We start from the raw sequence: 113,583 nt of genomic DNA, 5'->3' as shown, positions 1-113,583 counted from the left end.
CGCGACCTCTCTGGTGTACGGGTTGCAGTGAACATAGGGACAAGCATCGCCGTTTCAATGCGGGCAGCGCATGAAACTTTGTTCAGGTTCGACCCCTGAGCTAAAGTGAGCGCCTGCTCCGGACTTCGAAATAGACCCATGAATCCCCTCACCGTTCTGCGTGACTCGCTGTACTTCTTCCGCCGCCACCTGGTCAGCATCGCAGGCCTGTGCCTGCCGCTGGTGCTCCTCGAAGCCGTGTGCAGCCAGTTGCTCTACGACCAGCTGGGCGATGACGCCTCGCCGGCGTACGGCCTGCTCGTCGGCCTGCTGTTCTACCCGCTGTACAGCGCCGCGCTGATCCTCTACCTCGACGCCCGCACCGACGGCCACGAACCGCTCAAGCGCAACCTGCTGGCCCGCGCCCTGCAACTGTGGCCGACGTTCGCCCTGCTGGTGATGCTCAGTTCGCTGCTGATCATGGCCGGCATCTCGCTGTTCATCCTCCCCGGCATCTGGGTGATGACCAACCTGGTGTTCGCCGAGTACCTGCTGGTGCTGCAGGGCCGTGCGCCGATCCAGGCGATGCGCGAGAGCTTCCAGATGGTCAATGGCAATTTCTGGCGCATCCTCGTCTGCCTGCTCGGCGTCATGGCACCGCTGTGGCTGTTCAACGGCATCACCCTCGGCCTGCTGCCGGAGCAGGTGAACCCGGTCCTGGAACTGCTGGTCAATGTGGTCAACAGCTTCCTGCAACTGTTCAGCACCGTGGTGCTGTTCCGCCTGTACATGCTGCTCAGCGAGGCCAACCCGGCACGCTCCTGAAACCGGGGGCTATGCTCAACCGTCAAACCCGACCTGCCCGAGCCCGATGATCCGACTACTGCGCAACGCCCTGCTGCTGCTCCTGCTGATCGCCGTCCTGCTCTGGCTGCTGGCCTCGCAGGCGGGCTGGCGCCCCGAGCCGCTGGAGTCGGTGCCGGTGGCGTGCAACGGCCCGGCCAAGCCGCTTGCGCCGGGCCAGCAGTTGAAGGTGATGACCTGGAACCTGCAATACCTGGCAGGCAAGCGCTATGTGTTCTGGTACGACGAGGCCGCCGGTGACGACACCCGTCCCACCGCCGAGGACCTGGCCTTCAACCTCGACGAAGTGGCGCGGGTGATACGCGTCGAACAGCCGGACATCGTCCTGCTCCAGGAACTGGACAAGGACGCCAAGGCCACGGACTATCAGGACCAGCTCGCCCTGCTCCGCGAACGCCTTGCTGACCTCTACCCCTGCGCCGTGCAGGCCTGGGACTGGAAAGCCGAGTTCGTTCCCGACCGGCATGTCGCCGGCGCCGTCGGCCGCACCCTGGCCACCCTCAGCCGCTACCCGATCCAGCAGGCCCAGCGGGTACAGCTGCCACGTGAATCCGACAACGTCCTGAGCCGTCTGCTCAAGCCGCAGCAGGCGGTGCTGGTCAGCTACCTGTCGCTGCGCGAGGGCGGGCAACTGGCGGTCCTCAACACGCAACTGGCCCGGCATGTGCCGGGCAACGACGTGCAGGCCCGGCAGGTCCGGGAGCTGGAAAAACTGGTGGATCAGTTCGAACGCCAGGGCACGCCGTGGCTGTTGGGCGGGGACTTCAACCTGCTGCCGCTGGGGCAGTATCGCCGGCTGACGCAGGAGCAGCGCCAGTTCTACTCGGTGGACAGCGAGCTGCACCTGTTATGGGACAAGTACCCGATGATCCCGGCGAATGCCGAGGCCACCGGCGCCGATCGCCAGCAGTGGCTGACCCACTTCCCCAACGACCCGCGCCTCGACGGGCCGGACCGCACGCTCGATTATCTGTTCCACAGTCCCAAGCTGAAGCGGGTGAATGCCCGGGTGGTGCAGCAGGACACCCTGGAGATTTCCGATCATCTGCCGGTGAGTGCCCGGTTGTTGTTGCCCATGCCGCCAGAATCCTGAGAACGCCGCGGCCCCTGTAGGAGCGGGTTTACCCGCGATGACATTGGTGAATTCACCATTGCAATCGCGGGTAAACCCGCTCCTACAGGGGTGCGGTGCTCAACCTTGAATCAATACTGCTGCCCCGGCACCCAGCTGGTCCCCGCCAGCGGCACCCGAGCCATCGCTGCCGCTTCCACGGTCAGCGCCACCAGGTCCTCCGGGTCGAGGTTATGCAGGTGCGACTTGCCGCACGCACGGGCCATGGTCTGCGCCTCCAGCACCAGCACCCGCAGGTAGTTGGCCAGGCGGCGCCCGGCTTCCACCGGATCGAGGCGCTTGGACAGCTCCGGGTCCTGGGTGGTGATCCCGGCCGGGTCGCGGCCGTTCTGCCAGTCGTCGTAGAAGCCCGCTGCCGAACCGATCTTCTTCAGTTCCTCGTCCAGCCGCGGATGGTTGTCGCCCAGCGCCACCAGTGCGGCGGTGCCGATGGCCACTGCGTCAGCCCCCAGGGCCATGGCCTTGGCCACGTCCGCGCCATTGCGGATGCCGCCGGAGACGATCAGTTGCACCTGGCGGTGCATGCCCATTTCCTGCAGCGCCTGGACGGCTTGCGGAATGGCCGGCAGGATCGGGATGCCGACGTGCTCGATGAACACTTCCTGGGTCGCGGCAGTACCGCCCTGCATGCCGTCGAGAACGATCACGTCGGCCCCGGCCTTCACCGCCAGCTTGACGTCGTAGTACGGGCGGCTGGCGCCGATCTTGACGTAGATCGGCTTCTCCCAGTCGGTGATCTCGCGCAGCTCGGCGATCTTGATCGCCAGGTCGTCCGGGCCGGTCCAGTCGGGGTGACGGCAGGCGCTGCGCTGGTCGACACCGATCGGCAGGGTACGCATGCCGGCCACCCGCTCGGTGACCTTCATGCCCAGCAGCATGCCGCCGCCGCCCGGCTTGGCACCCTGGCCAAGGACGATCTCGATGGCGTCGGCCTTGCGCAGGTCATCGGGGTTCATGCCGTAGCGCGACGGCAGGTACTGGTAGACCAGGTGCTGCGACTGGCCGCGCTCTTCCGGGGTCATGCCGCCGTCACCGGTGGTGGTGCTGGTGCCGGCGATGGTCGCGCCACGGCCGAGGGCCTCCTTGGCATTGGCCGACAGCGCGCCGAAGCTCATGCCGGCGATGGTCACCGGAATCTTCAGGTGGATCGGCTTCTTCGCGAAGCGCGTGCCGAGGACCACATCGGTGCCGCATTTCTCGCGATAGCCTTCCAGCGGATAGCGCGACACCGAGGCGCCGAGCAGCAGCAGGTCGTCGAAGTGCGGCAGCTTGCGCTTGGTACCACCGCCACGGATGTCATAGATGCCGGTCTCGGCGGCGCGCTGGATTTCCTGGATGGTCAGGCGATCGAAGGTGGCCGATTCGCGCAGCACGGGGGTGTGTTTTTCGCTCATGGGAATACTCCTGGCCGCGGATCAGTAGGCGGATGCGTTGTCGACTTTGAAGTTGTACAGCTGGCGCGCCGAGCCATAGCGCTTGAAGCTGGCCGGGTCTTCGTCGAAGCCGGCGCGGTTGAGCAGCTCGGCGACCTCGGCAATGTGCTCGGCGCGCATCTCTTTCTCGATGCAGTCCGAACCCAGCGACTTGACCGTGCCCTTCACGTAGATACGGGTTTCGTACAGCGAATCGCCCAGCGCATCGCCGGCATCGCCGCAGACCACCAGGCGACCGGCCTGGGCCATGAAGCAGCTCATATGGCCGATGCTGCCGCCAACCACGATGTCGACGCCCTTCATGGAAATCCCGCAACGCGCACCGGCGTCGCCGTCGATCACCAGCAGGCCGCCATGGGCGGTGGCACCGGCGGCCTGGGAGGCGCTGCCCTTGACCCGCACCGAGCCGGACATCATGTTCTCGGCCACGCCGACGCCAACGTTGCCGTGCACGGTGATGCTCGCCTTCTGGTTCATCCCGGCGCAGTAGTAGCCGGCGTGTCCCTGGATATCGATGCTCACGGCCTGGTTCAGGCCCACCGCCAGGTTGTGCTTGCCGTCGGGGTGGGTGACCACCCACTCGCGGTCCTGCACTTCGCCGTGCAGGGTCTGGTTCAGTTCACGCACCGAGGCGCTGGAAAGGTCGATGGTTTTCATGAAGTGGGCTCCTCAGGCACGTTCCCAGATGTACATGGTGGCGGGTTCGGGCTCCCAGACTTTCGCCTTGTCGATGCCCGGCAGGCTGGCCAGCGCCTGGTATTCGGAGGCCATGGCGACGTAGTCGTCGGTCTCGGCGAGGATCGCCGGCTTGCAGGCGATCGGGTCGCGGATCACGGCAAAGCCGTTGCGGGTGCCGATGGCAAAGGTGAAGAAGCCGTCGAGGTCTTCCAGCGACTTGTCCAGCGCTTCCTTGAGGCTGTCGCCCTGGCGCAGGCGCCAGGTCAGGTAGCCGGCGGCGACCTCGGTGTCGTTGTCGGTCTCGAAGGTGATGCCTTCGCGCTTGAGCTCCTGGCGCAGGCGGAAGTGGTTGGACAGCGAGCCGTTGTGCACCAGGCACAGGTCGGCACCGGTGGAGAACGGGTGGCTGCCCTCCATGGTCACCGCGCTTTCGGTGGCCATGCGGGTGTGGCCGATGATGTGGCTGCCCTTCATGCCGGCCAGGCCGAAGCGCTCGGAGATTTCCCGGGGCAGGCCCATGCCCTTGAGGATCTCGATGCTCTGGCCGGCGCTCATGATGCGCACGTCCGGGGCGAGTTCGGCGAGGGCGGCACGTACCGGTTCTTCGGCGCTGTGTGCTTTCAGCACGGCGGCGCTGGCGTTCTGGAACCAGTCCAGGGAGCAGCCGAGGCGGCCTTCCAGCTCGCCCATCAGGGTTTTCCAGTCGTAGCCGACATCGGTGGCCTGCAGGGTCAGCTTGACCCAGCCGTCGGCCACTTCATCGCCGTAGATGGCGAAGCCGGCACTGTCCGGACCGCGGTCGGTCATGGCTTCGAGCATGGGTTCGAACAGTTTGCCGAGCTGGCCTTCGAGCTCGGGCTTCTTCAGGTAAAGACCTACGATTCCGCACATGGCGATGTCTCCTTGGGGCAGATGAATCGGGAATTCGGTGATCAGAAAAATTCGGTGTAGCGCTGGATCTCCCAGTCGGAGACATGCCGGCTGTATTCCACCCACTCCATGCGTTTCTGGCGGATGAACTCGTCGACGATCTCGGCGCCGAGCACCTCGCGGAACAGCGGGCTGGCGGCCAGGGCGTCGGTGGCTTCCTTGAGCGACTGCGGCAGGGTCTTGATGCCGCGGGCGGCGATTTCTTCGAGGCTGAGGTTGTAGAGGTTCTCGTTGCAGACGAAGTCCGGCTCCAGCTGGCGCTCAATGCCGTCGAGACCCGCGGCGATGATCGCGGCGGTCACCAGGTACGGGTTGCAGCCGGCATCCGGCAGGCGGAATTCGAGGCGGCCATACGGCACGCGGACCATGGCCGAGCGGTTGTTGGCGCCGAAGGCGACGAAGGCCGGCGCCCAGGTGGAACCCGACAGCGAGCGACCGACCACCAGGCGCTTGTAGGAGTTCACCGTCGGCGCGGCGAAGGCGCACAGGGCCGGACCATGGGCCAGCAGGCCGGCGGCGAAGTGATAGGCCAGCTTCGACAGGCCCATGCCGCTCGGGTCGCTGGCGTCGTGGAACAGGTTCTTGTTGGTCGCGCTGGCGATCGACAGGTGGAAGTGCATGCCGTTGCCGGCGCGCTTCGGATCGGGCTTGGGCATGAACGAGCAGATCATGCCCATGTCGTTGGCGATCTCGCCGGCCGCCATGCGGAAGAAGGTGAAGCGGTCCGCCGACTCCATCGCGTCGCTGTAGGTGTAGTTGATCTCGAACTGGCCGTTGGCGTCCTCGTGGTCGATCTGGTAGATGTCGAAGCCCACCGGCTGCAGGGCTTCGGTCAGGCGTTCGAGGAATTCGCGGGAGCGCGACAGGCCCTTGTAGTCGTAGCAGGGCTTGTCGAGGTTGTCGGAGGCGTCCACCAGTTGCAGCTTGCCGCCGGCATCGCGGCGGAACAGGCTGAATTCCGGTTCCAGGCCGGTGTTGAGGGTCCAGCCCTTGTCCTTGAGGCGCTGCACCTGCTGCTGCAGCACGTAGCGGGTATCGAAAGGCCAGGGCTCGCCATTGACGTGGCCGATGCAGACGATACGGCCATAGCCCGGCTGCCATGGGACGGGGATCAGCGTGGAGAGATCGCCCCGGGCCATGAAGTCGGGACCATGGGGCTCCATGCCCATGCCGCAGATGGCGAAACCGGCGAATCCGGCCCCGTCTTCGGCCACCGCCTTGAGCCCGGTCACCGGGACGGATTTGGTCTTCGCGGCGCCATGGATATCGACGAACTGGGCCAGCACGTACTTGATGCCGTGCTGTTCGATGATGCGCTGCGTATCAACTGGCAACATGAGTCTTCACTCCTGGAAAAGGGCAAGGCGGTCGATGAAGCGGAGCAGGTCTAATTCCATAAAGGAAATTTAGTTTCCTGACAGGAATGCAATGCGCTTGCCAGTTTTGAAGGCACAGGAAGAAATGGCCCCGGCGTTGCACCGGCCTGCTGTTTATATGGGAAACTCTCTTTCATCCGAGGAAAGTCCCAGCGCCCGAACCAGACGCCGGGATCTTTTTTGCACTTTCTCAGTGCGAAATTAATTTTCCTGAACCGAAAACAAGCAGGATCGACCGACCGTGACCACCGAGAACCCACCCCGCCTTCGCCTGGAGCAGTACCTGGGCATGCAGATCCGTCGCGAGCGCCAGGCGCAGGAGTTGAAACTGGCGGATGTGGCGCGCATCGCCGGGATCAGCCAAGGCATGTTGAGCAAGATCGAGAACGCCCAGGTGTCCACCAGCCTGGATATCCTCAGCCGCCTGTGCGACGTGCTGGGCATGCCCATGTCCAAGCTGTTCAGCCAGTACGACCAGCCAGACGGCAGCGCCATCCTGGTCAAGGGTGGCGAGGGCATGGAAGTGGTACGCCGCGGCACCGAGAAGGGCCATACCTACCACCTGCTCAACCACACCCGCGGGCCGAAGAAGAATTTCGAGGCGTACATGGTGAGCATGGATGACGCCAGCGAGGAATTCCCCACGTTCGCCCATCCGGGCACCGAGTTCCTGCACTTGCTGGAAGGCGAGCTGGTGTACCGGCATGGCAACCAGCTCTATCACATGCAGGCCGGTGACAGCCTGACCTTCGACGGCGATGTGCCCCATGGGCCGGAGCAACTGGTGCAGGTGCCGATCAAGCTGCTGTCGATCATGAATTATGGGAATGACTGAAGTTCTCTAGTGCCCTTCAGGCTTCGTTGGCCAGGGCAGCGCGGTCAGTGTAGGAGCGGATTTACCGGGACGCCGGACCGCCGCGATTGGGCGCGAAGCGGCCATAAAACCTGCATCCTCGGTGTGCCAGACAGCCTTGGGATTCAGGTTTTACGACGGCTTCGCCGCCGATCGCGGATAAATCCGCTCCTACAGGTTCGCGCCCTACCTGCTCACCCCCCAAGATCCCCTCCCTCAAGTTTCCTCCCAAGATAAAAATTTTCCCCACAGGCTAGACCTGCACCTTCCTTTCGCCTATAAAAGCGCAAAAGGAATATTTTATTCCTGCCAATAAATAATCTTCACCGACAAAACATCGCTTCACCGCTGAAATTTCCGCCTTGCGACCGCTGCCGCCACTTCATCCGAGGACCCGAAATGCACCACGCCACCAGCCACTACATCCTCAAGATCAGTTGTCCGGCGACCTCCGGCATTGTCGCGGCGGTCACCACCTACCTGGCGGAAAAGGGCTGCTACATCAGCGAGATGTCGCAGTTCGACGATGACACCAGCGGTCGTTTCTTCATGCGTGCGGTGTTCCGTTTCAACGACAACCACGAAGGCGACATCGACGAAGTCGAGCAAGGCTTCGACGCGGTCGCCCAACGCATGGCCATGGACTGGAGCCTGCACGGCAGCAACCAGCCGATGCGCGTGCTGCTGATGGTCAGCAAGTACGACCACTGCCTGGCCGACCTGCTCTACCGCCACCACAAGGGCGAGATGGACATGCAGATCACAGCCATCGTCTCCAACCACCTCGACCTGCGGCCCATGGCCGAGCGCGAGGGCATCCGCTTCATCTACCTGCCCGTGACCAAGGACACCAAGTCCCAGCAGGAGTCGGCGCTGCTGCAGATCGTCGAGGAAACCGGCACCGAACTGGTGGTCCTCGCCCGCTACATGCAGATCCTCTCCGATGACCTGTGCAAACAGCTTGCCGGCCGCGCCATCAACATCCACCACTCGTTCCTGCCCGGCTTCAAGGGCGCCAAGCCCTACCACCAGGCCTATGCCCGTGGCGTGAAACTGATCGGCGCCACCGCCCACTACGTGACTTCGGACCTCGACGAGGGCCCGATCATCGAGCAGGAAGTGCAGCGCGTGGACCACGCCTACCTGGCCGACGACCTGGTCAGTGTGGGCCGCGATACCGAAACCGTGGCCCTGTCCAAGGCGGTGAAATACCACCTTGAGCACCGGGTCTTCCTCAATGGCGACCGCACGGTGATCTTCCGGTGAATACTCCAGCCCCCATCAAGTTGATCGACGGCAAGGCTGCCGCCGCCCGCGTGCTCGCGGAAGTGAAAGCTCAGGTTGCGGACATGAAGACCCAGGGCATCGCCCCGGGACTGACCGTGGTGCTGGTCGGCGACGACCCGGCCAGCCACGTCTACGTGCGCAACAAGGTGCTGCGCGCCGAGGAATGCGGCATCCAGTCGCGCGAACACCGGCTGCCGGCGGATACCAGCGAAGCCTCGCTGCTCGGCCTGATCGGCGAGCTGAACGCCGACGCCAGCGTCCACGGCATCCTCGTGCAGTTGCCGCTGCCGGGGCATATCAATGAAACCCGCGTACTCCAGGCCATCGACCCGCTCAAGGACGTCGACGGCTTCCACGCCGAGAACGTCGGCGGCCTCAGCCAGGGCCGCGACGTGCTTACCCCCTGCACCCCGGCCGGCTGCATGCGCCTGCTGGAAGACTGCATGGGCGATATCAGCGGCAAGCACGCGGTGGTGATCGGCCGCTCGAACATTGTCGGCAAGCCGATGGCCGCCCTGCTGCTCAAGGCTCACTGCACGGTGACCGTGGTCCACTCGCGCAGCGCCAACCTGAAGGAACTGTGCCGCCAGGCGGACATCGTCGTCGCTGCCGTCGGCCGCCCGCGCCTGGTGGATGCCGACTGGCTCAAGCCCGGCGCGGTGGTGATCGATGTCGGCATCAACCGCATCACCGAAGGCGAGCGCTCGCGCCTGGTCGGCGACGTCGACTTCGACAGCGCCCTGCCCAAGGTCGCCGCCATCACCCCGGTTCCCGGCGGCGTGGGTCCGATGACCATCGCCTTCCTGATGAAGAACACCCTGACCGCCGCGCGCCTGCAGCAGGAGGCCCCATGCCCTTCAATCTCCTGAAATACGGCCTCAGTTCCGAGTACCCGGCGGAAGTCGACCTGCCGCCGCCCACCGAACTGAAATCCTCCTACGACGTGGTGATCATCGGCGCCGGCGGCCATGGCCTGGCCATCGCCTACTACCTGTCGAAGTACCACGGCATCACCAATGTCGCGGTATTGGAAAAGTCCTACCTGGGTGGCGGGAATACAGCGCGCAACACCGCGGTGATCCGCTCCAACTACCTGACCAGCGAGGGCGTGCGCTTCTACATCGAATCGGTGCGGATGTTCCAGGAGCTGTCCAACGAGTTCGACTTCAACATCATGTATTCCGAGCGCGGCCAGCTGACCCTGGCCCACACCGACGCCACGGTGCGCGCCTTCCGCCAGCGCGCCGAAGTGAACAAGCACTTCGGCGGCCGCACCGAGATGATCGACCGCCAGCAGATCCGCGAACTGGTGCCGACCCTCAACCTCGACCCGGGTCACATTCCGGTGCTCGCCGGGCTCTGGCACATCGACGGCGCCACCGCCCGCCACGACGCCGTGGCCTGGGGCTACGCCAAGCAGGCGGCCAAGCGCGGGGTGGAGATCCACCAGCTCACCGAAGTCCAGGACCTGGTCATCGAGAACGGCCGCATCACCGCCGTGAAGACCAATCGCGGCACGGTGAAATGCGGCTGCGCGGTGCAAGCCATCGCCGGCGCCAGCTCGCTGATGCTGAAGAAGGCCGGGATCCGCGCACCGATCCACACCTACCCGCTGCAAGCCATGGTGACCCAGCCGTTCAAGCCGTTCCTCGACCCGCTGGTGAGCTCGTCAGCCCTGCACTGCTACGTGCAGCAGACCAGCCGTGGCGAGATCGTATTCGGCGGCGGCTCCGACCCGTACCCGCTGTACAACACCCGCTCGACCCTGGACCTCAAGGAAAGCCTACTGGCCCACGCCATCGAGATGTTCCCGTTCATGGCCAACGCCAAGCTGATGCGCCAATGGGCCGGGATCACCGACATGACCCCGGACTACAGCCCGATCATGGGCCTGTCGCCGGTGAAGAATTACTACCTCGATGCCGGCTGGGGCACCTGGGGCTTCAAGTCCACGCCCATCTGCGGCAAGACCATGGCCGAGCTTGTGGCCAGCGGCGGCCGCGTGCCGGAGCTGATCAAGCCGTTCGCCCTGGAGCGCTTCAGCACCTTCCAGCAGGTCAACGAAATGGGCGCCACGGCGGCCAGCCACTAAGGGGAATGCCATGAAGATCATGAATTGCCCGCTCAACGGGCCAAGGAACATCAGCGAGTTCACCTACGGCGGCGAGTTCAAGGTGATGCCCGACCCGGCCACCTGCTCCGACGCCGAGTGGGCCGACTACGTGTTCAACAGCGACAACGAGGCCGGCGTGGTCCGCGAGTGGTGGATGCACAACGCCTCCAGCTACTGGTTCCTCGCCGAGCGCCACACGGTCACCGACCAGATCCTGCGCACCTTCGATGCCAGGGAAATCTTCAACCAGCGCGTCGACTTCGCCGCCCCCGTCCAGGAGATCGCCGGATGAGCCGCCTTCCCGCCCCCATGGGCCTGCTGATCGACCGCGATCAGCCCCTGCGTTTCAGTTTCGACGGCAGCGACTACCAGGGCTTTGCCGGCGACAGCATCGCCAGCGCCCTGCTCGCCAACGGCCGCTGGCTGCTCTCGCGCTCGTTCAAATACCACCGCCCGCGCGGCCCGCTGACCATGGCCGGGCAGGACGCCAACACCCTGGTGCAACTGCCGGACGAGCCCAACGTGCTGGCCGACGCCCAGGTGCTCGCCGCCGGCATGACCGTCACCGGGCAGAACTTCAACGGCTCGCTGAACAGCGACCGCGACGCCTACCTCGGCAAGTTCTCGCGCTTCATGCCGGTGGGTTTCTACTACCGCTCGTTCTTCAAGCCCAAGGGCGTGTGGAAGATCTGGGAACCGCTGATCCGCAAGAAGGCCGGCCTCGGCGTACTCGACCTGAACTTCAGGCCGCAGTACTACGACAAGGCCTACCTCTTTGTTGATGTGGCGGTGATCGGTGCCGGCCCGGCCGGCCTCAGTGCCGCCCTCACCGCAGCCAATGCCGGTGCGCGGGTGCTGCTGATCGAACAGCAGGCCGTGCTCGGCGGCTCGCTGACCTACGCCCGCTTCGACGCCGAAGGCCTGCGCGCCGATGCCCTGCGCCGCGAACTGCTCGCCGCCGTGCAAGGCCACGCCAATATCCAGGTGCTGACCCGGGCCACCTGCAACGCCTGGTTCACCGACAACTACCTGCCGGTGATCCAGGGCAAACGCATGTACAAGGTGCGCGCCAACCAGTGCATCGTCGCCGCCGGTTCGTTCGACCAGCCGGTGGTGTTCCGCAACAACGACCTCCCCGGCGTGATGCTGACCAGTGCCGCGCAGCGCCTGATGAAGCTGTACGCGGTGAAGCCGGGCAAATGCGCCGTGGTGCTGACCGGCAACGATGACGGCTACCTCGCCGCCCTCGACCTGGCCGACCAGGGTGTGCAGGTCGCCGCGCTGGTGGACATGCGCCAGCAGCCCGCCGACATGGCCTTGAAGGTGGCCCTGGAAAAGCGCGGGATTTCCGTTCACCTCGGCAGCACCGTGTACGAGGCGCTGCACGACAAAGGCATGCGCCATGTCAGCGGCGTGGAGATCCGCCGGATTACCGCGCAGGGCAAGGTCGCCGAGCAGGGCCTGACCCTGGCCTGTGATCTGCTGTGCATGTCCGCCGGCTACATGCCGGTCTACCAGTTGCTGTGCCAGGCCGGCGGCAAGCTGGCCTACGACGAGCAACGCGCCGAATTCGCCATCAGCGGGCTGCCGGAGGGGCTACGGGTTGCCGGGTCGGTGAACGGTCGCCATCAGCTGGACAACGTGCTGCTCGATGGCAGCCGGGTCGCCGCTGCCGCCGTGCAGGCGCTGGGACTGGAGTCGGGTGTCGGCGCGGTCGAGTTCAGCGGAGAGGCGCGGGTCAACTTCGAGTGGCCGATCTTCGCCCACCCGAAAGGCAAGGACTTCGTCGACTTCGACGAAGACCTGCAAGTACGCGATATCGTCAACGCCACCCGCCATGGCTACCGCGACGTGCAACTGGTCAAGCGCTTCTCTACCGTCGGCATGGGTCCGTCGCAAGGTCGTCACTCGGCATTGCCGACCGCACGCCTGGTAGCCCAGGCGACCGGCCGCAGCATCAGCGAAACCGGGGTGACCACCGCGCGTCCACCGTTCGAGGCGGAGAAGCTGGCCCACGTGGCCGGGCGTGCCTTCGATCCCTATCGGCAGACCGCCATGCACAGCCGGCATGTCGCGGCCGGCGCCAAGCTGATGCCCGCCGGCATCTGGCAGCGCCCGGCCTACTACGGCAAGCCGAACGAGCGTGAGCGGTGCATGCAGGAAGAGGTGCTTCATGTGCGGGAGAAGGTCGGCATCATCGACGTTTCGACCCTCGGAGGTCTCGACGTCCGCGGGCCGGATGCCGCCGAACTGCTGGAGCGCATGTACACCATGCCGTTCGCCAAGCAGCCGGTCGGTCGTACCCGCTACGGCTTGATGACCAACGAACACGGCGTGGTGATCGACGATGGCGTGATCGCCCGCCTGGCCGAGCGGCACTTCTACGTGACCGCCACCACCAGCGGCGTCGACCGCATCTACCAGCAGATGCTCAAGTGGAACGCCCAATGGCGCCTGGACGTGGATATCGCCAACGTCACCGCAGCGCTGGCGGCAGTGAACGTCGCCGGACCACTGTCGCGCAAAGTGATGGAGAAGGTCTGCAGCGAGGTCGATCTGTCCGCCGAAGGCTTCCCCTATCTCGGCGTGCGCACCGGCAAGGTGGCGGGAATTCCGGCGCGCCTGATGCGGGTCGGTTTCGTCGGCGAACTGGGTTATGAAATCCACGTGCCCGCACGACATGGCGGCAAGCTCTGGGATGTTCTCATGGAAGCCGGGGCCGAGTTCGGCATCCGTCCGTTCGGCGTGGAAAGCCAGCGGCTGCTGCGCCTGGAAAAGGGCCACGTGATCATCAGCCAGGACACCGATGGCATGACCCACCCCGGCGAGATCGACATGCAATGGGCGATCGGCCGCAAGAAGCCGTTCTTCGTCGGCAAGCGCTCCATCGAAATCCTCGAATGCCAGCCGCTCAAGCGCAAGCTGGTGGGCTTCAGCCTGCCCAAGGGCAGCAGCCAGCCGCTGGAAGGGCATCTGGTGCTCAAGGGCGCGGACATCAGCGGCAACGTCACCTCCTGCGAGTACTCGGCCACCCTCGGCCAGATCATCGGCCTGGCCTACGCCGGCGCCGACCAGGCCGAGCCGGGCATGCGTATTCCGATCCGCGTCGAAGGTGGCGAGGTGGTGCAGGCCACGGTGGTGAAACTGCCGTTCTTCGATCCCGACAACCAGCGCCAGGAGCTCTGAGCCATGACCAGTCTCAACCCTATCGAGCGCTGCGCGCTCATCGACCTGACCGATCTGCCACGGGTGGGTTTCCGGGGCGTGGATGCCGCCGGGTGGCTGACGGCACGCGGTTATACGCTGCCAGAGGCGCCCAACCGGGCCGTGCTGTGTGACGACGGCACGCTGGTGGCGCGCCTGTCGCAGACCGAGTATTTCCTGCTGGGCAGCCTGGCCGATCGCGGCCAGCGGATTGCCGACGAAGAGGCCGGCTGGGTGCTGGGCGAGCAGCGCAACTACCTGCTGCCACGCCAGGACAGCCATGCGTGGTTGCAGCTATCCGGCAGGCATGTTGCCGAGGTGATGGCCAAGCTGTGCGGGGTGGACCTGCGCGCGCAGGCCTTCCCCATCGGCAGCGTGGCACAGACCTCGGTGGCACGGCTCAATGCCATCGTGATCAATGCCGGTAGTGCCGAGCTGCAGCGCTTTCACATCCTGGTGGATCGGGCGTCGCTGGAGTACTTCCAGGGGGCGGTGCTGGATGCCATGGGGGAATTCGGCGGGTTGCCGGTGAGCCTGGAGACCTTGCTCGCCTGATCCGGCTCTATCGCTGGCAAGTCCCACAGGTTCGGCAGCGCCGCGGACCTTGTGGGAGCTGGCTTGCCAGCGATGAGGCCCTCCCACTCACCACAGGACCTCAAGCATGACCGCCTTAGAACCCATGGACTACCGCGTCCCCGCCCTCCAGCGCGGCCTGACCATCCTCGGCATGTTCAACGCCCGCCAGCGCAGCCTGAGCATGCAGGACATGGCCGAGCGCCTGGAGATCAGCCCGTCGGCCGTCTACCGCATCGTGCAAACGCTGGTGGACATGGGCTACCTGCGCAAGGCCGGGCGCAGCGATTTCGAGCTGGGCAGCCGGGTCATCTCCGACGGCTTCGCCTACCTCGCCAGCCGCGACATCGTCGAGGTGGCCATGCCCCACCTCAACGACCTGCGCGACCGCACCTCGCTGTCCTGCCACCTGAGCATCCGCGAACAGACCGACAGCCTCTACGTCTACCGTGCCTTCGCACCGCAGCGACTGACGGTGAACATCCCCATCGGCACCCGCCTGCCCTGTCACGGCACGGCGCTGGGGCGGGTGTTGCTGACGGGGTTGGGCGAAGGGGAGTTGAGCCAGTTGTACCAACATGTGCGACTCGACGATTACCCGCCGCCCGCCCCCCGCACCTTGCCGGAGTTGCAGCAACTGATAGCCGAGGACCGGCGGCGTGGCTGGGTGCTGCATCGCTCGGACTACTCCACGGCGATTGCCGCCGGGATTCGTGACCACAGTGGCGCGATTACCGCGGCGATCAACCTCTCGGGGCCGGATGCGGTGATGGACACGCCGGTGGCGCAGGAGGCTTTTCTACAGGCGTTGCTGGCGGCGAGCCGGGAAATATCGGCGGCGCTGGGTTATCGAGATTGAGGGCGTGATTTGCCTCAATTCCGACATTGTCGTAGGCAATTTCCCAAGCACTCTTTCCCCGCTGTTCAGCCGTTGCGCTGCGGGGGAAGGGTTGCCTAGTCTTGTTGGGTCATTGATTCCCGGTGACCGGTTTTGACAGACCGACGCTGCAAAGCCACTCGCCCCGCAAAGGTCCATCTGTCATGAAAAAAGTGGCACCTGACAAACCCGCCCTCCCCGACCTCACCACCACCTACACCGAATTCTGCTTCTGCGACGAAGGCGAAACCGCGCTGTTCGCCGTACGCGACGGCGTGGAAATGAAGCATGCCCTCGAACAGCTCATGTCCCTGTTGCGCCTGGCCCACGAAAACAACTTTCAGGCCAGCGAGCTCGCCGACGGGCGGCTGGCAAAGATGCTGCTGGCCACCCAGCACAGCCTGGAGGCTTCCAAGGCGGTGGTTGCGTCGCTGTTGAAGAGCATTGAGCGGCAGGCGGTTTCGGGCTGATGCTGATGGCCCTATCGCTGCATAGGTATCTGCACATCTCGAATGATGGTCGACGCAGTTCCTACCTGGACCGCTCCGCATGGGTAGTTTGGGCAAACCGGAAGATGTGTAGATACCCATGCAGCGATAGGGACAGTGAGAATAACCTTCATGGCACCCCGGCAATCATCCTTTGCACCCCTGCAATGTTCTTTCCCCACCCACCCCGCTAGCCTAGGCCGCAAACACGGCCCCACCGGCAGGTATCGCCACTCCACACATTCGCGATTCGCGCGTGCAGCCCTATAAAAAATACAAAGGGATATCCATGACCAACCCGCACTCCCCGACAACGGCCGGTGGCGACGATCAACTGCGTCGCGTGCTCGGCCTTCCGGCCCTGGTTTTCTTCGGGCTCGTCTACATGGTCCCGCTGACCATCTTCACCACCTACGGCATCGTCACCGAAACCACCGGTGGCCGCACCGCCGGCGCCTACCTGGTGACCCTGGCGGCCATGCTGTTCACCGCCGCGTCCTACGGGATCATGGTCAAGCGTTATCCGGTTGCAGGTTCTGCGTACTCCTACACCAACATTGCCTTCGGCTCGAATGTCGGTTTCCTCGCCGGCTGGTCGCTGCTGCTGGATTACCTGTTCCTGCCGATGATCAACTACCTGTTGATCGGGCTGTTCCTGAATATCGCCTTCCCTGCCATCCCGGCCTGGGTCTTCGTCCTCGGTTCCATCGCCCTGGTGACCGTGCTCAACGTCCTGGGCATCCGCTCGGTGGCCAAGGCCAGCAACCTGATCGTCGGGGCGCAGATCATCTTCATCGTGGTGTTCGTTGCGCTGTCCTGCTCCAGCCTGGCTGGCGGCCCGGTCGACTTCCTCGCCCCCTTGCGCGGCGATGGCAGCCAGCCCGGTTTCGATCCGCTGATGGCCGGCGCGGCGATCCTGTGCCTGTCGTTCCTCGGATTCGATGCGGTGTCCACCCTCGCCGAGGAAACCCGTGACGCGCGCCGCACCGTGCCGCGCGCGATCATGCTGACCACCCTGGCCGCCGGCGTGCTGTTCACCCTGCTCGCCTACCTCAGCCAGTTGGCGATACCGGGCAGCCATTTCGACAACACCGACACCGCCGCCAATGAAGTGATGCTCAAGATCGGCGGGCAGTTCCTCGCCAACTTCTTCACCGCCGCCTATGTCGCCGGCAGCCTCGGTTCGGCACTGGCCTCCCAGGCGGCGGTATCGCGGATCATCTACAGCATGGGCCGCGACAAGCTGCTGCCCGAGCGCTTCTTCGGCAGCCTGTCGCCGCGCTTCGGCACGCCGATCAACGCCACCCTGCTGGTATCGGTGGTGTCGCTGATCGCCCTGGTGATCAGCCTGGAAACCCTCGCATCGCTGATCAGCTTCGGCGCGCTGGTGGCCTTCTCGGCGGTGAACATGGCGGTGCTGCGTACCCACCTGCTGGCCAAGGTCGAAGGTAAAAGCCTGCTGCTGCACGGCCTGGTGCCGCTGGTCGGCCTGGGCCTGACCCTGTGGCTGTGGACCAGCCTGTCGGCCCTGACCCTGAGCATCGGCCTGGGCTGGTTCGCCATCGGCGTGGCCTACCTGCTGGTGCTGACCGGCGGTTTGCGCCGCAACGTCAAGGTTGCCGACTTCTCCGAAGCCGGCTGATCCCCTCTCAGGTCCCGCGCGGCTTGGCCCGCGCGGTGGCTTCCGCCACCAGCGGGTCGTCCGGCCAGTAGTGCTTCGGATAGCGCCCCTTCAAGTCTTTCTTCACCTCGGCGTAGGTACTGCGCCAGAAGTTCGCCAGGTCCTGGGTCACCTGCACCGGCCGGCGCGCCGGCGACAGCAGGTGCAGCAGGACCTTCTGCCGGCCCTGGGCAATGCGCGGGGTGTCGGCCAGGCCGAACAGCTCCTGCATGCGCACCGCCAGCACCGGCGGGTGCTCGCTGTAGTCGACGCGGATATTCGAACCCGATGGCACGCCGATATGCACCGGCGCCCATTCGTCGAGGCGCTGCGGCAGCGGCCAGGGCAGCAGGTTGCGCAGGATCGAGGAGAGGTCGAGGTTGGCAAAATGGCTGAGGCGGGTGACCTTGCCGAGATACGGCTGCAGCCAGTCCGCCAGACTCGCCAGCAGGGCATCGTCACTCAGGTCCGGCCATTCGCTGGCGCCGCCGCTGGCCAGGTCCAGCTCGCGCAACAAGGCCACCCGCGCCTGCCACTGGCGCAGCTCCGGCGTCCACGGCAACAGTGCCAGGCCCTTGCGCCGCACCAGGTCGAGCAAGGCGCGGGCACGGGCGTCGCCATCCAGGCCGGTCAGCGGCTCGCGAGCGAGGATCAGTTCGCCGACCTTACGCTGGCGCTCGGCGCGCAGGACGTTTTCCTTTTCATCCCACTCCAGTTGCTCGACCACGCTGACCTGCTCGGCCAGTACCTGGTCGAACAGCGCCGGATCAAGCTCGGCGGCGAGGTAGATACGTTCCTCTCGCTGTCCCTGACGGCTGCCAAGATCGGCGACCACCAGCCACGCTTCCTTCATCAGCGCATCGACTTCGCCGAACTGCGCGGCGCGGCCGTTGGCCAGGCGATACTCGGCACCGCCGGCACGTCGCTGCTGGGCGACGCGGTCGGGATAAGCCAGCGCCAGCAGCGCGCCAAGCCAGCGCGGATGCTCCGGATCGGCCACGGCCGCACCCGGCTTGTCGCGCAGGAAGCCACGGTATTGCCGGGCCAGTTGCTTCGCTCGCTGCACGCCACCCTGGCTGCTGCGGGCGGCGCGGGTTTCGCCGCTGAGCAGGCTCAAGCGGCTGTGCAGGTCGGCGCCGGCGCCGCGCAGGATGTCGCGCTCGCCCAGCAAGGCTGCGACATCGCAAGCCATGGCGGTCAGGCCAAGATCCTGGCCGCGCAGCAGCAAATGGGCGATACGCGGGTGAGCCGGCAACTCGGCCATGGCCTGGCCATGGGCAGTCAGGCGCTCGTCGACCAGCGCGCCCAGCCGGCGCAGCAGGTCCTGCGCCTGGCTGTAGGCGGCGGCCGGCGGTATGTCGAGCCAGCGCAGATCTCCCGGCGCCACACCCCAGCGGCCCAGCTGCAGGGCCAGGCCGGCGAGGTCGGCCTGGAGGATTTCCGCGCTGCCGTAGGCGGCCAGCTGTTCGTGTTGGGCTTCCGACCACAGGCGATAGCACACCCCCGGTTCCAGGCGCCCGGCCCGGCCGGCGCGCTGGGTGGCACTGGCGCGGGAGATGCGCTGGGTGTCGAGGCGGGTCATGCCGCTGCCTGGGTCGAAGCGCGGCACCCGGGCGAGGCCGGCGTCGATCACCACGCGCACACCGTCGATGGTCAGGCTGGTCTCGGCGATGTTGGTCGCCAGCACCACCTTGCGCGTGCCCGCCGGCGCCGGCTCGATGGCGGCGCGCTGGGCAGACAGGTCGAGTTCACCGTGCAGCGGGCAGAGCAGGATATCGGCGCGCTCACCCACGGCGTCCAGCAACGACTGGTGCACGCGGCGAATCTCCGCCTGGCCCGGGAGGAACACCAGCAGGCTGCCGCGTTGTTCATCCAGCGCCTGCAACACAGTCTCGGTGACGCGCGGCTCGATGTACTCGCCCGGCTGGAACGGCCGGCCCCAGCGCATCTGCACCGGGAACATGCGGCCTTCGCTGCTGATCACCGGCGCATCGTCGAGCAACGCGGACAGGCGCTCGCCTTCGAGGGTCGCGGACATCAGCAGGATCTTCAGCGGCGGCTCGTCGCGCAGCAGCTCGCGACCATTCAGGCTCAAGGCCAGGGCAAGGTCAGCGTCGAGGCTGCGTTCGTGGAATTCGTCGAAGATCAGCAGGCCAACCCCGTCCAGCGCCGGATCGTCCTGCAGACGGCGGGCAAGGATACCCTCGGTGACCACTTCGATGCGGGTGCGCGGGCCGACCTTGCTGTCCAGGCGGATGCGGTAGCCCACGGTTTCCCCGACCTTCTCGCCCAGCTCGCTGGCCAGGCGCTCGGCTGCGGCACGGGCAGCAAGGCGCCGGGGTTCGAGCATGAGGATCGTCTGTCCCGCCAGCCAGGGTTCGTTCAGCAGCGCCAGCGGCACGCGGGTGGTCTTGCCCGCGCCGGGGGGCGCTTCGAGCACCGCTTCATGGCGCCGGGCCAAGGCCTCGCGCAATGCTGGCAGTACGACATCGATCGGTAAGGAAATCATGGTAGCCCTCAAACAGTGGGGCGAGTATAACGGCGAACCCGGCCTGCCCTATCATGGTCTTATCCACTGGAGCCGGCCTTCTGCCGGTATCGTTGCGGCTTTCTTGCGGAGACTTTCAATGCGTATTCCTTCCCGTGTCACTGGCGGCATCCTGGTCGCAACCCTGCTGACCCAGCTCACGGCCTGCGGCACCCTGTTCTACCCCGATCGTCGCGGCCAGATCGAAGGCAAGGTCGACCCGGTGATCGTCGCCCTCGATGCGGTCGGCATCCTCTTCTACGTCATTCCCGGCCTGATCGCCTTCGGCATCGACTTCGCCACCGGCGCCATCTACCTGCCCGGCGGCAGCACCGCCCAGGTGGCACCGGACACCCTCAAGCAGGCCATCGGTGCCGATGGCAAGGTGGACAACACCCGCCTGCAGGCCATTCTCGAAAGCGAACTGGGCCAGCGCCTGCCGCTGAACGACCCGCGCCTGATCCAGCACAGCGGCAGCGTCGAGCAACTGGCCGCCTACGGCCTGGTGCCCGCCGCCTGACATGACCACCTCCAGCGAACATGCGCGCCTGCTGCGCCTGGCCACCGGCGCCTCGCTGGCGGTGGCCTGCATCCTTATCGTCAGCAAGGCGATCGCCTGGTGGCTGAGCGGTTCGGTAAGCCTGCTGGCCGGGCTCACCGACTCGCTGCTGGACGGTGCGGCTTCGCTGCTCAACCTGCTGGCGGTGCGTTATGCATTGCGACCGGCGGATGAAGATCACCGCTACGGGCACGGCAAGGCCGAGGCGCTGGCAGGGATGGCGCAGGCGTTGTTCATCGGCGTCAGTGCGGTGCTGATCGGCTTCCAGGCCTTCGAGCGCTTGCAGGATCCGCAACCGCTGGGCAATGCCGGCGTGGGCGTGGCGGTGATGCTGTTGTCACTGGTGCTGACCGTGGCACTGCTGATGGTGCAGGGCCGGGTGATCCGTATCACCGGTTCGACGGCGGTGCGCGCGGACTCGCTGCATTACCGTTCCGACCTGTTGCTCAATGGCAGCATCCTGCTGGCGCTGCTGCTGGCGACGTTTGGCTGGCCGCAACTGGATGCGTTCTTTGGCCTGGGGATCGCGCTGTATATCTTCTGGAGTGCGCTGACGATTGCCCGGGAGAGCTTCGCCACGCTCATGGATGAAGAGCTGCCGGCGGATGTCAGCGAGCGCATGCTGGCACTGGCTTGCGCGGTGCAGGGAGTGGTGGGGGCGCATGATCTGCGTACGCGGGTGTCGGGAAATCGCTGGTTCGTCCAGGTGCACCTGGAACTGCCGGGGGATCTGCCGCTGACCCGAGCGCATGGGTTGTGCGATGAAGCGGCGGCGGCGATCAGCCGGGAGTATCCACGGGCTGAAGTGTTGGTGCATGCGGACCCGGTTTAGTGGGTGTTCTTCCGGGCCTCATCGCTGCGGTTCGGCGCCCCGACAAGCCAGCTCCCACAGGGTCCGCGGTGCATGCGATACCTGTGGGGCCTGCCAGCGATGAGGCCCGAGAGAACACAGCAGGTCTTCAGTTGACGCTATACCCCCGCCCCGCCATGCACGCCCCCATCGCCCGCCGATAGGTATCCGCCACTTGCGCCGGCGGCGCCTGATTGGCGTAGGACGGGTCGAAACCACTCTGCTCCACCGCCCAGCGATGACACTGGTAGCGGTCCTGCTCGACCTGTTGTGGCGATTGCCCCTGCATCGGATAAGCGATCACGTCGTAACCACTGCCCTGCTGCACCGGCACCGGCTGCTGCACTTGCGGCGGGTTGACCACCACGTATTCGCGGCTGTCCTGCTGATACTGGTAGTAGGTATCGGCAACGAGGAAGAACAGCGCCCCGCCGATCCACATTTCCCGCGCGTAGTCCGGCAGGTAGGTCACCCGCACGCCGTAAGGCGGGGTCACGACCACATAGCCCGAGCCATGCGGGCGATACCAGTAGCCGCCGGAGTAGAAATAGTCCTGCCCGCGATACGGCACTTTCCAGTAGCGATCAGGGAAACGGTCGATGGCATGCCCAGGCCGATACTGCGGCCCCGGCCCCCAGCCATTGCCATGGCCACTCGGCCGCCCCGCCCAGTTCGGCTGCTCGCCGCGAGGGCCGGTCTGCCAGTGCTGGTTGCCGTCGTTGCGCCGGGGGATGTCCTGGTAATAGCCTTGGCGCGGTTGCTGGGTCTGCCAGACTTCACCAGGCTTGGATTGCAGGGGCGAACCGGACGACCGCTGCTCGCCTTCACCGTGGCCCTGCCGCTCGCCACGATGGTCGTACTCGCCTTCGGCATGGACGTTCAGGCTCAGGCACAGCAGGCCGATGGCTGCCAGGGGCCAGATACGGGATTTCATGCTGTTCCTCTGTCGATGTAGGAATATTCTCTGCGCCACTCTAGCAGGCGCTATTGCCCTCGGCAGGTGAAATCTCGGACAGAAAAAAGGGCGACCCCTTGGGGCCGCCCTTCGCAAAACTTGTCCTGGCTCGACGCTCGTGACGCCGGCTCACCTCACACCTGTCTTGTGGACCGTGTGTAGCCCGGGGGCCAAGCACAACCCTGTGGGATTGCTGGCCGCGACCGTCCTGCTTGGGTCGGTCGCCGTGGACATGTGTCCGGGCAGTGATTCTGGAAACAATGATAGGAAAACCGTGCCGGCAGAGGATTGCGAAGATTGCGGAGAAAAACACCTCTTGCGCAATTTTTCTCCAAATATTAATAATTGCCAGCAATTCATACAGAAAAGGCCCGTTCCATGAGCAAGCTGGACCGCTATGACCTGAGCATCCTCGCCGAATTGCAGCGCGACGCGCGCATCTCCAATCAGGAACTGGCCGAGCGCATCGGGTTGTCGCCGTCGCCCTGCTCGCGGCGGGTCAAGCAACTGGAAGACGACGGCTTCATCTCCCGCCAGGTAGCCCTGCTTGACCGCAAGAAGCTCGGCCTGAGCCTGACCGCCTACGTGCTGATCGGCATGGACCGGCATACCCCCGAGCGTTTCGAGACCTTCGAGGCGGCGATCCGCAGCCTGCCGCAGGTGCTGGAATGCAGCCTGGTCACCGGGATGGACGCCGACTACCAGCTCAAGGTGGTGGTGCCCGACATGGACCATTACCAGAAACTGCTGCTCGGCCACCTCACCCGCATCGAGGGTGTCACAAGCGTTCGCTCAAGCTTTGTCCTGAATCAAGTGTTGGCCAGCACCGAGCTGCCCCTGACCCACCTGCGATAGGCGTATAATCCGCCGCCTCACGCTGCCGGAGAACGTCGATGGATCCTGTGCTGTTCGAAGAGTGGATGATGACCATCCTGGTCTCCATCCTGATTGCCTTCATGGGCTTCATCGTCTATGACCTGGCCAAGAAGTCCAAGGCCGGTAAATTCGGCACCTTCATCCTGTTCTTCGTGCTCGGACTGGGCATCTTCGCCTTTATCGTGAAGAGCGTGGTGATCACCTGGATCGAGATGAACAAGTAGCCCTCAGCGCCTCGGGTCCACTTCCTTCCACTGGCCGGGTTCGAGCCCGTCCAGCGTCCAGTCGCCGATCCTGACCCGCACCAGACGCAGGGTCGGCAGTCCCACCGCCGCAGTCATTCGCCGCACCTGGCGGTTGCGTCCTTCCTTGATGATCAGTTCCAGCCAACTGGTGGGCACGCTCTTGCGAAAGCGCACCGGCGGGTTGCGCGGCCACAGTTGCGGTTCGTCGAGCAGGCGGGCCTGGGCCGGCAGGGTCGGACCGTCGTTCAGCTCGACGCCGTCGCGCAGGCGCTGGATCTGCTCCGCGCTCGGTTCACCCTCCACCTGCACCCAATAGGTCTTCGGCAGCTTGTGTCTGGGATCGGCAATGCGCGCCTGCAACTGGCCATCATTGGTCAGCAGCAGCAGGCCTTCGCTGTCACGGTCGAGGCGCCCGGCGGGATAGACCCCGGGCATGGCGATGAAATCCTTGAGGGTCGCCCGCCCCTCGCCGTCGCTGAACTGGGTCAGGACGTCGAAGGGCTTGTTGAACAGGAGCAAGCGCGGCTCGGCCGGCGGCGCCTTGGGCTGGCGTCGCGGACCGGCGGGCTTTGCCGCGGGGCGGCGCGGCGTGGAACGTGGGGGTAGCGGCATGAAACCTCAGCGGAACGGCGGCTCGTCGAAACTGCGCAGTTTACGCGAGTGCAGCGAGTTGAGTTCGGTGCGCAGCAGGTCGAGGGCGGCGATGCCGATCTTCAGGTGCTGGCTGACCGCACGGTTGTAGAAGGCGTTGGCCGCCCCCGGCAACTTGATCTCGCTGTGCAGCGGCTTGTCGGACACGCACAAAAGCGTGCCGTACGGCACCCGCAGGCGATATCCCTGGGCGGCGATGGTGCCGCTTTCCATGTCCACCGCGACCGCCCGCGACAGGTTGATCAGCGGCCGCTCCTCGGCCCAGCGCAGCTCCCAGTTGCGGTCGTCGTAGGTCAGCACGGTGCCGGTGCGCAGGCGTTTCTTCAGCTCGTCGCCGCGCTCGCCGGTAACCTGCGCCGCTGCTTCCTGCAGGGCCAGCTGCACTTCGGCCAGGGCCGGGATCGGGATGTTCGGCGGCACCACGCGGTCGAGAATGCCGTCGCGGCGCATGTAGGCGTGGGCCAGCACGTAGTCGCCGATGGTCTGCGACTGCCGCAGGCCGCCACAGTGGCCGATCATCAGCCAGCAGTGCGGACGCAGCACCGCCAGGTGGTCGGTGATGTTCTTGGCGTTGGACGGGCCGACGCCGATATTGACCAGGGTGATGCCATCGCCATCGGCGGCGATCAGGTGGTAGGCCGGCATCTGGTAGCGGTGCCAGACCACTCCGGCCACCAGCGCCTGGGCCTCGCCGTTGTCCATCGACTTCTCGATGATCACGTTGCCCGGCAAGACCATCCGCACGAAACGCGGGTCATCGCGCAACTGCTCCAGGCCGTGGCTGATGAACTGGTCGACGTAGCGGTGGTAGTTGGTCAGCAGGATCCACGGCTGCACATGGCGCCAGTCGCTGCCGGTGTAGTGCACCAGGCGGCGCAGGGAGAAGTCCACCCGCGCGGCGTCGAACAGCGCCAGCGGCAGGGTCTCGGCATTGCCCCAGTCGTACAGGCCGTCGGCGATGCCGTCGGTGGCGGCGGACAGGTCGGTGCTCGGGAAGACCCGCGCCAGCGCCGCGGCGGTGATGCCGGAGCCGGCCAGCTCATCACCCTGCTCGACCACGTACGGGTAAGGAATGTTCTGGTCGCTGACCCCGACCTCGACGCGCACAGTGAAGTCGTTCATCAGCGGTCGCAACTGATCCAGCAGGTAACCACGGAACGCCGCCGGATGAGTCACGGTGACGCTGTAGGTCCCCGGCAACTGCACCTTGGCGTAGGCCCGGGTGGTCGCAGGCACTTCGCCATGGCAGTGGTAGGTCAAGCGCAGCTCGGGATAGCGGAACAGCGAGCGCTCCTGGGCATCCGGCTCGGTGCGGTCCTTGAGGTAGCGCTTGAGCGCCTGGCTCAGGGCCGCGGTGGCGGTTTCATGCAGGGCCGCGAGGCGGTCGACGGCCTGCTCGGCGGTTTCCACGACAACGAAAGCTTCATCGAAACGGGTCACTGGTTACTTCCTGTCTGACATGCAGGCTTCCATCTTGCCTACATCCGATTGCAAAGGCACGTACGTTCAGAGCAGCCAGACCGGAGTCGCCCGCTGTACCAACGCAGCGACGTCGATACCGCGCGGCAAGGTGCCATAGACCCGTCCGCCCTGGCCCAGGCGGCTTGCGATGAAGGCATCGCTGACCGTGGCGTTGCCGGCCTCCAGCAGCAGCTTGGCCTGGAGGCCGACGGCGATGTCCTCGGTGAGCTGGCGGGCGCGGTACTGGATATCGCCGGTGTCGGCGAAGGCCGCCTTGAGACCGGCGATATGCGCGGCCAGGCGGCGGTCGCCATGGCCGTCGCCCAGCTCGATGAACAGGCTATCCAGCACGCCCGGCTCCTTCGACAGGGCGCGCAGCACATCCAGGCACTGCACGTTGCCGGAGCCTTCCCAGGTGGAGTTCACCGGCGCCTCGCGGTACAGGCGCGGGAGAATGCTGTCCTCGACGTAGCCGGCGCCGCCCATGCATTCGGCGGCCTCGTTGATCATGGCCGGGGCCCGTTTGCAGATCCAGTACTTGCCCACCGCCGTGACGAGCCGAGAGAAACGCGCCTGCTGCGGGTCATCTAGATTGTCGAGGGCCTGGCCCATGCGCAGGCTCAAGGCCAGCGCGGCTTCGCTTTCCAGGGCAAGGTCGGCGAGCACGTTCTGCATCAGCGGCTGCTCGGCCAGGACCCGGCCACTGACCTGGCGATGAGCGCAATGGTGCGCGGCCTGGGTCAGGGCCTGGCGCATCAGTGCGCTGGAACCGACCATGCAGTCGAAGCGGGTCATCGCCACCATCTCGATGATGGTCGGCACGCCCCGGCCTTCCTCGCCGATCATCCAGGCCAGGGCGCCGCGGAACTCCACTTCGCTGGAGGCATTGGACCAGTTGCCCAGCTTGTTCTTCAGGCGCTGGATGTAGAACTGGTTGCGCTGGTCGTCGGGGCGATGGCGTGGCAGGAGGAAGCAACTCAGGCCCTTGTCGGTCTGCGCCAGGGTGAGGAAGGCATCGCACATCGGCGCCGAACAGAACCACTTGTGACCCACCAGCTCATAGGCCTGGCCCGGGCCCGGTGCGCCCACTGGGTACGCGCGGGTGGTGTTGGCACGGACATCGGTGCCGCCCTGCTTTTCGGTCATGGCCATGCCGATGGTGACCCCGGCCTTGTGCCGGTCGCCGACATTGCGTGGATCGTACTCGGTGGCGAGAACCTTGGGCAGCCAGTATTCGGCCAGTTCCGGCTGCAGCTTCAGGGCCGGCACGGCGGCGAAGGTCATGGTCAGCGGGCAGCCGCTGCCGGCTTCGGCCTGGCTGTGCAGATAGGTCATGCTGGCACGGGCGACATGGGCGCCAGACTGCGGCTCGCGCCACGGCAGCGACGGCAGGCCGTGCTCAATGGCCGTGCGCATCAACTGGTGGTAGGCCGGGTGGAACTCCACCAGGTCGATGCGGTGGCCGAAACGATCATGGCTGGCGAACTGCGGTTTGTTCTGGTTGGCGAGGAACCCCGCCTCCATCAGCGGCCCGCCCGCCAGGGCCCCGTACGCATCGATCCGCGCTTCGGCCCAACCGGCCCCGAACCTGCGTCCCCACTGCTGCAGCGGCAGGTCGAGGCGGTAGAGATTGGCGCCGTCGAGGGACGGCGGCTGGTTGGTCACTTCGTGGGTTTCAGCGTACTGATGCAGGTTCATCCGAGGCTCCTGATCGATAGGACGTGTCTGAAAAATCCAGTGAATCACGCCCTGCCGCCGACACAAAGTGACAAAAACGCCTAACCCGGCGTGATTTGTCCCCTGCCCAGCGGCACCGCGACGGCCAGCGCCAGGCTCAGTTCGAAGCTGCTGCCCTGCCCCGGCACCGAGTTGTGCGACAGGCGCGCCCCGAGCAGGTCGGCGAGCTTGCGGCAGATCGCCAGGCCGATGCCGAGGCCGCCGTATTCTCGACTCATGGAGCCGTCGACCTGGAAGAAGCGCTGGTACAGCAGCGCGTCATCGAGGTTGACGAAGCCGATGCCGCTGTCGCGCACGGTGCAGGTCAACGCCAGCACCTGCTGGCTGGCCTGGCCGCGCACCTGCAGGCTGACGCCGCCACGCTGGGTGAACTTGATGCCGTTATCCAGCAGGTAGCCCAGGCACAAGGCCAGCTTGCGCCGGTCGCCGACCAGGCGGTCCGGCAGGTCGTCGGAGACGTCCAGGTGCAGCAGCAGGTCCTTGTCCATGGCCGGCGAGATGAAGCGCGTGCGCAGCTCCTGGACCAGTCCGCGCAGGCTGAAGGCTTCATCCTGGGCTTGCAGGCGCCCGGCCTGGAGTTCGCTGAGGATGAGGATGTCGTCGACCATGCGCATCATGTGCTGCGCCGCGATACTGGCGGTGTGCTGGTACAGGCCAAGTTCCGCGCCCATGGGCATTGTCTGCATCAGTTCCAGCGAACCGATCACGCCATTCATCGGCGTGCGCAGCTCGTGGGTGACGGTGGCGAGGAACTGGTCCTTGAGGTGGTTGCTGCGGGCCAGTTGCTGGTTGAGCAGTGCCAGCTTTTCGCCGGTTTCGCGCAGTACCCGGGCGCGCTCTTCGCGCATGCTGTTGATCCGGTCGGCCAGGGCCAGCGATAACAGGCACACTTCCAGGGCCGCGCCGATCTGGCTGGCATACATGGTCAGGAAGGTGTTGGGCAGATGCCCCAGGACCATCAGGGTGTTGACCAGTCCGCCAAGCAGGAACGCCGACCAGGCGATGGTGAAATAGCGCGCCACGCGCAGGCCGCGCCACCAGGCGAACAGCCCGGCGGCGAAGATGCACAGGGTGAAGGCCAGGGCCAGCACGGTGGCCAGGCGCAGGGCCAGGCCATAACTGGAGGCCAGCGCCATCACCATCACCAGCGCCGAACAGGCCACCAGGCCTTGCAACAAGCGGTCGAACGCCCGGCTGTGGTGGGCCATCTGCAGGAAGCTGCGGGCGAACTGGCAGCCGCACAGCCCCGCCGCGCCGATGAACAACGGCGTCGCGGCGTTGGCCCACCAGGGGCTGGACGGCCAGAGATAGGCCACCGCAGCGCCGTTCACCGAGAGCTGGTAGAGCCCGAACGAGGCGATGTAGAGGATGTACCAGAGGTAACCGGTGTCGCGCACGCTGAGGTAGATGAACAGGTTGTAGACCAGCATTCCCAGGAGCACGCCGTAGATCAGCCCTAGCACGTAGATCTTCGCCGGCAGCGCCTCGATATAGGCCTGGGTCGACCACAGGCTCAACGGCGCCTGCACCGAGCCCTCGCTGTGCAGGCGCAGGTAGGCGGTCAGGGACTGGTCCGGGTGCATCGGCAATTCGAACACGTAGTTGCCCTGCTCGATCTGCCGGCTGGCATAGGGCAAGGCGTCGCCGGTGCGCTGCACCAGGCGGTACTGGCCGGTGGCGTCAGGCAGGTACAGTTCGAGATGATCCAGCGGCGGATAGGCCAGCTCCAGCAACCAGGTGCGCGGCGCGGCGTCGGGCATGGCGAGGTAGTGAAGATCGACCTTGAGCCAGAACACCGAGGTCGAATAGCCCGCGTTGAGCACGTCGGCCTGGTGCGGCTTGAATTGACGGGCGAAGGTCGGCGCACTGACCTGGGCGATGGTGGCACTGCCGTCCGGATCCTCGAATACCTGCATGACCCGGCCCAGGGGCAGGTTTCGGGTCGAGTCGTCGATGTCGACGGCTCCGGCCAGCAAGGGCAGCCAGCCCAGCAGAACGATCAGCAGATAGCGCATACAGCCCCAGCGTGGCGCTTGCGGTCGCGTCGCGTTGCCTCCAGTCCTTTGAGGCGACGGGATCCGCCAGTGCCTGATGTCATTTTCAAAGCGCGCTAGCATAGCGGTTTCGCACGAGCGGCAGCCAGGCAAAAATCGACGGCAGCGGCTCTACCACGGCTATTACAGGGATTTCACAGAAAAATCCTGACCAACCAATCAGAAAACCCCGCGACGACGGCCGTCCCGGCCCCGGTGTTTGGTGGTAAGCTCGCGCACCTATGAATACCTACAGCTCCCGCCCCGTTGTCCTCTGTCTCTCCGGCCACGACCCCAGTGGCGGCGCCGGCCTGCAGGCAGATATCGAAGCCCTGATCGCCCAAGGCTGCCACGCCGCTCCGGCCGTGACCGCCCTGACCGTGCAGGATACCGTCAATGTGCAAGACTTCCGCGTGCTCGACCGCGAGTGGGTGCTGGCCCAGGCCAACACCGTCCTCGCCGACTCGCAGGTCGCCGCCGTCAAGCTCGGCATGCTCGGCTCGCTGGAGATGGTCGACACCGTCGTCGAGCTGATCAGCGCCCACCCGCACCTGCCGCTGGTCTGCGACCCTGTACTGCGCGCCGGTGGCGGTGGCCGCCTGGGCAAGGACGAAGTCGGCTACGCCATGCGCGAACGCCTGCTGCCGCTGGCCACCATCGCTACGCCGAACCTGCCCGAGGCACGCATCCTCGCCGAACTGCCAGACGGCAGCGCCGACGAATGCGCGGAGAAACTCCTGCCCTACGTCGAACACCTGTTGATCACCGGTGGCCACGGCGACGAGACCGAGATCCACAACCGCCTGTACAGCCGCGATGGCCAGCGTCACACCTGGACCTGCCAGCGCCTGCCGGGCAGCTACCACGGCTCCGGCTGCACCCTGGCCAGCGCCCTGGCCGGCCGCCTGGCCCTGGGCGAGCAACTGCACAGCGCGGTGCGCTCGGCCCTCGACTACACCTGGCGGACCCTGCGCGACGCCGAACAACTGGGCAAGGGCCAGTACGTGCCCCGCCGCCTGCCCCTGGATTTCTGTTCCTGACAATAACCAACGCTGTGAGGCGCCTGTGCTGAAGCTCCGCGGTTTGTATGCAATCACCGACAGCCAGTTGCTGGCCGGGCGGTTTCTTCCTTATGTCGAAGCGGCCCTGGATGGCGGCGTGACCCTGCTGCAATACCGCGACAAGAGCGACAACCAAGCGCAACGACTGCGTGAGGCCGAAGCCCTGCTGCACCTGTGCGCGCGCTACAACGTCCGCCTGATCATCAACGACGACGCCGAACTGGCCGCGCGCCTGGGCGTCGGCGTGCACCTGGGGCAGACCGACGGCCCGCTGACCCCGGCGCGCACCTTGCTCGGCAAGGACGCGATCATCGGCTCCACCTGCCACGCCCGGCTCGACCTGGCCGAGCAGGCCGCCAGCGAGGGCGCCAGCTATGTCGCCTTCGGGCGCTTCTTCAACTCGGTGACCAAGCCCGGCGCGCCCGCGGCCGACCTGGCCCTGCTGGGCGAGGCCCGGGCCCGGGTGAAGCTGCCGATCGCGGTGATCGGCGGCGTGACCCTGGACAACGCCGCGCCACTGGTCGAGCACGGTGCCGACCTGCTGGCGGTGATCCACGGCCTGTTCGGCGCCGACAGCGCCCAGGAAGTCACCCGTCGCGCGCGCGCCTTCAACGCCCTGTTCCCCCATTCCTGATTCGAGAGAGACCTCCATGTCCCGTTCCGAAAGCCTGTTCGCCAACGCCCAGAAGCACATTCCTGGCGGCGTCAACTCGCCGGTCCGCGCCTTCCGCAGCGTCGGCGGCACCCCGCTGTTCTTCAAGCACGCCGAAGGCGCCTACGTCACCGATGAAGACGACAAGCGCTACGTCGACTACGTCGGCTCCTGGGGCCCGATGATCCTCGGCCACGGCCATCCGGACGTGCTGGAGTCGGTGCGCAAGCAACTGGTCCACGGCCTGTCCTACGGCGCACCGACCGCCATGGAAACCGAGATGGCCGACCTGGTCTGCTCGCTGGTGCCATCGATGGAGATGGTGCGCATGGTCAGCTCCGGCACCGAGGCGACCATGAGCGCCATCCGCCTTGCCCGTGGCTTCACCGGTCGCGACAGCATCATCAAGTTCGAAGGCTGCTACCACGGTCACTCCGACAGCCTGCTGGTGAAGGCCGGCTCCGGCCTGCTGACCCAGGGCGTGCCGAGCTCCGCCGGCGTACCGGCGGACTTCGCCAAGCACACCCTGACCCTGCCGTTCAACGACATCGACGCGGTAGCCAAGACCCTCGCCGACGTCGGCCAGCAGGTGGCCTGCATCATCGTCGAACCGGTGGCCGGCAACATGAACTGCGTACCGCCGGCGCCAGGCTTCCTCGAAGGCCTGCGCAGCCTGTGCGACCAGCACGGCGTGGTGCTGATCTTCGACGAAGTGATGACTGGTTTCCGCGTCGCCCTCGGCGGTGCCCAGGCCCACTACGGCGTGACCCCGGACCTGTCGACATTCGGCAAGATCGTCGGTGGCGGCATGCCGGTCGGCTGCTTCGGCGGCAAGCGCCAGATCATGGAACGCATCGCCCCGCTGGGCCCGGTGTACCAAGCCGGCACCCTGTCGGGTAACCCGCTGGCCATGGCCGCCGGCCTGACCACCCTGAAGCTGATCAGCCGCCCGGGCTTCCACGACGAGCTGAGCGCCTTCACCACCCGCCTGCTGGACGGCCTGCAGCAGCGCGCCGATGCAGCGGGCGTACCGTTCGTCACCACCCAGGCGGGTGGCATGTTCGGCCTGTACTTCACTGGCGCGGACGATATCGTCACCTTCGACGACGTGATGGGCAGCGATGTCGAGCGCTTCAAGCGCTTCTTCCACCTGATGCTGGAAGGCGGCGTATACCTGGCGCCAAGCGCGTTCGAAGCGGGCTTCACCTCGATCGCCCATGGCGAGACCGAGCTGAAGATCACCCTGGATGCCGCCGAGCGGGCGTTTGCCAAGCTGAAGTAATCGCTGGATTGCTTTGCGGTTCCAAAAGGAAAGGGGCGGAAGACCTGTAGGTCTTTCGCCCCTTTCTCGCAAGAATTCCCCTCAAGCTGGCGCAACAATTGCGCCGGATTGGCAGAAATTCTGGTAAAGACTTTGTAAGGTTGGCGCTGCTTAACCCATAATGTGCCACCAGACACACATTGGCCGCAGCTTTGCAGAGGTAAGTCGATCACCATGAACCGCGCCGGCCGCGCCCTCGCCCTGGGCTGCCTGTTGCTACTTCAGCCTCTGCTGGCCATTGCGGCGGGCGGCGGTAACTCGTTGCTGATCCCCACCACGGGCCGCTGCACCCTCAACACGTCCCCCGAAGAGCTCGCCGACGCCGTGACCCGCTGCAAGCAGGCCGCGCAATCCGGTGACGCCCAGGCCCAGTACGAACTGGGCGACTTCTACTACGAAGGCAAGAACACCCCGCGCGACCTCAACCAGGCGCTCAGCTTCTTCGAGCAAGCCTCGCTGCAGGGCCACGCCGATGCGCAATTCAAGCTGGGCACCATGTTCTATCGCGGCGAAGGCGTACCGGCGAACAACATCCAGGCCTATATCGTGCTGAAGATGGCGGCGGTCAACGGCGCCGAGGATGCGCTGGACATGGCCGACCAGGTATCGGCGCAGATGCAGCGCGACGAACTGGAAACCGCCACCCAGGTGCTGGGGCAGATCTTCCGCAAGTACCTGCTGGAGTTGCAGACCGTCGACGGTCGCACGCCTTTCGCGCCGCTGCCCTGAAACCGCTTATCTTTCCGGCATCGGCATCGGGAACGGCATGACGTTGCCCGTGACCTTCGCCTCGCTGATCTTCGGCGTCCCCAGTCGCTCCACCTCGTCGATGCGCACGATCGAATGCATCGGCACGAAGCTGCGGGTCACGCCTTCGAACTGTGCCTTGAGCTTTTCCTCGCTGGGATCGACCACCACCTGCGTGCGCTCGCCGAAGACGAATTCCTCGATTTCCAGGAAACCCCACAGGTCGCTCTGGTAGATCTGCTTGGCGTACATCTCGAACACCTGGCCCTGGTTGAGGAAGATCACTTTGTAGATGGGGGCTTCGCGCTTGGACATGGTCGTCAGGAACGGATGGCTGGCAAAAAAGGGCGCGAATCATACCACAGGGGCCATGGATGCCGGCCGCCCCGACATAACCGTTTCGTCAACTTCCTCTGCAATAATCCATTGATCGTTTCAGCGCTTTCGCGGCTCCGCAGTCGGCGTTATCCTTGACTCCATATTTCTTGCCCAAGGGCGGCTTAAAACAACCTTGAACGTACCCATCGAACCCCATCGTTTCATTCTCGAGCCCTTCGAGGCTCACCGCTTCGCCAACCTGTGCGGACAGTTCGACGAGCACCTGCGCCTGATCGAACAACGCCTGGCCATCGAGATCCGCAACCGCGGCAACCAGTTCGAGCTGATCGGCGAACCACGGGTCACCTCCACCGCAGAACAACTCCTGCGCCGTCTCTACCGCGAGACCAAGGCCAGCGAGCTGTCGCCGGAAACGGTCCACCTGTATCTCCAGGAGTCCTCGGTCGAAGCGCTGGAAAACCCGGCACACAACGAAGTCAGCGTCTCGCTGCGCACGCGCAAGGGCGCCATTCGCCCGCGCGGCCTCAACCAGCAGCGCTACGTCAAGGAAATCCTCGGCAACGACATCAACTTCGGCATCGGTCCCGCCGGTACCGGCAAGACCTACCTGGCCGTGGCCTGCGCGGTGGACGCGCTGGAGCGCGAACAGGTACGGCGCATCCTGCTGGTGCGCCCGGCGGTCGAGGCGGGCGAAAAGCTCGGCTTCCTGCCCGGCGACCTCGCGCAGAAGATCGACCCGTACCTGCGCCCGCTCTACGACGCGCTCTACGAGATGCTCGGCTTCGAACACGTGGCCAAGCTGATCGAGCGCCAGGTGATCGAGATCGCACCGCTGGCCTACATGCGCGGTCGCACGCTGAACAACAGCTTCATCATCCTCGACGAAAGCCAGAACACCACCGTCGAGCAGATGAAGATGTTCCTCACCCGCATCGGTTTCGGCTCCACCGCCGTGATCACCGGCGACATCACCCAGGTCGACCTGCCGAAAGGCACCAAGTCCGGCCTGGCCCATGTCATCCAGGTGCTCAAGGACGTGCCGGGCATCAGCTTCACCCATTTCCAGCCCAAGGACGTGGTGCGTCATCCACTGGTGCAACGCATCGTCGAAGCCTACGAGCGCTTCGATGGCGAGCAGGCCAAGGCCGAAGGCACCCGACGCGATGCTTGAACTGGACCTGCAAGTCGCGACCGAAGCCGCCGCGCCCGATGAAGCCCTGTTCCGCCGCTGGTGCGAGCTCGCCTTGCGCCAGCGCACGGCCGACTCGGAAATGACCATCCGCCTGGTCGACGAAGCCGAAGGCCGCGAGCTGAACCACACCTACCGGCACAAGGACTACGCCACCAACGTACTGTCCTTCCCCGCCGACGTCCCCGACGACATGCTCGACATCCCGCTGCTGGGTGACCTGGTCATCTGCGTCGCGGTGGTCGAGCGCGAAGCCGCCGAGCAAGGCAAGTCCCTCGAAGCCCACTGGGCGCACCTGGTCATCCATGGTTGCCTGCACTTGCTGGGCTACGACCACATCGAAGACGATGAGGCCGAGGAAATGGAAGCACTGGAACGAACGTTGCTTGCCGAACTGGGTCATCCGGACCCATACGCCGACGACGAAGACGACACACCTCACACTGATATCTGCAAGGATCACGAGTAACCGCCATGAGCGAAGATCGATCGAGCAACGGGCAAAAGTCATGGCTGGGCAAGCTGACCCAGGCTTTTGCCCATGAGCCGAAAAACCGCCAGGAGCTCCTCGAGCTGCTGCGCGAAGCGCACCAGAACAAGCTGCTCGACAGCGAAGCCCTGACCATCGTCGAAGGCGCCATCCAGGTCGCCGACCTGCAAGTGCGCGACATCATGGTCCCGCGTTCGCAGATGATCAGCATCAAGGCATCGCAGTCGCCCCGCGAGTTCCTCCCGGCGATCATCGAAGCCGCGCACTCGCGCTACCCGGTGGTGGGTGAAAGCCACGACGATGTCCTCGGCGTCCTGCTGGCCAAGGACCTGTTGCCGCTGATCCTCAAGGAGAACGGCGACAGCTTCAATATCAAGGACCTGCTGCGCCCGGCCACCTTCGTGCCCGAGTCCAAGCGCCTCAACGTGCTGCTGCGCGAGTTCCGCGCCAACCACAACCACATGGCCATCGTCATCGACGAGTACGGCGGCGTGGCGGGCCTGGTGACCATCGAGGACGTGCTGGAGCAGATCGTCGGCGATATCGAGGATGAGCACGATGTCGAGGAAGACAGCTACATCAAGCCGCTGCCCAGCGGTGACTTCCTGATCAAGGCGCTGACGCCGATCGAGAACTTCAACGAGTTCTTCGACAGCGAGTTCTCCGACGACGAGTTCGACACCGTCGGCGGCCTGGTCATGAGCGCCTTCGGCCATCTGCCCAAGCGCAACGAAACCACGGAAATCGGGCCTTACCGCTTCCGTATCCTCAATGCCGACAGCCGCCGGATACATTTGCTGCGCCTGACCCCGGTCACCCGTTAAGGACAACCATGCGCTGGATCACTCGCCCCGGCTGGCCCGGTAACCTGCTGGCCGTGGCGGCCGGCGTCCTGACCACCCTGACCCTGGCCCCGTTCGACATCTGGCCACTGGCCCTGTTGGCGCTGGGCCTGTTCTACCTCGGCCTGCGCGAGCTGAGCCCCCGCCAGGCCCTGGGCCGCGGCTGGTGCTACGGCTTCGGCCTGTTCGCCGCCGGCACCTGGTGGATCTACGTCAGCATCCACACCTACGGCGGCGCCTCGGCCTTGCTCGCCGGCGGGCTGATGCTGGCGTTCTTCGCCGCCATCGCCTGGTTCTTCGCCCTGCCCGCCTGGGTCTGGGCACGCTGGCTGCGCCGCAACGAGGCTCCGTTGGCCGACGCCCTCGGCTTCGCCGCGCTGTGGCTGGCCCAGGAAGCCTTCCGCGGCTGGTTCCTCACCGGTTTCCCTTGGCTCTACGCCGGCTACAGCCAGCTCGACGGCCCCCTGGCCGGGCTCGCGCCGCTGGGCGGCATGTGGCTGATTTCCTTCACCCTGGCCCTGAGCGCCGCGCTCCTGTGCAACCTGCACCGCCTGCGCCAGCGCAAGTCGTTCCTCGCAGCAGGCATCGTCCTGCTGGTCGGCCCCTGGGTCGTCGGCCTGGCGCTCAAGGGCCATGCCTGGACCGTACCGTCCGGCGACCCGCTGCGGGTCGCGGCGATCCAGGGCAACATCGAGCAAAGCCTGAAGTGGGAGCCCAGCGAACTGCGCAAGCAGCTGGAGCTGTACCGCGACATGAGCTTCACCAGCAAGCCGGTGGACCTGATCGTCTGGCCGGAAACTGCGGTACCGGTGTTCAAGGACACCGTCCAGGGCTACATGGACATGATGAGCGGCTTCGCCGCTGATCGGCACGCCGCGCTGATCACCGGGGCGCCGGTGCGCCAGGTCGAACACGGGCAGCGCCGCTACTTCAACGGCATCACCGCCATCGGCGAGGGTGATGGTACCTACCTCAAGCAGAAGCTGGTGCCGTTCGGTGAATATGTCCCGCTGCAGGACCTGCTGCGGGGCTTGATCGAATTCTTCGACCTGCCGATGTCCGACTTCGCCCGCGGCCCCACCGACCAGGCCCTGCTCCAGGCCAAGGGCTACCAGCTGGCGCCGTTCATCTGCTACGAAGTGGTCTACCCGGAACTGGCCGCCAGCCTCGCGGCACGCAGCGACATCCTCCTGACCATCAGCAACGACACCTGGTTCGGCAAGTCCATCGGTCCGCTGCAACACCTGCAGATGGCGCAGATGCGTGCGCTGGAAGCCGGCCGCTGGATGATCCGCGCGACCAACAACGGCGTCACCGGGCTGATCGATCCGTTCGGCCGCGTGACCGCGCAGATCCCGCAGTTCGAGCGGGCAATCCTGTACGGCGAGGTGGTACCGATGCAGCAGCTCACGCCCTACCTGCAATGGCGGTCGTGGCCGCTGATCATTCTCTGCACCTTGCTGCTGGGCTGGGCACTGGTTACCAGCCGGATTGCCAAGGCCGTCTGAGTCTTGCCGGGCTTGAGGGCTCATCGCGGGCAAGCCGGCGATGAGGCCCTCAGCTACAGCTCAATAGAACAGCCGATAACCGACCAGGCCAACAGCTTCGTTGAACAGTTGGCCGTTCTGCCACATCGCCTTGACGTGCGGTAGCCAGCCGCCGAACGGACTACCGTGATCGATGCCCATGAAGCCCACGGGGGCCGGTACCACCTCGAAGCCGGCCTGCTGGAAACTCCAGACCGAACGCTGCATGTGCCAGGCCTGGGTCACCACGACGACCCGCCTGATCCCCTGCGGCAACAGCAGCGCCGCGCTCAGCCCGGCATTTTCCCAGGTGGTGCGGCTCTCTTCCTCAAGCCAGCGTACCGGTACGCCGAAATCCCGTTGCAGGGAGTCCGCCATCAGACGCGCCTCGCTGGGCGGCGCACCATAGTGCAGGCCACCGCTGGTCAACACTGGCAAGCCGGACGCCTTGGCCAGTTGCGCGGCGTAGCGCATGCGCTCCAGGGCCACTCCGGTGGGTTGGTCCTGCGCGTCCCAGGCCGGATCGCCGCGCTCGCGCCCGGAGCCGAGGATCACGATGGCATCGGCACGCCCGGCCAGGCTCGCCCATTCATCCATGCCCAAGGCCGGCACGGTCTCGATCCGTTGCGCCAGGTGCTGTACCACCACGGGCAGGCTCATCAGCCACAACCCGCCCAGCCCGGCGATGAAACACAAGCGTGCGGTACGTGGCCAGGACCGGCGCAGCCACCAGGCCGCGAGCAGCAGCAAAAGAAAGACGCCGGGCGGCATCAGCCATTGTTTGATGAAAAAGCGAAGGGGCATCGGACATCTCCATGAAAGCGCCCGAAGCCTTGGGTTTGTGCGAAAAGTCGCCGAGCGGCGATCAGGCAAGGCGAAAACAGGCGAGGAAGCGGAGTTTACTGGTTGTAAATGAGCATTCCGAGCCTGTTTTCAACGCAGCCTGATCGTCGCGCAGGCACTTTTCGTACAAACCCCAAGAGAAAACGGCGCCCGGCAACAATTGCCGGGCGCCGTTCAAACGTAAAGGAATCCCGCGTGGCGCACTCCATCCTGCGCCGTTGATATCCCGAACGATTATTTGAACTGCAGCGTTCTGGATTTGAGCGCTGTAGCGGAACGCGCCTTGTCCTTCAACCAGACGACCCGGCCAGGGATCGGCGCTTCTTCCGGGGGTACCACAGCGGAAACCATTTGCCCACGTGCCGGAGCTGCCTCCAGCCAGGCCCTGATGACCTCGAGTTCTGCCCGGCTCAGGCCGCGCAGCTCCAATTCAGCAGGCATTTCGTCGCGCAACCGGGCCGAAGTGCGGGCCACATCCAGGGCCAGTCCCAGGCGGTCGATCAGGCGTTGGTAAGTTTCCGGTTTCGGTGCTTGCTGTTGCGACTCTCCCATCCGTTCACCTCATTGAAGATAGAATTCATCTCCCCCACACCTGAGCTTAGCGTCAACGTTGAAACGGGCCGGATGCCGCGACCAACGGGCGCGGGCACGGGCCGCCGATGCAATCAGGGTTTCCCACGACCGTTGGGGGTCATGTATGCTACGGCGCTTACTCTTGACACCGGATTGCCGGGCGAAACGGTCTTCGACCAGCCTGGATAAGGTCTCCCATTTCTCAGCGCAAAGTAGCCATGCACGAACACTATCAGCCCCGCGAAATCGAAGCCGCCGCCCAGTCCTACTGGGATGAGCACAAGTCTTTTGAAGTCAGTGAACAGCCAGGCAAGGACACCTACTACTGCCTGTCGATGTTCCCGTACCCGAGCGGCAAGCTACACATGGGCCACGTGCGCAACTACACCATCGGCGACGTGATCGCGCGCTACCAGCGCATGCAGGGCAAGAACGTCCTGCAGCCGATGGGCTGGGACGCCTTCGGCATGCCGGCGGAAAACGCCGCGATGAAGAACAACGTCGCGCCGGCCAAGTGGACCTACGAGAACATCGCCTACATGAAAGCCCAGCTGAAAAGCCTGGGCCTGGCGATCGACTGGTCCCGCGAGGTCACCACCTGCAAGCCCGACTACTACCGCTGGGAGCAGTGGCTGTTCACCCGCCTGTTCGAAAAAGGCGTGATCTACCGCAAGAACGGCACCGTGAACTGGGACCCGGCGGACCAGACCGTACTGGCCAACGAGCAGGTCATCGACGGCCGTGGCTGGCGTTCGGGCGCGCTGATCGAAAAGCGCGAGATCCCGATGTACTACTTCAAGATCACCGACTACGCCGACGAGTTGCTGGAAAGCCTCGACGAGCTGCCGGGCTGGCCGGAACAGGTCAAGACCATGCAGCGCAACTGGATCGGCAAGTCCCGTGGCATGGAAGTGCAGTTCCCCTACGATGAAGCCAGCATCGGCCAGGCCGGTGCGCTGAAGGTCTTCACCACCCGTCCGGACACCCTGATGGGCGCGACCTACGTCGCCGTCGCCGCCGAGCACCCGCTGGCCACCCTCGCAGCGCAGGGCAACCCGGCGCTGCAGGCGTTCATCGACGAGTGCAAGAGCGGCAGCGTCGCCGAGGCCGACATCGCCACCCAGGAGAAGAAAGGCGTCGCCACTTCCCTGCTGGTCCGTCACCCGCTGACCGGCGAGAAACTGCCGGTGTGGATCGCCAACTACGTGCTGATGCACTACGGTGACGGTGCGGTCATGGCCGTTCCAGCCCACGACGAACGCGACTTCGAGTTCGCCACCAAGTACCAGCTGCCGATCAAGGCCGTGGTCCGCACCAGCGCCGGTGACGAAGTCGGCAGCGAGTGGCAGGCCGCCTACGGCGAGCATGGCCAGCTGATCAACTCCGGCGCGTTCGACGGCCTGGACTTCGCCGGCGCCTTCGACGCCATCGAAGCCGCGCTGATCAGCAAGGAACTGGGCAAGTCGCGTACCCAGTTCCGCCTGCGCGACTGGGGCATCAGCCGCCAGCGCTACTGGGGCTGCCCGATCCCGATCATCCACTGCCCGTCCTGCGGCGATGTGCCGGTGCCGGAAGACCAGTTGCCGGTCACCCTGCCGGAGAACGTGGTGCCGGACGGCGCCGGTTCGCCACTGGCGCGCATGCCCGAGTTCTACGAGTGCACCTGCCCGAAATGCGGCACTGCGGCCAAGCGCGAAACCGACACCATGGACACCTTCGTCGAGTCCTCCTGGTACTTCGCCCGCTACGCGTCGCCGAACTACGAAGGTGGCCTGGTCGATCCGAAGGCGGCCAACCACTGGCTGCCGGTCGACCAGTACATCGGCGGTATCGAACACGCCATCCTGCACCTGCTCTATGCGCGCTTCTTCCACAAGCTGATGCGTGACGAAGGCCTGGTAAGTTCCAACGAGCCGTTCAAGAACCTGCTGACCCAGGGCATGGTCGTCGCCGAGACCTACTACCGCGTCGCCAGCAACGGCGGCAAGGACTGGTTCAACCCGGCCGACGTCGAGATCGAGCGCGATGCCAAGGCCAAGATCATTGGCGCCCGCCTGAAGACCGACGGCCTGCCGGTGGAAATCGGCGGCACCGAGAAGATGTCCAAGTCGAAGAACAACGGCGTCGACCCCCAGGCCATGATCGACGCCTACGGCGCCGATACCTGCCGCCTGTTCATGATGTTCGCCTCGCCACCCGACATGAGCCTGGAGTGGTCCGATTCCGGCGTCGAGGGTGCAAGCCGCTTCCTGCGTCGCGTCTGGCGCCTGGCCCAGGCCCACGTTGGCCAGGGCCTGCCGGCCAAGGCTGACTTCTCCGCGCTGGACGACGCGCAGAAAGCCGTGCGCCGCGCCACCCACTCGGCGATCCGCCAGGCCAGCATCGATGTCGGCCAGCACCACAAGTTCAACACCGCCATCGCCCAGGTGATGACCCTGATGAACGTGCTGGAAAAAGCGTCGCAGGCTACTGAACTGGACCGCGCCCTGATCCAGGAAGGCCTGGAAGCCGCGACCCTGATCCTCGCCCCGATCACCCCGCACATCAGCCACCAGCTGTGGACCAGCCTTGGCCACGAAGGCGCGGCGATCGACGCTGGCTGGCCGGTGGTGGACGAAAGCGCCCTGGTCCAGGACAGCCTCCAGCTGGTCATCCAGGTCAACGGCAAGCTGCGCGGCCAGATCGAAATGCCAGCCAGCGCCAGCCGCGAGGAAGTCGAGGCCGGCGCCCGTTGCAACGAGAACGTGCTGCGCTTCACCGAAGGCCTGACGATCCGCAAGGTCATCGTGGTTCCCGGCAAGCTGGTCAACATCGTCGCCAACTGACAGGAGCGGGCGCCCTGCGGGGCGCCTGCACAGACAAGTCCCCCAAGGTTTCCAGGGAGCAACAAGATGATCAAACGCAATCTGCTGGTGATGGGCCTGGCCGTAATGCTCAGCGCCTGCGGCTTCCACCTGCGCGGTACCGGCACCAACGAGCTGACGATCAAGGAACTCGACGTGAGTGCGCGCAACGCCTACGGCGAGACGGTCAATCAACTGCGCGACGCGCTGAAGAACAGCGGGGTCAACGTACACGCGGGTGCACCGTACAAGCTGGTCCTGACCAACGAAGCCGAGACCCAGCGCGCAGCCAGCTATGCCGGCTCCGCCCGCTCGGTGGAATACGAGCTGCAGACCGTGCTGTCCTATGACGTACTGGGTCACAACAACGCCACCCTGCTCAGCGACAAGCTGGAAGTGCAAAAGATCTACGTACACGACGGCAACAACATCACCGGCTCCGGCCAGGAAGCCACCCAGATCCGCAAGGAAATGCGTCGCGACCTGGTGCAGAACATGCTGATGCGCCTGCAACTGCTGACACCGTCGCAACTCGACGAACTGCAGGCCAAGGCTGACGACCGCGCCAGGGCGGAAGCTGCGGCCCTGGAAGCCGCACAACGTGCCCAGGATGCCCAGCCCCAGCAATCGCCGCTGGAAATTCCGGCCCACTGAGCCTGAACGGGGCGCTTCGGCGCCCCGATTTCTTTATGAAACTTGCCCCCGCTCAACTCAACAAGCACCTGCAAGGTGTCCTGGCTCCGGTGTACGTGGTCAGTGGCGACGACCCACTCCTGTGCCAGGAAGCCGCCGACGCCATTCGCCAGGCCGCGCGCCAGCAAGGCTTCGATGAACGCCAGGTGTTCAGCGCCGACGCCAACTTCGACTGGGGCACCCTGCTCCAGGCCGGTGCCAGCCTCTCGCTGTTCGCCCAGAAGCGCGTGCTGGAACTGCGTCTGCCGTCCGGCAAGCCCGGCGACAAGGGTGCTGCGGCGCTGATCGAGTACTGCTCGCGTCCCGCCGACGACACCCTGCTGTTGATCAGCCTGCCCAAGCTTGACGGAAGTGCACAGAAGACCAAATGGGGCAAGGCGCTGGTCGAAGGCCCGCAGGTCCAGTTCATCCAGATCTGGCCGGTGGACACCCAGCAATTGCCGCAATGGATCAACCAACGCCTGGCACAGGCCGGGCTTGCCGCCCAGCGCGATGCCGTGGAACTGATCGCCGCCCGGGTCGAAGGCAACCTTCTGGCTGCCGCCCAGGAAATCGAAAAGCTCAAGCTGCTCGCCGACGGCAACACCATCACCGTCGAGACGGTGCAGTCCGCCGTGGCCGATAGTGCGCGCTTCGACGTCTTCGGTCTGGTCGACGCGGTACTCAACGGCGAAGCCGCCCATGCCCTGCGTATGCTCGAAGGGCTGCGCGGTGAAGGGGTCGAGCCCCCGGTCATTCTCTGGGCCCTGGCCCGGGAACTGCGGGTGCTGACCGGCCTGGCCCAGCAATACAGCCAGGGCGTGCCCCTGGAAAAGGCGTTCAGCCAGGCCAAGCCACCGGTCTGGGACAAACGCCGGCCCCTGATGAGCAAGGCCCTGCAACGCCATTCGGCGCAGCGCTGGGGCCAGTTGCTGCATGACGCCCAGCGCATCGACGCACAGATCAAGGGCCAGGCCCAGGGCTCGCCATGGACCAGCCTCACCCGCCTGTCACTGCTGATGGCCGGTCAACGCCTGGCGTTGCCTGCCGAATAAGGTGTGACGGACGGTCTTGCGCCGGGGGTTCGCCAGTCCTATAGTGCGCGCGAATCCACCCAGGCAGGACCTCCACCATGAGCAAGAAACCGGCAAAATCGCGACCGAACAAGGCCAAATCCATCATCGCCCAGCCCCTGTTCCGCTGTCGCCAGGAACGCCCGGGCAAGGGCAAGGGCAGCTACCGCCGCGAAGCCTTCCAATCGAGAGATTGGGAGGCTTCTTCCGTTATGGCGGCATGAAAGCAGGAAACTCGCAGGCATGGTATGGTCGTCACCTGACCTGTATTACCTGGATTCGTGCATGTCCCTTCGCCTTACCCGTCGCTGGCAACTACGCCACCTGACCGCTGCCTCCAGCCTGATCCTGCTCGTCGCCTGTGCCGAGCATCCGACCGCTGCCGATGCCCTGCCCATCGCGCCGGTACAGCCCGCTCCGGCCGTCGTCCAACCGACGCCCAACGCCGATATCGAAGTCCAGCCGCAACAGAGCTTCGCCGAATGGCAGGCCAGCTTCCGCCAGCAGGCCCTGCAAGCCGGTGTCCCGGCGAGCCTGTTCGACCGCGTGTTCGCCGGCATGACCCCGGACATGGACGTGATCAAGGCCGACCGCAGCCAGCCGGAGTTCACCCGCCCGGTCTGGGAATACCTCGATGGCGCCCTCTCCCCCGTACGCGTGCGTAATGGCAAGGCCCTGCTCGCGCAGAACGCCGAGCTGCTGGCACTCATCGAGCAACGCTATGGCGTCGAGCGCAACGTGCTGGTGTCGGTGTGGGGCATGGAAAGCAATTTCGGCCAGTTCCAGGGCAACAAGTCGGTGATCCGCTCCCTGGCCACCCTGGCCTATGAAGGCCGCCGCCCGGCGTTCGCCCAGGCGCAACTGCTGGCTGCGCTGAAGATCCTGCAGAACGGCGATATCGCCCCGGAAGCCATGCGAGGCTCCTGGGCCGGGGCCATGGGCCAGACCCAGTTCATTCCGACCACCTACGACACCCACGCCGTGGACTTCGACGGCGATGGTCGTCGCGATATCTGGAACAGTTCCGCCGACGCCCTCGCCTCCACCGCCCATTACCTGCAGAGTTCGGGTTGGCAGCGTGGCCAGCCATGGGGCTTCGAGGTCAATGTACCTGCCGGCTTCGACTACTGGATCGCCGACGGTGCGCAGCGCAAGACCGTTGCCGAGTGGCTGCGCCTTGGCGTGCAATTGCCCGCCGGCAGCCGTGTCCCGGCGGGCAGCGAACAGCTCTCCGCGGCCCTGTTGCTGCCTGCGGGCTACCGCGGCCCGGCGTTCCTGGTGCTGGACAACTTCCGCGCCATTCTCAAGTACAACAACTCGTCAGCCTATGCCCTGGCGGTCAGCCTGCTGAGCGAACGCTTCGATGGCGGAGGCTACATCCGTGGCGCCTGGCCGAAGGATGACCTGCCCTTGAGCCGCAGCGAGCGGATCGAACTGCAGGACCTGCTCAATGCCAGCGGGCATGAGGCGGGCAACGCCGACGGCATCATCGGCGCCAATACCCGCAAGGCGATCCGCAATGCCCAGCAGTCCCGAGGCTGGCCAGCGGACGGGTATCCGACGCACAAGCTGCTGGATAGCCTGAGGGCTCGCTGAGCCCCGCACGCTAAGCGCAGACAAAGAAAAGCCCCCGCACCTTCACAGGTGCGGGGGCTTTCTCATGCAGGGCGCAGATCAGAGCTTGATCTTGGCCTCATGCGCCTGCTGGTCGGCATGGTACGACGACCGTACAAGCGGGCCGGAAGCGACGTTCTTGAAGCCCATCTTGTAACCTTCCTCGGCGAACCAGGCGAAGGTGTCCGGGTGCACGAAGCGCTGTACCGGCAGGTGACTGCGCGACGGCTGCAGGTACTGGCCGAGGGTCAGCATGTCGATGTTGTGCTCGCGCATGCGGTGCATCACTTCGATCACTTCGTCATCGGTCTCGCCCAGGCCGAGCATCAGGCCGGACTTGGTCGGCACGTGCGGCACCAGTTCCTTGAACTTCTCCAGCAGGGTCAGCGACCACTGGTAGTCCGAACCCGGACGCGCGGCCTTGTACAGGCGCGGTACGGTTTCCAGGTTGTGGTTGAACACATCCGGCGGCTCCTGGGCCGTGATGGCCAGGGCCACGTCCATACGTCCGCGGTAGTCCGGGACCAGGGTTTCCAGCTGGACGCCCGGGGACAGCGCGCGGATCTCGCGGATGCAGTCGGCGAAGTGCTGGGCACCGCCGTCACGCAGGTCGTCGCGGTCCACCGAGGTGATCACCACGTACTTCAGGCGCAGGTCGGCTATGGCCACAGCCAGGTTCTTAGGCTCGTCGACGTCCAGGGGCTTCGGCCGGCCGTGGCCGACGTCGCAGAACGGGCAGCGACGGGTGCAGATGTCGCCCATGATCATGAAGGTCGCGGTACCACCGGAGAAGCACTCGCCCAGGTTCGGGCAGGACGCCTCTTCGCAGACGCTGTGCAGCTTGTGCTTGCGCAGCAGTTGCTTGATCCGGTCGACCTCCGGGGAAACCGGGATGCGCACGCGGATCCAGTCGGGTTTCTTCGGCAGTTCTTCGGTGGGGATGATCTTTACCGGGATGCGCGCGACCTTTTCGGCACCACGCAGTTTCACACCGGCTTCAACCTTCGGCCGTGGGGCCGGGGTGGCGGTGCTTTGCACCGGCTCTTGCACAATAGTCATATTCAGTCGATTCCGCCCGCAAGGGTCGTCTGCTCAGCATAATCGAGGTGCTTGACCAGCTGTCCGCGCAGCCTTGCCCTTACCTCGGGGAGTTCGATAGGCCCGGCCTGGTCGCGCAGCTGGGTCATGGCCAGCCCCGCATACCCGCAGGGGTTGATTCGGCGGAATGGCGCGAGGTCCATGTCCACATTGAGGGCAAGGCCGTGGAAGGAACAGCCGTTGCGAATCCGCAGGCCGAGGGAGGCGATCTTCGCCCCGTCGACATAGACGCCCGGTGCATCGGGCTTGGCCGCCGCGTCGACGCCATAGCTGGCGAGCAACTCGACCAGGGCACGCTCGATGCGCGTCACCAGTTCGCGCACGCCGAAACCACGGCGGCGCACATCCAGCATCAGGTAGGCGACCAGCTGGCCAGGGCCGTGGTAGGTCACCTGGCCGCCGCGATCGGTCTGCACCACCGGGATATCCCCCGGCACCAGCAGGTGCTCGGCCTTGCCGGCCTGGCCCTGGGTGAATACCGACGGATGCTCCACCAGCCAGATCTCGTCACCGTCGCCCGGCTTTCGCTGGTCGGTGAACCGGCGCATCGCTTCGAGCACCGGCTCGTAGGGCAGCAGGCCGAGATCGCGGAAGCCGAGGATCGTGGACATCAAAGCACCATGTGCACGAAACCGGTCGCGCGCAGGGCACTGTTGATATCGCGCAGCTGGTCTTCGCTGGTGGCTTCGATGTGCAGTTGCACGGTGGTGTACTTGCCGGTGCTGCTCTGGCGTTCGGCCAGGGTCTTCATGTCGACCTTGGCGTGCTTGCTCAGGATCTCGACCACGGTGTCCTTGAAGTTGACCACGGTATCGCCGATCACCTTGATGGCGTAGTCCGGGCAGGGAAATTCGATTTTTGGCGCTTTGACGTCATCGCTCATGGCGGAAACGGCCTCGTAAGCCGTGGCAGCAACAACGCCCCTGCGGATTGCAGGGGCGTGCAGGTCACGATATCAGTTGAACAAACCGTAGAAGAACAGGCGGATGCTATCCCACACCCGACGGAAGAAACCACCTTCCTCGACCGCGTCCAGCGCGATCAGGTCGGCGCTGTGAACCACGTTGTCATCCAGTTTGACTTCGACTTTACCAATCACGTCACCTTTGGCGATCGGCGCCATCAGTTGCGGGTTCATGGTCATGCTTGCCGCCAGTTTCTTCAATTGGCCTTTAGGCAAGGTCATGGTCAGGTCTTCGGCCAGCCCGGCCTTGACCTGGCTGGTGGTGCCTTTCCACACCGGGGCCTGGGCCAGCTCGGTGCCCTTCTGGTAGAAGGTCTGGGTTTCGAAGAAGCGGAAACCGTAGGTCAGCAGCTTCTGGGTCTCGGCGGCACGGGACTGCTCGCTGTTGGTACCGAAGACCACGGCGATCAGGCGCATGCCATCACGTACGGCAGACGACACCATGCAGTAGCCTGCTTCGTCGGTATGGCCGGTCTTCAGGCCATCGACGGTCTTGTCACGCCACAGCAGCAGGTTGCGGTTGGGCTGCTTGATGTTGTTCCAGAAGAACTCCTTCTGCGAGTAGATCGCATAGTGGGCCGGGTCTTCGTGGATGATCGCGCGGGCCAGCACGGCCATGTCGTGGGCCGAGGAGTAGTGCTCCGGGTTCGGCAGGCCGGTCGGGTTCATGAAGTGGCTGTTGGTCATGCCCAGGTCGCCGGCGGTCTTGTTCATCATGTCGGCGAAGGCGTCTTCGCTGCCGGCGATGTGCTCGGCCACTGCGACGCTGGCGTCGTTGCCCGACTGGATGATGATGCCGTGCAGCAGGTCGCTGACGCTGACCTGGGTGCCGACCTTGATGAACATCCGCGAACCGCCGGTACGCCAGGCGTTTTCACTGACGGTCACCGGATCGTTCTCGCCGATCTGGCCGCGACGGATTTCCAGGGTCGCGATGTAGGCGGTCATCAGCTTGGTCAGGCTCGCCGGAGGCAGACGCTGGTCGCCATTGTTCTCCACCAGGACGTTTCCGCTGGAGGCTTCCATGAGCACGTAGGACTTGGCTGCCAGTTGCGGCGGCGACGGCATCATCTGCTCCGCCGCGAAGGCGGCAGGGGCGATCAGCAGCGGAACGAGCAGGCAAAGGCGTTTGGCAAAGGTGGTGATGTTCATCCGTCTCTCGAAATGGCTAATGGGCTCATGCCCCAAAACGGGGCAAAACTATAAAGGCGTTGCGACAATACGTCGCGCCCGCGAGCAAAACCGCCATTGTACATGGCTGTTCGGCCCGGTTGCATGACAAACCGACCAGTCCCCCCGGTCAGTCTGCCGTGACTACTTTGGCCTGTCCCAGGTTGGCCAGGCGCACGCTGTCCTGCATCTGCTGGACCTCTCCCTGGCTGCGGATCGGTCCCATGCGGACCCGGTGCAGGGTCTGCTGGTTGCGCACGATGGAACTGATGAAGACCGGCGCACTGACCATGCCGCTCAGTTTGGAGCGTAGCAACTCCGCAGCGTCAGGGTTGGCGAATGCGCCGACCTGCAGGTAGGTGCCGTTGGCGGTGGCCAGTTTGTTGCTGGCCACCTGCACCGGCAGGACCGCGGCGGCGTGCTGCTGCGGTGGCGGCGTCCATTGTTCGACGGTACCGGTACTGGCCGGGATCGAGCGGGTCTGCGCCACTTGCGGCTGGTCGAGCACCAGCGGCGCCTGGCGGCCGCGCTGTGCCCACCATTGCTGCGGGTCGATGCCTTCGACGCGAACCCGCGCGGTGCCGCTCTCGGCGTAGCCGAGCTTCTTGGCCGCCGCGTAGGACAGGTCGATGATGCGATCGGAATAGAACGGGCCGCGGTCGTTGACCCGCAGGATCACGCTGCGCTGGTTGTCCAGGTTGGTCACCTTGACGTAGGCCGGCAGCGGCAGGGTCTTGTGCGCCGCGCTCATGCCGTACAGGTCATAGACCTCGCCGTTGGCGGTGTTCTGCCCGTGGAACTTGGTGCCATACCACGACGCGGTGCCCTCGGCGACATAGTTGCGCGAGTCGGGCATCGGGTAGTAGGTCTTGCCCAGCACGGTGTAGGGGTTGGCCTTGTAGGCGCCGGTGTGCACGGTCGGGGTGGCGTCGGGGATCTTCGACACGTCGACATCCCACCATGGCGCACCGTCCTTGTGGGCACGGTTGATGTCCAGGCCCGGCTTGGCGCGGACGATGTTGCCGCTGCCCTGGGAGGTCGGACGGCTCGACGAACAGCTGACCAGGAGCATGCCGATGACGGCGCAGCTCAGCAGCTTGAGGGATGAAGCGGAAAACAGTACGCGCATTACCGGGCGCCCCTTGCCTGAACCAGCAGGTCGGAAAGTTGATGTACCGCCATGGCGTACATCACGCTGCGGTTGTAGCGAGTGATCGCGTAGAAGTTCTTCAGGCCGAGCCAGTATTCGGGGCCAGTATCACCTTCGAGCCGGAAAGCGGTGACCGGCAGATCATCGCGCAGCGCATCATGACTCGACCAGCCCAGCGCCCGCAACTCCCCCACCGTCCTGACCGGCTCGATGCCCGGGCTCAGGCCCTCGTCGACCCGCTCGCCGCGGACCATGGCGCGGCTCACCACCGGCTCCCCGGCCACCCAGCCGTGGCGCTTGAAGTAGCTGGCGACGCTGCCGATGGCGTCGTCGGGGTTGTTCCAGATATTGATGTGACCGTCGCCGTCGAAGTCGACGGCGTAGGCGCGGAAGCTGCTCGGCATGAACTGCGGCAGGCCCATGGCGCCGGCGTAGGAGCCTTTCAGGGTCAGCGGGTCGACCTGCTCCTCGCGGGACAGCAGGAGGAACTCGCGCAATTCCTTGCGGAAGAACGGCGCCCGCGGCGGGTAATCGAAGGCCAGGGTCGACAGCGCGTCCATCACCCGATAATTGCCGGTGTTGCGGCCAAAGAAGGTCTCGACGCCGATGATCGACACGATCACCTGGGCCGGCACCCCGTATTCCTGCTCCGCGCGGGCCAGGGTGGCCTCGTGCTGGCGCCAGAAATCGACGCCGCGGGCGACCCGGGCGTCGGTAAGGAACATCGGACGGTATTCCTTCCACGGCTTGACCCGCTCCGCCGGACGGGAAATCGCGTCGAGAATGGCCTGCTTGCGTTGCACCTCACGGAACACGCCCATCAGCTGTTCGCCGGCGAAACCATGGTCGCGGGTCATCTCGCCGACGAATTCGGCGACCTGTGGCGATCCTTCGTAGTCGCCGGCACTGGCGTGCTGCGCGCCACCGAGCAGACCGACGAGCCCCGCCAGCGGTACACAACGGGCCATCCAGCCCCGTATTGCTTGCATCAAGTAATTCACCTTGCTCAAACCTGCGCGATCCATTTGCGGTGGGTATGGATCGACATGAGAACGCCAAACGCTGACAACAGCGTGACCAGCGAAGTTCCACCATAACTAATGAAGGGCAGCGGCACGCCCACCACGGGCAACAGCCCGCTGACCATGCCGATATTGACGAAGACGTAGACGAAGAAGGTCATGGTCAGGCTGCCGGCCAGCAGCTTGCCGAAAAGGGTCTGGGCCTGGGCGGTGATCACCAGGCCGCGGCCGATCAGCAGCAGGTAGATCAGCAGCAGGGCGCAGATACCCACCAGACCGAATTCTTCGCCGAGCACGGCGATGATGAAGTCGGTGTGGCTTTCCGGGAGGAAGTCCAGGTGCGATTGGGTGCCCAGCAGCCAGCCCTTGCCGAACACGCCGCCGGAGCCGATCGCCGCCTTCGACTGGATGATGTTCCAGCCGGTGCCCAACGGGTCGCTTTCCGGGTCGAGGAAGGTCAGTACCCGCTGCTTCTGGTAGTCGTGCATGACGAAGAACCACATCGCCACCGCCACCGGGACCGCTGCAGCGATCACGCTGAGGATCCAGCGCCAGCGCAGGCCGCCCATGAACAGGACGAAGGCACCGGAGGCGAGGATCAGCAGCGCGGTGCCCAGGTCCGGCTGGCGGACGATGAGGATGAACGGCATGCCGATCAGGATCAGGCTGATCATCACGTGCTTGAGATGCGGCGGCAGGGTGCGCTTGGACAGGTACCAGGCGATGGTCGCCGGCATGATGATCTTGAGGAATTCCGAGGGCTGGAAGCGGATCACCCCGGGAATGTTGATCCAGCGCGTCGCGCCCATGGCGTTGTGGCCCATGATGTCCACCACCACCAGCAGCATCACCCCGACCACGTAGGCCAGCGGCACCCAACGCGCCATGAAGCGCGGTTCCAGCTGGGCGATGACGAACATCGAGACAAGGCCGATGCCGAACGACGAGGCCTGCTTGAGCAGCAGGTCCCAGTTCTTGCCACTGGCCGAATAGAGAACGAACAGGCTGCCGGCCGCCAGGGTCAGCAGGAGGATCAGCAGGGGGCCGTCGATATGGATGCGCTGCAGGAAGCTGGCGCGGCGGCGCATCACGTCCTCGCTGGACAGCATGCGGTCGAAATTACTCTTCACTGGACCGATTCCTGGGCAACGGTGTCAACGGGGGCAGGGTTTTCGGACTTGAGGTGACCATTTTCGTCGAGCAGCCAGGCGTCCATCACCTGGCGCAGCACCGGCGCGGCGACCCCGGAGCCGGACTCGCCGTTCTCCACCATCACCGAAATCACGATGCGTGGGTCTTCGGCCGGGGCGAAGCCGACGAACAGGGCGTGGTCGCGGTGGCGCTCCTGGACCTTGTTGCGGTCGTACTTCTCCCCCTGCTTGATCGCCACGACCTGGGCCGTGCCGCTCTTGCCGGCGATGCGGTACTGGGCGCCGATGGCAGCCTTGCGCGCGGTGCCGCGGGCACCCTGCATCACCTGCTCCATGCCGTGGGTGACCTTGGCCCAGTCGGACTTGTCGCGCAAGACGATGTCTTCCATCGGGTTCGGGTCAACCGGTGGCTGGCCCTCGATGGTCTTGGCCAGGTGCGGACGGTTCCACTTGCCCTTGGCGGCGATCAGCGCGGTGGCCTGGGCCAGTTGCAGCGGCGTGGCCTGCATGTAGCCCTGGCCGATCCCGAGGATCAGGGTCTCGCCCGGGAACCAGGCCTGGCGCCGGGTGGCACGCTTCCACTCGCGGGACGGCATCAGGCCGGGCGATTCCTCGAACATGTCGAGGGCAACCTTCTGCCCGATGCCGAAGCGATTCATGTAGCTGGACAGGCGGTCGATGCCCATCTTGTGCGCGAGGTCGTAGAAGTAGGTGTCGTTGGACCGCATGATCGCCGTGTCGAGGTCGACCCAGCCGTCACCGGTGCGGTTCCAGTTGCGGTACTTGTGGTCGTAGTTGGGCAGCTGGTAGTAGCCCGGGTCGAACACCCGCGTCGAGGCGTTCACCACCTGGGAATCCAGACCAGCGATGGCCACCGCCGGCTTGATGGTCGAACCCGGCGGATACAGGCCGCGCAGGACGCGGTTGAACAGCGGGCGGTCGATGGAATCACGCAGCTCGGCATAGGCCTTGAAGCTGATGCCGGTGACGAACAGGTTGGGGTCGAAACTCGGCTGGCTGACCATCGCCAGGACTTCGCCGGTGCGCGGGTCGAGGGCGACGATGGCGCCACGACGCCCGCCCAGAGCCTGCTCGGCGGCTTCCTGCAGCTTGATGTCGAGGCTCAGGACGATGTCCTTGCCGGGAATCGGATCAGTGCGTTTCAGTACCCGCAGCACGCGGCCGCGGGCGTTGGTCTCGACTTCCTCGTAGCCCACCTGGCCGTGCAGCTCGGGCTCGTAGAAGCGCTCGATGCCGGTCTTGCCGATATGGTGGGTGCCGCTGTAGTTGACCGGATCGAGGGTCTTCAGCTCTTTCTCGTTGATCCGTCCGACATAGCCGACCGAATGAGCGAAATGAGGCCCCTGTGGATAATGCCGCACCAACTGCGCCACCACCTCCACCCCGGGCAGGCGGAACTGGTTCACCGCGATCCGGGCGATCTGTTCTTCGGTCAGCTCGAACAGGATCGGCACCGGCTCGAACGGCCGGCGCCCCTGCTTCATGCGTTTCTCGAACAGCGCGCGGTCATCCGGGGTCAGCTCCAGCACCTCGACGATCACGTCGAGCACCTGCTGCCAGTCGCCGGAGCGCTCGCGGGTCATGCTCAGGCTGAAGCTGGGCCGGTTGTCGGCGATGATCACGCCGTTGCGGTCGAAGATCAGGCCACGGGTCGGCGGAATCGGCTGCACGTGCACCCGGTTGTTCTCCGACAGCGTGGAGTGATAGTCGTACTGGATCACCTGCAGGTAGTACAGGCGGGCGATCAGCACGCAGATCAGCAGGAGGATCGCCACTGCACCGACCACGACGCGGCTACGCACCAGGCGGGCGTCTTTCTCGTGGTCCTTGAGGCGGATCGGCTGCGACATTGAAAGGGCTTACAGGCTTATTTGTGGTAAGGGTGCCCGGACAACACGGTCCAGGCGCGATAAATCTGTTCGCCGATCAGTATCCGTACCAGGGGGTGCGGCAGGGTCAGCGGCGACAGCGACCAGCGCTGCTCGCTGCGCGCGCACACCTCTGGCGCCAGCCCTTCCGGGCCGCCGACCATGAGGTTGACGGTGCGCGAATCCAGTCGCCAGCGGTCCAGTTCGACCGCCAGTTGCTCGGTGCTCCAGGGCTTGCCATGGACCTCCAGGGTAACGATCCGTTCCCCTGGCTGGACCTTCGCCAGCATGGCCTCGCCCTCCTGGCGGATCAGGCGGGCGACATCGGCGTTCTTGCCCCGGGTGTTGAGCGGGATTTCCACCAGTTCCAGGGACAGCTCCGCAGGAAGGCGCTTGGCATATTCATGCCAGCCTTCCTCGACCCACTTGGGCATGCGCGAGCCGACCGCGATCAGACGCAGACGCACGACGCTACCCTCAGTCCATGTCCTTGTTGAGCTTGGCAAAATGCTCGTGGGTGTTTTCCGGGCTGTGGTGCTTGCCATCGGCGGCACGGCTCTGCTCGGCACCCAGCCACAGGCGCTCCAGGTCGTAGAACTGGCGGGCAGCGGCGGTCATCATGTGCACGATGACATCGTTCAGGTCGAGCAGGACCCAGTCGCTGTCGCCCTTGCCTTCCTCGCCCAGTGGCATCACGCCCTTCTGCTTGACGAGCTCGCGGACCTTCTCGGCCATCGCGTTGATCTGCCGGTTGGAAGTACCGGTGGCGATGATCATGTAGTCGGTCAGGCTGTGCTTGTCGCGCACGTCGATGACCTGGATGTCCTGGGCCTTGACTTCTTCCAGGGCCGACTTGGCCAGCTGGACCAGCTCTTCGCCGGTGATGTTTTGCTTGGTCATAAGAAACTCGTTTCAACTCATTGAAAGCGGCGCCCGTGGGCACCTGCCGTTCTACGCACGATAGAGACCGTGCGTCTCGATATAGGCCAGTACTGCGTCCGGCACCAGGAACCGCACCGACTTGCCGCTGGCCAGCAGCTGCCGGATCTGCGTGGCGGACACCGAAAGCGGCGTCTGCCACACGAACGAAATGTTCCCCGCCGGGCCGGACATGGCGGTGGGATCGCTCTCCGAGCGCGCAGCCAGCAGGTTGCGCAGCTCGTCTGGGGGTTCGACATCGGCATCCGGGCGTTGCAGCACCAGGATGTGACAGTGTTTCAGCAACTCTTCCCAGCGATGCCAGCCGGGCAACCCGCAGAAGGCATCCCAGCCCATCAGCAGGAACAACTGGTCGCTGGCGCCCAGTTCGGCGCGCAGCGACTCCAGGGTGTCGATGGTGTACGACGGCTTGTCGCGGGCCAGCTCGCGGTCATCCACGCTTAGCCGTTCGACGCCATCCACCGCGCAGCGGACCATGGCCAGGCGATCCATTGCCGCCACCTGCGGGGTATCGCGGTGTGGCGGGCGGGCGTTGGGCAGCAGGCGCAGCTCGTCGAGCCCCATGAATTCGGACACCTCCAGCGCACTGCGCAGGTGGCCGATGTGCACGGGGTCGAACGTGCCGCCAAGAATGCCGATCCGCCGGATCGCCGGGGCCTTGCTCAACTCAGCAGGACTCCTGTCCACGCAGCTGGCCGTCGCCGACGACCACGTACTTCTCGCAGGTCAGGCCTTCCAGCCCAACCGGGCCGCGGGCATGCAGCTTGTCGGTGGAAATGCCGATCTCCGCGCCCAGACCATACTCGAAGCCATCGGCGAAGCAGGTCGGGGTGTTGATCATCACCGACGCCGAGTCCACTTCGGCGACGAAGCGCCGGGCCAGGCCCTGGTGCTCGGTGACGATGGAATCGGTGTGGTGCGAACCGTAGTGGTTGATGTGCTCGATCGCCGCGTCGACGCCGTCGACGATGCGGATCGAGAGAATCGCCGCTAGATACTCGGTGTGCCAGTCGTCCTCGGTCGCCGGGGCGGCCTCGATGACCAGGCGGGTACGCTCGCAGCCACGCAGTTCGACGCCTTTTTCCCGGAATTGGCGGGCCATTTCCGGAAGGAACTCGGCGGCGACGCTGGAATCCACCAGCAGGGTCTCCATGGCGCCGCAGATGCCGTAGCGGTAGGTCTTGGCGTTGAAGGCGATACGGCGGGCCTTGTCCAGCTCGGCGTGTTCGCCGACGTAGACGTGGCAGATGCCATCGAGGTGCTTGATCACCGGAACCCGCGCGTCGCGGCTGATGCGCTCGATCAGGCCCTTGCCGCCGCGCGGCACGATGACGTCGACGAACTCCGGCATGCTGATCAGCGCGCCCACGGCCTCGCGATCGGTGACTTCCACGACCTGCACCACCGCAGCCGGCAAACCGGCTGCCGCCAGGCCACGCTGGATGCAGGTGGCGATGGCGCGGTTGGAATGGATCGCCTCGGAACCACCGCGCAGGATGGTGGCGTTGCCCGACTTCAGGCACAGGCTGGCTGCATCGATGGTCACGTTCGGCCGCGACTCGTAGATGATCCCGATCACGCCCAGTGGCACGCGCATCTTGCCGACCTGGATGCCCGATGGCCGATAGCTCATGTCGCGGATCGCGCCCACCGGGTCCGGGAGACTGGCGACCTGGCGCAGGCCGACGATCATGCCGTCGATGCGGGCCGGGGTCAGGGCCAGGCGATCGAGCATGGCCGGTTCCAGGCCGTTGGCCCGGCCGGCGGCCAGGTCCAGCTCGTTGGCGGCGGACAGTTCGGCGCGGGCAGCGTCCAGGGCGTCGGCGGCGGCGTGCAGCGCGCGGTTCTTCTGCGCGGTGCTGGCACGGCCAATGACGCGGGACGCCTCGCGGGCGGCGCGACCCAGGCGGGTCATGTAGTCAAGAACGGACTCAGTCATGGGGCTCAGTGTCTTGGCGGAGGGGAAAATCGGATGAGTATAACTGTCATGGGGTTGTACGCCCAGCGGTGACAGTCGGGCGGTAAGCAGCAGCGACACCGTTCAGCTTTGGTAAAGGAAGAAATTGCTATCATCCGGGCTTCATTTCCCCATTCCAGAACCCCGATGCCGCAACCCGCCCCCTGCCCTGCCCGGGCCTTGCCCCACGCCTTCTTCGACCGCGACGCCCAGGTCCTGGCCAGGGACCTGCTGGGCAAGATCATCCGCCATCGCCACGGCCCCTACTGGCTGTCCGCGCGGATCATCGAGACCGAGGCCTACTACCTCGACGAGAAAGGCAGCCATGCCTCCCTTGGTTACACCGAGAAACGAAAAGCCTTGTTCCTCGATGGCGGGCATATCTACATGTATTACGCCCGTGGTGGCGATTCGCTGAACTTCAGCGCCCAAGGGCCGGGCAACGCCGTGCTGATCAAGTCCGGGTACCCCTGGGTGGATGCCGTCTCGAACAGCAATAGCCTGGCACAAATGCAGCTGAACAACCCCGACGCCAGCGGCCAGCCCCGCCCGCCGGAGCGCCTGTGCGCCGGACAGACCCTGCTGTGCAAGGCCCTGGGCCTGAAAGTGCCGGACTGGGACGCAAGACGCTTCGATGCGGAGCAACTGTTCGTCGAGGACTGCGGAATCATGGTGCAACACATTATCCAGACCAGCCGGCTGGGCATTCCCAAGGGCCGCGACGAACATCTGCCGCTGCGCTTCGTAGACGCCGAATACGCCCGCCACTGCACGCGGAACCCGCTGCGCCGTGGCCAGGTCGAAGGGCGCGACTTCACTGTTCTGACACAAGGAAACTGACACCATGGGCCCATGGCTCGACAGCCTGACCGGCTGGCTGACCGCAAACCCGCAATGGCTGGGGTTGGCGATCTTTCTGGTGGCCTGCGTGGAATGCCTGGCCATCGCCGGGATCATCGTCCCCGGCACCGTGCTCCTGTTCGCCGTCGCCGTGCTGGCTGGCAGCGGCGCGCTGTCGCTGCACGAAACCCTGCTGCTGGGCTTTCTTGGCGGGATTCTCGGCGATGCGATTTCCTACACCTTGGGCCGTCGTTTCCACCAGAACATCCGGCGCCTGCCGCTGCTGCGCCATCACCCGGAGTGGATCGGCAGCGCGGAAACCTACTTCCAGCGCTACGGCATCGCCAGCCTGCTGGTCGGCCGCTTCATCGGCCCGCTGCGGCCAATGCTGCCGATGGTCGCCGGCATGTTCGACATGCCGCTGCCGCGCTTCATCGCTGTCAGCCTGATCGCCGGTGCCGGCTGGTCGGTGGCCTACCTGCTGCCCGGCTGGGCCACCGGCGCGGCCATGCGCCTGCCGCTGCCGGAAGGCTTCTGGCCGCAGGCCGGGACAGTCGCAGCGTGCCTGGCGGTGCTGGTGGGCCTGAGCATCAGCTGTGCCCTGCGCAACCAGCACCGCGGCACCCGCCTGATCGGCGCGGTGAGCCTGGTCATGCTGGCAGCAATCTTCATCGGCTGGCCCTACCTCAGCCAGTTCGACCAGGGCCTGATGACCCTGATCCAGGAACACCGCAGCACCTGGCTGGACGGCACCATGGTGCTGATCACCCGCATGGGTGATTTCCGTACCCAGTTCATCGCGGCAGCCGTGCTGGTGCTCCTGCTGCTGCTTGCACGACAGTGGCGCCCGGCGTTTTTCGCCGCCGCCACCCTGGGCGGCACCGCGCTGGGCAATGCAACGCTGAAGGCATTCTTCGCCCGCGCTCGCCCGGAAGTACTGACCGATCCCCTGACCACCTACAGCATGCCCAGCGGCCACAGCTCGGCGTCGTTCGCCTTCTTCCTGACCCTGGCGGTACTGGCCGGTCGTGGCCAGCCCCCGCGCATGCGCCTGACCTGGATTCTGCTCGGCTGCCTGCCGGCCCTGGCGATCGCGACCTCGCGGGTCTACCTCGGCGCGCACTGGCCGACCGACATCCTCGCCGGCGGCCTGCTGGCCTGCTGCGTCTGCGCGGTGAGCCTGAGCGTGATCCAGTACCGCGAGCCCCTGACCGCCATGCCGCTGCGGGTCTGGTGGCTGGTCCTGCCGGCCTGCGTCGGCGTGCTGGGCTTCTTCGCCCTGCACGCGCTGCCCCACGCCCTGCTGCGTTATCAGTACTGAGGTTCAGGCGAAGAGTTCGCCCTGGATACGGTCGAGCAGCGCCTGGATTGCCACCAGGCGCTGGGTGGGAGAATCGATGGCCAGCAGCTTGAGTTTGTCCTGGTCATCGAACGGCAGCAGGTAGGCCAGCTGGTTGGCCAGGGACTGCTTGCCAGTCACCCGGCTGGCCATGTCCAGGCCGGACACCATCGGGTGCTCGGCCAGGGCCAGCAACAGCGCCAGCAGGTCGTCGTCCTCTTCGTCGAGGGGCTGGTCGGCCTGCTCGTCGAGCCAGCGCACGTCGGCCACCAGCAGGTTGTCCTTGCGCACCTCGAATTCGTCGACCATGAAGCGCCGCTCACCCTTCACGCGAATCCCCAGCAGGCCGTTGTCCTGCTGCTGGAAATCCTCGATCAGCGCCTGGCAGCCGATGCCGGCGAAGGACTCGGGAGCCTTGCCGACCTGCTCGCCCTCGATGATGCAGACCACGCCAAAGCCGCCGCCCTGCTTCATGCAGCGGCCGATCATGTCCAGGTAACGCGCCTCGAAGATCTGCAAATCCAGGTTGCAGCCGGGAAACAGCACGGTGTTCAGGGTGAACAGGGGCAAACTCATTGCAGCTCCTCAGGCAACCAGGCTGACCGCCAGCGGCAGGAACACCGCCGTCGCCACACCCATCAGGCTCATGGCCAGGGCCGCGAAAGCCCCGCACTCTTCACTTTCCTGCAAGGCCACCGATGTTCCCACCGCGTGGGCGGTCAGGCCCAGCGCCATCCCGCGTGCCTCGGGGCTGCGCACGCCGAGGCGGGTGAGCAGCGCCGGGCCGAAGATCGCGCCGATCACCCCGGTGATCAGCACGAACACCGCGGCCAGGGCCGCCACGCCGCCGATCTGCTCGGCCACCAGCATGGCGATCGGCGAGGTCACCGACTTCGGCGCCAGGGTCATCAGGATCATGTGCTCGGCACCGAACCACCAACCCAGCAGCAGGCAGATGCCGGTGGCGAACACGCCTCCGATTACCAGCGTAGTAAATGTCGGCCAGAACAGTTGGCGGATGCGCCGCAGGTTGAGATAGAGCGGCACGGCCAGGGCCACGGTGGCCGGGCCGAGGAGGATGTTCATGATCTCCGTGCTCTTGCGGTACTCGGCGTAGGTCAGCCCGCAGCCGAGCAGGATGCCGACCACCACGAGCATCGACACCAGCACCGGCTGGAGGAAGATCCAGCGGGTCTTTTCGTAGGCGGCGATGACGATCTGGTACGCCGCCAGGGTAATGCCGATGCCGAACAGCGGATGGTGGATCACCGCCTGGGTCGCGCCATGCCAGTCGAGCATCATGGCTGCTCCTTGTGGTGCTTGCCGCGGTTGATCATCTTCTGCATCAGCACGCCGCAGAAAGCCATGGCCAAAACCAGCGACAGCACCAGGGCGCCGACGATGGCCCAGAAGTCGGCGACGATATCGGCGGCATAGACCATCACCCCGACCGCAGGCGGCACCAGCAGCAACGGCAGGTAGCGCAGCAGGCTGGCCGACGCCTCGCTCAACGGCGCACCCACCTCGCCCCTCAGCATGAGGAACACCAGCAACAACACCAGGCCGATGATCGGGCCGGGCAGAATGGGCACCGCCAGGTGATTGATCGCCGTTCCGAGCAACTGGAACAGCACGAGCCACGTCAAACCGCGCAACAACATCGCAAACCTCCCCTCGAACCTGGCGGCCATTATAAGCACGCTATCGAGTGCCCTATACCCCGACATTCGCCCAGACCATGGGGGCTTGACCGAGCCATCAGCGCGTGCTGATCTTAAGCATTCGTATCTTCGTTGGTCACAAAAAACTCAAAGACAGTCAGGAGAGTCGCGATGCCCTATGTACCCGTTGCAGAGCTGCCGCAGTACGTTGGAAAGGAACTTGGACGTTCCGAATGGCTGAAGATCGATCAAGAACGCATCAACCTGTTCGCCGAGGCCACCGGCGACTTCCAGTTCATCCACGTGGACCCGGCAAAGGCGGCAAAAACGCCATTTGGCAGCACCATCGCCCACGGTTTCCTCACCCTTTCCCTGATTCCCAAACTAATGGAGGACATCCTGGTCCTGCCCCAGGGGTTGAAGATGGTGGTCAACTACGGCCTGGACAGCGTGCGCTTCATCCAGCCGGTAAAGGTCGACTCACGGGTGCGCCTGGCGGTCAGCCTGACCGAGGTCACCGAGAAGAAACCCGGCCAGTGGCTGCTCAAGGCCACCGCCACCCTGGAAATCGAGGGTGAGGACAAGCCGGCGTACATCGCCGAACCCCTGTCCCTGGCCTTCGTCTGATCCCCGCTTGACCGAAACGGCCTACGGGCCGTTTCACCCTCACCTAGGTTGTACGGCATACTCGGGGCTTCAACCGTCCGGACCCCGCCATGCGCCCACTCGCTCCATTTGCCCTGGTTCTCCTGCTCGCCGCCTGTGGTGACGGAGAATCGCTTTCGCCCCCCGATGCCCGCCTGCCCGATGGCGGCCGCTACCGGGGCGAGGTGGTGGATGGACTGCTGCAGGGCGAGGGACGCATCGACTACCCCAACGGCAGCTGGTATGCCGGCCATTTCAAGGACGGCCAGTGGGATGGCCAGGGCGAATGGCACGGCAGCAACGGCGAGGTCTACAGCGGCCAGTTCCAGCAGGGCCTGTTCCACGGCCAGGGCAAGCTGACCACCGCCAACAGCAGCTACAGCGGCGGTTTCAAGTTGGGCCGGCGCGACGGCGAAGGCATCCTGCGCGACGGCGGCGGCCACTACCGCGGCCAGTTCAAGGACGACCAGTACAGCGGCGCCGGGCAACTGGTGCTGGCCGATGGCAGCCAATACCAGGGCCAGTTTGCCAAGGGCAAGCCAAATGGCGAAGGCGTGCGCAGCGATACCAGCGGCAACCAGTTCAGCGGCAAGTTCGTCGACGGCGAACTGAACGGCACCGGCACCTTCAGCAGCGCCGAGGGCGACCAGTACATCGGCGAGTTCAAGGCCAATCACCTGGAAGGTCGCGGTCGCTATGAAAACGCCGACGGCGACGTCTGGATCGGCGAATTCAAGGACGGCTCGCTGACCGGCCCGGGAGAGTTGTTCGCCGTGGATGGCAGCCACTACAAGGGCGGCTTCCGCGAATGGCGCTTCGCCGGCAAGGGCCGCCTGCAACTGGCGGACGGCAGCGTCTACACCGGCGGCTTCGACAACGACGCCTACCAGGGCAGCGGACGCCTGGTGCTGGCCGATGGCAAGGTCGAGGCCGGGCGCTGGATCAACGGCCTGCGAGTACGTGACGACCAGGGCCACCTGCTCCCGGACCCGCTGGAAGAAGCGCTGCTCAACCAGGGCGCGCTGCTGGAACGGGAACTGGCCAAGGTCCCCGCCTCCAGTCCCGAGATCGAGCTGTACAGCCTGGCCCTGGCCGGCGACGGCAACCAGAGCGTGTTCCTGCGCGAAGCCGACTATGTCAGCGCGATGCTCAAGACCCGCTTCGGCGCCATTGGCCAGGTCACCCTGGTCAACCACCGCGACCACCTCGCCGACCGCACCATGGCCACCCGCGAGAACCTCGCCCGCGCTGCCCGGCGCCTGGCCGAGCGCAGCGGCCCGGAAGACCTGGTGTTCATCTACCTGACCAGCCACGGCAGCCACGAACACGAACTGGTGCTGGACCAGCCGCGCCTGCAACTGGCCGACCTGCCCGCCGACGAACTGGCTGCCGCCCTCGCCCCGCTCAAGGAGCGCGACAAGGTAATCGTCATCTCGGCCTGCTATTCCGGTGGCTACATCGACGCGCTCAAGGACGAACGCACCCTGGTCATGACCGCTTCGCGGGCCGACCGTGTGTCCTTCGGCTGTTCCGAGGAAGCCGACTTCACCTATTTCGGCGATGCCCTGTTCGCCCAGGCACTGAACCAGACCGACGACCTGCAACAAGCGTTCGAACTCGCCCGCGCCCATGTGGCCCAACGGGAACAGGCCGAGGACTTCGAGGCCTCCGAACCGCAGATCTGGGCACCGAAGGGCGTGCTGGCGCATTGGCAGAAACTGCGCCAGCAACAGGCCAGGAAAGCCCTGCACAGCACCGCTGCGCTTGAGGAAAAAAGCGCCACCAGCCACTAAGCTGATGTGTATCAAGGGAGAAACAATATGTACTTGACGCCGCAGCACATTCTGCTTGCCGGAGCTACCGGCCTCACTGGCGAACACCTGCTCGACCGCCTGCTCAGCGAGCCGACCATCAGCCGTGTGCTCGCCCCTACCCGCCGGCCATTGGCGGAGCATCCGCACCTGGAAAACCCGGTGGGCGATCCGGCGGTATTTCTCCCGCAACTGAGCGGACGGGTGGATATCGCGTTCTGCTGCCTGGGCACCACGATCAAGCAGGCGGGCTCGGAAAATGCGTTCCGCGCCGTGGACCTGGACATGGTCGTGGCGTTCAGCAAGCGCGCCCGGGAGATGGGCGCGCGGCACCTGCTGGTGGTCAGTGCAATCGGTGCCGATCCCAAGTCTTCGGTGTTCTACAACCGGGTCAAAGGCGAGATGGAAGAGGCGCTCAAGGCCCAGGACTGGCCACAACTGACCATCGCCCGGCCATCGCTGTTGCTGGGCGAGCGCGCCGAACCGCGCCTGGCGGAGAAGGTGGCGGGTAGCCTGTCGAAGCTGATACCGGGCAAGTACCACGGCATCGAGGCCTGCCAACTGGCCAGGGCGCTGTGGCGGCTGGCGCTGGAGGAGCAGGACGGGATCCGGATCGTCGAGTCCGATGAACTCAGGAAACTGGGGAAATGAGTGGGAGCGGGTTTACCCGCGATGACGTCGGTGGGCTCACTACCGCAATCGCGGCGGTCCGGCGTCCCGGTGAACCCGCTCCCACAGGTTTAGTGCAGGCCTAAAGACCGCCGGAGGCCTGGAAGCCCACCCCGAGCACGGTCAGCACCGACAACGGCAACAACACCGTATCCAGCACCGCACTCCCCGGCAGGTCCAGCGCCGGATAAGCCGGTGCCTGCGCGCCGAAGCGATCCTCCGCACAGCACCCACCTTGCAATGCATACAAGTCCAGGCGCGTCCCGGAGTACACCACCGGCGCCCCCGGCTTGGCCGCATCCAGCGTCCGCACCGTCGCGCAGCCGGTGGTGCACAGCACCACCAGCAAGCCGAACAACAACGCCCGCTTCACTCTTCGCCCCCGAGGTGATGCTCGCCCCAGCGCGGCAGCATGTCCTGGGGAATGTTCAGCAGGTTGAGAATCCGCGCGACCACGAAGTCCACCAGGTCGTCGATGGTCTGCGGCTGGTGATAGAAACCCGGCGCCGCCGGCAGGATCACCGCGCCCATCTGCGACAGCTTGAGCATGTTCTCCAGGTGGATGGTGGAGAACGGCGCCTCCCGCGGCACCAGGATCAATTGCCGACGCTCCTTGAGGGTCACGTCCGCCGCCCGCTCGATCAGGTTGTTGCAGGCCCCGGTGGCGATGGCCGAAAGGGTTCCCGTGGAACAGGGCACCACCACCATCGCCGCCGGCGCGCCGGAGCCCGAGGCCACCGGCGACATCCAGTCTTCCTTGCCATACACCCGGATCTGCCCGGCGCTGGCGCCGGTGTACTCGGTGAGGAACGCCTGCATCGCCTGGGGCTTGGCCGGCAGCACCACGTCGGTCTCGGTGGACATCACCAGTTGCGCCGCCTTGGAGATCAGGAAGTGCACCTCGCGATCTTCCCGCACCAGGCAGTCCAGCAGGCGCAGGCCGTACTGCGCCCCCGACGCGCCGGTCATGGCCAGGGTGATGCGCTCCGGGCCAGTCATCCGCGCAGCGCCTCGGCCAGCTTGCCGTGCAGGCCGCCGAAGCCGCCGTTGCTCATGATCACCACCTGGGTGCCGGGACGCGCCTGGCCCTTGACCCGCTCGATGATGGCTTCAAGGCTGTCCGCCACTACCGCCGGGACAGTGCACTCGGCAGCCGTCGTGGCCAGGTCCCAGCCAAGGTTCGGCGGCGCGTACCAGATCACCTGGTCGGCGTCCTTGACGCTTTCCGGCAGGCCATCGCGGTGGGCACCGAGCTTCATGGAGTTGGAGCGCGGCTCGATCACCGCGATCACCGGCGCCTCGCCGACACGCTTGCGCAGGCCGTCGAGGGTGGTGGCGATGGCCGTCGGGTGGTGGGCAAAGTCGTCGTAGATGGTCACGCCATCCACTTCGGCAACCTTTTCCATGCGCCGCTTGACGCTCTTGAACGCGCTCAGCGCGGCGATGCCCAGCTCCGGCACGACGCCGACATGCCTTGCCGCCGCCAGGGTGGCAAGGGCGTTGGCAACGTTGTGCTGGCCGGTCAGTTCCCACTCGACCGTGCCCTGCACGTCGCCGTCGAAGCTGACTTCGAAGCGCGAACCGTCTTCACTGAGCAGGCGCACCTGCCATTGGCCACCGGCGCCGGTGGTCTGCACCGGGGTCCAGCAGCCCATCTCGATCACGCGCTGGATCGCAGGTTCCGTGGTCGGGTGAATGACCAGGCCTTCGCTCGGGATGGTTCGCACCAGGTGATGGAACTGCCGCTCGATCGCTGCCAGGTCCGGGAAGATGTCCGCGTGATCGAACTCCAGGTTGTTGAGGATCGCGGTACGTGGACGGTAGTGGACGAATTTCGAGCGTTTGTCGAAGAAGGCGCTGTCGTATTCGTCGGCCTCGACCACGAAGAACGGCGTGGCGCCGAGACGCGCCGACACCGAGAAGTTCTGCGGCACGCCGCCGATCAGGAAGCCCGGGCTCATGCCCGCATGTTCGAGGACCCAGGCCAGCATGCTGCTGGTGGTGGTCTTGCCATGGGTGCCGGCCACCGCCAGCACCCAGCGCCCCTGCAGCACATGGTCGGCCAGCCATTGCGGGCCGGAGACGTAGGGCAGGCCCTTGTTCAACACATGTTCCACCGCCGGGTTGCCCCGCGACAGCGCGTTGCCGATCACCACCAGGTCGGGGGCCGGGTCCAGTTGCGCCGGGTCATAGCCCTGGGTCAGCTCGATGCCCTGGGCTTCGAGCTGGGTACTCATGGGCGGGTAGACGTTGGCGTCGGAGCCGGTGACATGGTGGCCGAGCTCCTTGGCCAGCACCGCCAGCGAGCCCATGAAAGTGCCACAGATACCAAGAATATGAATGTGCATGGTCAACCTCGGGAAACGTGCAGGCAGGGTAGCCCAGGGAGGGAAAAATCTCACCCTGCGTTTCGCTCAGGCTCCCCGGGAAAGACCGTGCTTGCGCAGCTTCCGATACAAGGTGTTACGACTCACCCCCAGTTGCGCCGCCACCGCCGTCATGTGCCAGCGCTTCTGTTCCAGCGCGGCCAGCAGCGCCTGGCGTTCAGCGTCGTGCAACGGATGCTGCGGGCTGTCCACAGCCACCAGTGGCTCGGCCGTTACAGGCGGTGCATTGCGGATCAATGCCGGCAGATCGCCCACACCGATGCACCCGTCCTCGCACAGCGCCACCAGGGTGCGCAGCACATTGCGCAGCTGGCGCACATTGCCCGGCCAGTTGAAGTCCAGCAGCCGCCGGCGTGCCGCCGAGTCCAGTTGCACCGCATGCCGGCCGGCTTCATCGGCGAGGATGAAGTCGAGCAACTGGCCCTTGTCGCTGCGCTCGCGCAGGGCCGGCAAGGCGACTTCCAGGCCGTTGAGGCGGTAATAGAGGTCTTCGCGGAAGCTGCCATCCGCGACCCGCTCCAGCAGGTTGCGGTGGGTGGCGCTGATGATGCGCACGTCGACGTCCTGCGGCTCGCCACCGATCGGCACCACCCGGCGCTCCTCCAGCACCCGCAGCAGGCGAGTCTGCAGGGCCAGCGGCATGTCACCGATTTCGTCCAGCAGCAAGGTGCCGCCATCGGCCTGCTGCAGCTTGCCGCGCATGCCTTCCTTGCGCGCGCCGGTGAAACTGCCGCCGCGATAACCGAACAGCTCGCTTTCGATCAGGCTTTCCGGGATCGACGCACAATTGAGGGCGACGAACGGTTTGCTGGCGCGTTGGCTGGCCTGGTGCACGGCCTTGGCGAAGGCTTCCTTGCCGGAGCCGGTCTCGCCGTTGAGCAGCAACGGCACGTCGCGCTCGAACACGCGCAGGGCGCGACGGAAGTCGTTTTGCAGCGCGGGGTCGAGCAGGCAGATTTCCGCGGCTTTCGTCGGTACCGGCGGCGTGACCACCGGGGCGATGGACGGCGCCAGTGCCTTGACCTGGCCGCGCAGGCTGGCGAACAGCAGGCGACCGTCACGGGTGCGCAGTGGCCAGCTGGTACTGGCCAGCGCAGTGGCGCGCCCCAGCAAGTCATCGAGGCGGCAATCGAAGAACGTCTCCACCGGCTGCCCGAGCAAGCCGCCACGAGCGTTGCCGAGCAGGTTCAGCGCGCTCTGGTTGACAGCGCACACGCGCCCTTCGCCATCGAAGGCCAGCAGCCCCTCGCTGAACAGACCGACGGACTCGGCCTGCAGATGGAAGCGCAGCAACCAGTGATGCTCGAAGCAACGGAGGAAATAGCAGCTCTCGATCATCTTCGCCGAGAGGTTGACCAAAGCCATAGTGTGGAACTGGCTCTGCCGCGACACGTCGGCCCGCGCCGAGGACACGTCGAGCACCGCCAGCAGCTCGCCATGGGGATCGAACACCGGACTCGCCGAGCAGGTCAGGCCGGTGTGGCGCCCGCGGAAATGTTCTTCCTGGTGAATGGTCACGGCCTGGCGCTCCACCAGGCAGGTGCCGATGCCGTTGGTGCCCTCCCGCGCCTCGCTCCAGTCGGCGCCCAGCCACAGTCCGGCACGCTCGAAGATGCGCCGTTCGGTAGGCGCGGTGACACAGTTGAGGATCACCCCGCGGGCATCGGTCAGCAGCACCGCATGACCAGCGCCGGAGAGTTGCTGGTGCAGGCTGTTCATCTCGCCATCGGCGATCTGCAGGACCTGCCGCAGGCGCTCGCGGCTTTCCAGCACGCGGTCGTGTTCGAGCACGGTGGGCGCCATGGCCAGGCCGGGGTCGAGGTGGTAGTCCTCCAGGCAGCGCAGCCAGGACCGGGCGATCGACGGATCGCTGCCGGGGCCCTGCAATCCACCCTTGCCCTGGGTGACCGTCAGCACTTGCCGGGCATGCCGGCTCAGATGATTACCCTGCACTTTTTATTGTTCTCCGCGGGTCAGAGAAAACCAGCATCCTCCAGGCGCTGGCGCTTTGCAATGGCGGCTTGACCGCCGGGTCACCGCCTGTACCGCAAGCGGTACAAAGTGTCACCCCACCTGTACCGAAGCTGTCACAAGCTGCGCCGAAAAAGTCCCTGGAACTGCCCCAGATCATTGATCCAGCGCCCTCGCCGGGCACTGGCCCGACCTTTGCTCTACGCTTGGAATCCTCCCCAACAAAACTCATAAGCCAGGAGAGACACCATGCGTTACGCACATCCGGGTACCGAAGGCGCAAAGGTTTCGTTCAAGAGTCGCTACGGTAACTACATCAATGGCGAGTTCGTCCCGCCGGTGAAAGGCGAGTACTTCACCAACACCTCGCCGGTCAACGGCCAGCCCATCGCCGAATTCCCCCGTTCCACTGCCGAAGACATCGACAAGGCCCTCGACGCCGCCCACGCTGCCGCAGACGCCTGGGGCCGCACCTCGGTGCAGGACCGTTCCAACGTACTGCTGAAGATCGCCGACCGCATCGAGCAGAACCTGGAAGTACTGGCCATCACCGAGACCTGGGACAACGGCAAGGCCATCCGCGAAACCCTCAACGCCGACATCCCGCTGGCGGTGGATCACTTCCGCTACTTCGCCGGCTGCATCCGCGCCCAGGAAGGCGGCGCCGCCGAGATCAACGAAGGCACCGTGGCCTACCACATCCACGAGCCGCTGGGCGTGGTCGGGCAGATCATCCCGTGGAACTTCCCGATCCTCATGGCCGCCTGGAAACTCGCCCCGGCCCTGGCCGCCGGCAACTGCGTGGTCCTCAAGCCCGCCGAGCAGACCCCGCTGGGCATCACCGTGCTGGTGGAACTGATCGGCGACCTGCTGCCGCCGGGCGTGCTGAACATCGTCCAGGGCTACGGCCGCGAAGCCGGTGAAGCGCTGGCCACCAGCAAGCGCATCGCCAAGATCGCCTTCACCGGCTCGACGCCGGTGGGCTCGCACATCATGAAGGCGGCTGCCGAGAACATCATTCCGTCCACCGTGGAGCTGGGCGGCAAGTCGCCGAACATCTACTTCGAAGACATCATGAAGGCCGAGCCGTCCTTCATCGAGAAAGCCGCCGAAGGCCTGGTGCTGGCCTTCTTCAACCAGGGCGAGGTGTGCACCTGCCCGTCCCGCGCCCTGGTGCAGGAATCCATCTACGACGAGTTCATGAACGTGGTGATGGAGAAGGTGAAGAAGATCAAGCGCGGCGACCCGCTGGACACCGACACCATGGTCGGCGCCCAGGCTTCGCAGCAGCAGTTCGACAAGATCCTGTCCTACCTGGAGATCGCCGAGAAGGAAGGCGCCCAGTTGCTCACTGGCGGCCAGGTCGAGAAGCTCGAAGGCAGCCTGTCCACCGGCTATTACATCCAGCCGACCCTGCTCAAGGGCAACAACCGCATGCGCGTGTTCCAGGAAGAAATCTTCGGCCCGGTGGTCAGCGTCACCACCTTCAAGGACGAAGCCGAAGCCCTGGCCATCGCCAACGACACCGAGTTCGGCCTCGGTGCCGGCGTGTGGACCCGCGACATCAACCGCGCCTATCGCATGGGCCGCGGGATCAAGGCCGGCCGCGTTTGGACCAACTGCTACCACCTGTACCCGGCGCATGCCGCGTTCGGCGGCTACAAGAAGTCCGGCGTTGGCCGTGAAACCCACAAGATGATGCTCGACCACTACCAACAGACCAAGAACCTGCTGGTGAGCTACGACATCAATCCTTTGGGCTTCTTCTAAAGCACACCCGGCCCCTTGTAGGAGCGGGTTCACCCGCGATGACGTTGGTAAATTCACCAAAGCAATCGCGGGTAAACCCGCTCCTACAGGGTTCGGCACCAGCCCTGAAAAAACCGGAGCTAACCGCTCTGGCCCGCTTCCTGCAGCGCATTCACCACTCGAAAAAAGACAACAGGTGACTTCCCATGCCTAGCGATCATTCCGCCGGTTCCCCGGCAGGCTCTTCCGTAGATTTCGAAAAAGTCGGTTCCGACTACTTCCAGCAACGCGAACTGAAAAAGGGCGCCGCCGGCTGGGTCCTGCTGGTGGGCCTGGGGGTCGCCTACGTGATTTCCGGCGACTACGCCGGCTGGAACTTCGGCCTGGCCCAGGGCGGCTGGGGCGGCATGTTCCTCGCCACCCTGCTGATGGCCACCATGTACCTGTGCATGTGTTTCTCCCTGGCCGAGCTGTCCTCGATGATCCCCACCGCCGGCGGCGGCTACGGCTTCGCCCGCAGCGCGTTCGGGCCTTGGGGCGGCTTCCTCACGGGCACCGCGATCCTCATCGAATACGCCATCGCCCCGGCGGCCATCGCCGTGTTCATCGGCGCCTATTGCCAGTCACTGTTCGGCATCGGCGGCTGGATGATCTACCTGGCCTTCTACATCATCTTCATCGGTATCCATATCTTCGGCGTCGGTGAAGCGCTCAAGCTGATGTTCATCATCACCGCGGTGGCGGCCATCGCCCTGGCGGTGTTCCTTTTGGCGATGGTGCCCCATTTCGATGCGAAGAACCTGTTCGACATCGCTCCCACCGAAGCCGTCGGCGCCAGCAGTTTCCTGCCCTTCGGCTATGTCGGCGTGTGGGCGGCGATTCCCTACGCGATCTGGTTCTTCCTCGCCGTCGAAGGCGTGCCCCTGGCCGCCGAGGAAACCAAGAACCCCAAGCGTGACCTGCCCCGCGGCCTGATCGGCGCCATGCTGGTGCTGCTCGCCTTCGCCCTGCTGATCCTGGTGGTCGGCCCTGGCGGTGCGGGCGCCGAAGCGCTGAAAAGCTCGGGCAACCCCCTGGTGGAAGCCCTGGCCAAGGCCTACGGCGGCTCGACCTGGATGGGCAGCTTCGTCAACCTGGTCGGCCTGGCCGGACTGATCGCCAGCTTCTTCTCGATCATCTACGCCTATTCCCGGCAGATCTTCGCCTTGTCCCGTGCCGGCTACCTGCCGCGCGCGCTGTCGCAGACCAACAAGAGCAAGGCACCGGTACTGGCCCTGATCATCCCCGGGATCATCGGTTTCGCCCTGTCGCTGACCGGCCAGGGCGACCTGCTGATCCTCGTCGCGGTGTTCGGCGCTACGCTGTCCTATGTACTGATGATGGCCGCGCACATCACCCTGCGCATCCGCCGCCCGAAAATGGAGCGTCCGTACCGCACCCCCGGCGGCATCCTCACCTCCGGCGTGGCCTTGGTGCTGGCCTGCCTGGCGGTGGTCGCCGGCTTCCTGGTAGACCCGCGGGTGGTCATCGGCGCCGCCATCATCTACGGCGTGCTGATCGCCTACTTCGCCCTGTACAGCCGCCATCACCTGGTGGCCGGCACGCCGGAGGAAGAGTTCGCCGCGATCCAGAAGGCCGAGGAGGCCCTGCACTGACCGTCACACCGCGCCGCCGGACGACCCGGCGGCGCCCTGGAGATTGCGTATGGCAAGTTTCGTACACACGGCGGGTCACCAGACCTACCGTTTCGACAGCCTCAAAGAGGTCATGGCCAAGGCCAGCCCGGCCCGCTCCGGCGACTTCCTCGCCGGGGTCGCGGCCAGCAACGACGGCGAACGGGTCGCCGCGCAGATGGCCCTGGCCGACATCCCCCTCAGTCATTTCCTCAACGAAGCGCTGATTCCCTACGAAGACGACGAAGTCACCCGGCTGATCATCGACACCCACGACAAGCAGGCCTTCGCCCCGGTCAGCCACCTGACCGTCGGCGGCCTGCGCGACTGGCTGCTCGGCGACCAGGCCGACGAAGCCAGCCTGCGCGCCCTGGCCCCGGGGCTGACCCCGGAAATGGCCGCAGCCGTGTCGAAGATCATGCGCGTGCAGGACCTGGTCCTGGTGGCGCAGAAGATCCGCGTGGTCACCCGTTTTCGCGGCACCATGGGCCTGCGCGGGCGCCTGTCGACCCGCCTGCAGCCCAACCACCCCACCGACGAGCCGGCGGGGATCGCCGCGAGCATCCTCGACGGCCTGCTCTACGGCAACGGCGACGCCATGATCGGCATCAACCCGGCCACCGACAGCATCGCCTCGATCTGCGCCCTGCTGGAGATGCTCGACGCCATCATCCAGCGCTACGACATTCCCACCCAGGCCTGCGTGCTGACCCACGTGACCACCTCGATCGAAGCGATCAACCGCGGCGTGCCGCTGGACCTGGTGTTCCAGTCCATCGCCGGCACCGAGGCGGCCAATGCCAGCTTCGGCATCAACCTCAACGTCCTCCAGGAAGGCTACGAGGCCGGGCTGAGCCTCAAGCGCGGCACCCTCGGGCAAAACCTGATGTACTTCGAGACCGGCCAGGGCAGCGCGCTGTCGGCCAACGCCAACTTCGGCGTCGACCAGCAGACCTGCGAAACCCGCGCCTACGCCGTGGCCCGGCACTTCAAGCCTTTCCTGGTCAACACCGTGGTCGGCTTCATCGGCCCCGAGTACCTGTACAACGGCAAGCAGATCATCCGCGCCGGGCTGGAAGACCACTTCTGCGGCAAGCTGCTCGGCGTGCCCATGGGCTGCGACATCTGCTACACCAACCACGCCGAGGCCGACCAGGACGACATGGACACCCTGCTGACCCTGCTCGGCGTGGCCGGGATCAACTTCATCATGGGCATCCCCGGCTCCGACGACATCATGCTCAATTACCAGACCACCTCCTTCCACGACGCCCTCTACGCCCGCCAGACCCTGGGCCTGAAGCCGGCGCCGGAGTTCGAGGCCTGGCTGGCGCGCACCGGCATCTTCACCCAGGCCGATGGCCGCGTGCGTTTCGGCGACAACCTGCCGTCGGCCTTCCGCCAGGCCCTGGCCCAACTGGGATAAGCGAGCGATCTCATGGACAAGCAACCGACGCCCACCGACAACCCCTGGCTGGAACTGCGCCGCCTGACCCCGGCGCGGATCGCCCTGGGTCGCGCCGGCACCAGCCTGCCGACCCAGCCGCAACTGGACTTCCAGTTCGCCCACGCCCAGGCCCGCGACGCGGTGCACCTGCCCTTCGACCACGCCGGCCTGCGCGAGCAGTTGCAGGAACGCGGGCGCGACAGCCTGCTGCTGCACAGCGCCGCCCAGGACCGCCATCACTACCTGCAGCGTCCGGACCTGGGCCGGCGCCTGCATGAAGACTCCGCCGAGGTCCTGCGCGAGCACGCCCGGCAGAATCCGGGCGGGGTCGACCTGGCGATCGTGGTCGCCGACGGTCTCTCGGCCCTGGCGGTGCACCGGCATACCCTGCCGTTGCTCACCCGCCTGGAAGAACAGATTGCCGGCGATGGCTGGTCCACCGCGCCGGTGATGCTGGTGGAACAGGGCCGGGTCGCGGTAGCTGACGAGATCGGCGAATTGCTGGGTGCACGAATGACCGTGATCCTGATCGGCGAACGCCCCGGTCTCAGCTCGCCGGACAGCCTTGGCCTGTATTTCACCTACAGCCCGAAAGTCGGCCTGACCGACGCCTATCGCAACTGCATTTCCAACGTCCGCCTCGAAGGCCTGAGCTACGGCATGGCCGCGCACCGTCTGGTCTACCTGATGCGCGAAGCCTGTCGCAGACAGCTTTCCGGAGTCAATCTGAAGGATGAAGCGCAGGTACAAACCCTGGAATCGGAAACGAACACGCAACAAAACGGAAACTTCCTACTTGGAAAGTCCTGAGTGACGGCTACTTTTGCGTCGATTGCGCTTTTTTTCCGCTTTAGGCAGCATCTGGGGCGACGGCTGCCCGAGATTCGCCGCCATTCCCTACGAAACACGAGGCCTGCTTATGCGAATCATCCAAGCAACCCTTGAGCACCTGGACCTGCTCGCCCCGCTGTTCGTCAAGTACCGCGAGTTCTATGGCGAGCTGCCGTACCCGGATACGTCCCGCGCTTTCCTGCAAAAGCGCCTGGAACGTGGTGAATCGATCATCTACCTGGCCCTGCCGGACGATGACGACAGCAAGCTGCTGGGGTTCTGCCAACTGTACCCGAGCTTTTCCTCGCTTTCGCTGAAGCGCGTGTGGATCCTCAACGACATCTACGTCGCCGAAGACTCCCGGCGCATGCTGGTGGCCGACCACCTGATGCGCGAAGCCAAGCGCATGGCCAAGGACACCAATGCCGTGCGCATGCGGGTGTCGACCAGCAGCGACAATGAAGTGGCGATGCGCACGTACGAGTCGATCGGGTTCCGCGAGGACACAGAGTTCAAGAACTACGTGCTGCCGATCAACTAAACCCGCTCCCACAAAGTCCGCGCTCTCCCTGCCTTGCCGCACATTCAGCTACAAACTGCGTAAGCAGAATCCCTTCACAGACGTATAATGCGTCCTCTCACCCTGTGTGAATTCTTACCTCACTTGTAGGTAGCGCCCTCATCTCGCACTGCCAGCCATCGCAAGCCCGTGAATCCGGGTCCTGAACAAGGTGCTGTACATGGATTTCAACCCGCTGGACCTCATTCTGCATCTCGACACCTACCTCGACTTGCTGGTCAACAACTACGGTCCCTGGATCTACGCGATCCTGTTCATGGTGATCTTCTGCGAAACCGGCCTGGTGGTGATGCCCTTCCTGCCCGGCGACTCCCTGCTGTTCATCGCCGGCGCCGTGGCCGCAGGCGGCGGCATGGACCCGGTGCTGCTCGGCGGCCTGCTGATGCTTGCGGCGATCATGGGTGACAGCACCAACTACGTGATCGGACGAACGGCAGGAGAACGGCTGTTCAGCAACCCCAACTCGAAGATCTTCCGCCGCGACTACCTGCAGCAGACCCACGATTTCTACGAGCGCCACGGCGGCAAGACCGTGACCCTGGCGCGCTTCCTGCCAATCCTGCGCACCTTTGCGCCGTTCGTCGCCGGCATCGCCAAGATGTCCTATCCACGCTTCTTCGGCTTCAGCGTGGCGGGCACCATCCTCTGGGTGGGCGGCCTGGTGACCCTCGGCTACTTCTTCGGCAACGTACCGTTCATCAAGCAGAACCTGTCGCTGATGATCGTCGCCATCATCTTCCTGTCGCTGGTGCCGGTGATCATCGGTGTCGTCCGCGGCCGCCTGGGCCGTGGCGAGGCCAAGGCACACTGACCGACGGACATGTGGAGCTTCAGCGCCTGGCGCCGGCGCCGTACCCTCGCCCGGCATCCCGTCGACCCTGAACTATGGCGGCAGGTGCGCGAGCGCCTGCCGATCCTCGACGGCCTCAGCGAAGCGGACGACCAGTGGCTGCGCGAAGCCTGCGTGCTGTTCCTCGCCGACAAGCACCTGACCTGCCTGCCCGGCGTCGAGCTGGATGACGGCGAACGCCTGTTCCTCGCCGCCCAGGCCCAACTGCCACTGCTGCACCTGGGGCCGCTGAACTGGTACCAGGGCTTTCATGAGCTGATCCTCTACCCCGACGACTTCCTCAGCCCGCAGCGCCATCGCGACAGCAGCGGCATCGAGCACGAGTGGGACGCCGAGCACAGCGGCGAGGCCTGGCAGCAGGGCCCGGTGATCATGGCCTGGCCAGGGGTGCAGGGTAGCGGCGGCTGGGAAGGCTACAACCTGGTGATCCACGAACTGGCGCACAAGCTGGACATGCTCAACGGCGACGCCAACGGCCTGCCCCCACTGCACGCCGACATGCGCGTCGGCGACTGGGCCGAGGCCATGCAGCAGGCCTACGACGACCTCAATCGCCAGCTGGACCGCCACCCCGACGCCGAGACCGCCATCGACCCCTACGCGGCGGAAAACCCGGCGGAATTCTTCGCTGTCACCAGCGAATACTTCTTCACCGCCCCCGACCTGCTGATGCAGGCGTACCCCGCGGTCTACGGGCAGTTGCGCAGTTTCTACCGCCAGGATCCGCTGGCCCGCCTGGAGGAACTCCAGGCCAGCCACCCGCTCTACAAAGAAGCCGCGGAGTGAATCGGTCAAGCATCGGGGCAAGCGTGGCAAGCCTTTGCGAATGTGCCTATAATCGCGGCCAATTTTTGGTCAAACACGGGGGCAACGCCCAATGAGCTACAGCAAGATCCCGGCGGGCAAAGACCTGCCGAACGACATCTACGTCGCCATCGAGATCCCGGCCAACCACGCGCCGATCAAGTACGAGATCGACAAGGACAGCGACTGCCTGTTCGTCGACCGCTTCATGGCCACCCCGATGTTCTACCCGGCCAACTACGGCTTCATCCCGAACACCCTGGCCGACGACGGTGATCCGCTGGACGTGCTGGTCGTGACCCCGTATCCGGTGGCGCCAGGCTCCGTGATCCGCGCCCGTCCGGTCGGCGTGCTGAACATGACCGACGACGGCGGCGGCGACGCCAAGGTCATCGCCGTACCGCACGACAAGCTGTCGCAGCTGTACGTCGACGTGAAGGAATACACCGACCTGCCAGCCCTGCTGCTGGAGCAGATCAAGCACTTCTTCGAGAACTACAAGGATCTCGAGAAAGGCAAGTGGGTGAAGATCGATGGCTGGGGCAACGCTGACGCGGCCCGCGCCGAGATCACCAAGGCGGCCGCTGCCTACAAGGGCTAAGCCTCACCTGCTACGAAGAAACCCCGCATTCGCGGGGTTTTTTTATGGGGCGACCACGCAGATCCACCCAAACACGTGGAAACCAGAAAAAATTGGGAATCTTCCTACAATAATGTCGGCAACTGCTGTAATCACCCCCTAACAACATCCGGAAACACCTCAACTCAATGTTTATAGGAAGCCTTGCCCCGGGCTTCTAGAATCGATTGCCATGAATACCTCCGGTGATCGACTCAAAGCCCTGCTGAGCGAGTGCAACCTGAGCGCCTCGGACTTCGCGGCGCAACGCAAGGTGACTCCCCAGCATGTGAACAACTGGTTCCATCGCGGCGTGCCCCAGGCCCGGCTCGATGAAATCGCCGAGCTGTTGTGCGTGCGTAGCAAATGGCTGCGTACCGGCGAAGGCCCCAAGCACAGCACGCCGCTGCCGCGCCTCAAGCGAGGCGACCACAACGCCTCGATGCGCGAGCCGCCTGACCACAGTGCCCTCAGCAGCCACGGCGATGGCGACGTGCAACTGGCTTTCCACACCTGGCGCGGACGTCAGCTGGTCGCCCTCGACAACCGCTACCTGCGCCTGCCACGCCTGGCGCTCGACCGTCTCGGCGTCGACCCCGGCCAGGCAGTCGCCCTGAGCATGCCCGACTACAACATGACCCCGCTGATCCCCTATGGCGCGCCGCTGGCTATCGACCGCAGCCTGACCCGGGTGGTCGACGGCGAGCTCTACGCCGTGCTGCACAACGGCCACTTGCGCATCAACAGCCTGAGCAAGCGCAGCAACGGCGTGCTGCGCCTGTACAGCCATGACAGCGAGGGGTTTCCCTGCGAGAACTACAGCACCAGCCAGTCCCGCGGGCAGCAGCTTGAAGTGCTCGGATGGGTGTTCTGGTGGGCGCAATTCCGTGGCGAACGGCCGGACTGAAGCGGCGCCGTGCATTTTTTGCTGGGCATTGCGAGTCATTCCCAGTATGCTACGCGCCACCTCAGCCCCGGACTGCCGCTTGCACGTCCCGGGCCGGGCGAGGCCTCACACAGCCCTCGCTCATACGGCACACCCGTGTGCCGTCCAACGATTTGAAGGCGGTTGCGGCTCGCCAAAAGCCAGCCAAGACTGTCCCCGAGAAGCCGGCCACAAGCCGGCTTTTTAATGCCTGCAAGGTCCGTAATACAGGACCCTCCTCAAAAATATAAATTTATTCCCCCACTTATCCCCCCACTTTCTCGTCACGTGACCCTCTCACTATCTGTAGGGGAAAGGTGAACGCGAGCATCCGTGTACTGCTGCAAAACGAATCAGGCGGACAACCAGCCTGACCCAGATACCGTGCGAGCTGCTTTAGAGCACCACCAAGTCTTACGGTGCGATGGAGAGATCCTGACCATTGCTGAAGTTAGCCATTTTGCTGCTTTGGGCTGTGATTCAACCCCTCTTGCTGCCCTCATCCACGACTGGCAAAAGAGGCAAAAAGGGGCAGAAAAAGCAATGTTTCCCACAAGCCGAACTGACTGATTCGTGCCCTCAGCTAGCGAGATGGACCACCCGACGGCTGCACATTCAGCCATCAGGCTCCACCATGGCTACAACTCGAAAGCCTGAAAGCGATGTATTGCTACAGCCGCTACAACTGCTACAACTGCTACAACTTCAAGTGGCGCACCTCAGACTTGCGAAGGGTTTTAGAAATGCTGATGGGCAACGCGTAGCAACATGTCGCAGCAACGTTGCAACCTTTCAGACTCACCGCTGCGGGGGTTGTCGCGGGTTTAGCAGTTGTCGCAGCAGAGCTTAAGCGCTACAGGGAGCGCCAGATCGGAGCGGCAGACGGCTTCTGATTTTTCGAGATAGCGTTCTACCGAAAGCTGGCGGTGCGCCAAAGTTTTTGAGCTGGATGGCTAATTGACATTAAGCTCTCGCAACGCAAGCATGATAGGTGCATGAGCATCGGATGCTACGTGAAGGGGACCAGGCCATTCCATGGCTTTGAGGAATACGCAATGCAGGAAGCAACGCACAAAGCCCTTGAGCTTGCCTACCAGGCGATCCTTAGTGATGAAGCCATTGCGCGCCTTGAGCAGGTTAAGACCGACCGGGAGGGCGTATTTCTATCTTCCGCGTCTGCAAACCCGGTCAATCTTATGATCGTTGGCAGAGAGACGACAAGCTGGTTCGGCGGATCTAGAAAGACTCACATCACGCCAGGGGAAGAATATCTAACTGCCTCCGCGAAAGGGCACTGGCAATCAGCAGGTCAGCTCGCCGGTAGCTCTAAATTTCGGCAACTCTACAGAAAGGCAGAGAAAGATATGGAGCCGATTGGTTGCTCCGTTTCTTGGCATAGCCCTTTTGCCATCAGCTACACGAAGAACTATCCCGTGCGCTACGGAGAGTTTGAAAACATCGCTAAACTTTCGAGAAAGTTACTTTCTGCACAAATTGAAATACTAAAACCGAAAGCGACTTTGCTTGCACTCGAACCAAATCATGACATATATACCGAAAATTTTTTTCAAGGGCGATTAACGAAAATCAAGGCTTATGAAAGGCGAAAACTGTGGGGATTCGGAATAGATGGAGCACCCTGTTTCCGCACTATCCACCCGCGCCATGCCCAAGGTGAGTTGTCACCAATCAATTCACTCGAACTGCCACTTGAAAATACAACCTCGACCAAGAATAAAGATAAAACTTAACCACAACTAAAATGGAGCAATGTATGAATGCAATCCAGCCAGTGAATTTAGATTCATTTAGCTTCGAAGGAATTATCATCGAACGGGTGATCATTCACAAAATATTCGCTCGCAGCGGGAGTGAGATGGTTGAGCCTAAAAGAAGTAAAAAATTCGTAATATTTCCTCAAGAAGCACTTGATACATTGCAGCTACGTATTTATAAGGCTCTCGGCAACAGATCTCATGGTATTGAAATGAGTATTGCTCAGTCAGAGCCCGGCAGCTTTTTCCAAAAATCCGCAAGCATGCTTTCTTGCTCCGATGATGACTTTATCAGCCTTAGCCGTGACCTCGCAGTGGAGCTTGCCAAAGCACAGATGACCACAAACGCGCCAGGAGGCATGCTTGCAATTATCAAAGGCCGAGTAGGCCCACAGAGCACACTATTCTTAGCCGCAATCAAAGCCGATATACAAGACGGTTTCAAAGCGGACGAGGATGATGAAAACGTCACAGCGGAGTATATTTCCTCACTATTATTAACCGAGGCCCAAAAGCTCTACAAGATTGGATTTCTAACGCCCGTCAGCAGCAAGCCAGCCGTCAGAGGTGTTTTTGACCCGGCTGATTACCGCGCTTTTTTATTTGATCATTTGATGACAGCAACTGAAACCCGAAGTGCTGCCGCCTATTTTTACAACGTTTTCTTGGGCATGAGCATTCAGTCTTCATCCAAAAAGCTAACACAAGACTTCTTCGAGCATAGTAAAACCTTCATAGATACTGCACTAATAAGCTCCGACGAAAAACTTGAGCTGCATGAAGCGCTTCGTGCCGAGCTTCGCAGTCAGACGGCCACGCTAAGCGCGGCTGACTTCAGTTCGAAACATATACCCAAAGCGTTGCAGGACAACTACATAGCATTTCTAGATACAAAAGGCTTCCCCAAGAACGCGATCGCCAAGGATACCGCTTACATCTCTACAAAGCTAAAACGCAGACGCAAATATGTCTTTGACAATGGCGTTTGGATTAGCACTCCACCGGAGGCAGGAGAAGACTCAATTAAAATTGAGTCTGATGAATTAATAGGCACAACAACTGTAACTATTTACAGCCAAATAGCGATGCAAAAATAATGGACCAGGTTAGCTTTTTGGAAATGTTAGGCAGGAAAGATCCTGAGCTACGCAGGTGGGGCTTATATATTTCCGAGACGCTATCTGATGCGCTGAAACAAAAGGGCTATCCTGACTGTTTCATCAAGATACCCGTTGTGCCGAGAGTGAAGACTCTAGACTCTGCTCGCGGAAAACTTGTCCGAAAAGGTTATACAGACCCACTGCGACAAATGACCGATTTGGTTGGAGTTCGCTTCGTTGTATTGCTTACTGAAGAGATCGAGATCCTTAGCAAACTCGTCGAGTCCTGCACCGCCTGGCAGGCCAGCGTAGCAAGGGACCATCTAGAGGAACGCTCGACAAACACGAAAGTTTTTGACTATCAGTCCAAGCACTATGAAATCAGACCAACCGCAGAGACGATGGCGCTTCTAGCCTTGGATCATAGTTTTTGCTGCGAGCTTCAGATCAGAACGCTGCTTCAGCATGCCTATGCTGAAATGGTGCATGACAATCTCTATAAGCCAACCGGTTCAGTTCCACCTATGGCTGAGCGCCATGTGGCACGGAGTATGGCGCTCATCGAGACCACCGACGAGATTTTTAGCACCACAATGGAACTGTTGGCGAAGGCTAACGAACCTCGTGAGAGTTTCAAGCGCCAGCTTAAAATAGAATATGAGCGCAGTCTTGATATTGCACCACATAGTTCGAACACAAAGATAGAAAACTTGATACTCGACTCTTTCCAAGAGCTCGTAAACGATGAAAGCCTCCAGGCCATTACTGAGCTATTGCGCTTAAAGCCATATATAAAAAACAAGATCAAAGTTCGCCTAGACCAACCACTTCTATTTAGAGAGCGAATTATATTTTTTATATATCAACTTGTCTCAACGATTCCTTATGAGGAACTATGTGAACGCTGGCCACTGGCCGGCGATTGGCGGTCACTAGAACTGGTAAAAGCCGACTTGAATGCATAACGAAAACCTATAAGCCCGACATAAAGCCAGCAACAGCGCTGAACATAGAAATTCCTTATAAATCACACGTGTACTTATACAGCCGAATATTGGAAATACTAATACACCCAAATAAATCAACCGTGTATGAGAGTCATATGTTAACCATCAGTGAAAATGCATTCCGCGACTATTTGTTTGAACACCACAAAGAAGACTTATCCAGTATCGTGACTGGCAGGCGTGAACCGGTGGAATGGACGGACGACTCTTTCCCCACCATTCGATTTCTGCTACAGCAGCGCACAGAACGCAGGATTAATAAGATTCTTGACAATCTTGACGCGCTCGTTCTGACCTCAAAGGAGTTGCGGCTTGATCGAAATGGAGTCAATCCAACACGAATCGATTTGCTCGGATATTCAGAGTTGACTGGTTTGAGCGTCATTGAATTGAAAAAATCGGGTCAGACAGAGCGTCAAGCCTTCACCGAGTTATTAGCATATTCCAACTACTTCTGCTCACTTTTCCCTGGCCTGAAAGAGTCAGCTGTGACATCAGTTCTTGTAGCCCCAATGGAAAGCCGAACCATAAAAGATGCGTTTGTTCAGGAACTTGTCTTCAACGAGAAAAGCATTATCTCGCTAATCCCTCGCGAAGATGCAGGAACATTCACGTTAGAGGTCTACTACCCCAGCGAGGAATATTACCGGACTTTCGAGCGGAATATCTTGAACGATAGGTCCATGATCTGCGTCGCCCTTTCGTTCCCGATGATTAAAGGTTGGATTGATCCTGATGAAGGGATGGACGGAAGCTCTCCACCAGATTATAGCCTCGATGCTCTTAATGTCATCAGTAACTCAATCGCCCAAAGTCTGGAGGCCGAAGGTTTTCATGCTCTCGTTTACGCAAGCCAGAAATGGGGAGAAATTTCAGCTCTTTTTCCCTATCCAAATACGATCGTAGTTGCAGCGATGAATCCCTTTTGCTCCTACCGCACCTCGGTCCACGAAGGTGTCGTCCATGGCTATTCAGATAAGGGCCGGCTCGAACAGGTTCAGGCGATTTACGATCAGCTCACTGACGATGGAAAAAACTATTGGATTGATACCATAGAAAGCAATTTTCACGACAAGCTGATCCGCGTTTCTCGCAAGCAGTTCGAGTTTTGTTTTTTGAATAAGACAGGCACGGTTCGGCCAGAAATTTCGCTGCCTGACTGGTATGGCTTGAAGACTAGCTTTGTTGATGCCGTCGCCACGCATAACCTCAACCTGCATCGGACTGGTCTGCTTCGAGAGATATACCTCGAATACATCAAGCACATCTATGACAAAAAGTTTGATCAGATTTTCTACAGTGATGATCTTCCAAAGTTTGCGTACAAAACGCTGACTCCGTTCTTGGCAAGCTGGGAAATTTTCAGAGGACTGGGCTACGAAGAAGGCGAGGATATGGATGTCGATCATGTTGACGAAGACAACGAATAACAGGGGCGGAGCAACTTGAAGATTTGCGGGGTAAACCGTGAGGTTGCGAATGACCGTAACTTCAAAGGTGAGCTCTTGGTTCGTCAGCTGACACTGCAAGACTTTTTAAAAACTATCACCACAGGGCTCTTCATTGTGGCCCTGTGGCGTTGACATGAGGATAGGGTCTTCAGGTCTCCCCCTGTGACTGCCCTAGGAGCTTCAGGAACTCTATAGCGAGTTTGCGATTTTTTGGATTGAGCGCCTGAAAGTTCCGGCGCACCAAGATCACTTCATTGCTCTGATCAGGTGCAGCCTGTTCGCGACCGTCTGACTCAGATTCCGCGACAGCGTACAGATCAGACATTTTCGCGCCTAGCGCCTGACTGAGCTTGTGCAGAAGCTCCAAAGACGGCAACTGCTGCGACCTTTCGATCTTCGACAGATTACCTGCGTAAGTCCCCGCATCTAGAGCAACCGCCTCCAGAGTGAGCCCCTTTTCCAGTCGAACCTTGCGTATAGCAGCGCCGATATTCATCGCACGATTCTGTGGATGGCTTTCCATGAGGGCAAAGTTAAGGAGGAAAAATTTTCGCAAGTATTTTTTCCATGTGAGAACATTTGCTTAGAGATGGATTGCTCCCTGAGCAATTCCACCACCCCAAATGGTCTCTAAGGACGGAAAGCGAGTGGACTCCCAGCAGGTAAATGGTCAGCAGGCAGGATCTGGACCGCATGCAGAGCTTGGTTTTGGGATCAGACGGTCGCGCTTGGGCTGGCTCAGCGTTCGGTTCGACGGCGGCCCGTCCTACCCAGAGATGGTCGCGACGCTCAAAGATATGGTTGATCGATATGGGCACTGCGTTAAACGCGGGGAGAGTCTCTCTGGATCCGAATGGCTTAGCCGTATCGAAAAAGGCGGCATGCGAATCAGCGAATGTCAAAGACAGGCAATCCAAACCCTTATGGAGAGCGGTTGAGGTACCGGAAGTGACTAGCGAGGCAGAAAGGGCAGAACACCGAACGACTCCCCAGGCGATGAACAGGTATACGGGGCCATCAATACGCTCGACTTGTGATATGTGCAGCCATCCAACGATGGGTTCAAGAGTCAGGCCTGACCGGCTTAGATAATCCAGTATGATCACTATCCGAGAAAGGGAAATTGCCATGCACTTGGACGAATGCGTTCGACGTGACCAGTCGCACGCATGGCTGAAGGGAGAAAGCAGTCATCCACACCCGGCAGCTTACGACCCAGGCTGTGTGAAAACGCACGTGATTGTCTAACCTTCTGATCGTCGAGATCGTGGCGGGGACGATCATGAAGCGATTCATTAAAGGTGAATCTCGGACGCAAGTCACGTTGCTGCCGGAGTGCCTGGACGATTACATCACCGAAGAAAATCCAGTTCGGGTGGTCGACGTTTTCGTCGATGAACTCGACCTCGGAGCACTCGGCTTCGAGGGTGTCGATCCGGCTGCAACGGGTCGTCCGGCCTACCATCCAGCAGTCCTGCTGAAAATCTACATCTATGGCTACCTCAACCGGATTCAGTCCAGCCGCCGGCTTGAGCGCGAGGCAGAGCGCAATGTCGAGTTGATGTGGCTAACGGGCCGGTTGGCTCCCGACTTCAAAACGATTGCCGACTTTCGCCGGGACAACGGCAAAGCCATTCGCAGCGTGTGCCGGCAATTCGTAGTGCTGTGCCGCAACCTCAATCTTTTCTCCCAGTCGATCATTGCCATCGACGGCAGCAAATTCAAAGCCGTAAATAACCGCGACCGCAACTTTACCCAGGGCAAGATCAAGGCGCGCATGCAGCAGATCGAGCAGAGCATTGACCGCTATCTTGCGGCGATGGATTCGGCGGATCGGGCAGCGCCCGAGGTCGCCGAGGCCAAGGCTGAACGGCTGAGCGAAAAAATAGAAAAGCTGAAACAGCAGATGACGAGGCTCAAGGACATTGAAGCGCAGCTTCATGCCAGCCCAGATCAGCAAATCTCTCTTACCGATCCTGATGCACGCTCAATGGCCACGAGTGGCCGAGGTACTGGCACGGTTGGCTACAACGTACAAACAGCAGTCGATGACAAACACCATCTGATCATTGCTCATGAAGTCACCAATGTTGGTAATGACCGAACACAGTTGAGCAATATGGCGAACCAGGCACGCGAAGAGATCGGCGCTGAGTCGCTGACAGTGGTCGCCGACCGAGGCTATTACAAAGGTCCGGAGATCCTTGCTTGCGAGCAGGTCGGGATCACCACTTTTGTCCCGAAACCACTGACATCAAGCAGCAAAGCGGAAGGCCGATTCGGCAAGCAGGACTTCATCTACATCGCTGCATCGGATGAATACCGATGCCCTGCGGATCAACTACTGACTCGCAGGCATTCTTCGGTGGAAGACGGCATGTTGCTGCACTCCTACTGGTTCTCTGGCTGCCAAAGTTGCTCCTTGCAGAAGCAGTGTACGACGGGTAAGGAACGCCGGTTGAAGCGCTGGGAGCATGAAACGGTAGTCGAAGCGGTGCAGATCCGATTGGAGCATGACCCCGGAAAGATGAAGGTTCGCCGGCAGACGGTGGAGCATCCCTTCGGAACGCTCAAATACTGGATGGGAAGCACCCACTTCCTGACCAAAACCCTGCCGAGGGTAAGCACCGAGATGAGCCTTCACGTACTTGCTTACAATCTCAAACGAATGATGAGCATCTTTGGCATCGCTGGGCTGATTGAAGCGATCAGGACATGAGTCCAAGCGTTTATGCGTCCGTATACGGCTATCTGGGCCGCTGCCGCGGCCCAGATAGCACAGGCAGCGCCTGGCGCCCGACTGAGTTAGACCTGCACTTACATCTGCTGAATTTACAGGCTGACCCAGCTTCTTTCGCTACTCGACGTACTTATTTGCGTTTTCACACGGCCTGGACCCATAGCAGCCTCTCGAGGGCATCTAGAAAACGGGGGTTAACCGCGTGTTCGGTCTACTCCCCAAAATGGCGCTCATCCACGATCGCCATGACACGCGCTTCGAATACCTCTAGCAACGTGTTGAGGGTGACACCTTCTTTCACGGGCTGAATCAGAATGAATCCAAAATCTTTGCTTTGAATGACGACACGCTGTTCGGCTCTCCAGGGACTGCCCACGGATGGCCAGTTGAGCTTGAAGGTCGCGTCGTAGCCGCGATATCGCATTTCACGGGTGTAGAAACACTTTGAGCTCGGCATAAGACTGCTCATGCGCGATCATCGCGATCGCAGCAAACTGAAGCATTAGATGGGGCTTCCGCCTTTGACTCGCCTAGGATCAAAGGATTCTTGCCGCGTATGAAGGGCTAGATGCAGAGGCGTGAGGCTGGGCTGCCCGCACTCTTATGGATGGCTCGACGGTGTCGAGTACACATAGGGGAGATTTCTTCCCCGGCAAATTTCGACGCTCTCTGTTGCTGGGATAGCCGCGTGGATGCAACGGTTCAACAAATAATTTTCGTGTGATCAACGAGAGCAGACGTGTGTTGAATGGCTCCGCCGCCCCATTGCCACATTCATACAGTACACTATTGTGTGGGTGCTGACTGCTTGTTGCAGTGAGGCAGGTTAAAAAGACTACGCTGGTCGGGCCGCCATGCGGGAGTTCTTGCGCCTATGCAAAAAACAACCTTGCCCCGTGCCCAACAGCTTGCGGAGCGTGCCTTCGCCAATCTCGAGCGCTTTCTGCACATTGAAGCCATCAGTGGCGTAGTCCTTTTGATCGCCGCTATCGCAGCTCTTATCTGGGCCAATTCCTCGGCCGCCGCGACCTATGAAGCTTTGTGGCACACGCCCATTACGATTGGCGTCGGTTCGCTGCTATTCACTCAGTCGCTGCACTTCTGGATAAACGATGGGCTGATGACGATCTTCTTCCTCGTGGTCGGTATGGAAATCCGCCGTGAAATCCATGAAGGCGCCCTTGCCAGCTTTCGCCAGGCCACCCTCCCAATGGCAGCGGCAATCGGTGGAGTGGCGGTACCTGCAATGGTTTACCTCGGTTTCGGCCATGCACCGGCTGAGCAACAAGGCTGGGCGGTGCCGACGGCCACCGATATCGCATTCGCCGTAGGGGTACTGGCGCTGCTTGGTAAATCCATTCCGTCGAACGTACGTGTGTTCCTGCTCGCCTTGGCAATCATTGACGATATTATCGCCGTCCTCATCATCGCCATTTTCTATTCAGGAGGCCTGGACTACAGCGGTTTCGGCATCGCTGCGATTGGTTTGATGATGGTATTGGGTCTACAGCGGATAGGGGTAGGTTCGGCCTATGTTTATGTAATCCCTGGTGCGATTACATGGGTCGGCATATTGATGACTGGCGCACATCCGACTCTGGCCGGAGTGGTATTGGGACTGATGACGCCGGTCACTGCCATGCCTATGCGAGAACGACCACTCGATGCGGTCACACGCTTCACCCAGGAGTTGCTCGGGCGCGCGAGGTCTCCCGAGCAGGATGCCAGTGAGCTGATCAGCCCTCTAAAGAACTTGCGAGTGGCCCAGCGAGAGCTGGTACCGCCAGTAGTTCGTGTGCAGAGTGGCCTGCATCCTTGGGTGGCCTATGGAATCATGCCAGTGTTTGCTCTGGCCAATGCCGGAGTCAGCCTGGCGGGTGTAGACCTAAGTACACAGGCGCCACAGTGGGTAATGACCGCTGTCGTAATCGCATTGGTGCTTGGTAAGCCGCTGGGAATCGTCAGTGTCAGTTGGCTGATGGTGCGCATCGGTCTTTGCACACTGCCGACTGGAGTCAACTGGAACAGCATTACATTGATAGGTCTGCTCGCGGGCATCGGCTTCACCATGTCCATCTTCATTGCCAACTTGGCATTCTCCGATCCGGCCTCCTTAGGCGCAGCCAAGCTCGGCGTGTTGTCTGCCTCGATAATCGCTGCTGCGTTGGGCCTAGCTTGGGGCGCTTGGCGGGTTCGCAGGGGCTGACAACAAATCGAGGCGAGCACGCCAAGGCTTACGTGCCCCTCATCTAGTCTCGCAATGATTTGGTGCGCGTATAGCGCGGGTGAGTGCTCTCAATCGGGGTCAGTGTCGAGTCGAGGCGCTCGCGCTAAGCGCACATGCCTGATACTCAAAGTGCGCTTGGAAATAGCTTGCCAACAACAAGGAAAAAGATGGCCATGAGACCGTCATTGAGCCAGAAGTAAAGCGATAGCGACTCAACGCCGATAGATGTCGGGGCGTGTCACAGGGCTGATGGAACATCTTGAGCCCGATTTGGGCGTGGCCATACGCAGTGGCTGCCCTAACAAAACCGATGACACGCCTTACCTATGACATTCAGTACAGCTGAACGCTGCTTTCAATTGCTGCCCCGAGCGAAGGGCAGCTACGGGTCGTTAGCGGCCCTTCAAAACGGGGATCTAACGGAGTGATCTCCTATGCGTTCTATACTCCTGTGATCAAAACGGGAGGGCGACATGGACGACTTACGGAAAAAGATGGAGGCGGGTGAGCCACTGATGCAGCAGGCCATCGAGGCATTACGAAGGTACCACGAAGCCAAAGCTGCGGGGCGCCCAATCCATGAGACCGAGCACCTAAGAGTACTGGCCGACTCGTTGCTCCAGGCCGTTTCGGAGTACCAACTTCAAGCGCTTGGAGGCCCAATGAGGCCTTTTCATTAAGGTTAATGTCTACAGCTTGTTTCGTCCCCTGTCGAGCCAACGCGAACATCGGTGACCGGCTGCTTCCGAGCCTGCCCTTATTAACAAACCGCGATCGTCACCAAGGTAATAGCTCCAAGTCTCATACGACAGGTCAACGCGAGCCAGGCCATTCAGCTCTTGGCGCCTTCATCACACGATTGGGTAGCAATGATTTACCATTTTCGTAGACCATTTACGATCCTGTACTAACGCAAATCACCCTCACTATTAGGAAAATCACGATGTCACGTCTGGCTGAGTTTCGGAAACTTGAACAGCAGCTTGCAGCGCAACTAGCAGAGCTTGAGGTCCTTAAAGGCAGCTCAGAGCTGAAGAAAGAAATTGAGTTCGAAGAGAAACTGCGTGCATTACTCGTAGATTACGGCTTCAGCCTCCGCGACGTGGTCAACTTGCTTGATCCTGCTGCGGCTAATCGCACAGCTTCACCGACAGTAATGCCTTCAAACACCGCTCGCAAACCTCGCGCCCTCAAAATCTACAAGAACCCACACAACGGTGAGATCATTGAGACCAAGGGTGGTAACCATAGCCGCTTGAAGGCTTGGAAATCCGAATATGGGGCAGAGATAGTCGAGTCCTGGCTGTCTAACTGACTGACCACTTCAGACGATCTGTAGAACGAAAAATGCCCAGATATGTGATCTTGGGCATTTTCACCACAATCGATTTTAGCTGGAAAAGCATGCAGCTACTACGGGCAGCGTTAAGAGATGCCCCTGACCTCTTCAAACCCTCTACCCACTGTCCGTGAGACATCCGCTACGGCTCGGGAAACATTAGCTATTGTGAGTTTTGCGCATGTTGAAATGGAACGACGGGGTATCCCCGCTCAATCGTTAACCAGACCAACCTGCTGGTCTTGAATGCGGCTACCGCAGTGTCGCGCTGCGGCCGCCGGTATTGGCGCTTGCTACTTGCACCGGTTAACGGCTTGTTTCATATCATTTACCGCGCCTTTGGCTTCCTTGGTAGTGTAGGTACCAACGCCGACAGTCTAGTATCGGTTGACTATCTGCTGGTGACTAAGCCGCTTCGATTTTAACCCCTTGTAAATGTCCACTTTTGGCTGACACTGCTCTTCGTGAAGGGATGCTCCGCGTCGTTATCTGCCAATAGTGGATGCTGCTTTCGCCCCTCAGCCATGCCTGCAACTGGTCAGTTCGGATGCAATTGACTGGTTACGTCGAGTGCGAACGTGTGTCACAGGGGACAATTACTTACGAGACTTCAAAGTCAGGTTCTGCGACATTTGCGATAACTGCTACAGACCGAAATTCCTGGCGTGCAACGGCGCGACAGTCTTGCGACAAGTTGCGACAAATTCCTGAGGACGGAGGGTTTGTCGCAGACCGGTCTCAACGGCTCACCCTCAACTTTGCTGGCCTGTAGCAGTTGTCGCGGTCGGATTGACTCTGAAACGCTTGCTGCCCTCCATCAACAGTTGGTGATGCTTCACCAAGACCGCTAACAGTGCGTCACGTTGCTTTGCGCTTTTGCGTGCTACGGGCGGTCCCTTCTGCTGTAGCGTTCGGGCGTCGAAAGCGTGCCAGTCGTTTTCGATCAACCATTCCAGTAACCGTTGCGCCTTGAGCAACTGAGGATCGGCGCTCACTGGATTGGTCAGTCGAAACGCTTCACCTAAATACCAGTTCACCAGCGTAACCGCCCGCTCGATGATCTGCTGGCTCAAGGTTTCAGACTTCTCCACGATGGCGAGCACACCAGCGATTCTTAAGATGTTCTCTCCGCCTTTGGCTGCGGTCGGCTTGATCTCTTGAAGGCTGCCGTCGCGTCCAAGGCTCATCTCGATGGCGTCGTGCGCCTTGATCCATACCGCTTTGCCGTCGGAGTCCATCACCAGCGCATTCGGCTCCAAATCACCCCGTTCATTCTTAGGTGGTGCCAAGGTAAGAAGTTGCTTCATGCGCATCCAATAACCCGTTAGCCGCAGGTCACAGCTGGGGTTTGTGGGCTTGTAGAAGCGAGTACCGGCCAAAGATTGCGGCCAGGCAATCAGGAAGCGAGCAAGGAAGCCTTGCCCTTGCATTAGCGGATTGCTCAGCACTTCACTAGCGACAATGGGCTGAATCATCAGGTGGGCACTTAATCGGCAGCCGCTACGTGACGCGCTCTCACCCTCGGCGGCTCGGGTGCGGATGATAGGTGCCCCATCCCAAAGTTTCGAAAGGCCGGCGACACTCTTGAGCATGTTCTCAGGCCTACTCGCATGCCCACCAAAGAATTGCCCACCTTCATCGCTGAACAGTCCTTGCGACGGATGCCCGCGCAGCAGCGACTTTTGCAGTCCTTCTAACGTTGGCTCTTCGACCAAAATGAAAGGAACAGGCGGAGCTGTGGGCTCTTTCAGCTTCCCTAGCTCATCGGCAACGGCTTCAGAGTCTGCTTTCGCGCCCTCCAAGATCGCACTGCGGGCACATTGGTAGGCGTCACGACGGTTCCGATATTGCTTTTGCTCGGTGTCGTAAACATCCAGCAGTGTACTTTGCCTTTCATGGTGGGCACGCAAAGCCAGACGGTCAGCGGCGGACTTGCGGTCGCCTGACTCCGCCACGGTTAGCCCGAAGAGTGATAGCGGGATCAGTTGACCGTCTCGCAGCGCATTGCCGTGTGGCTGTGCCGCCATCGCGGCGGCAGCCAGGACCGACTGCGCAGCAAGTGCACCAGGCACCTGACATGCCTCAACAATCGCAGCGGCGGCGCCTCCCAGCAGTTCACCCAATGCTTCCAAAGGGTAAGGTGCTGAGGCTTCCATATCAGGCAGCAGCGGCAGCGGCTCTGGATAGTCAGGATCGGGAATTAAGGTACCTGCGGTCATTGGTTCGCCTCCCGCCATTGATGCAGGTCGTTGAAATCAGACAGGCTCAGGGGCTCAGCTCCGCACCAAGGGGGGAACACCACACCGCAACCCAGTTCAGCGGCAGCGCGGTTAGCGGCAGTGCGCCCAGGGTTGTTTTCGGTCTGACGATCGTCGTCGCCAGCCACGATCAGAGGGGTTTCCGGGTAGGCGCGGCGCAGACGTTGAGCAGCAGGTAGCAGATTGCCGGCATTCATAGCACAAGCCACGGCAGCCCCGTTTTGCTCATGGATAGTCGCGCCGGTTGCCCACCCTTCGCAGACGTACAAAGGAGCGCCAGGCTCCAGCCGGCCAATCGGACTATAAGCGCCAAAGACCTGCCCGCCGTACATGAAGCGCTTGCTGCCATCCGGGCGGATGCGTTGCAGGTTCACCAGTGCACGCCCGACACATAACGGTATCAGCAACGCATCGCCAGTCTGACGCAGATAGTGCGATTTACAGCCCTTAGCGACCAAGTACTCGTGATACGGATCTGCCCGCACGGCATAGCGCCACAACCGACAGGATCGAACAGCGGTGACCTGCTGGCGCTGACGCTGCTCGACTTGACGTTGGTGGCGAGCCTGCTCAATCCGTCGGATGATAATGTCAGCCTCGACCGGATTGGCAGGCTTGCGGATGCTCCAATTGCTGGAACATCCGGTCCTCCAACTGCCGAACGCGCCAGACGCGATGCCATCCGGGAATAGGACGTACCAACCGTTGAGAGTTCCGGGGTTGTCATCTGGCACCCGGAAACGGTGAATCGATCCGTCACATTCAGGCAACCAGTCCAGCGACCCAAACCTGGCTTGCATAGCATCACGAAAAGCCAATTCGAGCTTCTCCTGGCAAAGCGGTTGGCTTTTTTCCATTTAGGCCAGCTCGCCAAGCTGCTCGGCAATCCACGCCTCGATTTCGAGCGAGTCCCAACCGACTGCATGGGCACCCGCGATACGGCGGGACTTCGGGAAACGGCCTTCTTTCATTAGATCGTAAATAGTGGTGCGCCCCAGCCCGGTTCGGACTTTCACTGTGGGAAGGCGATAAATACAGCGGGTGGATTGAATAGTTGCGGTCATCGTCGTTACCTCTAGGCTTACCCCGTTGCGGGGCGGACGATGTGCAAGGTATGCGTCAGGCGGGATCGAAAATAGCCGGATGGGGTTCAGAAAACGCGCCCCCCTGAAAGCGGCAGGGGGTGGGTTAGTTCAGCACGCGCCAGAACAAAACCCTCTGCTGGCGCGGCTTTTTTGGGGGGGATACCTTCAAAGGGTCTTGCTGGCACCTCCTTCCAGATTCCAGTTCGCGACCTTAGCAACCTCCTCTACACCGGTCGAATTAGGCGTTCCGTCATCTTTAGTTAGACCACAGGCGGCGGCGTTTTCATTGAGCCACTTAATCAAGGCCTTCTTCGGCGTCTTTCCACGTAATAGTTCCGGATTGCTTGTAACGGCTTCCCATGCTCGGATGGCTGCGGCCAGCTTGGGCGCGTAATTTGGGTGTGACTTCTCCAAATAGCCTGGCTGATGCTCATCTGTATCTGGGAAAAAGAACCCTGTTGCCACTCCTCGGCTTACTAACCATTCTTTCAAATCCTTAGTGGCGACAGTCGTATGTTGCCAATCAGGACGTGGACGGTAAGCAGAGCCCTCAGCAGATAGATTCCCGACGTCATTGACTGTTATCCCGCTCACAGAGGACGGCCCAAGGGATGCATCGCCAGCGTCGAATGGCGTATCACAAAAACTGTGCTCCTGTGTGGATATTCGAAGAGCCGCTTTAAGTGTTCCTCCCAGGACTGCATTTTTTATGGCACTGAAAACTGCCTGAAACGCCCTGTCCGAGGATCGATCATTGAAATCAGGGCCTGTAACCGGAAGGTGTGTATGCTCTCCATTTCTAAACAGCCTTGATGGTCGCTCCCCGATAGTGAGCACCGCAGCGTCTTGTACGCTCAAATGATCAGACAGCCTCCAGTAATCCAACTCACCCACTACATACCCTCCCATTCCCACTTGCTTAAATAGGGCTGCCAGCCGAACGCTGGGTAGTCCGCTTTTCGCCCCGGCTAGGCTGACAGGTGCTCAGTCAGGCGCGTTTAAATTCACCTTGAATGACGTTCGTCGTTGGTGAACTCGTAATGAAGCTCGCCCAATCGACCATTAAGGCACGACGCTTATCGATAAAGTCCGACCGAGAGTAAGCGGCCTCGGTCTGGTCGCGCTCATCATGGGCCAGCGCCAGTTCACAAACTTCACGTGGATAATGGGTGCGCTCGTTCGCCCAGTCGCGGAAACTCGAACGAAATCCATGTCTAGTCACATCGTCATGCCCCAGGCCATGCAAGAGGTTGCGAACGGCGTTGGCGTGCATAACACCGCTCTTGCCTTGGCCAGGGAATAGATATGGGCTGCCATCGATACGGGGAAATTCTTGTAGCATCTCAACCACTTCGGGTGCCAATGGAACATCAAAGGCTTGGCGCATCTTCATTCGCTCGGCAGGTAGCGACCATACACCCGCCGCCAGATCGAATTCCGACCACTCAGCAAAGCGCACCATATGCGAACGGGCGCCAGTCAGTATCAGCAGACGGGCGGCCACTGCGGAACGCACGTCGCTCTGTGTCAGTTTGACCATAAGCGCAGGCACGTCTTGCCACTTCATCGCGGAGAAGTGCTCACGCTTGCGGGCTTTTTTTTTCTCCGCTTTACTCAGCAGGTTCTCCAGATGGCCGCGCCAGCGAGCCGGATTGTCACCATCACGCAGTCGGCGAGCCTTTGCCGCATCTAACACCTGCTCAATCTGTCCGCGTACTTCGTCGGCGGTGCGGGTCTTCTCCAACCAGATAGGGCGCAATACACGCAGAACGTGTTCCGTTTCAATCTCATTTGTCGCCAGTCTGCCAACAACAGGGAAGGCGTATAGCTCCAGCTTTCGCAGCCAGCCGGCTCGCCACTTATCAGACCAGTCCGAACCATGCACTTCCATGTGTTCAATCGCCAGCTTCTCGAAAGTAACTTTACGCGCCTCTGTGATACGTTGCGCTTCCCGCTGCCGCTCCCGCTCAGCATCGCGGGTTGCCATCGGATCAGCACCAGCAGCCAACACCTTGCGTTGTTCCCCAGCGACAAGACGGGCGGCCTTCAAGCCTACTTTGGGGTAGCCGCCTAACCCCATCTCCCGGCGCCGGCCCGCAATTTGGTAACGCAGCACCCATGATTTACGTCCGGTGATTTGCACGATCAGACGCAAGCCGTCGCCGTCCTCATAAGACCCCGGCTCCGTCACGTTCTCGACTTGCTTGGGATTCAGTTTGCCCATGCCTTGCTCCGCAGTGAGTGTGTGGAGAATCCTATCCCCCATTTATTCCCCCACTTTTTTCCGGTAACGGGCAACCTGGGGCGAACATTTGCGGACGGATATTATCCTCAAAGCCCCGTATCTACTAGCCATTGCGGATAGGCACGAAAATCTGCGAACTGATAAAGCGCCGGCCACAAGCCGGCTTTTTAATGTCCGCGATTTATCGACCTTCAAGCATCCGCCAGTCAGGCAAACGCCAGCTTCTCCACCCGTTGCAGATCGACGTGCTGCCGGGCAATCCAGAGGTCGTAAGCATCCTGCATGGCCAGCCAGCTTTCCGCCGAGCGCCCCAGCGCTACCGACAGGCGCAATGCCATTTCCGGCGTCACACGACTCGTGCCCTTCAAGACACGGCTGAGCGTCGAGGGCGCTACACCCAGCTTTTCAGCCAGTTCACGACCACTGATACCGTTCGGCTGCAGATAGATGTCGGTGATGAACTCACCGGGATGTGGGGGTTGTGCATGTTCATTAGTGATAATCCTCATAGTCCGGGACGTAAGCGTTTCCATCGATAAACTCGAACGTCATCCGCCAATTGCCGTTCACCATAATCTTCACGCCGCAACCCGCCTCACCCCCGTCAACGCCAGAAACGAATTCAACTGCCCCTGCGGCGCCCGGTACACACCCAGTGCATTCAGGTACTTGACGCTGATCGCCGCCAGCTCCCAGGCCATGGGCTCATCATCGATGGCGAAGGCGCTTTCCGCGACGAACAGGTCAATCCCGGTCAGGTCACCCAGCGCCCTGAGCAGCCGCGACTTCTCCCGCAGCAACGGACGCAACGCATCGTTGCTCCAGGCCCACTTCCAGGTGCTCGAATTACCCGCGTAGCTGCCGATGCAGATGACATCTGCCTCGACGACCTTGCGGTCTTCGCCGTCGAACATCTCCAGCAAGCCGACATCCTGGTCGAAGCACCATCGGACGAAACGACCAAGCCCGTGCTCGGACTCCAGCCTTTGCTGCTTTTCTTTCAACTCGTCCACGGCATTGCGCAAGAAGCGGTCGAAGCGGTCGTCGTTCATAGGTCGTCCGTAAACACTCGCAAAGGCATGTGCCTGGGCGATAAAGACTAGCTGCAATTCGCCCTGCGCTGCTCATGCAGCTCACGCCGACGTCGCTCCAGGTTCACCTGCCGCTTCGCCAGTACCGCCGCCAGTTCGTCCAGACGCCGCTCGCCCTCGCTGATCGCGGCCTCCTTCGAGGCGAACAGTTCGCTGAGTGGATAACTGTGGCCGGTCGCGGTGCGGTCGTAGGCACTGCCGTAGATGCCACTCGCCACCAGCTCGACCCTCAGGATCTGGAAATTCCGGGTCAGGCGCCAGGCGACATAGGGGTAGGTGCGTTGCGTCATCAGGGGATTTTCCACGGCTCGGTTCGACTCCGGCAGCAGGCTACGCCCTTCGCTATATAGTTTTCAATACAGCGAACTGCACCGTTGTTTTACCGTTCATCTGTATTCGCCGGCCACAGCGCTATATCTTCGGCTACATAACGACAACAGGACGTACTCCATGCTGCTGCGCCAACTGACCTATCTGGTGACCCTCGCCCAGGAGCGGCATTTCGGCCGTGCCGCGGAAAAGTGCAATGTCTCGCAACCCGCGCTGTCCGAGGCGATCCGTGCGCTGGAGCAGGACCTCGGTATCGCCGTGGTCCAGCGCAGCCGGCGTTTCGAGGGCTTCACCGCCGATGGCGAGAAGGTGCTGGCCTGGGCCCGGCGGATCCTTGCCGACTGTGGGGCAATGCGCCAGGAAGCCCGCCAGCGCGAAGAAGGACCGAGCGGCACGCTGCGCTTGGGGGCGATTCCCACCGCGCTATCGATCGTGCCGCTGATGACCGATCCGTGCCTCGCCGGTCACCCGCGGATGAACCACGAGATCTACACCCTCGCCACTTCGCAGATCCTCCGGGGCATCGCCGACTTCGAGCTGGACCTGGGACTGACCTACCTCTGCGACGGCCGCCTGAAATCCTTCGCCACCTACCCACTGTTCCACGAGCGCTACGTGCTGATCACCCGTGACGACAGCGCCCTGCGCGGCCAGACGGCGATTGGCTGGGACGCGGTGGCGCGCCTGCCGCTGTGCCTGCTGACACGCAACATGCAATGTCGCCAGGGCATCGACGAGGCCTTCGCCAAGGCCGGAGTGCAGGCCATGCCGCGGGTTGAGACCGACTCGATGATGGTCCTCTACGGCCATGTGCGCTGCTCCGGGCTGTACAGCGTGGTGCCCCACAGCGCCCTGGCCCTTGCGGAAATGCGCGACGAGATCTGCGTCCTGCCCATCGTCCCGGAGCTGCAACGGGAGATCGGCCTGGTCCTGCTGCGCCGCGATCCGCAGCCACTGCTGCTGGAATCGGCGCTCGCGCTGTTCACCTCACTGGACCTGCAACGCCGGGTCGACGCCTTCCTGCACGGCTGATCGGTTTGCCCGATCACGCCATCGGAACAAGCGATTGGCACCGCTGCCGCCCTCTCGCCGAGGATGCCTGTCGAGCGCTACCGACGGCGCTCGGGCGCCACGCCGCAACGGCGCGCGCTCCTTACAAGCATCAGGAGGCTTCAATGGCGAAGATTGTTTGCGTGCTCTACGACGACCCGGTCACCGGCCAGCCCCAGCGCTATGCCCGCGACGACCTGCCCCACCTGGAGAGCTATCCGGATGGCCAGTCCCTGCCCACGCCCAAGGCCATCGACTTCCAGCCCGGCACCCTGCTCGGCAGCGTCTCCGGGGAGCTGGGCCTGCGCAAATACCTTGAAGCCAATGGCCACGAACTGGTGGTCACCTCCAGCAAGGACGGCGCCGACAGCGTCCTCGACCGCGAGCTGCACGATGCCGAGATCGTCATCTCGCAGCCGTTCTGGCCGGCCTACATGACCGCCGAGCGGATGGACAAGGCGCCGAAGCTGAAGATGATCGTCACCGCCGGCATCGGCTCGGACCACACCGACCTGCAGGCGGCGATGGAGCGCAACATCACCGTCGCGGAAGTCACCTACTGCAACAGCAACAGCGTGGCCGAGCACGTGGTGATGACCACCCTGGCCCTGGTGCGCAACTACCTGCCCTCCCACCAGTGGGTGCTCAAGGGCGGCTGGAACATCGCCGACTGCGTGGCGCGCTCCTACGATGTCGAAGGCATGCACGTCGGTACCGTCGCCGCCGGACGCATCGGCCTGCGCGTGCTGCGCCTGCTCAAGCCGTTCGACATGCACCTGCACTACATGGACCGTCACCGCCTGCCGGAAGCGGTGGAGAAGGAACTCAACCTGACCTATCACGAAACCCTGGAAAGCCTGGCCAAGGTCTGCGACGTAGTCACCCTGAACTGCCCGCTGCACCCGGAAACCGAGCACATGATCAACCAGGACTCGCTCAAGCACTTCAAGCGTGGCGCGTACCTGATCAACACCGCACGGGGCAAGCTGTGCGACCGCGACGCGATCGCAGCGGCCCTGGAAAGCGGACAACTGGCAGGCTACGGCGGCGACGTGTGGTTCCCGCAACCGGCGCCGGCGGACCACCCATGGCGCGGCATGCCGCACCACGGCATGACCCCGCATATCTCCGGCACCAGCCTCTCGGCCCAGGCACGCTATGCCGCCGGCACCCGGGAGATCCTCGAGTGCTACTTCGAGAACCGGCCGATCCGCAACGAGTACCTGATCGTCCAGGGCGGCAAGCTGGCCGGGGTGGGGGCGCACTCCTACAGCGCCGGCAACGCGACCAAGGGTTCGGAAGAAGCCGAACGCTTCAAGCGGTAGGCCGGCATGAGCCAGTCTCCCTTGGGTACCTCGCTGAACACTGCGGTGCCTGCCAGAGTCCGTATCGGCCAGCTGTTGCTGGCCGGTCTGGGGGCCTTCCTGGCCCTCGGCCTGGTCGGCACCCTGGCCGAGCGCAGTGGCCAGCCCTGGCTGATCGGCTCCTTCGGGGCCAGTTGCGTGTTGCTGTTCGGCTTTCCCAAGGCGCCGTTCTCGCGGCCGCGCAATGTGATCGGCGGGCACCTGCTGAGCTCCTGCATCGGCCTCGCCTGCCTGCATCTGCTGGGGCCGGGAGTGCTGCCGATGAGCCTGGCCTGTGCCCTGGCGCTGGTGGCGATGGGTGCCAGCGATACCACCCACCCGCCGGCCGGGGGCAATCCGATCATCGTCTTCATGACCCTGGCGGACTGGAGCTTCGCGCTGGTACCGACGCTGGCGGGAGTGCTGTTGCTGACCGCTTTCGCCTGGTTGTACGGGAGAGCCCTGCAGGCCCTCAGAACTTCTGGGTGAGCGTCGCGACCACGCTGCGTTCCTCGCCGAGGTAGCAGGCGGTCGCCGAGTAGCAGGAAGCGACGTAGTACTCGTCGGTCAGGTTGTTGGCGTTGACCCGCAGCGAAGTGCCGTGCAGGCCGAGGTTGCCGAAGTCGTAGCTGACGGAGGCATCGAACAGAGTGTACGACGGTACCTTGAAGTCATTCAGGTCGCTGCCGTAGCTCTCGCCCACGTAACGCGCGCCGGCGCCGACGGTGAGACCGGCCAGCAGGCCGTCCTTGAAGGCGTAGTCGGCCCACAGGCTGGCCATCTGCCCAGGCGTCTGGTACGGCGTGTTGCCCTTGGCATCGATCACGTTGGTGTAGCTGTTGTCGGCAAAGATGTAGTAGGACTTGCTGTACTCCACGTCGTTGTAGGTATAGCTGCCCAGCAGTTGCAGGTTGTCGCTGAGCTGCACCCGCGCCTCGAACTCGACGCCGCGCGAATCGATGCCGCCGACACCCTTGTACTCGTAGCTGTCGGTGAAGCTGTTCTCCTTGGCGAACAGGTTTTCCATCTCGATGCTGAAGAACGACAGGGTGTACAGGTCCTCGGTGCCCGGAGGCTGGAACTTCAGGCCGACTTCCCATTGCTCGCCGGTGGTCGGTTCGAGAATCTGCGCGCCGTCGGAGTAGTTCGAGGTCGGGTTGAACGAGGTCGAGTAGCTGACGTAGGGCGACAGGCCGTTGTCGAAGGCGTAGAGCAGGCCGAGATGGCCGCTGAGCTTGTTGCCGACGTTGGCGTCCTTGGTGCCCTGGCGGTAGTCGTCGATGGACACGTCGTACCAGTCCTGACGCAGGCCGGCGCTGAGGTTCCAGCCGCCGAGCTGGACCAGGTCCTGCAGGTACAGGCCCGCCTGCTTCTGCCGGCGCAGGGCATCGCTGACGGTGGTCAGCCCGGACAGGTCGTTGGCCGGGTAGCTCGGGGCGAACACGTCCAGCGGGGTGATCGAGGTGTAGTCGCGGTCGTAGCGCACCTTGTTCTTCGAATACTGGTAGTCCAGGCCGGCGACCACGGTGTGCTGCGCCGCCCCGGTGGAAAAGTCGGCCTGCAGCATGTTGTCGACGATCCAGCCATGTAGGTGCTCTTCCCCGCCGCTGAAACCACGGGCCAGCTGGTTGCTGCTGTCGCTCAGGTAGCCGTTGCCCCAGACCTGGCTGTTCTCGGTGGTGGCATCCAGGTAGCGGAAGTTCTGCCGGGCACTCCACACGTCATTGAAGCGATGCTCGAACTCGTAGCCGACCATCTGCTGGGTCCGCTTGAATTCTTCCAGGTCCGGATCGCCTTCGAAGAAGCTGGCGGAAATGCGCTGGCCGTTGCGCGTGTGCAAGGTGCCGGAGGCCGGCACGCTGCCGTGGTAGCCGCCATTGGGCTCGTGCTGCAGATAGGCGTAGAGATTGAGCAGGGTGTCGTCGTCGAGGCTGAGCGTCAGGCTCGGCATCAGGCTGTAGCGGGTCTCCTCGACGTGATCGACCTGCACGTTGCTGTCCTTGGCCAGCCCGACCACCCGGTAGGCGACCTTGTCGCTCAACGGACCGGTGAAGTCGAAGGCCGTCTGCTTGTAGTCATGGCTGCCGACGGACAGGTCGATGCGCCCGGCCTGCTGGAACTCGGGCCGCTTGGTGGTCAACGCCGCCAGCCCGCCCGGATTGCTGCGCCCGTACAGGACCGAGGACGGCCCCTTGAGCACATCGATGCGCTCCAGGAAGTAAGGGTCGATCTGCAGGCTGGTGAAGGAGCCCGGATCGCCCATGGACTTCAGGCCGTCGATGATGATGTTGTCCACCGAACCGTCGTTGATCCCGCGCATGGCCAGGTAGTCGTAGCGATGGGTGCTGCCATAGGGGTTGGTCAGCACCCCGGCGGTGTAGCGCATCGACTCCGCGACGGTGCGCGAGCCCTGCTCCTCGATCTGCGTGGCGGTGACCACGGACACGCTTTGCGAGGTTTTCGCCAGTTCCTTGCTGGTCTTGGTCGCCACGCTGCTATGGGTGGCGTGATAGCCGTCCATGCTGCCCAGGGCGTTGCCCAGCGCGAAGCCCTCGATCGTGGTCGCAGGCAACGCCAGGCTGCTGTCCTGGCTCAACTCGACCAGCGAATAACCACCCCGGGCATCACCCACCACCTGCAGGCCAGTGCCTTGCAACAGGGCCTGCAGGCCGTCGTCGACGCCGTAACGCCCCTGCAGACCGCCGGTCTGCCTGCCTGCGGTGAGTTGTCCGTCCACCGCCAGCAAGACCTGGGCCTCGCTGGCGAACTGGCTCAGCGCCGTGGACAACGATCCCGCCGGGATGGCGTAGCTGCGCAGGGACTGCTCGGCCTCGGCGGCGTGGGCGATGCCCATCAGGGCCGGTTGCAGGGCGGCCAGCGGCAGGGCCAGGACAGCGGCGCGCAGGGCGCGACGCAATGGGTGGTGGACAAATGTGGAGGCAGACATGAAATTCCCCGGAATCTGGTTGGCAAGCGAAGCGGGCCGAATCGCCCTTCTGCCCTTCAAGCCAAGCGAGATTGAAAAAGGGGAACCGCACCGGCAGATTTTTTTGCGCAGGATCAGGCCGGCACAGCGCTGCGGGGTTCGATGCTGATCCACCACGGCAGGCGTCGCACCACCCGCACCGGCAGGCTGGCCTCCAGCGCGGCGAAGATGCGTTCGCGATCGGCCAGCGGGAAGGCGCCCACCAGGCGCAGTCCCGCCACCTGCGGATCGCAACCCAGATGGCCGCGCTGGTAACGCGCCAGCTCCGCGACGAACTCGCCAAGGGGCATGTCGTCGGCCTGCAGCACGCCATGGGTCCAGGCCTGCCCGGCCGAGCGCAACGCCGTCGGCGGCTCGATCCGGGTGCGGTCGAAGGCGGTCTGCTGCCCCGCCACCAGACGCTGCTGGCGCATGCCCAGCACTTCCAGCGAACCGCTGTAGGCAGACACCCGGAACCCCTCATCCAGCTGGCGCACGCTGAAGCGTCCCTCGGCCACCCGCAGGCGAGCGCCGTCGGTATCCAGCCACAGCGGACCACTGTCGGCCGCCAGTTCCACCAGCACCTCGCCGCGGTACAGCACCATGTGTCGGCGGCCACGGGTGAAATCCACGTCCAGCGCGCTGTCGGTGTTCAGCCACAGGCGGCTGCCATCGTCGAGCCGGCGCTGCGTGACCTCGCCCACCGCCGTGCGCTGGTTGGCCTGCCAGCGCTGCCACGGCAATTCGCGTCCGCCCAGGCCGAGCACGCCGATACCACCGACGATCGCCAGGCCCTTGAGCACCTGGCGTCGGCCCGGCCCGCGCGCCTGCAACGCCGTGCTCGCGGCCCGGCGCAGGGGCAGGTGCTCGAACTGGGCGCTGATACCCTCGACCCGCGACCAGGCCTGGCGGTGCTGCGGGTGCGCGTCCAGCCACTGCTGCCAGGCCAGCCGCTCCGCGTCGCCGTGCTGGCCGCGCAATACCGCGAACCACTCGGCAGCCTGCTGCAGCACCAGGAAGTCGGGAGCGCTCACCCCTCAGTCCCCGGCCAGCAGCAGGCAATGCAGCATGGCCTGGGCCATGTACTTCTTCACCATGCGTTCGGACACCCCGAGCTTCACCGCGATCTGCCCGTAGGTCAGGCCATCGAGCTGGGCCATGAGGAAGGCCGCACGCACCTTGGCCGGCAGGCTGCGCAGCATCGCGTCGATCTGCAGCAGGGTGGCCATGATCAGTTCCCGCTCCTCCGGCGACGGTGCGTATTGCTCCGGTTGCAGCGCCAGGGACTCCAGGTAGGCACGCTCGATGGCCTGTCGGCGCCAGTGATTGACCAACAGGGAGTGGGCGATGGTGGACAGGTAGGCACGCGGATTGCGCAGCGGCGACAGGTCGCGCTCCTTGCTCAGCAGGCGCAGGAAGGTGTCTTGCATCAGATCAGCGGCGTTCTGGCTGCAGCCGGTGCGCTGGCGCAACCAGCCGTGCAGCCAGCCGTGATGGCTCAGGTAGAGCTGCTGCAAGGCTTGCTGACGGGAAAGCGTGCTGGCGGCCATGAAGAACGTCCACAGGTCGGGAGTCGAGAAGCGCGAATGGTAATGCCTCTCATATGCGTCCGCCAGAGAATTCTCCGCCTTGCAGCAGTCCACCGGGCTGCCCCTCTCCTTCAGCATGGGTATCCACACATCTTCCGATCTACCCATGCGGCGCGGTCCAGGTAGGAGCTGCGTTAGCTGCGAAGTAGCGCGCAGCGGTCCCGGAACCATCCCGCACGGCCTCTGACCAAGCTGCATCCTGGATTCACAGTGCCCGATCTGCCGCGTTTCTCCAGGCTCGCTGGAGAGACAGGATTTGGGAGCGCTGCGCGCCCCTTCGCAGCTAACGCAGCTCCTACCCGCGTCGACCATCGTTCGAGATGTGTAGATCCCCACACGCCTTCAGGCAAACCACTCCCGCCGCGACTCGAAGGCACTGCACAACACCTCCAGTACCTCCTGCACCCCTGCCCCCTGCCGACGGCGGTCGCTCACGCTGAGGAACATGTTGCGCCGCATCGGCGCCTCGAACAGATCGCCCAGGCCCACCAGCGTACGGTCCAGGCGACTGGCGTAGTGCGGCAGCAAACCGACACAGGCACCCCAGCGCAAGGTCTGCAACAGCAACTCGTGACTGCGCACCACCACTACCCCGCTCTCCCGCGCCGCCACGTAGTTGTTCCACGGCATCAGGCTCTGGCTGTGCAGGTAGGCCCGCGACTGCACCAGCTGGAAATCGCTCAGTTCCAGGCTGCTCGCCGGCCGTGACTGCTTGCGCGAATAGCGCTTGCTGACATGCGCCTGGTAATGCACCCCGGCCAGCCATTGCGTGCGCATGTCCGGCGGTTCCTGCGGCCGGTCGTCGTCACTCAGCCAGACGGCGATGTCGGCCTGCTGCAAGGCCTCCATCGAAGCACCACGCAGCTCGACGATCTCCAGGTTCAACCGGGCACTGCGGCGCAGGTGATTGAGCAACTCGCGCAGGAAGATGTCGTGCAGCAGCTCCTCCATCAGCACCAGGCGGATCGGTTGCCAGCCCATGGCACTGGCCGGTCGCGGGCACTCACGCCCCTTGACGCCCTGCAACGCCTGCCACTCGCGCCCCTTGGGCGTCAGCTCCACCGCGCTGTTCTGGTAGCACAGCAACGGCTGGCCGACCTGCGCCTCCAGTTGCGACAGCACCCGACGCAGGCGCGTCGGCTTGATATCGAGGCTGCGCGCGGCCTGCACGAAACTGCCGCAACGCCCGATCACCCGCAGGTACAACAGCGCTTCCTCCGCAGTGTTGCCCAGCCCTTCCCTTGGCTCCATGCTCGCTCCTTGCCGTCTTTCAGGGCTTTTCCCCAAGTACCTTGCCGACCGCGGCACCGTCGATGCTCAGGGTCTGGTCATTCACCAGCCCCGCCAGGTAGGCCTGGGCGATCTGTTCCTGGCGCTGCTGGCGCAGCGCGGCGACCAGTTGCCCGCGAACCTCGTCCAGGGTCGCCACCCGCGCCTCCTCGCGTCCCAGCAACTTGAGGATGTGGAAACCCTCGGCCGTGCGCAGCGGCTCGCTGATGGCGCCGTCCTTCATCTGTTGCAGGGCTGGCCGCACCGCCGGCATCAGTTGGTTCAACGGCAGCAGGCCGATCTCGCCGCCACGCTGGGCACTGACCGGATCATCGGAGTTGCTGCGGGCCAGCTCGGCGAAGTCGGCATCCGCGCCCTGCGCCTTGCGGTGAAGCGCCTGCACCCGCTTTACCGCGGCGTCGTCACCAGACTTGGCAGCGATGAAGATCTGGCTGACCCGGTAGCGCACCGGCAACACCAGGCTGGCGCGCTGGGCCTCGTAGGCCGCCTGCACCTCGGCCACGGACGGATAGCCGTCCGGCACCTTGCTGACCGATTCCATGTAGCTGCGCAGGATGATCTGCCGGCTGGCCGCATCGATGGCCTCGCGCACCTCCGGACGTTGCTCCCATTGCTGGGCACCCGCCTGCTCCAGCAGGGCCTTTTCGGTGAGCCGTGCGCGCATCCAGTCGTCCAGGGCGCCACGGTTCTCCTGCAATTGCTGGCGCACCTGCGGCTGCACCTGCGCCAGCAGGGCTTTCAGTTCCTCGGCATCGACCTTCTGCGCCCCGAGGCTGGCCAGCGGCGCGGCGCTGCTGGCCGGCCGGGTAGCGGCCTCCACCGGCGGCGGGATATCCGCGCCGCAGCCCGCCAGGCTCAATACGGCGACAAGCAGCGCGCCGGTCCGTTGCCAATCCCCACGCTTCGCCATCGCCTCAGGCCTCCTGCGCCACGTCGCGGCGCTCGGCAGCCTGGCGGCTGTAGTCGCGCAGATAGGCGACGAACTCCTGCAACAGGCGGTCCCACAGCTCGCAGCTGTGGCGCAGGAACTGCCGGGTCACGCCGCCGGTCACCGCGCAGTCCATCTCCAGCAGCAGGAACTCGCCCTGCTGCCACAGCCGGCAGAAGCGCCGGCTGGCGTTCCATTGTTCGGCCAGGCCGGCAGGCAGGTCGCCCTGCAGGCGCAGGGCGCAGCTGAAGCTGTAGTCGAAATAGTGTCCCGGCGTGCCGGTCGGGTTGCCCAGGCGCAGCGCATAGCCGATGCCCTGGCTGGCGCTGAGCAGTTGCACGGCGCCGTTCTGCTCGCTGCGCTCGACCCGGTAACCGGCCTCCTGCAGCACCTCGATCAGTTGCTCGGGGGTGACCTGTTCGATCAGTGCGGTCTCGCTCATGGGTACTGCTCCTTCAAGGCTGGACCTGGGTCACGGCGGGCTGGCCGTCGACCTGGGTCTTGTAGAGATCGTCGCCGTAGCGCTGCGCCAGTTCCTCGAACTTCACCCGGGCCTCGGAGGCGAACGGCTGGCGGATGCGCAGCGTCTCGGCAACGCCGATGTTCTCGTAGGCGGCGAGGATGTCCTTGGCCAGCCCGTACATTTCCTGGTTCTTGCTCGTGCAACCGGCGAGTTCCTGCTCGCGCTGCTGCAGGCTGGCCTGGACCTTCTGCCGCTCGGCATCACGCCCGCGGCTGAGGGTCAGCAGTTCGTCGTAGGCCTGGCGGAACTTACCGACCTGGGCCTGGCTCGCCGCCACCTGCTGGCTGGCCTGCTCGCGCAGGCCGGACTGGCTGCCGGCGAGCTGCTCGGCGCGCTGGCGGGCCTGGTCGCGCTCGGCGGTCAGTTGCTTGACCTGCGCCTGCGCCGCGTCGCGCTGGCTGACCAGCGCCGACTGCTCGGCACGCACCCGCGTCTGCTCGCTCTGCACCGCCTGCAATTGCTGGGTGGTACTGCGCAACTGGGCGCGCAGGCGTTCCTCCATGCTTTCGCCATGGGCGGCCTGGGTCGCCAGGCCAAGGCCCAGCAAGGTGACGACCAGGGTCAAGCGGTTGATGGGCATCTGCATGTCTGCCTCCCGCGCTTAGAAGCGCGTGTTGATCTCTAGCTGGAGTACATCGATGGCGAATGGCGCGCCATAGACCTCGTCGGTGCTCATCCAGCGCGCGGTGCCGTAGACGTTGTCGGCCAGGCCATAGTTGGCACCGATCACGTAGCCCTTGGCGTTGGTGCCCCCGAGGTGGAAGCTGGAGTCGTTGAAGCCGTCAGGCAGGGCGTCGGGCTGGATGTACTTGTAGCCGGCGAACACCTGCCAGTCGCCGCCGCGGCGCATCTCGAAGGCATTGCCGAGGGTGAACTGGATCATCCCGGCGTTGCCGCCGCTCTCGACCTTGCCGTCGAGATCGATATTGTTGGCGAACTGCCCGGCCGCACGCTTGCGCATGTCGCCTTCGGAATAGGCCAGGTTGCGGATGTAGTTGCCCTGCAGGCGCAGCTTGAAGTCTTCCGGCAGCTCGGCGTCCCACACCAGGTTCAGGTCGAGGACGTCGAACTCCGAGGCCAGGCCGACGTATTGCGGCTGCGGGGTGTTGGCCGGGTCGGCCGGATTGAGGGTGATGTCGCGCAGCAGGAACAGGGTGTTGCCCTTCTGCATGAAGGTCGGCCGCGAACCGTCGCTGTCGCACGCCGGCTGGCCGGACCAGGGTTCGCACGGGCTGGAACGGGTGCCGGCGATATCGTCGAAGCGGTAGTAGGCCAGGGCGCCGGTCAGGCTGTTGTGCCGGTTGATCTTCCACGCCGCGCCGACCTGGGCGCCGTACAGCCATTTGTTGTCGCTGCCTTCCTTGTCGAAGCCGTTGGAGGTGGCCGTGTCGGAGCTGTACTCCACCGGGAACGCGCCCAGGGTCCCGAACAGGTCGACATCACCACCCAGCGGCTGGCGGAAGTTGCCGGCGATGCCGTCGAAGGCCAGGTCGCGGGAGAACAGGGTGTCGGTGGACAGGAACGGGTTGGCGATCCGGCCGCCCGTGACGTTGAAGCGTTCAGACGGCTTCCAGGTGATGTAGCCCTGGTCGAGCCAGATGTCCTTCTTGCTGAAGCCGCCACCCAGGGTCTGGGTGGTCGACACTGGACCGTTGTCGGTACCCGTGGCCAGGCGGATGCCGGCGCTCCATTGTTCTGCCAACTGCGCCTTGAGCCCGAAGCGCGCGCGCAGGCGCAGCGAGTTCTCGCGGTCTTCACGGGCGTTGAGCAGCGGTGGCAGGGTGTTGTTGGTGTTCGGGTTGACGTCGTACGGGCCGTCGCGGTTCAGCTTGGCGAAATCGGTGATCTGGTTGCTGTTCCTGTCGTTGTAGAAGCGCGACTCGTCACGCAGGCGAATGTCGCCATCGAAGCTGATGCGCGACACCCAGTCCGGGAAGGTGTTGGGCTGGGCCCAGTTCTCGGTGCGGGCCTGGCTCATCACCTCGGCCTTGACCTCGTCGCGGATCTGGTCGCGCACCGTCTGCGGGATGTACGGCACGCGCACCTCCCCTGGCACCGCAGCAACGGCCGCCGGCGTCTGGCGTGTGGCAGCGCGGGCCTGCTGCGCCTCGCTCTCGGCCTGGCGTACCAGGGCGTCGGCCTGGTCCTTCTTCAGCACGCCCTGCTGCACCAGCAGGCGGATCAGGTTGATGGTCGCGTTGTCCGAGGGCGCGACGGTATCGGCCGACGCCTGCCCGGCAAGGGCGGCGATCACCACGCCGACGCCCGCCACCAGGCGGTTGAGTTTCCCATTCATTGCGTACAGCTCCTAAAAGGTCCTGGTCAGGAATTCGTATTGGCGTTGTGTCCGGCGGCCATCAGCCCGGCCGCCGGCCTTGCAGCGAAACGTGTACCGGCAGGGTCAGCGAAGCCGGCGGGCGTTCGTCCAGGCGTCCGGCCTGGCGCACCGCGTCGAGCACCTTGGCGTCCAGCTCGGCATCGCCGCTGGAGCGGCGCAGCTCGACCCGGGTGATGTCCCCCGCCGGACCGATCCAGATGTCGGCCTGCAGCTGGAACGCCAGGTTGCGCAGCTCGCTGTTGTCCTTGAGCAGGCGCTGGAAGGCGTAGGCCAGGTACTGGCTGTAGCTGGCATTGCCGACCCGGCCACCACCTGACCCGGCCATGCCGCCACCCTTGCCGGCGCCGATATTGAAAGCGTCGTTGCCGGACTGGGCGTCACCATCCATCTGGATCGGTTCGGCCAGGTCGTCCGCCGGCGAAGGCGGCGCTTCGTCCTGCGGCTTCACCTCTTCAGGCTCCGGCGTGGGCTCCTGCTCCAGCGGTTTCTCCGGCGGCTGTTCGGGCTCCGGCGGCTTCTCCTGGACCGGTGGCGGCGGCGGTGGCGGCGGCAGCGGGATGATCGCCGGCACCTTGGGCGCTTCGCGGCGCACGCCGCTCATGTCCTGCGACCACTGCCACAGCAGCCAGGCCAGGCCGCCCAGCAGCACGGCCGCGAGCGCCCACGCCAGGTAGCGGCGCAGCGGCGACGACGCCCCGTCGAGGGACTGCGCCGGAGCATCCGGCGCAGGAAAACGAGAAGGTCTGGATGACATGTTCAACCTTCCGTCAGCTTGGCTTGCCGGTGACCAGGCCGACCTGCGACAGCTCCAGCCGGCGCAGCAGGTCGAGGACCTCCACCACCTTCTGGTACTGCACGGCAGCGTCGCCACGGACCACGATCGGCACGTCGGGGTTGAGCGCCTTCTCGCTGCGCAGGCGGTCTTCCAGTTCGCCCAGGGTCACCGGGTAGGCGTCGAGGAACACCTGGCCGGCGTCGTTGACCGAGATCGCCTTGGTCTTGAGCTGCGACAGCGACACGCTGGCGCTGGCCTTGGGCAGCTCGATGCGGATGCCGGCGACCTGCGCGGTGGCGGTGAGGATGAACATCACCAGGACCACCATGAGCACGTCGACCAGCGGCGTGATGTTGATGCTGTCGACGGCGGCTTCTTCTTCGTCGTCGTAGCTGTTGTTCAACGATGCCATGACCTGCTCCTCACACCAGCGCCGGCTGGTCGTTGCGCCGGGCCTGGGCAGGCTCGCTGCGGGCGCCCTCGCCGTAGACCTCGGCCAGGCGTGTGATGAACTCGTCGACGAACACGCGCATGTCGGCGCCGACCTCGCGGTTGCGCGTGACCAGTCGGTTGTAGCCGAACAGCGCTGGGATGGCGACGAACAGGCCCATGGCGGTGGCCAGCAGTGCGGCGGCCATGCCCGGGGCGATGGCGTTGATGTTCACGTCGCCGGCCATGGCCGTGCCGAGGAACACCACCATGATCCCCATCACGGTCCCCAGCAGGCCGATGTACGGGCCGCCGGCAATGGCGTTGGACAGGGTCGAGAGGCGCGACGAGAGCATCTGGTTCTCGCGGGTGCGCACGGCATCCATCGAGGCGCGGATGGCTTCGATGGTGGCGCCGGAAATGTTCACAAGGTCGGCGCCCTGGGCGCGACGGGTACGCATTTCCTGCACCGCCACCTGGTACAGGCGCCACAGCGAGGAATGCTGCAGGCGACCCGGCAGGGCCGGATCGTCGGCCAGTTGCTCCAGGCGCGTGCCGACGGTGGCGAAGTGATCGCGGAAGGTCGCGTTGGCACGGCTGACCCGGCCCACGCTCTTGTTCTTGCGGATCATGATCACCCACGACTGGATCATCATCAGCACCAGCACGGCGATGATCACCCAGGCATCGATCGGCACCGCACCGAGCAGGAAGCCCAGGCTGCCGAAGCCGAAGCCGGACTGTTTTTCGTCGACGCCGTAGACCACCAGACGAGACTCGGCGCCCTGGGCCACGGCATCGGCCTGGAGCAGCGGCAGCGGACGGGCCACGCGGGAAATGCGCAGTTCGTCGAGGGCACCGTGGAACGGCACCAGGCTGCTGCCCTGCGGCGCTTCCGGCAGGTCGGCGGCGATCGCCAGGGCGCCGGAGAAGGCCGGCACAGCCACTTCCAGGCGGGTGTTTTCACGACCGTTGACCAGCACCACCAGTTGACCGTTCTGCGCTACCAGCGCCAGGTGCTGCCATTGCCCGCCGGCCAGGGCCGTACCGGCATTGCTGCGTTGACCGTCGACCTCGATGAACGGCGCGCCCTGGTTCAGGCCCAGGAGAAGCGAGTGGCCTTCGACACGACGGGCCAGCAACACCTGCTCACCGTCCAGGCTGTCCGGACGCAGCCAGGCGCTGACGCTGAACGGCGCACCGGCAGCCCAGGCCAGCGACGGGCTGGCCGGCAGCAGCAGCGGCTGGCCGCTGAACTGGGCGGAACGACCGATCACGCCTTCGACGCCGGCACCGGCCGGGGTCTGGCCGTTGTTCGAATAGGCCGTGGCATCCCGTGGCGGCGTGCCTTCGGCACCACCGAAGTGATAGACCAGGCTGTAGTCGGCATCGAACACCTGCTGGCCATTGCTGGTCGAGGGCGCCTTGGCATTGCCGTAGTACATCCAGATGTCCTGGCGCTGGCCGCCTTCCACGCTCGGCACGTCAACCCAGATCAGCGCCATGCCCAGCAGCGGGTCGAAGCTTTCGATCTGATGGTGCAGCACGGTCTTGTCATCGGCGGCGACGAAGCGGATGTCCGAGCCGTCCTCGCTGACGCCGTCGAAGGTGAAGTTGCCGGTGTGCAGGCGCACCAGCAGCGGCAGGCGACCGACCCGTTCGGTCATGGCCGCGCCCTGCGGCGTGGTGTCGAGGGACACCTGCTTGCGGTACAGCCAGTCCTCCTGCCACCAGGCACTGGCGGTGCCCGGGGCCAGCAGGCCCAGGCAGATCATGGAAAGAAACAGTATGCGCAACATGGGGGTAGCTCTCCGGGTTCGGTCCAGCGATCAGAAGTTCGCCTGCACGCTGAAGTGCACGCGCGAGTCGTGTTTTTCGGTATTCGGGCCATCACGCAGCGGCAGCGCCCAGTCGACGCTGCCGGACAGCCATTCGCCCAGGCGCATGCGCGTGCCGATACCGACGCTGGCGAGGGTGAAGTCCTCTTGTTGTTCCTCCTGGGCGTCCTGCACACGCAGGTGGGCGCCGTCGGCGAACAGGTAGAAACGCCATTCCTCCAGGTACTGGCTGGCACCCTTGCCCAGCCAGCCGGACAGCGACGGGGTGCGCGCTTCCAGGGACAGCGCCGCGCCGTCGTCACCCGTGGCTTCCGCCGCCAGGTAGCCGCGCACGCTGGTGGCGCCGCCGGCGGAGAACTGCTCGTTGGAGACCAGCGGCCCGGAGGCCAGCTGGAAGGCCGCCTTGGCCCCGGCCTGCCAGTCGCCGCCGAAGGTCTGGGTGTGGTTCAGGTCGCCCTTGAGCACACCGAAGCTGGAGTCGGACAGGTAGCGCTTGTAGGCGAAGTCTTCGTCGTCGCTGCCGTAGCCGAGGAAGCTGCGGGTGCCGGCCACCAGGCTCAGGCCGAGACTGGTCTGGGCGCGCTCGGTGAAATGGAAGCCGGTGTAGGAGAAGGTCAGCGGCGCGTACTTGAGCGGCACGCGGTCTTCGCTGCCGCCGAGGACCACGCGTTCCTCGAAGTCCTTGAAGTCGACGCCCAGGCTCAGGGCGTGGGACCAGCTCGCGCTCGGCGGCAGGCTGTAGGTCAGCGCCACGCCGTAGGAATGCCCGCGACCGACGACGTTGGTGCCGCCCACGGTGGCCACGTCGCTGTCGGACTTGTAGCCACTGGCCTGGACGCTCCAGCGCTCGCTCAGCGGTACGGTGTAGGCGCCGGACCAGACTTCCGCGTCATCGCGGTTCTGCGGCGCCGTGAACCAGGTCAGCGACAGCTGGTGGCCGGCCTGCCAGAGGTTGTCGTGACCGATCGAAACCACCGAGCGCAGTTCCTTGGTATCGGCACTGTGGTCGTTGTTCAGGCCGAGGTTGACGTGCCAGGGCTTCTTGTCCTCGACCTTGAGGTCGACGTCCATGGTTCCGGGGCGCTGGCCCTCGCGTACCAGCGGCACCACCTGGCGACCGGGGGTGCGGTTGAGGTCGGCGAGCTGGCTTTGCACCTTGTCGAAGTCCGGCACGGCACCTTCGACCAGGGCCGGCACTTCCTCGCGCACCTCAAGCGGCGAGTAGTGTTTGGCACCCACCACGCGCACCCGGCCGACCTTGGTTTCGCTGACCTGCAGGTAGACCACGCCGTCGGCCACCTGCTGCTCCGGCAGCTCGACGTAAACCGACTGGTAGCCGCTGGACTGGTAGGCGGTCTGCAGGGCATCGCGGGCGCCTTCGATGTCCTGCATCGTGCGTTGCGGCCCGAGGAAGGGGTACACCGCTTCCTCGATGGCCCGGGCGTCCAGCACGCTGTTGCCGCGCACCACGTACTCGGCGATGTCGACCTTGCGCTGAGCGGCGGTGCCGGCCTCGGCGGGCGTCTCCTCGGCGTTCGCGGCGGCCATCCCCACGGCCAGCGCCAGCGCCCCCAGCGCGGCCAGGCAGCGCGGTCGTCGGCGGTGACCCACCGGCATTTCGTTCAGTACTCCCACTGCATCCCCCCAGGTCAATCCAGGGCCCGCCCAGCCTTTCGCAGGCGTGAGTCGGGCCTGCCGGTCCGTGGCACGGACCGGCGCGTTATCGGTATCGAAAAGGTTCTAGCGCTTACTTGTTCAGCGGCAGTTCATGACGAGCCTGCCAGGCGTGGAGCTGGGCGAAGTTCATCGAGAACTCGGGCATCTGCAGCAGCTCGGCGAGGATCACCTCGCCGACGATGCGGCCCAGCACGTGCACTGCGGCGGTGTCCTCGACGAAGCGCTGGCTGTCGCCGACGAAAGTGGAGAAATCCCAGACCCGCTGGCCCATCTCCAGGCCGACGAACCAGCGGTACAGCAGGTTGTAGCTGAGCTGTTCGTGCAGGTGCTGTTCGCTCGGCACCGAGTACAGCAGGCGCAGGAGCAGGGCCTTGACCAGCACCGAAGGATCGACCCGCAGGTTGCAGCGGCGGGCGACCTGGTCGAGGGTTTCCTGTTCGGCATCCAGGAGGTTTTCGATCTGCGGGCGCAGCAGTGCCAGCGAGTGACCGGGCGGGATGCAGCTGGAGACTTCGCGCAGTGCGCCCTGCCAGTCCTCCTGGGAAACGATCCAGACCCATGGTGCGCCGTAGCGGTACACCGAGACGGGGCGCTTGCGCGCAGCCTCGACGATCTTCGACAGACGCTGATCCAGTTCCTGCATGCCGACCTTGGAATACCTTTCCATCATTCTCACCGCTCTTCGAATTCGTCCCTTGTCGGGGCTCCGGTGCCGCAATCCCTTTTGCCCGGGGCCGTGCCCCATCCCGCGATTCACCCTTGTATGACGGTCAGGCATCGACAGCACCGAACTTTGGTCATGAAAACTTCATGAAGGAATTTGCGCGGGGCTGGGTGGAGGGTTGGCAGGTGTCTGCCCTGAGCTGGATACCGGAGTCGAGAGAGCGACGCGGACCCTGTGGGAGCTGGCTTGTCGGAACGCC

Annotated in this window: 108 protein-coding genes and 1 pseudogene; 53 read left to right on the top strand and 56 right to left on the bottom strand. The window is 63.6% G+C overall.

The annotated features are described in order from the left end of the window. The first annotated feature begins 138 nt into the window (after positions 1–138). Both V0R59_RS02990 and V0R59_RS02985 read left to right on the top strand, forming a co-directional pair. Positions 139–804: a hypothetical protein gene (locus V0R59_RS02990; RefSeq protein WP_330073124.1), complete on the top strand. Its 666-nt coding sequence runs from the start codon at positions 139–141 to the stop codon at positions 802–804. A gap of 46 nt (positions 805–850) precedes the next feature. Further along, complete coding sequence (locus V0R59_RS02985; RefSeq protein WP_330073125.1) at positions 851–1,936, top strand: endonuclease/exonuclease/phosphatase family protein; 1,086 nt, start codon at positions 851–853, stop codon at positions 1,934–1,936. A gap of 110 nt (positions 1,937–2,046) precedes the next feature. On the opposite strand, the gene V0R59_RS02980 is transcribed toward V0R59_RS02985, so the two are convergent. Genes V0R59_RS02980 through glnT form a run of 4 tightly spaced genes read right to left on the bottom strand, consistent with a single transcriptional unit; the run spans position 2,047 to position 6,353 of the window. Then, positions 2,047–3,369 (bottom strand): FMN-binding glutamate synthase family protein, encoded by a 1,323-nt coding sequence (locus V0R59_RS02980; RefSeq protein WP_330073126.1) that lies wholly within the window; start codon positions 3,367–3,369, stop codon positions 2,047–2,049. A 21-nt stretch (positions 3,370–3,390) separates the two neighbouring features. After that, on the bottom strand, positions 3,391–4,065 hold the full coding sequence (locus V0R59_RS02975; RefSeq protein ID WP_330073127.1) for a GltB/FmdC/FwdC-like GXGXG domain-containing protein: 675 nt from the start codon (positions 4,063–4,065) through the stop codon (positions 3,391–3,393). Positions 4,066–4,077: 12 nt separating this feature from the next. Further along, positions 4,078–4,977 carry a class II glutamine amidotransferase gene (locus V0R59_RS02970; protein ID WP_330073128.1) on the bottom strand — a complete coding sequence of 300 codons (900 nt, stop codon included), beginning with the start codon at positions 4,975–4,977 and terminating at the stop codon, positions 4,078–4,080. Between the two features lie 41 nt (positions 4,978–5,018). Then, a complete protein-coding gene (gene glnT, locus V0R59_RS02965) occupies positions 5,019–6,353 on the bottom strand; it encodes a type III glutamate--ammonia ligase (protein ID WP_330073129.1) in 1,335 nt (444 codons plus the stop codon). Between the two features lie 280 nt (positions 6,354–6,633). Between glnT and V0R59_RS02960 the strand changes: the two genes are divergently transcribed. The 10 genes from V0R59_RS02960 to V0R59_RS02915 all read left to right on the top strand — a co-directional run bounded on the left by V0R59_RS02960 (position 6,634) and on the right by V0R59_RS02915 (position 17,429). After that, positions 6,634–7,227 carry a helix-turn-helix domain-containing protein gene (locus tag V0R59_RS02960; RefSeq protein WP_330073130.1) on the top strand — a complete coding sequence of 198 codons (594 nt, stop codon included), beginning with the start codon at positions 6,634–6,636 and terminating at the stop codon, positions 7,225–7,227. 417 nt (positions 7,228–7,644) lie between these two features. After that, a complete protein-coding gene (purU, locus tag V0R59_RS02955; protein ID WP_330073131.1) occupies positions 7,645–8,511 on the top strand; it encodes a formyltetrahydrofolate deformylase in 867 nt (288 codons plus the stop codon). Beyond that, positions 8,508–9,401, top strand: a complete 894-nt coding sequence (gene folD / locus V0R59_RS02950; protein ID WP_330073132.1) for a bifunctional methylenetetrahydrofolate dehydrogenase/methenyltetrahydrofolate cyclohydrolase FolD — start codon at positions 8,508–8,510, stop codon at positions 9,399–9,401. Before purU ends, folD begins: the two co-directional genes overlap by 4 nt. Further along, positions 9,383–10,624, top strand: coding sequence for an FAD-dependent oxidoreductase (locus tag V0R59_RS02945; protein ID WP_330073133.1), 1,242 nt, complete (start codon positions 9,383–9,385; stop codon positions 10,622–10,624). The genes folD and V0R59_RS02945 overlap by 19 nt, the downstream gene beginning before the upstream one ends. 10 nt (positions 10,625–10,634) lie before the next feature. Next, the gene (locus tag V0R59_RS02940) at positions 10,635–10,937 is read left to right on the top strand and encodes a sarcosine oxidase subunit delta (protein ID WP_330073134.1); all 303 of its coding nucleotides are present in this window, start codon (positions 10,635–10,637) and stop codon (positions 10,935–10,937) included. Continuing rightward, on the top strand, positions 10,934–13,831 hold the full coding sequence (locus tag V0R59_RS02935) for an FAD-dependent oxidoreductase (RefSeq protein WP_330073135.1): 2,898 nt from the start codon (positions 10,934–10,936) through the stop codon (positions 13,829–13,831). The genes V0R59_RS02940 and V0R59_RS02935 overlap by 4 nt, the downstream gene beginning before the upstream one ends. A gap of 3 nt (positions 13,832–13,834) precedes the next feature. Continuing rightward, a complete protein-coding gene (locus tag V0R59_RS02930) occupies positions 13,835–14,404 on the top strand; it encodes a sarcosine oxidase subunit gamma (RefSeq protein ID WP_330073136.1) in 570 nt (189 codons plus the stop codon). Positions 14,405–14,510: 106 nt separating this feature from the next. Further along, complete coding sequence (locus V0R59_RS02925) at positions 14,511–15,281, top strand: IclR family transcriptional regulator (RefSeq protein WP_330073137.1); 771 nt, start codon at positions 14,511–14,513, stop codon at positions 15,279–15,281. Positions 15,282–15,463: 182 nt separating this feature from the next. After that, positions 15,464–15,769: a DUF3077 domain-containing protein gene (locus tag V0R59_RS02920; RefSeq protein ID WP_330073138.1), complete on the top strand. Its 306-nt coding sequence runs from the start codon at positions 15,464–15,466 to the stop codon at positions 15,767–15,769. Between the two features lie 307 nt (positions 15,770–16,076). Next, positions 16,077–17,429, top strand: a complete 1,353-nt coding sequence (locus V0R59_RS02915) for an APC family permease (RefSeq protein ID WP_330073139.1) — start codon at positions 16,077–16,079, stop codon at positions 17,427–17,429. Positions 17,430–17,436: 7 nt separating this feature from the next. Here the strand turns inward: V0R59_RS02915 and hrpB are convergent, their stop codons facing one another. Next, the gene (gene hrpB / locus V0R59_RS02910; RefSeq protein ID WP_330073140.1) at positions 17,437–19,956 is read right to left on the bottom strand and encodes an ATP-dependent helicase HrpB; all 2,520 of its coding nucleotides are present in this window, start codon (positions 19,954–19,956) and stop codon (positions 17,437–17,439) included. A gap of 118 nt (positions 19,957–20,074) precedes the next feature. Here hrpB and V0R59_RS02905 point away from each other — a divergent pair, with 118 nt between their 5' ends. Next, positions 20,075–20,494: a polyribonucleotide nucleotidyltransferase gene (locus tag V0R59_RS02905; RefSeq protein WP_330073141.1), complete on the top strand. Its 420-nt coding sequence runs from the start codon at positions 20,075–20,077 to the stop codon at positions 20,492–20,494. A 1-nt stretch (position 20,495) separates the two neighbouring features. Beyond that, on the top strand, positions 20,496–21,365 hold the full coding sequence (locus V0R59_RS02900) for a cation diffusion facilitator family transporter (RefSeq protein ID WP_330073142.1): 870 nt from the start codon (positions 20,496–20,498) through the stop codon (positions 21,363–21,365). Positions 21,366–21,492: 127 nt separating this feature from the next. Here V0R59_RS02900 and V0R59_RS02895 read toward each other — a convergent pair whose 3' ends face one another. Continuing rightward, positions 21,493–22,317, bottom strand: coding sequence for a DUF6515 family protein (locus V0R59_RS02895; RefSeq protein ID WP_330073143.1), 825 nt, complete (start codon positions 22,315–22,317; stop codon positions 21,493–21,495). Positions 22,318–22,716: 399 nt separating this feature from the next. On the opposite strand from V0R59_RS02895, the gene V0R59_RS02890 reads away from it, so the two are divergent. Both V0R59_RS02890 and V0R59_RS02885 read left to right on the top strand, forming a co-directional pair. Then, positions 22,717–23,193, top strand: coding sequence for an Lrp/AsnC family transcriptional regulator (locus V0R59_RS02890; RefSeq protein WP_330073144.1), 477 nt, complete (start codon positions 22,717–22,719; stop codon positions 23,191–23,193). Positions 23,194–23,231: 38 nt separating this feature from the next. Then, entirely contained in the window at positions 23,232–23,438 is a 207-nt protein-coding gene (locus V0R59_RS02885) for a DUF2788 domain-containing protein (RefSeq protein ID WP_330073145.1), read from the top strand. A gap of 3 nt (positions 23,439–23,441) precedes the next feature. Here the strand turns inward: V0R59_RS02885 and V0R59_RS02880 are convergent, their stop codons facing one another. From V0R59_RS02880 to V0R59_RS02865, 4 genes are all read right to left on the bottom strand, one after another. Further along, on the bottom strand, positions 23,442–24,071 hold the full coding sequence (locus tag V0R59_RS02880; protein ID WP_330073146.1) for a pseudouridine synthase: 630 nt from the start codon (positions 24,069–24,071) through the stop codon (positions 23,442–23,444). Positions 24,072–24,077: 6 nt separating this feature from the next. Further along, a complete protein-coding gene (gene amn, locus V0R59_RS02875) occupies positions 24,078–25,550 on the bottom strand; it encodes an AMP nucleosidase (RefSeq protein ID WP_330073147.1) in 1,473 nt (490 codons plus the stop codon). 66 nt (positions 25,551–25,616) lie between these two features. Beyond that, positions 25,617–27,269, bottom strand: a complete 1,653-nt coding sequence (locus V0R59_RS02870) for an acyl-CoA dehydrogenase family protein (protein ID WP_330073148.1) — start codon at positions 27,267–27,269, stop codon at positions 25,617–25,619. Between the two features lie 80 nt (positions 27,270–27,349). Beyond that, the gene (locus tag V0R59_RS02865) at positions 27,350–29,323 is read right to left on the bottom strand and encodes a sensor histidine kinase (protein WP_330073149.1); all 1,974 of its coding nucleotides are present in this window, start codon (positions 29,321–29,323) and stop codon (positions 27,350–27,352) included. Between the two features lie 260 nt (positions 29,324–29,583). Between V0R59_RS02865 and V0R59_RS02860 the strand changes: the two genes are divergently transcribed. From V0R59_RS02860 to V0R59_RS02845, 4 genes are all read left to right on the top strand, one after another. Further along, entirely contained in the window at positions 29,584–30,381 is a 798-nt protein-coding gene (locus tag V0R59_RS02860) for a hydroxymethylpyrimidine/phosphomethylpyrimidine kinase (protein WP_330073150.1), read from the top strand. Positions 30,382–30,409: 28 nt separating this feature from the next. Continuing rightward, positions 30,410–31,036: a thiamine phosphate synthase gene (thiE, locus tag V0R59_RS02855; RefSeq protein ID WP_330073312.1), complete on the top strand. Its 627-nt coding sequence runs from the start codon at positions 30,410–30,412 to the stop codon at positions 31,034–31,036. A gap of 16 nt (positions 31,037–31,052) precedes the next feature. Further along, positions 31,053–32,336, top strand: coding sequence for a glutamate-1-semialdehyde 2,1-aminomutase (gene hemL, locus V0R59_RS02850; protein ID WP_330073151.1), 1,284 nt, complete (start codon positions 31,053–31,055; stop codon positions 32,334–32,336). Positions 32,337–32,549: 213 nt separating this feature from the next. After that, positions 32,550–33,104, top strand: coding sequence for a tetratricopeptide repeat protein (locus tag V0R59_RS02845; RefSeq protein WP_330073152.1), 555 nt, complete (start codon positions 32,550–32,552; stop codon positions 33,102–33,104). A 6-nt stretch (positions 33,105–33,110) separates the two neighbouring features. On the opposite strand, the gene V0R59_RS02840 is transcribed toward V0R59_RS02845, so the two are convergent. Further along, positions 33,111–33,437: a DUF1820 family protein gene (locus V0R59_RS02840; RefSeq protein ID WP_330073153.1), complete on the bottom strand. Its 327-nt coding sequence runs from the start codon at positions 33,435–33,437 to the stop codon at positions 33,111–33,113. A 196-nt stretch (positions 33,438–33,633) separates the two neighbouring features. Here V0R59_RS02840 and V0R59_RS02835 point away from each other — a divergent pair, with 196 nt between their 5' ends. From V0R59_RS02835 to lnt, 4 genes are read left to right on the top strand one after another with little or no spacing between them, the layout of a single operon-like run. Then, positions 33,634–34,632, top strand: a complete 999-nt coding sequence (locus V0R59_RS02835; RefSeq protein ID WP_330073154.1) for a PhoH family protein — start codon at positions 33,634–33,636, stop codon at positions 34,630–34,632. Continuing rightward, a complete protein-coding gene (gene ybeY / locus V0R59_RS02830) occupies positions 34,625–35,119 on the top strand; it encodes an rRNA maturation RNase YbeY (protein ID WP_330073155.1) in 495 nt (164 codons plus the stop codon). The genes V0R59_RS02835 and ybeY overlap by 8 nt, the downstream gene beginning before the upstream one ends. A 5-nt stretch (positions 35,120–35,124) precedes the next feature. Next, positions 35,125–35,964 (top strand): HlyC/CorC family transporter, encoded by an 840-nt coding sequence (locus V0R59_RS02825; protein WP_042123748.1) that lies wholly within the window; start codon positions 35,125–35,127, stop codon positions 35,962–35,964. A gap of 8 nt (positions 35,965–35,972) precedes the next feature. Beyond that, entirely contained in the window at positions 35,973–37,490 is a 1,518-nt protein-coding gene (gene lnt, locus V0R59_RS02820) for an apolipoprotein N-acyltransferase (protein WP_330073156.1), read from the top strand. Positions 37,491–37,550: 60 nt separating this feature from the next. On the opposite strand, the gene V0R59_RS02815 is transcribed toward lnt, so the two are convergent. Together V0R59_RS02815 and V0R59_RS02810 are read right to left on the bottom strand one after the other, a co-directional pair. After that, positions 37,551–38,312, bottom strand: a complete 762-nt coding sequence (locus tag V0R59_RS02815; protein ID WP_330073157.1) for a YdcF family protein — start codon at positions 38,310–38,312, stop codon at positions 37,551–37,553. A 273-nt stretch (positions 38,313–38,585) separates the two neighbouring features. Beyond that, on the bottom strand, positions 38,586–38,903 hold the full coding sequence (locus V0R59_RS02810; RefSeq protein WP_330073158.1) for a hypothetical protein: 318 nt from the start codon (positions 38,901–38,903) through the stop codon (positions 38,586–38,588). 239 nt (positions 38,904–39,142) lie between these two features. Between V0R59_RS02810 and leuS the strand changes: the two genes are divergently transcribed. The 5 genes from leuS (at position 39,143) to V0R59_RS02785 (ending at position 45,108) form a co-directional block, all read left to right on the top strand. Further along, positions 39,143–41,749 (top strand): leucine--tRNA ligase, encoded by a 2,607-nt coding sequence (gene leuS, locus V0R59_RS02805; RefSeq protein ID WP_330073159.1) that lies wholly within the window; start codon positions 39,143–39,145, stop codon positions 41,747–41,749. A 66-nt stretch (positions 41,750–41,815) separates the two neighbouring features. Beyond that, positions 41,816–42,421, top strand: a complete 606-nt coding sequence (locus V0R59_RS02800) for an LPS-assembly lipoprotein LptE (RefSeq protein ID WP_330073160.1) — start codon at positions 41,816–41,818, stop codon at positions 42,419–42,421. Positions 42,422–42,456: 35 nt separating this feature from the next. After that, positions 42,457–43,494 (top strand): DNA polymerase III subunit delta, encoded by a 1,038-nt coding sequence (gene holA / locus V0R59_RS02795; RefSeq protein ID WP_330073161.1) that lies wholly within the window; start codon positions 42,457–42,459, stop codon positions 43,492–43,494. Positions 43,495–43,571: 77 nt separating this feature from the next. After that, entirely contained in the window at positions 43,572–43,736 is a 165-nt protein-coding gene (arfA, locus tag V0R59_RS02790) for an alternative ribosome rescue factor ArfA (protein ID WP_330073162.1), read from the top strand. Between the two features lie 61 nt (positions 43,737–43,797). Further along, positions 43,798–45,108, top strand: coding sequence for a lytic murein transglycosylase (locus tag V0R59_RS02785; RefSeq protein WP_330073163.1), 1,311 nt, complete (start codon positions 43,798–43,800; stop codon positions 45,106–45,108). A gap of 78 nt (positions 45,109–45,186) precedes the next feature. Here V0R59_RS02785 and lipA read toward each other — a convergent pair whose 3' ends face one another. The 12 genes from lipA to V0R59_RS02725 form a co-directional block, all read right to left on the bottom strand. After that, positions 45,187–46,185 (bottom strand): lipoyl synthase, encoded by a 999-nt coding sequence (gene lipA, locus V0R59_RS02780; protein WP_330073164.1) that lies wholly within the window; start codon positions 46,183–46,185, stop codon positions 45,187–45,189. Positions 46,186–46,187: 2 nt separating this feature from the next. After that, complete coding sequence (gene lipB, locus V0R59_RS02775) at positions 46,188–46,835, bottom strand: lipoyl(octanoyl) transferase LipB (RefSeq protein ID WP_330073165.1); 648 nt, start codon at positions 46,833–46,835, stop codon at positions 46,188–46,190. Next, the gene (locus V0R59_RS02770) at positions 46,835–47,107 is read right to left on the bottom strand and encodes a DUF493 domain-containing protein (protein ID WP_330073166.1); all 273 of its coding nucleotides are present in this window, start codon (positions 47,105–47,107) and stop codon (positions 46,835–46,837) included. Before V0R59_RS02770 ends, lipB begins: the two co-directional genes overlap by 1 nt. A gap of 72 nt (positions 47,108–47,179) precedes the next feature. Further along, positions 47,180–48,340, bottom strand: a complete 1,161-nt coding sequence (locus V0R59_RS02765; RefSeq protein ID WP_330073167.1) for a D-alanyl-D-alanine carboxypeptidase family protein — start codon at positions 48,338–48,340, stop codon at positions 47,180–47,182. 148 nt (positions 48,341–48,488) lie between these two features. Next, positions 48,489–49,487, bottom strand: a complete 999-nt coding sequence (locus V0R59_RS02760; protein WP_330073168.1) for a septal ring lytic transglycosylase RlpA family protein — start codon at positions 49,485–49,487, stop codon at positions 48,489–48,491. Beyond that, positions 49,487–50,497: a lytic murein transglycosylase B gene (gene mltB, locus V0R59_RS02755; RefSeq protein ID WP_330073169.1), complete on the bottom strand. Its 1,011-nt coding sequence runs from the start codon at positions 50,495–50,497 to the stop codon at positions 49,487–49,489. Before mltB ends, V0R59_RS02760 begins: the two co-directional genes overlap by 1 nt. 17 nt (positions 50,498–50,514) lie before the next feature. Then, positions 50,515–51,618, bottom strand: coding sequence for a rod shape-determining protein RodA (gene rodA, locus V0R59_RS02750; protein WP_042123811.1), 1,104 nt, complete (start codon positions 51,616–51,618; stop codon positions 50,515–50,517). Between the two features lie 38 nt (positions 51,619–51,656). Next, complete coding sequence (gene mrdA, locus V0R59_RS02745; protein WP_330073170.1) at positions 51,657–53,552, bottom strand: penicillin-binding protein 2; 1,896 nt, start codon at positions 53,550–53,552, stop codon at positions 51,657–51,659. 17 nt (positions 53,553–53,569) lie between these two features. After that, on the bottom strand, positions 53,570–54,037 hold the full coding sequence (gene rlmH, locus V0R59_RS02740; protein ID WP_042123718.1) for a 23S rRNA (pseudouridine(1915)-N(3))-methyltransferase RlmH: 468 nt from the start codon (positions 54,035–54,037) through the stop codon (positions 53,570–53,572). Between the two features lie 10 nt (positions 54,038–54,047). Further along, complete coding sequence (rsfS, locus tag V0R59_RS02735) at positions 54,048–54,470, bottom strand: ribosome silencing factor (RefSeq protein WP_330073171.1); 423 nt, start codon at positions 54,468–54,470, stop codon at positions 54,048–54,050. Between the two features lie 51 nt (positions 54,471–54,521). Continuing rightward, a complete protein-coding gene (gene nadD, locus V0R59_RS02730) occupies positions 54,522–55,175 on the bottom strand; it encodes a nicotinate-nucleotide adenylyltransferase (RefSeq protein WP_330073172.1) in 654 nt (217 codons plus the stop codon). A gap of 1 nt (position 55,176) precedes the next feature. Further along, positions 55,177–56,448 (bottom strand): glutamate-5-semialdehyde dehydrogenase, encoded by a 1,272-nt coding sequence (locus V0R59_RS02725; RefSeq protein WP_330073173.1) that lies wholly within the window; start codon positions 56,446–56,448, stop codon positions 55,177–55,179. A 165-nt stretch (positions 56,449–56,613) separates the two neighbouring features. On the opposite strand from V0R59_RS02725, the gene V0R59_RS02720 reads away from it, so the two are divergent. After that, positions 56,614–57,306 carry a DNA-3-methyladenine glycosylase gene (locus V0R59_RS02720; RefSeq protein WP_330073174.1) on the top strand — a complete coding sequence of 231 codons (693 nt, stop codon included), beginning with the start codon at positions 56,614–56,616 and terminating at the stop codon, positions 57,304–57,306. A gap of 4 nt (positions 57,307–57,310) precedes the next feature. After that, positions 57,311–58,627 (top strand): bifunctional DedA family/phosphatase PAP2 family protein, encoded by a 1,317-nt coding sequence (locus V0R59_RS02715; protein WP_330073175.1) that lies wholly within the window; start codon positions 57,311–57,313, stop codon positions 58,625–58,627. 3 nt (positions 58,628–58,630) lie between these two features. On the opposite strand, the gene V0R59_RS02710 is transcribed toward V0R59_RS02715, so the two are convergent. Genes V0R59_RS02710 through V0R59_RS02700 form a run of 3 tightly spaced genes read right to left on the bottom strand, consistent with a single transcriptional unit; the run spans position 58,631 to position 60,306 of the window. Next, a complete protein-coding gene (locus tag V0R59_RS02710; RefSeq protein WP_330073176.1) occupies positions 58,631–59,221 on the bottom strand; it encodes an LON peptidase substrate-binding domain-containing protein in 591 nt (196 codons plus the stop codon). Between the two features lie 9 nt (positions 59,222–59,230). After that, a complete protein-coding gene (locus tag V0R59_RS02705; protein ID WP_330073177.1) occupies positions 59,231–59,947 on the bottom strand; it encodes an LrgB family protein in 717 nt (238 codons plus the stop codon). Continuing rightward, positions 59,944–60,306, bottom strand: a complete 363-nt coding sequence (locus tag V0R59_RS02700) for a CidA/LrgA family protein (protein WP_330073178.1) — start codon at positions 60,304–60,306, stop codon at positions 59,944–59,946. The genes V0R59_RS02705 and V0R59_RS02700 overlap by 4 nt, the downstream gene beginning before the upstream one ends. A 171-nt stretch (positions 60,307–60,477) precedes the next feature. Here V0R59_RS02700 and V0R59_RS02695 point away from each other — a divergent pair, with 171 nt between their 5' ends. The 3 genes from V0R59_RS02695 (at position 60,478) to V0R59_RS02685 (ending at position 63,413) form a co-directional block, all read left to right on the top strand. Beyond that, the gene (locus V0R59_RS02695) at positions 60,478–60,933 is read left to right on the top strand and encodes a MaoC family dehydratase (protein WP_330073179.1); all 456 of its coding nucleotides are present in this window, start codon (positions 60,478–60,480) and stop codon (positions 60,931–60,933) included. An 89-nt stretch (positions 60,934–61,022) separates the two neighbouring features. Further along, positions 61,023–62,744: a C13 family peptidase gene (locus V0R59_RS02690; protein ID WP_330073180.1), complete on the top strand. Its 1,722-nt coding sequence runs from the start codon at positions 61,023–61,025 to the stop codon at positions 62,742–62,744. A gap of 27 nt (positions 62,745–62,771) precedes the next feature. Next, positions 62,772–63,413 carry an oxidoreductase gene (locus tag V0R59_RS02685; protein ID WP_330073181.1) on the top strand — a complete coding sequence of 214 codons (642 nt, stop codon included), beginning with the start codon at positions 62,772–62,774 and terminating at the stop codon, positions 63,411–63,413. Between the two features lie 100 nt (positions 63,414–63,513). Here V0R59_RS02685 and V0R59_RS02680 read toward each other — a convergent pair whose 3' ends face one another. The 4 genes from V0R59_RS02680 to V0R59_RS02665 all read right to left on the bottom strand — a co-directional run bounded on the left by V0R59_RS02680 (position 63,514) and on the right by V0R59_RS02665 (position 67,771). Next, the gene (locus tag V0R59_RS02680; RefSeq protein WP_330073182.1) at positions 63,514–63,804 is read right to left on the bottom strand and encodes a YceK/YidQ family lipoprotein; all 291 of its coding nucleotides are present in this window, start codon (positions 63,802–63,804) and stop codon (positions 63,514–63,516) included. Next, positions 63,801–64,430: a flavin prenyltransferase UbiX gene (gene ubiX, locus V0R59_RS02675; RefSeq protein WP_330073183.1), complete on the bottom strand. Its 630-nt coding sequence runs from the start codon at positions 64,428–64,430 to the stop codon at positions 63,801–63,803. Before ubiX ends, V0R59_RS02680 begins: the two co-directional genes overlap by 4 nt. Then, on the bottom strand, positions 64,427–65,779 hold the full coding sequence (gene mpl / locus V0R59_RS02670) for a UDP-N-acetylmuramate:L-alanyl-gamma-D-glutamyl-meso-diaminopimelate ligase (protein ID WP_330073184.1): 1,353 nt from the start codon (positions 65,777–65,779) through the stop codon (positions 64,427–64,429). The genes ubiX and mpl overlap by 4 nt, the downstream gene beginning before the upstream one ends. Before the next feature lie 66 nt (positions 65,780–65,845). After that, a complete protein-coding gene (locus V0R59_RS02665; RefSeq protein WP_330073185.1) occupies positions 65,846–67,771 on the bottom strand; it encodes a sigma-54-dependent Fis family transcriptional regulator in 1,926 nt (641 codons plus the stop codon). Positions 67,772–68,038: 267 nt separating this feature from the next. Here V0R59_RS02665 and exaC point away from each other — a divergent pair, with 267 nt between their 5' ends. The 13 genes from exaC (at position 68,039) to V0R59_RS02600 (ending at position 82,579) form a co-directional block, all read left to right on the top strand. Beyond that, a complete protein-coding gene (gene exaC, locus V0R59_RS02660; protein WP_330073186.1) occupies positions 68,039–69,559 on the top strand; it encodes an acetaldehyde dehydrogenase ExaC in 1,521 nt (506 codons plus the stop codon). Positions 69,560–69,744: 185 nt separating this feature from the next. Then, positions 69,745–71,193 carry an ethanolamine permease gene (eat, locus tag V0R59_RS02655; RefSeq protein WP_330073187.1) on the top strand — a complete coding sequence of 483 codons (1,449 nt, stop codon included), beginning with the start codon at positions 69,745–69,747 and terminating at the stop codon, positions 71,191–71,193. A 49-nt stretch (positions 71,194–71,242) separates the two neighbouring features. Further along, positions 71,243–72,637, top strand: coding sequence for an ethanolamine ammonia-lyase subunit EutB (locus V0R59_RS02650; RefSeq protein ID WP_330073188.1), 1,395 nt, complete (start codon positions 71,243–71,245; stop codon positions 72,635–72,637). Positions 72,638–72,649: 12 nt separating this feature from the next. Continuing rightward, the gene (eutC, locus tag V0R59_RS02645; protein WP_330073189.1) at positions 72,650–73,468 is read left to right on the top strand and encodes an ethanolamine ammonia-lyase subunit EutC; all 819 of its coding nucleotides are present in this window, start codon (positions 72,650–72,652) and stop codon (positions 73,466–73,468) included. 109 nt (positions 73,469–73,577) lie between these two features. Further along, entirely contained in the window at positions 73,578–74,030 is a 453-nt protein-coding gene (locus V0R59_RS02640; RefSeq protein WP_330073190.1) for a GNAT family N-acetyltransferase, read from the top strand. Positions 74,031–74,229: 199 nt separating this feature from the next. Then, on the top strand, positions 74,230–74,880 hold the full coding sequence (locus tag V0R59_RS02635) for a DedA family protein (protein ID WP_330073191.1): 651 nt from the start codon (positions 74,230–74,232) through the stop codon (positions 74,878–74,880). A 9-nt stretch (positions 74,881–74,889) separates the two neighbouring features. Next, positions 74,890–75,705 carry a M90 family metallopeptidase gene (locus tag V0R59_RS02630; RefSeq protein WP_330073192.1) on the top strand — a complete coding sequence of 272 codons (816 nt, stop codon included), beginning with the start codon at positions 74,890–74,892 and terminating at the stop codon, positions 75,703–75,705. 91 nt (positions 75,706–75,796) lie between these two features. Then, positions 75,797–76,324 carry an inorganic diphosphatase gene (ppa, locus tag V0R59_RS02625; RefSeq protein ID WP_330073193.1) on the top strand — a complete coding sequence of 176 codons (528 nt, stop codon included), beginning with the start codon at positions 75,797–75,799 and terminating at the stop codon, positions 76,322–76,324. Positions 76,325–76,535: 211 nt separating this feature from the next. Continuing rightward, positions 76,536–77,249 (top strand): LexA family transcriptional regulator, encoded by a 714-nt coding sequence (locus tag V0R59_RS02620; RefSeq protein WP_330073194.1) that lies wholly within the window; start codon positions 76,536–76,538, stop codon positions 77,247–77,249. 1,073 nt (positions 77,250–78,322) lie between these two features. After that, positions 78,323–79,018: a hypothetical protein gene (locus V0R59_RS02615; protein ID WP_330073195.1), complete on the top strand. Its 696-nt coding sequence runs from the start codon at positions 78,323–78,325 to the stop codon at positions 79,016–79,018. 23 nt (positions 79,019–79,041) lie between these two features. Then, on the top strand, positions 79,042–80,139 hold the full coding sequence (locus V0R59_RS02610; protein WP_330073196.1) for a nucleoid-associated protein: 1,098 nt from the start codon (positions 79,042–79,044) through the stop codon (positions 80,137–80,139). After that, positions 80,139–81,107 carry a GTP pyrophosphokinase gene (locus V0R59_RS02605; protein WP_330073197.1) on the top strand — a complete coding sequence of 323 codons (969 nt, stop codon included), beginning with the start codon at positions 80,139–80,141 and terminating at the stop codon, positions 81,105–81,107. The genes V0R59_RS02610 and V0R59_RS02605 overlap by 1 nt, the downstream gene beginning before the upstream one ends. Before the next feature lie 137 nt (positions 81,108–81,244). Next, entirely contained in the window at positions 81,245–82,579 is a 1,335-nt protein-coding gene (locus tag V0R59_RS02600) for a hypothetical protein (protein WP_330073198.1), read from the top strand. A 169-nt stretch (positions 82,580–82,748) separates the two neighbouring features. Here the strand turns inward: V0R59_RS02600 and V0R59_RS02595 are convergent, their stop codons facing one another. Continuing rightward, positions 82,749–83,156 carry a helix-turn-helix domain-containing protein gene (locus V0R59_RS02595; RefSeq protein WP_330073199.1) on the bottom strand — a complete coding sequence of 136 codons (408 nt, stop codon included), beginning with the start codon at positions 83,154–83,156 and terminating at the stop codon, positions 82,749–82,751. Between the two features lie 726 nt (positions 83,157–83,882). Between V0R59_RS02595 and V0R59_RS02590 the strand changes: the two genes are divergently transcribed. Beyond that, positions 83,883–85,319, top strand: coding sequence for an IS1182 family transposase (locus V0R59_RS02590; protein ID WP_330073313.1), 1,437 nt, complete (start codon positions 83,883–83,885; stop codon positions 85,317–85,319). Between the two features lie 232 nt (positions 85,320–85,551). Here the strand turns inward: V0R59_RS02590 and V0R59_RS02585 are convergent, their stop codons facing one another. Then, entirely contained in the window at positions 85,552–85,809 is a 258-nt protein-coding gene (locus V0R59_RS02585; protein WP_330073200.1) for a hypothetical protein, read from the bottom strand. A 405-nt stretch (positions 85,810–86,214) separates the two neighbouring features. On the opposite strand from V0R59_RS02585, the gene nhaA reads away from it, so the two are divergent. Then, complete coding sequence (nhaA, locus tag V0R59_RS02580; RefSeq protein WP_330073201.1) at positions 86,215–87,546, top strand: Na+/H+ antiporter NhaA; 1,332 nt, start codon at positions 86,215–86,217, stop codon at positions 87,544–87,546. 169 nt (positions 87,547–87,715) lie between these two features. On the opposite strand, the pseudogene V0R59_RS02575 reads toward nhaA, so the two are convergent. Beyond that, positions 87,716–87,805: pseudogene (locus tag V0R59_RS02575) on the bottom strand (Na+/H+ antiporter NhaA); the annotation flags it as partial. Between the two features lie 705 nt (positions 87,806–88,510). On the opposite strand from V0R59_RS02575, the gene V0R59_RS02565 reads away from it, so the two are divergent. After that, positions 88,511–88,882, top strand: a complete 372-nt coding sequence (locus tag V0R59_RS02565; RefSeq protein ID WP_330073203.1) for a histone-like nucleoid-structuring protein, MvaT/MvaU family — start codon at positions 88,511–88,513, stop codon at positions 88,880–88,882. 776 nt (positions 88,883–89,658) lie between these two features. On the opposite strand, the gene V0R59_RS02560 is transcribed toward V0R59_RS02565, so the two are convergent. The 8 genes from V0R59_RS02560 to V0R59_RS02525 form a co-directional block, all read right to left on the bottom strand. Further along, on the bottom strand, positions 89,659–91,125 hold the full coding sequence (locus V0R59_RS02560; protein WP_330073204.1) for a YfjI family protein: 1,467 nt from the start codon (positions 91,123–91,125) through the stop codon (positions 89,659–89,661). After that, the gene (locus V0R59_RS02555; RefSeq protein ID WP_330073205.1) at positions 91,122–92,021 is read right to left on the bottom strand and encodes a toprim domain-containing protein; all 900 of its coding nucleotides are present in this window, start codon (positions 92,019–92,021) and stop codon (positions 91,122–91,124) included. Before V0R59_RS02555 ends, V0R59_RS02560 begins: the two co-directional genes overlap by 4 nt. After that, a complete protein-coding gene (locus V0R59_RS02550) occupies positions 92,022–92,228 on the bottom strand; it encodes an AlpA family phage regulatory protein (RefSeq protein ID WP_330073206.1) in 207 nt (68 codons plus the stop codon). It lies immediately after the preceding gene. A 186-nt stretch (positions 92,229–92,414) separates the two neighbouring features. Further along, positions 92,415–93,143, bottom strand: coding sequence for a hypothetical protein (locus V0R59_RS02545; RefSeq protein WP_330073207.1), 729 nt, complete (start codon positions 93,141–93,143; stop codon positions 92,415–92,417). A 94-nt stretch (positions 93,144–93,237) separates the two neighbouring features. Continuing rightward, positions 93,238–94,473: a tyrosine-type recombinase/integrase gene (locus V0R59_RS02540; protein WP_330073208.1), complete on the bottom strand. Its 1,236-nt coding sequence runs from the start codon at positions 94,471–94,473 to the stop codon at positions 93,238–93,240. A 227-nt stretch (positions 94,474–94,700) separates the two neighbouring features. Then, the gene (locus V0R59_RS02535) at positions 94,701–95,027 is read right to left on the bottom strand and encodes a HigA family addiction module antitoxin (RefSeq protein ID WP_330073209.1); all 327 of its coding nucleotides are present in this window, start codon (positions 95,025–95,027) and stop codon (positions 94,701–94,703) included. A gap of 45 nt (positions 95,028–95,072) precedes the next feature. Beyond that, entirely contained in the window at positions 95,073–95,546 is a 474-nt protein-coding gene (locus V0R59_RS02530; RefSeq protein WP_330073210.1) for a DUF6882 domain-containing protein, read from the bottom strand. Between the two features lie 47 nt (positions 95,547–95,593). Beyond that, positions 95,594–95,875 (bottom strand): hypothetical protein, encoded by a 282-nt coding sequence (locus tag V0R59_RS02525; protein ID WP_330073211.1) that lies wholly within the window; start codon positions 95,873–95,875, stop codon positions 95,594–95,596. A gap of 160 nt (positions 95,876–96,035) precedes the next feature. Here V0R59_RS02525 and V0R59_RS02520 point away from each other — a divergent pair, with 160 nt between their 5' ends. The 3 genes from V0R59_RS02520 to V0R59_RS02510 all read left to right on the top strand — a co-directional run bounded on the left by V0R59_RS02520 (position 96,036) and on the right by V0R59_RS02510 (position 98,797). Next, positions 96,036–96,947 carry a LysR family transcriptional regulator gene (locus V0R59_RS02520; protein ID WP_330073212.1) on the top strand — a complete coding sequence of 304 codons (912 nt, stop codon included), beginning with the start codon at positions 96,036–96,038 and terminating at the stop codon, positions 96,945–96,947. A gap of 143 nt (positions 96,948–97,090) precedes the next feature. Continuing rightward, positions 97,091–98,290: an NAD-dependent formate dehydrogenase gene (locus V0R59_RS02515; protein WP_330073213.1), complete on the top strand. Its 1,200-nt coding sequence runs from the start codon at positions 97,091–97,093 to the stop codon at positions 98,288–98,290. 6 nt (positions 98,291–98,296) lie between these two features. Then, positions 98,297–98,797 (top strand): HPP family protein, encoded by a 501-nt coding sequence (locus V0R59_RS02510; protein WP_330073214.1) that lies wholly within the window; start codon positions 98,297–98,299, stop codon positions 98,795–98,797. On the opposite strand, the gene V0R59_RS02505 is transcribed toward V0R59_RS02510, so the two are convergent. The 13 genes from V0R59_RS02505 to V0R59_RS02445 form a co-directional block, all read right to left on the bottom strand. Next, on the bottom strand, positions 98,781–101,255 hold the full coding sequence (locus V0R59_RS02505) for a TonB-dependent siderophore receptor (protein ID WP_330073215.1): 2,475 nt from the start codon (positions 101,253–101,255) through the stop codon (positions 98,781–98,783). The two genes, V0R59_RS02510 and V0R59_RS02505, sit on opposite strands and share 17 nt — an antisense overlap. A gap of 113 nt (positions 101,256–101,368) precedes the next feature. Continuing rightward, positions 101,369–102,307 carry a FecR domain-containing protein gene (locus V0R59_RS02500; RefSeq protein ID WP_330073216.1) on the bottom strand — a complete coding sequence of 313 codons (939 nt, stop codon included), beginning with the start codon at positions 102,305–102,307 and terminating at the stop codon, positions 101,369–101,371. A gap of 3 nt (positions 102,308–102,310) precedes the next feature. Further along, on the bottom strand, positions 102,311–102,823 hold the full coding sequence (locus V0R59_RS02495) for a sigma-70 family RNA polymerase sigma factor (protein ID WP_330073217.1): 513 nt from the start codon (positions 102,821–102,823) through the stop codon (positions 102,311–102,313). Positions 102,824–103,204: 381 nt separating this feature from the next. Further along, the gene (locus tag V0R59_RS02490) at positions 103,205–104,113 is read right to left on the bottom strand and encodes a LysR family transcriptional regulator (RefSeq protein ID WP_330073218.1); all 909 of its coding nucleotides are present in this window, start codon (positions 104,111–104,113) and stop codon (positions 103,205–103,207) included. Positions 104,114–104,132: 19 nt separating this feature from the next. After that, the gene (locus V0R59_RS02485; RefSeq protein WP_330073219.1) at positions 104,133–105,062 is read right to left on the bottom strand and encodes a peptidylprolyl isomerase; all 930 of its coding nucleotides are present in this window, start codon (positions 105,060–105,062) and stop codon (positions 104,133–104,135) included. Between the two features lie 4 nt (positions 105,063–105,066). Next, positions 105,067–105,522: a YbjN domain-containing protein gene (locus tag V0R59_RS02480; protein WP_330073220.1), complete on the bottom strand. Its 456-nt coding sequence runs from the start codon at positions 105,520–105,522 to the stop codon at positions 105,067–105,069. Between the two features lie 13 nt (positions 105,523–105,535). After that, positions 105,536–106,189 (bottom strand): DNA repair protein, encoded by a 654-nt coding sequence (locus V0R59_RS02475; protein ID WP_330073221.1) that lies wholly within the window; start codon positions 106,187–106,189, stop codon positions 105,536–105,538. Positions 106,190–106,204: 15 nt separating this feature from the next. Further along, positions 106,205–107,899 (bottom strand): putative porin, encoded by a 1,695-nt coding sequence (locus V0R59_RS02470; RefSeq protein WP_330073222.1) that lies wholly within the window; start codon positions 107,897–107,899, stop codon positions 106,205–106,207. Between the two features lie 61 nt (positions 107,900–107,960). Further along, complete coding sequence (locus V0R59_RS02465) at positions 107,961–108,701, bottom strand: energy transducer TonB family protein (protein WP_330073223.1); 741 nt, start codon at positions 108,699–108,701, stop codon at positions 107,961–107,963. Between the two features lie 7 nt (positions 108,702–108,708). Next, a complete protein-coding gene (locus V0R59_RS02460) occupies positions 108,709–109,128 on the bottom strand; it encodes an ExbD/TolR family protein (protein ID WP_330073224.1) in 420 nt (139 codons plus the stop codon). A gap of 10 nt (positions 109,129–109,138) precedes the next feature. Next, on the bottom strand, positions 109,139–110,944 hold the full coding sequence (locus V0R59_RS02455) for a DUF2341 domain-containing protein (protein ID WP_330073225.1): 1,806 nt from the start codon (positions 110,942–110,944) through the stop codon (positions 109,139–109,141). Positions 110,945–110,974: 30 nt separating this feature from the next. Further along, the gene (locus V0R59_RS02450; protein ID WP_375547339.1) at positions 110,975–112,600 is read right to left on the bottom strand and encodes a ShlB/FhaC/HecB family hemolysin secretion/activation protein; all 1,626 of its coding nucleotides are present in this window, start codon (positions 112,598–112,600) and stop codon (positions 110,975–110,977) included. A 130-nt stretch (positions 112,601–112,730) separates the two neighbouring features. Beyond that, entirely contained in the window at positions 112,731–113,327 is a 597-nt protein-coding gene (locus V0R59_RS02445) for a transposase (protein WP_330073226.1), read from the bottom strand. Positions 113,328–113,583: the final 256 nt, after the last annotated feature.

The sequence above is a fragment of the Pseudomonas ulcerans genome (assembly GCF_036324125.1).
GTDB lineage: Bacteria > Pseudomonadota > Gammaproteobacteria > Pseudomonadales > Pseudomonadaceae > Aquipseudomonas > Aquipseudomonas ulcerans.
This window is presented reverse-complemented; position numbering and strand designations above follow the sequence as displayed.

Bases quoted from the DNA above. Each gene is read 5' to 3' on its own strand.
- V0R59_RS02620 (WP_330073194.1), top strand. From the start codon at position 76,536: ATGAATACCTCCGGTGATCGACTCAAAGCCCTGCTGAGCGAGTGCAAC.
- V0R59_RS02715 (WP_330073175.1), top strand. From the start codon at position 57,311: ATGGGCCCATGGCTCGACAGCCTGACCGGCTGGCTGACCGCAAACCCG.
- purU (WP_330073131.1), top strand. From the start codon at position 7,645: ATGCACCACGCCACCAGCCACTACATCCTCAAGATCAGTTGTCCGGCG.
- V0R59_RS02695 (WP_330073179.1), top strand. From the start codon at position 60,478: ATGCCCTATGTACCCGTTGCAGAGCTGCCGCAGTACGTTGGAAAGGAA.
- V0R59_RS02980 (WP_330073126.1), bottom strand. From the start codon at position 3,369: ATGAGCGAAAAACACACCCCCGTGCTGCGCGAATCGGCCACCTTCGAT.
- V0R59_RS02895 (WP_330073143.1), bottom strand. From the start codon at position 22,317: ATGAAATCCCGTATCTGGCCCCTGGCAGCCATCGGCCTGCTGTGCCTG.
- leuS (WP_330073159.1), top strand. From the start codon at position 39,143: ATGCACGAACACTATCAGCCCCGCGAAATCGAAGCCGCCGCCCAGTCC.
- ybeY (WP_330073155.1), top strand. From the start codon at position 34,625: ATGCTTGAACTGGACCTGCAAGTCGCGACCGAAGCCGCCGCGCCCGAT.
- V0R59_RS02520 (WP_330073212.1), top strand. From the start codon at position 96,036: ATGCTGCTGCGCCAACTGACCTATCTGGTGACCCTCGCCCAGGAGCGG.
- V0R59_RS02760 (WP_330073168.1), bottom strand. From the start codon at position 49,487: ATGCGCGTACTGTTTTCCGCTTCATCCCTCAAGCTGCTGAGCTGCGCC.
- V0R59_RS02600 (WP_330073198.1), top strand. From the start codon at position 81,245: ATGTTAACCATCAGTGAAAATGCATTCCGCGACTATTTGTTTGAACAC.
- V0R59_RS02610 (WP_330073196.1), top strand. From the start codon at position 79,042: ATGAATGCAATCCAGCCAGTGAATTTAGATTCATTTAGCTTCGAAGGA.
- V0R59_RS02865 (WP_330073149.1), bottom strand. From the start codon at position 29,323: ATGCGCTATCTGCTGATCGTTCTGCTGGGCTGGCTGCCCTTGCTGGCC.
- V0R59_RS02685 (WP_330073181.1), top strand. From the start codon at position 62,772: ATGTACTTGACGCCGCAGCACATTCTGCTTGCCGGAGCTACCGGCCTC.
- V0R59_RS02560 (WP_330073204.1), bottom strand. From the start codon at position 91,125: ATGACCGCAGGTACCTTAATTCCCGATCCTGACTATCCAGAGCCGCTG.
- V0R59_RS02915 (WP_330073139.1), top strand. From the start codon at position 16,077: ATGACCAACCCGCACTCCCCGACAACGGCCGGTGGCGACGATCAACTG.
- V0R59_RS02725 (WP_330073173.1), bottom strand. From the start codon at position 56,448: ATGACTGAGTCCGTTCTTGACTACATGACCCGCCTGGGTCGCGCCGCC.
- eat (WP_330073187.1), top strand. From the start codon at position 69,745: ATGCCTAGCGATCATTCCGCCGGTTCCCCGGCAGGCTCTTCCGTAGAT.
- V0R59_RS02635 (WP_330073191.1), top strand. From the start codon at position 74,230: ATGGATTTCAACCCGCTGGACCTCATTCTGCATCTCGACACCTACCTC.
- V0R59_RS02540 (WP_330073208.1), bottom strand. From the start codon at position 94,473: ATGGGCAAACTGAATCCCAAGCAAGTCGAGAACGTGACGGAGCCGGGG.
- nhaA (WP_330073201.1), top strand. From the start codon at position 86,215: ATGCAAAAAACAACCTTGCCCCGTGCCCAACAGCTTGCGGAGCGTGCC.
- V0R59_RS02975 (WP_330073127.1), bottom strand. From the start codon at position 4,065: ATGAAAACCATCGACCTTTCCAGCGCCTCGGTGCGTGAACTGAACCAG.
- V0R59_RS02485 (WP_330073219.1), bottom strand. From the start codon at position 105,062: ATGGCGAAGCGTGGGGATTGGCAACGGACCGGCGCGCTGCTTGTCGCC.
- V0R59_RS02940 (WP_330073134.1), top strand. From the start codon at position 10,635: ATGAAGATCATGAATTGCCCGCTCAACGGGCCAAGGAACATCAGCGAG.
- exaC (WP_330073186.1), top strand. From the start codon at position 68,039: ATGCGTTACGCACATCCGGGTACCGAAGGCGCAAAGGTTTCGTTCAAG.
- V0R59_RS02945 (WP_330073133.1), top strand. From the start codon at position 9,383: ATGCCCTTCAATCTCCTGAAATACGGCCTCAGTTCCGAGTACCCGGCG.
- V0R59_RS02455 (WP_330073225.1), bottom strand. From the start codon at position 110,944: ATGTTGCGCATACTGTTTCTTTCCATGATCTGCCTGGGCCTGCTGGCC.
- lipA (WP_330073164.1), bottom strand. From the start codon at position 46,185: ATGACTATTGTGCAAGAGCCGGTGCAAAGCACCGCCACCCCGGCCCCA.
- mpl (WP_330073184.1), bottom strand. From the start codon at position 65,779: ATGCACATTCATATTCTTGGTATCTGTGGCACTTTCATGGGCTCGCTG.
- V0R59_RS02885 (WP_330073145.1), top strand. From the start codon at position 23,232: ATGGATCCTGTGCTGTTCGAAGAGTGGATGATGACCATCCTGGTCTCC.
- V0R59_RS02480 (WP_330073220.1), bottom strand. From the start codon at position 105,522: ATGAGCGAGACCGCACTGATCGAACAGGTCACCCCCGAGCAACTGATC.
- V0R59_RS02810 (WP_330073158.1), bottom strand. From the start codon at position 38,903: ATGGGAGAGTCGCAACAGCAAGCACCGAAACCGGAAACTTACCAACGC.
- V0R59_RS02900 (WP_330073142.1), top strand. From the start codon at position 20,496: ATGACCACCTCCAGCGAACATGCGCGCCTGCTGCGCCTGGCCACCGGC.
- V0R59_RS02870 (WP_330073148.1), bottom strand. From the start codon at position 27,269: ATGAACCTGCATCAGTACGCTGAAACCCACGAAGTGACCAACCAGCCG.
- mrdA (WP_330073170.1), bottom strand. From the start codon at position 53,552: ATGTCGCAGCCGATCCGCCTCAAGGACCACGAGAAAGACGCCCGCCTG.
- V0R59_RS02650 (WP_330073188.1), top strand. From the start codon at position 71,243: ATGGCAAGTTTCGTACACACGGCGGGTCACCAGACCTACCGTTTCGAC.
- V0R59_RS02490 (WP_330073218.1), bottom strand. From the start codon at position 104,113: ATGGAGCCAAGGGAAGGGCTGGGCAACACTGCGGAGGAAGCGCTGTTG.
- V0R59_RS02530 (WP_330073210.1), bottom strand. From the start codon at position 95,546: ATGAACGACGACCGCTTCGACCGCTTCTTGCGCAATGCCGTGGACGAG.
- V0R59_RS02450 (WP_375547339.1), bottom strand. From the start codon at position 112,600: ATGCCGGTGGGTCACCGCCGACGACCGCGCTGCCTGGCCGCGCTGGGG.
- V0R59_RS02925 (WP_330073137.1), top strand. From the start codon at position 14,511: ATGACCGCCTTAGAACCCATGGACTACCGCGTCCCCGCCCTCCAGCGC.
- V0R59_RS02800 (WP_330073160.1), top strand. From the start codon at position 41,816: ATGATCAAACGCAATCTGCTGGTGATGGGCCTGGCCGTAATGCTCAGC.
- V0R59_RS02905 (WP_330073141.1), top strand. From the start codon at position 20,075: ATGCGTATTCCTTCCCGTGTCACTGGCGGCATCCTGGTCGCAACCCTG.
- lipB (WP_330073165.1), bottom strand. From the start codon at position 46,835: ATGTCCACGATCCTCGGCTTCCGCGATCTCGGCCTGCTGCCCTACGAG.
- V0R59_RS02840 (WP_330073153.1), bottom strand. From the start codon at position 33,437: ATGTCCAAGCGCGAAGCCCCCATCTACAAAGTGATCTTCCTCAACCAG.
- glnT (WP_330073129.1), bottom strand. From the start codon at position 6,353: ATGTTGCCAGTTGATACGCAGCGCATCATCGAACAGCACGGCATCAAG.
- hrpB (WP_330073140.1), bottom strand. From the start codon at position 19,956: ATGATTTCCTTACCGATCGATGTCGTACTGCCAGCATTGCGCGAGGCC.
- ppa (WP_330073193.1), top strand. From the start codon at position 75,797: ATGAGCTACAGCAAGATCCCGGCGGGCAAAGACCTGCCGAACGACATC.
- V0R59_RS02710 (WP_330073176.1), bottom strand. From the start codon at position 59,221: ATGAGTTTGCCCCTGTTCACCCTGAACACCGTGCTGTTTCCCGGCTGC.
- eutC (WP_330073189.1), top strand. From the start codon at position 72,650: ATGGACAAGCAACCGACGCCCACCGACAACCCCTGGCTGGAACTGCGC.
- V0R59_RS02445 (WP_330073226.1), bottom strand. From the start codon at position 113,327: ATGGAAAGGTATTCCAAGGTCGGCATGCAGGAACTGGATCAGCGTCTG.
- V0R59_RS02770 (WP_330073166.1), bottom strand. From the start codon at position 47,107: ATGAGCGATGACGTCAAAGCGCCAAAAATCGAATTTCCCTGCCCGGAC.
- V0R59_RS02845 (WP_330073152.1), top strand. From the start codon at position 32,550: ATGAACCGCGCCGGCCGCGCCCTCGCCCTGGGCTGCCTGTTGCTACTT.
- V0R59_RS02720 (WP_330073174.1), top strand. From the start codon at position 56,614: ATGCCGCAACCCGCCCCCTGCCCTGCCCGGGCCTTGCCCCACGCCTTC.
- V0R59_RS02825 (WP_042123748.1), top strand. From the start codon at position 35,125: ATGAGCGAAGATCGATCGAGCAACGGGCAAAAGTCATGGCTGGGCAAG.
- V0R59_RS02785 (WP_330073163.1), top strand. From the start codon at position 43,798: ATGTCCCTTCGCCTTACCCGTCGCTGGCAACTACGCCACCTGACCGCT.
- mltB (WP_330073169.1), bottom strand. From the start codon at position 50,497: ATGCAAGCAATACGGGGCTGGATGGCCCGTTGTGTACCGCTGGCGGGG.
- V0R59_RS02890 (WP_330073144.1), top strand. From the start codon at position 22,717: ATGAGCAAGCTGGACCGCTATGACCTGAGCATCCTCGCCGAATTGCAG.
- V0R59_RS02880 (WP_330073146.1), bottom strand. From the start codon at position 24,071: ATGCCGCTACCCCCACGTTCCACGCCGCGCCGCCCCGCGGCAAAGCCC.
- arfA (WP_330073162.1), top strand. From the start codon at position 43,572: ATGAGCAAGAAACCGGCAAAATCGCGACCGAACAAGGCCAAATCCATC.
- V0R59_RS02985 (WP_330073125.1), top strand. From the start codon at position 851: ATGATCCGACTACTGCGCAACGCCCTGCTGCTGCTCCTGCTGATCGCC.
- V0R59_RS02470 (WP_330073222.1), bottom strand. From the start codon at position 107,899: ATGAATGGGAAACTCAACCGCCTGGTGGCGGGCGTCGGCGTGGTGATC.
- lnt (WP_330073156.1), top strand. From the start codon at position 35,973: ATGCGCTGGATCACTCGCCCCGGCTGGCCCGGTAACCTGCTGGCCGTG.
- V0R59_RS02460 (WP_330073224.1), bottom strand. From the start codon at position 109,128: ATGGCATCGTTGAACAACAGCTACGACGACGAAGAAGAAGCCGCCGTC.
- V0R59_RS02510 (WP_330073214.1), top strand. From the start codon at position 98,297: ATGAGCCAGTCTCCCTTGGGTACCTCGCTGAACACTGCGGTGCCTGCC.
- rsfS (WP_330073171.1), bottom strand. From the start codon at position 54,470: ATGACCAAGCAAAACATCACCGGCGAAGAGCTGGTCCAGCTGGCCAAG.
- V0R59_RS02535 (WP_330073209.1), bottom strand. From the start codon at position 95,027: ATGGAAACGCTTACGTCCCGGACTATGAGGATTATCACTAATGAACAT.
- V0R59_RS02700 (WP_330073178.1), bottom strand. From the start codon at position 60,306: ATGTTGTTGCGCGGTTTGACGTGGCTCGTGCTGTTCCAGTTGCTCGGA.
- ubiX (WP_330073183.1), bottom strand. From the start codon at position 64,430: ATGACTGGCCCGGAGCGCATCACCCTGGCCATGACCGGCGCGTCGGGG.
- V0R59_RS02615 (WP_330073195.1), top strand. From the start codon at position 78,323: ATGCAGGAAGCAACGCACAAAGCCCTTGAGCTTGCCTACCAGGCGATC.
- V0R59_RS02690 (WP_330073180.1), top strand. From the start codon at position 61,023: ATGCGCCCACTCGCTCCATTTGCCCTGGTTCTCCTGCTCGCCGCCTGT.
- V0R59_RS02525 (WP_330073211.1), bottom strand. From the start codon at position 95,875: ATGACGCAACGCACCTACCCCTATGTCGCCTGGCGCCTGACCCGGAAT.
- V0R59_RS02815 (WP_330073157.1), bottom strand. From the start codon at position 38,312: ATGCCCCTTCGCTTTTTCATCAAACAATGGCTGATGCCGCCCGGCGTC.
- V0R59_RS02970 (WP_330073128.1), bottom strand. From the start codon at position 4,977: ATGTGCGGAATCGTAGGTCTTTACCTGAAGAAGCCCGAGCTCGAAGGC.
- V0R59_RS02505 (WP_330073215.1), bottom strand. From the start codon at position 101,255: ATGTCTGCCTCCACATTTGTCCACCACCCATTGCGTCGCGCCCTGCGC.
- V0R59_RS02930 (WP_330073136.1), top strand. From the start codon at position 13,835: ATGACCAGTCTCAACCCTATCGAGCGCTGCGCGCTCATCGACCTGACC.
- V0R59_RS02705 (WP_330073177.1), bottom strand. From the start codon at position 59,947: ATGATGCTCGACTGGCATGGCGCGACCCAGGCGGTGATCCACCATCCG.
- V0R59_RS02555 (WP_330073205.1), bottom strand. From the start codon at position 92,021: ATGGAAAAAAGCCAACCGCTTTGCCAGGAGAAGCTCGAATTGGCTTTT.
- V0R59_RS02920 (WP_330073138.1), top strand. From the start codon at position 15,464: ATGAAAAAAGTGGCACCTGACAAACCCGCCCTCCCCGACCTCACCACC.
- V0R59_RS02640 (WP_330073190.1), top strand. From the start codon at position 73,578: ATGCGAATCATCCAAGCAACCCTTGAGCACCTGGACCTGCTCGCCCCG.
- hemL (WP_330073151.1), top strand. From the start codon at position 31,053: ATGTCCCGTTCCGAAAGCCTGTTCGCCAACGCCCAGAAGCACATTCCT.
- V0R59_RS02935 (WP_330073135.1), top strand. From the start codon at position 10,934: ATGAGCCGCCTTCCCGCCCCCATGGGCCTGCTGATCGACCGCGATCAG.
- V0R59_RS02565 (WP_330073203.1), top strand. From the start codon at position 88,511: ATGTCACGTCTGGCTGAGTTTCGGAAACTTGAACAGCAGCTTGCAGCG.
- V0R59_RS02990 (WP_330073124.1), top strand. From the start codon at position 139: ATGAATCCCCTCACCGTTCTGCGTGACTCGCTGTACTTCTTCCGCCGC.
- V0R59_RS02550 (WP_330073206.1), bottom strand. From the start codon at position 92,228: ATGACCGCAACTATTCAATCCACCCGCTGTATTTATCGCCTTCCCACA.
- V0R59_RS02515 (WP_330073213.1), top strand. From the start codon at position 97,091: ATGGCGAAGATTGTTTGCGTGCTCTACGACGACCCGGTCACCGGCCAG.
- rodA (WP_042123811.1), bottom strand. From the start codon at position 51,618: ATGCGCCGCCGCGCCAGCTTCCTGCAGCGCATCCATATCGACGGCCCC.
- V0R59_RS02585 (WP_330073200.1), bottom strand. From the start codon at position 85,809: ATGAGCAGTCTTATGCCGAGCTCAAAGTGTTTCTACACCCGTGAAATG.
- V0R59_RS02590 (WP_330073313.1), top strand. From the start codon at position 83,883: ATGAAGCGATTCATTAAAGGTGAATCTCGGACGCAAGTCACGTTGCTG.
- V0R59_RS02765 (WP_330073167.1), bottom strand. From the start codon at position 48,340: ATGAACATCACCACCTTTGCCAAACGCCTTTGCCTGCTCGTTCCGCTG.
- V0R59_RS02860 (WP_330073150.1), top strand. From the start codon at position 29,584: ATGAATACCTACAGCTCCCGCCCCGTTGTCCTCTGTCTCTCCGGCCAC.
- V0R59_RS02605 (WP_330073197.1), top strand. From the start codon at position 80,139: ATGGACCAGGTTAGCTTTTTGGAAATGTTAGGCAGGAAAGATCCTGAG.
- holA (WP_330073161.1), top strand. From the start codon at position 42,457: ATGAAACTTGCCCCCGCTCAACTCAACAAGCACCTGCAAGGTGTCCTG.
- V0R59_RS02475 (WP_330073221.1), bottom strand. From the start codon at position 106,189: ATGCAGATGCCCATCAACCGCTTGACCCTGGTCGTCACCTTGCTGGGC.
- V0R59_RS02495 (WP_330073217.1), bottom strand. From the start codon at position 102,823: ATGGCCGCCAGCACGCTTTCCCGTCAGCAAGCCTTGCAGCAGCTCTAC.
- V0R59_RS02630 (WP_330073192.1), top strand. From the start codon at position 74,890: ATGTGGAGCTTCAGCGCCTGGCGCCGGCGCCGTACCCTCGCCCGGCAT.